107 protein-coding genes, 2 tRNA genes and 2 pseudogenes (1 of these 111 cut by a window edge) are annotated in these 113,050 nt (G+C 62.6%); 47 read left to right on the top strand and 64 right to left on the bottom strand.

The features are described 5' to 3' along the window. Positions 1 to 288, bottom strand: partial view of a putative DNA modification/repair radical SAM protein gene (locus tag GOX01_RS03290; protein ID WP_011252356.1) — the 5' portion only. It extends 945 nt beyond the left edge of the window; 288 of the gene's 1,233 nt are visible here — the first part of the coding sequence; its start codon is at positions 286 to 288; the stop codon falls past the left edge of the window. A 178-nt stretch (positions 289 to 466) separates the two neighbouring features. Between GOX01_RS03290 and GOX01_RS03285 the strand changes: the two genes are divergently transcribed. Both GOX01_RS03285 and GOX01_RS03280 read left to right on the top strand, forming a co-directional pair. Next, positions 467 to 1,942, top strand: coding sequence for a flagellin (locus GOX01_RS03285; protein WP_011252357.1), 1,476 nt, complete (start codon positions 467 to 469; stop codon positions 1,940 to 1,942). A gap of 143 nt (positions 1,943 to 2,085) precedes the next feature. After that, positions 2,086 to 2,508, top strand: a complete 423-nt coding sequence (locus GOX01_RS03280; RefSeq protein ID WP_011252358.1) for a flagellar biosynthesis regulator FlaF — start codon at positions 2,086 to 2,088, stop codon at positions 2,506 to 2,508. Between the two features lie 140 nt (positions 2,509 to 2,648). Here the strand turns inward: GOX01_RS03280 and GOX01_RS03275 are convergent, their stop codons facing one another. From GOX01_RS03275 to folD, 3 genes are read right to left on the bottom strand one after another with little or no spacing between them, the layout of a single operon-like run. After that, on the bottom strand, positions 2,649 to 4,649 hold the full coding sequence (locus GOX01_RS03275; protein ID WP_024716664.1) for a M1 family metallopeptidase: 2,001 nt from the start codon (positions 4,647 to 4,649) through the stop codon (positions 2,649 to 2,651). 33 nt (positions 4,650 to 4,682) lie between these two features. Further along, positions 4,683 to 5,435 (bottom strand): methylenetetrahydrofolate reductase, encoded by a 753-nt coding sequence (locus GOX01_RS03270; protein ID WP_011252361.1) that lies wholly within the window; start codon positions 5,433 to 5,435, stop codon positions 4,683 to 4,685. Then, positions 5,432 to 6,346, bottom strand: coding sequence for a bifunctional methylenetetrahydrofolate dehydrogenase/methenyltetrahydrofolate cyclohydrolase FolD (folD, locus tag GOX01_RS03265; RefSeq protein WP_011252362.1), 915 nt, complete (start codon positions 6,344 to 6,346; stop codon positions 5,432 to 5,434). The genes GOX01_RS03270 and folD overlap by 4 nt, the downstream gene beginning before the upstream one ends. An 83-nt stretch (positions 6,347 to 6,429) precedes the next feature. Here folD and GOX01_RS03260 point away from each other — a divergent pair, with 83 nt between their 5' ends. Further along, complete coding sequence (locus tag GOX01_RS03260; RefSeq protein WP_024716666.1) at positions 6,430 to 7,494, top strand: threonine aldolase family protein; 1,065 nt, start codon at positions 6,430 to 6,432, stop codon at positions 7,492 to 7,494. Then, positions 7,495 to 8,853: an L-serine ammonia-lyase gene (locus tag GOX01_RS03255; protein WP_011252364.1), complete on the top strand. Its 1,359-nt coding sequence runs from the start codon at positions 7,495 to 7,497 to the stop codon at positions 8,851 to 8,853. It begins immediately after the preceding gene. Between the two features lie 6 nt (positions 8,854 to 8,859). Here the strand turns inward: GOX01_RS03255 and GOX01_RS03250 are convergent, their stop codons facing one another. Next, positions 8,860 to 9,975: a CDP-glycerol glycerophosphotransferase family protein gene (locus GOX01_RS03250; RefSeq protein WP_062269598.1), complete on the bottom strand. Its 1,116-nt coding sequence runs from the start codon at positions 9,973 to 9,975 to the stop codon at positions 8,860 to 8,862. A gap of 198 nt (positions 9,976 to 10,173) precedes the next feature. Between GOX01_RS03250 and GOX01_RS03245 the strand changes: the two genes are divergently transcribed. Continuing rightward, positions 10,174 to 11,535, top strand: a complete 1,362-nt coding sequence (locus GOX01_RS03245) for a lipopolysaccharide biosynthesis protein (protein ID WP_228119155.1) — start codon at positions 10,174 to 10,176, stop codon at positions 11,533 to 11,535. A gap of 7 nt (positions 11,536 to 11,542) precedes the next feature. Here GOX01_RS03245 and GOX01_RS03240 read toward each other — a convergent pair whose 3' ends face one another. From GOX01_RS03240 to GOX01_RS03230, 3 genes are all read right to left on the bottom strand, one after another. Next, positions 11,543 to 11,782: a hypothetical protein gene (locus tag GOX01_RS03240; protein WP_011252367.1), complete on the bottom strand. Its 240-nt coding sequence runs from the start codon at positions 11,780 to 11,782 to the stop codon at positions 11,543 to 11,545. 90 nt (positions 11,783 to 11,872) lie between these two features. Further along, positions 11,873 to 13,432 carry a Do family serine endopeptidase gene (locus GOX01_RS03235; protein ID WP_011252368.1) on the bottom strand — a complete coding sequence of 520 codons (1,560 nt, stop codon included), beginning with the start codon at positions 13,430 to 13,432 and terminating at the stop codon, positions 11,873 to 11,875. Positions 13,433 to 13,550: 118 nt separating this feature from the next. After that, positions 13,551 to 14,057, bottom strand: coding sequence for a nucleoside deaminase (locus GOX01_RS03230; RefSeq protein ID WP_011252369.1), 507 nt, complete (start codon positions 14,055 to 14,057; stop codon positions 13,551 to 13,553). A 6-nt stretch (positions 14,058 to 14,063) separates the two neighbouring features. Between GOX01_RS03230 and GOX01_RS03225 the strand changes: the two genes are divergently transcribed. The 5 genes from GOX01_RS03225 (at position 14,064) to GOX01_RS03205 (ending at position 19,816) form a co-directional block, all read left to right on the top strand. Next, entirely contained in the window at positions 14,064 to 14,798 is a 735-nt protein-coding gene (locus tag GOX01_RS03225; RefSeq protein ID WP_024716669.1) for a gamma-glutamyl-gamma-aminobutyrate hydrolase family protein, read from the top strand. Continuing rightward, complete coding sequence (locus GOX01_RS03220) at positions 14,795 to 15,589, top strand: pseudouridine synthase (protein WP_011252371.1); 795 nt, start codon at positions 14,795 to 14,797, stop codon at positions 15,587 to 15,589. The genes GOX01_RS03225 and GOX01_RS03220 overlap by 4 nt, the downstream gene beginning before the upstream one ends. A 3-nt stretch (positions 15,590 to 15,592) precedes the next feature. Continuing rightward, positions 15,593 to 16,192 carry a 16S rRNA (guanine(966)-N(2))-methyltransferase RsmD gene (gene rsmD, locus GOX01_RS03215; RefSeq protein ID WP_011252372.1) on the top strand — a complete coding sequence of 200 codons (600 nt, stop codon included), beginning with the start codon at positions 15,593 to 15,595 and terminating at the stop codon, positions 16,190 to 16,192. A 119-nt stretch (positions 16,193 to 16,311) separates the two neighbouring features. After that, positions 16,312 to 19,029, top strand: a complete 2,718-nt coding sequence (locus GOX01_RS03210; RefSeq protein ID WP_024716670.1) for a DNA translocase FtsK — start codon at positions 16,312 to 16,314, stop codon at positions 19,027 to 19,029. Continuing rightward, positions 19,019 to 19,816, top strand: a complete 798-nt coding sequence (locus tag GOX01_RS03205) for an RluA family pseudouridine synthase (protein WP_062268805.1) — start codon at positions 19,019 to 19,021, stop codon at positions 19,814 to 19,816. The genes GOX01_RS03210 and GOX01_RS03205 overlap by 11 nt, the downstream gene beginning before the upstream one ends. Here GOX01_RS03205 and GOX01_RS03200 read toward each other — a convergent pair. The 12 genes from GOX01_RS03200 to GOX01_RS03145 form a co-directional block, all read right to left on the bottom strand. After that, complete coding sequence (locus tag GOX01_RS03200) at positions 19,807 to 20,544, bottom strand: DUF4097 family beta strand repeat-containing protein (RefSeq protein WP_062268803.1); 738 nt, start codon at positions 20,542 to 20,544, stop codon at positions 19,807 to 19,809. The genes GOX01_RS03205 and GOX01_RS03200 overlap by 10 nt on opposite strands. A 20-nt stretch (positions 20,545 to 20,564) precedes the next feature. Next, entirely contained in the window at positions 20,565 to 20,990 is a 426-nt protein-coding gene (locus GOX01_RS03195; RefSeq protein WP_011252376.1) for a hypothetical protein, read from the bottom strand. 141 nt (positions 20,991 to 21,131) lie between these two features. Next, entirely contained in the window at positions 21,132 to 21,554 is a 423-nt protein-coding gene (locus tag GOX01_RS03190) for a hypothetical protein (RefSeq protein ID WP_011252377.1), read from the bottom strand. A gap of 87 nt (positions 21,555 to 21,641) precedes the next feature. After that, the gene (locus GOX01_RS03185) at positions 21,642 to 23,069 is read right to left on the bottom strand and encodes a sugar porter family MFS transporter (RefSeq protein ID WP_011252378.1); all 1,428 of its coding nucleotides are present in this window, start codon (positions 23,067 to 23,069) and stop codon (positions 21,642 to 21,644) included. Between the two features lie 88 nt (positions 23,070 to 23,157). Continuing rightward, on the bottom strand, positions 23,158 to 24,177 hold the full coding sequence (locus GOX01_RS03180) for an asparaginase (protein WP_011252379.1): 1,020 nt from the start codon (positions 24,175 to 24,177) through the stop codon (positions 23,158 to 23,160). Between the two features lie 33 nt (positions 24,178 to 24,210). Then, positions 24,211 to 24,663 carry a hypothetical protein gene (locus GOX01_RS03175; RefSeq protein WP_011252380.1) on the bottom strand — a complete coding sequence of 151 codons (453 nt, stop codon included), beginning with the start codon at positions 24,661 to 24,663 and terminating at the stop codon, positions 24,211 to 24,213. Between the two features lie 6 nt (positions 24,664 to 24,669). After that, complete coding sequence (locus GOX01_RS03170; protein WP_024716671.1) at positions 24,670 to 25,224, bottom strand: Fur family transcriptional regulator; 555 nt, start codon at positions 25,222 to 25,224, stop codon at positions 24,670 to 24,672. A gap of 58 nt (positions 25,225 to 25,282) precedes the next feature. Further along, positions 25,283 to 27,157: a phosphoenolpyruvate--protein phosphotransferase gene (ptsP, locus tag GOX01_RS03165; protein ID WP_024716672.1), complete on the bottom strand. Its 1,875-nt coding sequence runs from the start codon at positions 27,155 to 27,157 to the stop codon at positions 25,283 to 25,285. Next, positions 27,150 to 27,449: an HPr family phosphocarrier protein gene (locus GOX01_RS03160; protein WP_011252383.1), complete on the bottom strand. Its 300-nt coding sequence runs from the start codon at positions 27,447 to 27,449 to the stop codon at positions 27,150 to 27,152. The genes ptsP and GOX01_RS03160 overlap by 8 nt, the downstream gene beginning before the upstream one ends. 14 nt (positions 27,450 to 27,463) lie before the next feature. Further along, a complete protein-coding gene (locus GOX01_RS03155) occupies positions 27,464 to 27,904 on the bottom strand; it encodes a PTS sugar transporter subunit IIA (protein WP_024716673.1) in 441 nt (146 codons plus the stop codon). Then, positions 27,901 to 28,866 carry an RNase adapter RapZ gene (rapZ, locus tag GOX01_RS03150; RefSeq protein WP_011252385.1) on the bottom strand — a complete coding sequence of 322 codons (966 nt, stop codon included), beginning with the start codon at positions 28,864 to 28,866 and terminating at the stop codon, positions 27,901 to 27,903. Before rapZ ends, GOX01_RS03155 begins: the two co-directional genes overlap by 4 nt. Positions 28,867 to 28,915: 49 nt before the next feature. Further along, positions 28,916 to 29,377 (bottom strand): HPr kinase/phosphorylase, encoded by a 462-nt coding sequence (locus tag GOX01_RS03145; RefSeq protein WP_024716674.1) that lies wholly within the window; start codon positions 29,375 to 29,377, stop codon positions 28,916 to 28,918. A gap of 90 nt (positions 29,378 to 29,467) precedes the next feature. Between GOX01_RS03145 and GOX01_RS03140 the strand changes: the two genes are divergently transcribed. Together GOX01_RS03140 and GOX01_RS03135 are read left to right on the top strand one after the other, a co-directional pair. Then, positions 29,468 to 29,818 (top strand): hypothetical protein, encoded by a 351-nt coding sequence (locus tag GOX01_RS03140; protein WP_024716675.1) that lies wholly within the window; start codon positions 29,468 to 29,470, stop codon positions 29,816 to 29,818. Positions 29,819 to 29,987: 169 nt separating this feature from the next. Next, positions 29,988 to 30,380: a UrcA family protein gene (locus GOX01_RS03135; protein WP_011252387.1), complete on the top strand. Its 393-nt coding sequence runs from the start codon at positions 29,988 to 29,990 to the stop codon at positions 30,378 to 30,380. Between the two features lie 134 nt (positions 30,381 to 30,514). Here the strand turns inward: GOX01_RS03135 and GOX01_RS03130 are convergent, their stop codons facing one another. Together GOX01_RS03130 and GOX01_RS03125 are read right to left on the bottom strand one after the other, a co-directional pair. Beyond that, positions 30,515 to 32,218, bottom strand: coding sequence for a stimulus-sensing domain-containing protein (locus GOX01_RS03130; RefSeq protein WP_049750767.1), 1,704 nt, complete (start codon positions 32,216 to 32,218; stop codon positions 30,515 to 30,517). Positions 32,219 to 32,359: 141 nt separating this feature from the next. Beyond that, positions 32,360 to 33,130 (bottom strand): response regulator transcription factor, encoded by a 771-nt coding sequence (locus tag GOX01_RS03125; RefSeq protein ID WP_011252389.1) that lies wholly within the window; start codon positions 33,128 to 33,130, stop codon positions 32,360 to 32,362. A 162-nt stretch (positions 33,131 to 33,292) separates the two neighbouring features. On the opposite strand from GOX01_RS03125, the gene GOX01_RS03120 reads away from it, so the two are divergent. The 5 genes from GOX01_RS03120 to infC all read left to right on the top strand — a co-directional run bounded on the left by GOX01_RS03120 (position 33,293) and on the right by infC (position 38,769). Next, a complete protein-coding gene (locus GOX01_RS03120) occupies positions 33,293 to 33,958 on the top strand; it encodes a nucleotide exchange factor GrpE (protein ID WP_011252390.1) in 666 nt (221 codons plus the stop codon). A gap of 112 nt (positions 33,959 to 34,070) precedes the next feature. After that, positions 34,071 to 34,991 (top strand): glycosyltransferase family 9 protein, encoded by a 921-nt coding sequence (locus GOX01_RS03115; RefSeq protein ID WP_011252391.1) that lies wholly within the window; start codon positions 34,071 to 34,073, stop codon positions 34,989 to 34,991. Then, positions 34,988 to 36,043, top strand: coding sequence for a glycosyltransferase family 2 protein (locus tag GOX01_RS03110; protein ID WP_024716677.1), 1,056 nt, complete (start codon positions 34,988 to 34,990; stop codon positions 36,041 to 36,043). The genes GOX01_RS03115 and GOX01_RS03110 overlap by 4 nt, the downstream gene beginning before the upstream one ends. A gap of 113 nt (positions 36,044 to 36,156) precedes the next feature. Further along, the gene (gene thrS, locus GOX01_RS03105; protein WP_011252393.1) at positions 36,157 to 38,094 is read left to right on the top strand and encodes a threonine--tRNA ligase; all 1,938 of its coding nucleotides are present in this window, start codon (positions 36,157 to 36,159) and stop codon (positions 38,092 to 38,094) included. Between the two features lie 153 nt (positions 38,095 to 38,247). Further along, positions 38,248 to 38,769: a translation initiation factor IF-3 gene (gene infC, locus GOX01_RS03100; protein WP_011252394.1), complete on the top strand. Its 522-nt coding sequence runs from the start codon at positions 38,248 to 38,250 to the stop codon at positions 38,767 to 38,769. A gap of 119 nt (positions 38,770 to 38,888) precedes the next feature. On the opposite strand, the gene GOX01_RS03095 is transcribed toward infC, so the two are convergent. The 15 genes from GOX01_RS03095 to GOX01_RS03025 form a co-directional block, all read right to left on the bottom strand. Beyond that, on the bottom strand, positions 38,889 to 40,358 hold the full coding sequence (locus tag GOX01_RS03095) for a tetratricopeptide repeat protein (RefSeq protein WP_062269123.1): 1,470 nt from the start codon (positions 40,356 to 40,358) through the stop codon (positions 38,889 to 38,891). A gap of 82 nt (positions 40,359 to 40,440) precedes the next feature. Further along, a complete protein-coding gene (locus tag GOX01_RS03090) occupies positions 40,441 to 40,788 on the bottom strand; it encodes a thiol-disulfide oxidoreductase DCC family protein (protein WP_011252396.1) in 348 nt (115 codons plus the stop codon). Positions 40,789 to 40,816: 28 nt separating this feature from the next. Beyond that, positions 40,817 to 41,545 carry an SIMPL domain-containing protein gene (locus GOX01_RS03085; protein WP_011252397.1) on the bottom strand — a complete coding sequence of 243 codons (729 nt, stop codon included), beginning with the start codon at positions 41,543 to 41,545 and terminating at the stop codon, positions 40,817 to 40,819. Positions 41,546 to 41,589: 44 nt separating this feature from the next. Further along, positions 41,590 to 41,934, bottom strand: a complete 345-nt coding sequence (locus GOX01_RS03080; protein ID WP_011252398.1) for a hypothetical protein — start codon at positions 41,932 to 41,934, stop codon at positions 41,590 to 41,592. A 58-nt stretch (positions 41,935 to 41,992) separates the two neighbouring features. Further along, positions 41,993 to 43,426, bottom strand: a complete 1,434-nt coding sequence (locus GOX01_RS03075; protein ID WP_011252399.1) for a HAMP domain-containing sensor histidine kinase — start codon at positions 43,424 to 43,426, stop codon at positions 41,993 to 41,995. Positions 43,427 to 43,432: 6 nt separating this feature from the next. Further along, positions 43,433 to 44,113 (bottom strand): winged helix-turn-helix domain-containing protein, encoded by a 681-nt coding sequence (locus GOX01_RS03070; protein ID WP_062269126.1) that lies wholly within the window; start codon positions 44,111 to 44,113, stop codon positions 43,433 to 43,435. 100 nt (positions 44,114 to 44,213) lie between these two features. Beyond that, positions 44,214 to 44,432, bottom strand: a complete 219-nt coding sequence (locus GOX01_RS03065) for a hypothetical protein (protein ID WP_024716679.1) — start codon at positions 44,430 to 44,432, stop codon at positions 44,214 to 44,216. Continuing rightward, complete coding sequence (locus GOX01_RS03060; protein ID WP_011252401.1) at positions 44,425 to 45,681, bottom strand: S1C family serine protease; 1,257 nt, start codon at positions 45,679 to 45,681, stop codon at positions 44,425 to 44,427. The genes GOX01_RS03065 and GOX01_RS03060 overlap by 8 nt, the downstream gene beginning before the upstream one ends. Positions 45,682 to 45,768: 87 nt before the next feature. After that, a complete protein-coding gene (gene hrpB / locus GOX01_RS03055; protein ID WP_165919954.1) occupies positions 45,769 to 48,276 on the bottom strand; it encodes an ATP-dependent helicase HrpB in 2,508 nt (835 codons plus the stop codon). Positions 48,277 to 48,368: 92 nt separating this feature from the next. Beyond that, positions 48,369 to 48,575: a cold-shock protein gene (locus GOX01_RS03050; protein ID WP_041111398.1), complete on the bottom strand. Its 207-nt coding sequence runs from the start codon at positions 48,573 to 48,575 to the stop codon at positions 48,369 to 48,371. Between the two features lie 327 nt (positions 48,576 to 48,902). Continuing rightward, entirely contained in the window at positions 48,903 to 49,733 is an 831-nt protein-coding gene (locus GOX01_RS03045) for an NADPH-dependent oxidoreductase (RefSeq protein ID WP_011252404.1), read from the bottom strand. Positions 49,734 to 49,744: 11 nt separating this feature from the next. Further along, complete coding sequence (locus GOX01_RS03040; protein WP_041111400.1) at positions 49,745 to 50,284, bottom strand: adenine phosphoribosyltransferase; 540 nt, start codon at positions 50,282 to 50,284, stop codon at positions 49,745 to 49,747. Between the two features lie 94 nt (positions 50,285 to 50,378). After that, positions 50,379 to 50,735 carry a response regulator gene (locus tag GOX01_RS03035; RefSeq protein ID WP_011252406.1) on the bottom strand — a complete coding sequence of 119 codons (357 nt, stop codon included), beginning with the start codon at positions 50,733 to 50,735 and terminating at the stop codon, positions 50,379 to 50,381. Between the two features lie 27 nt (positions 50,736 to 50,762). Beyond that, complete coding sequence (locus tag GOX01_RS03030; RefSeq protein ID WP_011252407.1) at positions 50,763 to 52,031, bottom strand: multidrug effflux MFS transporter; 1,269 nt, start codon at positions 52,029 to 52,031, stop codon at positions 50,763 to 50,765. Between the two features lie 45 nt (positions 52,032 to 52,076). Next, positions 52,077 to 52,862 (bottom strand): TVP38/TMEM64 family protein, encoded by a 786-nt coding sequence (locus tag GOX01_RS03025; RefSeq protein ID WP_011252408.1) that lies wholly within the window; start codon positions 52,860 to 52,862, stop codon positions 52,077 to 52,079. 121 nt (positions 52,863 to 52,983) lie between these two features. Here GOX01_RS03025 and GOX01_RS03020 point away from each other — a divergent pair, with 121 nt between their 5' ends. The 3 genes from GOX01_RS03020 (at position 52,984) to GOX01_RS03010 (ending at position 54,603) form a co-directional block, all read left to right on the top strand. Then, positions 52,984 to 53,808 (top strand): PadR family transcriptional regulator, encoded by an 825-nt coding sequence (locus GOX01_RS03020; protein WP_174787468.1) that lies wholly within the window; start codon positions 52,984 to 52,986, stop codon positions 53,806 to 53,808. Positions 53,809 to 53,866: 58 nt separating this feature from the next. Beyond that, a complete protein-coding gene (locus GOX01_RS03015) occupies positions 53,867 to 54,244 on the top strand; it encodes a hypothetical protein (RefSeq protein ID WP_024716682.1) in 378 nt (125 codons plus the stop codon). A gap of 80 nt (positions 54,245 to 54,324) precedes the next feature. Next, a complete protein-coding gene (locus tag GOX01_RS03010; protein WP_011252411.1) occupies positions 54,325 to 54,603 on the top strand; it encodes a putative quinol monooxygenase in 279 nt (92 codons plus the stop codon). Between the two features lie 7 nt (positions 54,604 to 54,610). Here GOX01_RS03010 and GOX01_RS03005 read toward each other — a convergent pair whose 3' ends face one another. Both GOX01_RS03005 and GOX01_RS03000 read right to left on the bottom strand, forming a co-directional pair. After that, positions 54,611 to 55,168 carry a hypothetical protein gene (locus GOX01_RS03005; RefSeq protein WP_131973782.1) on the bottom strand — a complete coding sequence of 186 codons (558 nt, stop codon included), beginning with the start codon at positions 55,166 to 55,168 and terminating at the stop codon, positions 54,611 to 54,613. 32 nt (positions 55,169 to 55,200) lie between these two features. Beyond that, positions 55,201 to 55,779, bottom strand: a complete 579-nt coding sequence (locus GOX01_RS03000) for an NUDIX domain-containing protein (protein ID WP_024716684.1) — start codon at positions 55,777 to 55,779, stop codon at positions 55,201 to 55,203. 50 nt (positions 55,780 to 55,829) lie between these two features. Between GOX01_RS03000 and dinB the strand changes: the two genes are divergently transcribed. From dinB to GOX01_RS02980, 4 genes are all read left to right on the top strand, one after another. Further along, positions 55,830 to 56,900, top strand: coding sequence for a DNA polymerase IV (dinB, locus tag GOX01_RS02995; RefSeq protein WP_024716685.1), 1,071 nt, complete (start codon positions 55,830 to 55,832; stop codon positions 56,898 to 56,900). 105 nt (positions 56,901 to 57,005) lie between these two features. Then, complete coding sequence (locus GOX01_RS02990) at positions 57,006 to 57,440, top strand: hypothetical protein (RefSeq protein ID WP_024716686.1); 435 nt, start codon at positions 57,006 to 57,008, stop codon at positions 57,438 to 57,440. 128 nt (positions 57,441 to 57,568) lie between these two features. Then, positions 57,569 to 58,762 (top strand): MFS transporter, encoded by a 1,194-nt coding sequence (locus GOX01_RS02985; protein ID WP_011252416.1) that lies wholly within the window; start codon positions 57,569 to 57,571, stop codon positions 58,760 to 58,762. Positions 58,763 to 58,794: 32 nt separating this feature from the next. Further along, complete coding sequence (locus GOX01_RS02980; protein WP_024716687.1) at positions 58,795 to 59,349, top strand: LOG family protein; 555 nt, start codon at positions 58,795 to 58,797, stop codon at positions 59,347 to 59,349. A gap of 27 nt (positions 59,350 to 59,376) precedes the next feature. Here the strand turns inward: GOX01_RS02980 and GOX01_RS02975 are convergent, their stop codons facing one another. After that, positions 59,377 to 59,853, bottom strand: coding sequence for a GAF domain-containing protein (locus GOX01_RS02975; RefSeq protein WP_011252418.1), 477 nt, complete (start codon positions 59,851 to 59,853; stop codon positions 59,377 to 59,379). Positions 59,854 to 60,072: 219 nt separating this feature from the next. Here GOX01_RS02975 and GOX01_RS02970 point away from each other — a divergent pair, with 219 nt between their 5' ends. Further along, positions 60,073 to 61,548, top strand: coding sequence for a mannitol dehydrogenase family protein (locus GOX01_RS02970; protein ID WP_011252419.1), 1,476 nt, complete (start codon positions 60,073 to 60,075; stop codon positions 61,546 to 61,548). A 125-nt stretch (positions 61,549 to 61,673) separates the two neighbouring features. Here the strand turns inward: GOX01_RS02970 and murA are convergent, their stop codons facing one another. From murA to GOX01_RS02930, 8 genes are all read right to left on the bottom strand, one after another. Then, positions 61,674 to 62,930 (bottom strand): UDP-N-acetylglucosamine 1-carboxyvinyltransferase, encoded by a 1,257-nt coding sequence (murA, locus tag GOX01_RS02965; RefSeq protein ID WP_011252420.1) that lies wholly within the window; start codon positions 62,928 to 62,930, stop codon positions 61,674 to 61,676. Between the two features lie 38 nt (positions 62,931 to 62,968). After that, on the bottom strand, positions 62,969 to 63,520 hold the full coding sequence (gene dcd / locus GOX01_RS02960) for a dCTP deaminase (protein WP_011252421.1): 552 nt from the start codon (positions 63,518 to 63,520) through the stop codon (positions 62,969 to 62,971). Between the two features lie 92 nt (positions 63,521 to 63,612). Further along, entirely contained in the window at positions 63,613 to 64,527 is a 915-nt protein-coding gene (locus tag GOX01_RS02955) for a DMT family transporter (RefSeq protein ID WP_011252422.1), read from the bottom strand. A 6-nt stretch (positions 64,528 to 64,533) separates the two neighbouring features. Next, the gene (locus GOX01_RS02950) at positions 64,534 to 64,713 is read right to left on the bottom strand and encodes a hypothetical protein (protein ID WP_024716688.1); all 180 of its coding nucleotides are present in this window, start codon (positions 64,711 to 64,713) and stop codon (positions 64,534 to 64,536) included. Beyond that, a complete protein-coding gene (locus tag GOX01_RS02945; RefSeq protein ID WP_011252423.1) occupies positions 64,703 to 65,887 on the bottom strand; it encodes a glycosyltransferase family 4 protein in 1,185 nt (394 codons plus the stop codon). The genes GOX01_RS02950 and GOX01_RS02945 overlap by 11 nt, the downstream gene beginning before the upstream one ends. Before the next feature lie 188 nt (positions 65,888 to 66,075). Continuing rightward, complete coding sequence (locus GOX01_RS02940) at positions 66,076 to 68,307, bottom strand: pyrroloquinoline quinone-dependent dehydrogenase (protein WP_062269585.1); 2,232 nt, start codon at positions 68,305 to 68,307, stop codon at positions 66,076 to 66,078. Continuing rightward, positions 68,307 to 68,687 carry a glycerol dehydrogenase small subunit gene (locus tag GOX01_RS02935; protein ID WP_011252425.1) on the bottom strand — a complete coding sequence of 127 codons (381 nt, stop codon included), beginning with the start codon at positions 68,685 to 68,687 and terminating at the stop codon, positions 68,307 to 68,309. Before GOX01_RS02935 ends, GOX01_RS02940 begins: the two co-directional genes overlap by 1 nt. Positions 68,688 to 68,838: 151 nt before the next feature. Next, positions 68,839 to 69,993 carry a hypothetical protein gene (locus GOX01_RS02930; RefSeq protein ID WP_011252426.1) on the bottom strand — a complete coding sequence of 385 codons (1,155 nt, stop codon included), beginning with the start codon at positions 69,991 to 69,993 and terminating at the stop codon, positions 68,839 to 68,841. A gap of 270 nt (positions 69,994 to 70,263) precedes the next feature. Between GOX01_RS02930 and dnaK the strand changes: the two genes are divergently transcribed. Together dnaK and dnaJ are read left to right on the top strand one after the other, a co-directional pair. Beyond that, a complete protein-coding gene (gene dnaK / locus GOX01_RS02925) occupies positions 70,264 to 72,168 on the top strand; it encodes a molecular chaperone DnaK (RefSeq protein ID WP_011252427.1) in 1,905 nt (634 codons plus the stop codon). 142 nt (positions 72,169 to 72,310) lie between these two features. Next, positions 72,311 to 73,453: a molecular chaperone DnaJ gene (gene dnaJ, locus GOX01_RS02920; RefSeq protein ID WP_011252428.1), complete on the top strand. Its 1,143-nt coding sequence runs from the start codon at positions 72,311 to 72,313 to the stop codon at positions 73,451 to 73,453. A gap of 56 nt (positions 73,454 to 73,509) precedes the next feature. Here dnaJ and GOX01_RS02915 read toward each other — a convergent pair. After that, positions 73,510 to 74,353, bottom strand: a pseudogene (locus GOX01_RS02915) (shikimate dehydrogenase family protein). Positions 74,354 to 74,440: 87 nt separating this feature from the next. After that, entirely contained in the window at positions 74,441 to 74,890 is a 450-nt protein-coding gene (locus tag GOX01_RS02910; RefSeq protein WP_011252430.1) for an RrF2 family transcriptional regulator, read from the bottom strand. An 80-nt stretch (positions 74,891 to 74,970) separates the two neighbouring features. Between GOX01_RS02910 and hmpA the strand changes: the two genes are divergently transcribed. Continuing rightward, positions 74,971 to 76,152, top strand: a complete 1,182-nt coding sequence (gene hmpA, locus GOX01_RS02905) for an NO-inducible flavohemoprotein (protein WP_062269583.1) — start codon at positions 74,971 to 74,973, stop codon at positions 76,150 to 76,152. Here the strand turns inward: hmpA and GOX01_RS02900 are convergent, their stop codons facing one another. Beyond that, positions 76,153 to 76,761, bottom strand: coding sequence for an FMN-dependent NADH-azoreductase (locus GOX01_RS02900; protein WP_011252432.1), 609 nt, complete (start codon positions 76,759 to 76,761; stop codon positions 76,153 to 76,155). Positions 76,762 to 76,852: 91 nt separating this feature from the next. On the opposite strand from GOX01_RS02900, the gene GOX01_RS02895 reads away from it, so the two are divergent. Together GOX01_RS02895 and dapB are read left to right on the top strand one after the other, a co-directional pair. Next, complete coding sequence (locus GOX01_RS02895; RefSeq protein WP_062269581.1) at positions 76,853 to 77,266, top strand: winged helix-turn-helix transcriptional regulator; 414 nt, start codon at positions 76,853 to 76,855, stop codon at positions 77,264 to 77,266. Between the two features lie 24 nt (positions 77,267 to 77,290). Next, positions 77,291 to 78,037, top strand: a complete 747-nt coding sequence (gene dapB, locus GOX01_RS02890; protein WP_011252434.1) for a 4-hydroxy-tetrahydrodipicolinate reductase — start codon at positions 77,291 to 77,293, stop codon at positions 78,035 to 78,037. 63 nt (positions 78,038 to 78,100) lie between these two features. On the opposite strand, the gene GOX01_RS02885 is transcribed toward dapB, so the two are convergent. Further along, the gene (locus tag GOX01_RS02885; RefSeq protein ID WP_011252435.1) at positions 78,101 to 78,889 is read right to left on the bottom strand and encodes an SDR family NAD(P)-dependent oxidoreductase; all 789 of its coding nucleotides are present in this window, start codon (positions 78,887 to 78,889) and stop codon (positions 78,101 to 78,103) included. Between the two features lie 301 nt (positions 78,890 to 79,190). On the opposite strand from GOX01_RS02885, the gene metK reads away from it, so the two are divergent. The 7 genes from metK to GOX01_RS02850 all read left to right on the top strand — a co-directional run bounded on the left by metK (position 79,191) and on the right by GOX01_RS02850 (position 85,507). After that, positions 79,191 to 80,375, top strand: a complete 1,185-nt coding sequence (gene metK / locus GOX01_RS02880) for a methionine adenosyltransferase (protein ID WP_011252436.1) — start codon at positions 79,191 to 79,193, stop codon at positions 80,373 to 80,375. A 15-nt stretch (positions 80,376 to 80,390) separates the two neighbouring features. Continuing rightward, entirely contained in the window at positions 80,391 to 81,086 is a 696-nt protein-coding gene (gene trmB / locus GOX01_RS02875) for a tRNA (guanine(46)-N(7))-methyltransferase TrmB (protein WP_080504733.1), read from the top strand. A 38-nt stretch (positions 81,087 to 81,124) separates the two neighbouring features. Next, positions 81,125 to 82,765, top strand: coding sequence for an electron transfer flavoprotein-ubiquinone oxidoreductase (locus GOX01_RS02870; protein WP_062269579.1), 1,641 nt, complete (start codon positions 81,125 to 81,127; stop codon positions 82,763 to 82,765). A 106-nt stretch (positions 82,766 to 82,871) separates the two neighbouring features. Then, positions 82,872 to 83,621 (top strand): electron transfer flavoprotein subunit beta/FixA family protein, encoded by a 750-nt coding sequence (locus GOX01_RS02865; protein WP_062269577.1) that lies wholly within the window; start codon positions 82,872 to 82,874, stop codon positions 83,619 to 83,621. Beyond that, positions 83,621 to 84,526 (top strand): FAD-binding protein, encoded by a 906-nt coding sequence (locus GOX01_RS02860; RefSeq protein ID WP_011252440.1) that lies wholly within the window; start codon positions 83,621 to 83,623, stop codon positions 84,524 to 84,526. The genes GOX01_RS02865 and GOX01_RS02860 overlap by 1 nt, the downstream gene beginning before the upstream one ends. A gap of 136 nt (positions 84,527 to 84,662) precedes the next feature. Next, complete coding sequence (lepB, locus tag GOX01_RS02855; RefSeq protein ID WP_011252441.1) at positions 84,663 to 85,370, top strand: signal peptidase I; 708 nt, start codon at positions 84,663 to 84,665, stop codon at positions 85,368 to 85,370. Positions 85,371 to 85,430: 60 nt separating this feature from the next. Beyond that, positions 85,431 to 85,507, top strand: a tRNA-Pro gene (locus tag GOX01_RS02850). Positions 85,508 to 85,621: 114 nt separating this feature from the next. Here the strand turns inward: GOX01_RS02850 and GOX01_RS02845 are convergent. Continuing rightward, a complete protein-coding gene (locus tag GOX01_RS02845; RefSeq protein ID WP_062269575.1) occupies positions 85,622 to 86,932 on the bottom strand; it encodes a glycoside hydrolase family 68 protein in 1,311 nt (436 codons plus the stop codon). A 384-nt stretch (positions 86,933 to 87,316) separates the two neighbouring features. Then, positions 87,317 to 88,348, bottom strand: a complete 1,032-nt coding sequence (gene hemH, locus GOX01_RS02840; protein WP_011252443.1) for a ferrochelatase — start codon at positions 88,346 to 88,348, stop codon at positions 87,317 to 87,319. Positions 88,349 to 88,807: 459 nt separating this feature from the next. On the opposite strand from hemH, the gene GOX01_RS02835 reads away from it, so the two are divergent. Then, entirely contained in the window at positions 88,808 to 89,230 is a 423-nt protein-coding gene (locus GOX01_RS02835; protein WP_011252444.1) for a host attachment protein, read from the top strand. Positions 89,231 to 89,256: 26 nt separating this feature from the next. Here the strand turns inward: GOX01_RS02835 and GOX01_RS02830 are convergent, their stop codons facing one another. The 5 genes from GOX01_RS02830 to GOX01_RS02810 form a co-directional block, all read right to left on the bottom strand. After that, positions 89,257 to 90,342 (bottom strand): anhydro-N-acetylmuramic acid kinase, encoded by a 1,086-nt coding sequence (locus GOX01_RS02830; protein ID WP_011252445.1) that lies wholly within the window; start codon positions 90,340 to 90,342, stop codon positions 89,257 to 89,259. A gap of 29 nt (positions 90,343 to 90,371) precedes the next feature. Then, positions 90,372 to 91,259 (bottom strand): N-acetylmuramic acid 6-phosphate etherase, encoded by an 888-nt coding sequence (locus GOX01_RS02825; RefSeq protein WP_011252446.1) that lies wholly within the window; start codon positions 91,257 to 91,259, stop codon positions 90,372 to 90,374. A 3-nt stretch (positions 91,260 to 91,262) separates the two neighbouring features. Further along, the gene (locus GOX01_RS02820) at positions 91,263 to 92,327 is read right to left on the bottom strand and encodes an aspartate-semialdehyde dehydrogenase (RefSeq protein WP_011252447.1); all 1,065 of its coding nucleotides are present in this window, start codon (positions 92,325 to 92,327) and stop codon (positions 91,263 to 91,265) included. Between the two features lie 23 nt (positions 92,328 to 92,350). Next, entirely contained in the window at positions 92,351 to 92,989 is a 639-nt protein-coding gene (locus GOX01_RS02815; RefSeq protein WP_024716691.1) for a 2OG-Fe(II) oxygenase family protein, read from the bottom strand. A gap of 80 nt (positions 92,990 to 93,069) precedes the next feature. After that, complete coding sequence (locus GOX01_RS02810) at positions 93,070 to 93,393, bottom strand: hypothetical protein (RefSeq protein WP_011252449.1); 324 nt, start codon at positions 93,391 to 93,393, stop codon at positions 93,070 to 93,072. A gap of 192 nt (positions 93,394 to 93,585) precedes the next feature. Here GOX01_RS02810 and GOX01_RS02805 point away from each other — a divergent pair, with 192 nt between their 5' ends. Together GOX01_RS02805 and GOX01_RS02800 are read left to right on the top strand one after the other, a co-directional pair. Then, entirely contained in the window at positions 93,586 to 94,548 is a 963-nt protein-coding gene (locus GOX01_RS02805) for an alpha/beta hydrolase (RefSeq protein ID WP_062269573.1), read from the top strand. Between the two features lie 132 nt (positions 94,549 to 94,680). Next, positions 94,681 to 97,338: a 2-oxoglutarate dehydrogenase E1 component gene (locus GOX01_RS02800; protein ID WP_062269570.1), complete on the top strand. Its 2,658-nt coding sequence runs from the start codon at positions 94,681 to 94,683 to the stop codon at positions 97,336 to 97,338. Positions 97,339 to 97,360: 22 nt separating this feature from the next. On the opposite strand, the gene GOX01_RS12840 is transcribed toward GOX01_RS02800, so the two are convergent. Together GOX01_RS12840 and GOX01_RS02795 are read right to left on the bottom strand one after the other, a co-directional pair. Next, positions 97,361 to 97,522, bottom strand: coding sequence for a hypothetical protein (locus GOX01_RS12840; RefSeq protein WP_165919952.1), 162 nt, complete (start codon positions 97,520 to 97,522; stop codon positions 97,361 to 97,363). A 112-nt stretch (positions 97,523 to 97,634) separates the two neighbouring features. Then, a tRNA-Lys gene (locus tag GOX01_RS02795) sits at positions 97,635 to 97,710 on the bottom strand. Between the two features lie 193 nt (positions 97,711 to 97,903). Here GOX01_RS02795 and arfB point away from each other — a divergent pair. Further along, positions 97,904 to 98,326: an alternative ribosome rescue aminoacyl-tRNA hydrolase ArfB gene (gene arfB, locus GOX01_RS02790; protein WP_011252452.1), complete on the top strand. Its 423-nt coding sequence runs from the start codon at positions 97,904 to 97,906 to the stop codon at positions 98,324 to 98,326. A gap of 280 nt (positions 98,327 to 98,606) precedes the next feature. Further along, positions 98,607 to 101,249 (top strand): TonB-dependent receptor plug domain-containing protein, encoded by a 2,643-nt coding sequence (locus GOX01_RS02785; RefSeq protein WP_011252453.1) that lies wholly within the window; start codon positions 98,607 to 98,609, stop codon positions 101,247 to 101,249. 153 nt (positions 101,250 to 101,402) lie between these two features. Here the strand turns inward: GOX01_RS02785 and GOX01_RS02780 are convergent, their stop codons facing one another. Beyond that, complete coding sequence (locus tag GOX01_RS02780; RefSeq protein ID WP_228119153.1) at positions 101,403 to 104,435, bottom strand: Hint domain-containing protein; 3,033 nt, start codon at positions 104,433 to 104,435, stop codon at positions 101,403 to 101,405. Positions 104,436 to 104,721: 286 nt separating this feature from the next. Between GOX01_RS02780 and gyrA the strand changes: the two genes are divergently transcribed. From gyrA to GOX01_RS12835, 4 genes are all read left to right on the top strand, one after another. Further along, positions 104,722 to 107,565, top strand: coding sequence for a DNA gyrase subunit A (gene gyrA, locus GOX01_RS02775; protein WP_024716693.1), 2,844 nt, complete (start codon positions 104,722 to 104,724; stop codon positions 107,563 to 107,565). Continuing rightward, on the top strand, positions 107,546 to 108,076 hold the full coding sequence (gene coaD, locus GOX01_RS02770; protein WP_011252456.1) for a pantetheine-phosphate adenylyltransferase: 531 nt from the start codon (positions 107,546 to 107,548) through the stop codon (positions 108,074 to 108,076). The genes gyrA and coaD overlap by 20 nt, the downstream gene beginning before the upstream one ends. 31 nt (positions 108,077 to 108,107) lie before the next feature. After that, positions 108,108 to 108,593, top strand: coding sequence for a peptidylprolyl isomerase (locus GOX01_RS02765; protein ID WP_011252457.1), 486 nt, complete (start codon positions 108,108 to 108,110; stop codon positions 108,591 to 108,593). 189 nt (positions 108,594 to 108,782) lie between these two features. Next, positions 108,783 to 108,959 carry a hypothetical protein gene (locus tag GOX01_RS12835; RefSeq protein WP_011252458.1) on the top strand — a complete coding sequence of 59 codons (177 nt, stop codon included), beginning with the start codon at positions 108,783 to 108,785 and terminating at the stop codon, positions 108,957 to 108,959. Positions 108,960 to 109,054: 95 nt separating this feature from the next. Here the strand turns inward: GOX01_RS12835 and ssb are convergent, their stop codons facing one another. Continuing rightward, positions 109,055 to 109,621, bottom strand: coding sequence for a single-stranded DNA-binding protein (ssb, locus tag GOX01_RS02760; protein WP_011252459.1), 567 nt, complete (start codon positions 109,619 to 109,621; stop codon positions 109,055 to 109,057). A gap of 132 nt (positions 109,622 to 109,753) precedes the next feature. Between ssb and uvrA the strand changes: the two genes are divergently transcribed. Further along, positions 109,754 to 112,798, top strand: a complete 3,045-nt coding sequence (gene uvrA, locus GOX01_RS02755; protein WP_011252460.1) for an excinuclease ABC subunit UvrA — start codon at positions 109,754 to 109,756, stop codon at positions 112,796 to 112,798. Between the two features lie 32 nt (positions 112,799 to 112,830). On the opposite strand, the pseudogene GOX01_RS12830 reads toward uvrA, so the two are convergent. Continuing rightward, positions 112,831 to 113,050: pseudogene (locus GOX01_RS12830) on the bottom strand (hypothetical protein); the annotation flags it as partial.

Here is a 113,050-nt window from a genome sequence, read left to right as displayed (position 1 = left end):
CAGCCATACGACCTCCTCCGGCGTAAACCGCGCACGCTCCACATTCGAGGACGAGCGGTTGATGCAGTAGGCGCAGTCATAGACGCAGAAATTGGTCAGCAGGATCTTGAGCAGCGACACGCAGCGGCCGTCCGGCGTGAACGCGTGGCAGATGCCGTTTCCCGTCGTGGACCCCAGTCCGCCGCTCTTGGCCGAGTCCCTGCGCCCCGATCCGCTCGACGCGCAGGACGCATCGTATTTCGCCGCATCGGACAGAATCGCCAGGCGCCGGGAGAGGGATTTCTTCATTGCATGTTCTTATTTCGTTCCAGAGTACGAAGCGCAAGAAAAATCGTGAATTTAACCAGTTGTTTCCCGGTTTTCCGTTATTTCCGGAGAGCTTTTTTTAACGGTGCGGATTCAGCTTCCGTTAACCACTCCCCCCTATCCTGACTCCGCAAACCTGCACCGACGGAGAACAGATTCAATGTCATTGTCAATCAATACAAACACTGCGGCAATGGCCGCACTCCAGAGCCTCAACCAGACGACGGCTGACCTGACCAAGACCGAAAACGCGGTCTCCACGGGCAAGTCGGTCAACACGGCGTCCGACAATCCCGCAATGTACTCCATTGCCCAGAACATGACCGCCCAGATCTCGACGCTGTCGGGCGTTTCCACGGGCCTTCAGTTCTCCGCTCAGGTGCTGAACACCGCAACGCAGGGCCTGTCGAGCATCTCGGCTTCCCTGCAGTCCCTGGCGACCACGATCGGCACGAACACGACGGGCGTCGACAACTCGACCCTGAACGATGCCATCACCAAGACGCTGTCCGCCATCGACTCCGCCGCGACCGGCGCGAAGTTCCAGGGCGTGAACCTGCTGTCCGGCCAGACGGGCAACGGCACGACCTACACGACCCTGTCCACAGCCATGGACTCCCAGGGCACGATGTTCACGCAGAACGGCTTCAACGTGACGTCCGCCGGTCTCGGTCTGAAGAACCTGAGCATGGACACGACAGGAATGGACATTGCTCTGGGAAGCACGAATTACACCGGTTCCCAGTCTCTCAAACTGAGCAGCGTACCGGCAATTGCTGCGGGAACCTCAGGAACGACCACGACTGACGCGATGGGAACGGCAACGGACCCGCTGGTCAGCTATAACTTTGTCATGGATGAAGACGGCAAGAAGACGGATGCGCTATCGGCGCTGAACACTGCTTCTGGTGGAACATTCAGCTATGACGCCAGCGGCAAACTAACGGAAGCTGCATCTACCACCACCTCCACTACGGCTTCCGATGGCTCGGTGACGTTCTCACTGGCCAACGGCAAGAGCGTTGTTGCCTCCAAGGATGGAAACGGCAACGCCGTTTACACCGTTACGACGGGCACCGATTCGAACGGCAATGCGACCGCCAAAACCGTGATCTCCGACGTTGATCTCAGCGGTGCCACCGGCTCAGATACGGCAACGACGACCGGTTCTGCCAGCCAGAAGATGGTCAACAAGACCAATCTGCTCACGCAGGCCATGCAGTATCAGGGCTTTGCCGTAAGCCGCGATTCTGACAACCACCTGACGGTTGCTGGCAACAATCTCGACACATCAAGCGATGCCCTGACTGCTGCCAATGGGCTGAACTCCGCAGCCACCCCCACAGCCGTCACAGGCGCTGCCGTCGTCAGTACTGTTGTCCAGGCAGCGATTTCGAGCGTGACGCGTACGGCGTCCACGATCGGTTATTCCAGCTCGACGATCTCGAACCTACTGACCACAACGTCCAGCCTCTCCGATGCCCTGACGACGGGTGTTGGCGCACTGACGGACGCCGATCTGGCGGCAGAGAGCGCCAAGCTGACCTCGCTTCAGACGAAGCAGCAGCTGGCCGTTCAGTCGCTGTCGATTGCGAACTCGCAGTCTTCCACCCTGCTCAGCCTCTTCCGCGGCTGATCAGGTTTCTGAAGGGTGCCGGTTTATCCGGCGCCCTTCAGGCCCAGACCTTCCCCTGCCCATACGCAGGACTGCTTCAGAAGCCTGCTGTTTCATCCCGCAGCGGCTCCTGAAACAGTCTTTCCCGAAAGGAGTTTGCCTTCGTGACTTACGCATCCTCACAGTACCAGAAACAGTCCGGAAGCTACCTTTCCTCGCGGGAAGTCGAAGTCATGGCGTTCCGGCACGTCAATGCGCTGCTGACGCAGGCTTCCGATCACGAGGCAAAGGTCGCCGCTCTGGCAGCCAATCTGAAGCTCTGGAGCCTGCTGTCCCTGAGCGTCGAGCGGGTCGACTGCCCTCTGCCGCCTGTTCTGCGCGACGATCTGATCAAGGTGGGATCCTGGGCGATGCGTTATTCCAATTCCGCCTTCAACGCGCCGAAGGATCTGCAGCCACTCATCGACATCAACAACGACATGATCGAAGGCCTGGCCGCAGCACCGGTGCCTCAGACCGTGGCACCCGCCATGGCCGGTGCCTATTCCACGGCCCCCACGAGATCCTCGCTGGAACTCGTTGGCTGAAATCCGGCAGGGCTGTCTGGCCCTGCCATTTTCGGTTCTGATATGCTGTTTCAGGGCGCCGGCTCAGCCAGGCGCCCTTTTTGGTGCCCTGTTCGCGACAGGAATGCGAGGCATTTTGTGCCCCGCACTTTTCCGTAACCTCAGGGAGTGACGGCAATCCGGTTATCCGAACGGTCGACATCCGGGATGACGTGATCGGGGTCCAACGTGACGACCTTGAGCCCGTCATGCACCGGCAGCGAGACAACGATGTCGCTGCCCTGACGCCAGGCTTCTGTCGGAATGCGGATTTCCTCGGATTTGCCATCCGCATACTCCGCCCGCAGAAGAACGGGAAGCGGAAGCTCGCCGTAATTGCGGACCTGCACGGTCGCAGGCTTTCCGGCATCGTGATGGATATCGCCCAGCGCATAGTCGGGAGCGGCATTGGTGAAGTACCAGCCACGCCAGAACCAGCCCAGATCCTCGCCCGCTTCGCTGCTCATCAGGCGGAAGAAGTCCGACGGGGACGGATGCTTGAATGACCATTCGGAAATATAGCGCCGGAAAGCCGTGTCGAACCGGACCGGGCCGAGGATCTGTTCGCGCAGGAGTTTCAGTCCATAGGCGCCTTTGAAATAGGTCACGCTGTGGCGGTATTTTTCGGACACGCTGTCTGCAGCCGTCATGAGCACGGGTGCGTCAGGGTCGGTCAGGACTGGGACGATGTCCTGCGCGGGATTGCCGGTTTTGGGCGCGAATTCGGAATCACGCTTGGGAGCGAACTCGCCGTTATTGAAGTGATCGGACGCATAGACGTCGATGAACGTGTTGAAGCCCTCATCCATGAAGGCATTGCGACGCTCATCCGTGCCCACGATCATCGGGAACCAGCCATGGCCCAGTTCATGCGTCGTGATCCAGAACAGCTCCGGATCGCGGTCGCTCATGCCGTCGAAGACAATGCCCGGATATTCCATGCCAGCGCCATGACCGCCCAGATTGACGGCGTTCGGCCAAGGATATTCGAACCACTGCGACGAGAAATACTCAATGGCGTGTTTGACGTAATCCGTTGAACGGTCCCAGCCATGCGGCCCGATCCCTTCACGCGGATAAACCGACATCGCAAGCCGGGGCACGGGATGATAGTTCGCCCAGGGCACGATCGGCGGCAGATTGATCCGTGCAGCATCCCACACGAAAGCCGGCGAGGCCGCGAATGCCACGTCCCGCGTGTTGCGCATGGCGTAATGCCAGGTGACTTCGCCGCTCTGCCTCAGGTGGCTTTTCGGGTCTGTGATGTCATCAAGCGTACGGATCATGATGCGCGCATCGCTCTGCGCCGCCTGTGCCAGACGGTTGCGCTCGACGGGGGTCAGGACCTGTTCGGGATTGAGCAGCGCACCGGAACCGACCAGCGTGTAGTTCCAGGGCACGGTCACGCTGTAATCGAAGCTGCCATATTCCAGAAAGAACTCCTGACCCAGATAGGGCAGCGTGTTCCAGCCGCGGCGGTCATCATAGACGCTCAGACGCGGATACCACTGCGCGACTTCATAGACGTCGCCTTCGCGTGTCGGCGTAACAGCCGTGCGGCCACCCCACGGACCGGGCAGCGTGTAATGCCAGTCGATCTTCACGAAGGCCACGCCATGCGGATCGATTGTGCGGGGGAGCGTGAGCTGCATCCGGGTGTCAGAAATGAGGGGCGTGACGTCCACTTCGCGCCCGCCCTGCACGACCGAGACATGCTCGATCACCATGCCGTCGGTGTGGTTGCCGGCCAGATTGTGACTGGTGGCGACTGCACCGATCGCAGAGCGCGTATCGGCACGATAGATGTTCTGGTCGAGCTGGAGCCACAGAACGTCCAGCGCCTCGGGGCTGTTGTTGCTGTAGGTCACGGTTTCGGAACCGTGCAGGACATGGGCCTGCGTGTCGATCCGTGAATGGATGACGTAATCCGTGCGGTTCTGCCAGTACTGCGGCCCCGGAAGACCTGATCCCGAGCGATAGGCGTTCGGAGCATCGGGGAGGGTCAGGGAGGCGAAGACGGCTGCCGGATCGGCGAGTGTTTTTGCAGTAACGGTCTCGGGCAGCAGGGCAGCGGGAACGAGCACGCCTCCCAGCAGAGGAAGCAGAAAAAGGCGCACAGACATCCGGGGCGGACCCTCCGTTTCGGTGGTTCGATGTTACCCCGTTATAATGTCGTCAAGCGCTCCCAGATAGGATGCCAGATCAACTTTCAGGGGCATCAGATAGGCGTTGTCGTTTTTCCCGCGGATGACATCCAGCATCCGGCGCGCAAAAGCGATGTTGCCCTCCAGCGTTCCATCGTAGTCACGCGGGAAGACCACATGGTTAACGCGCTCCCAGTAACGGCGGGATTTATCGCCCAGAACGGGAGAAATGCCCCAGAACACCGTGTCGTCCCGCAGCCAGTCCATGCAGTATTCGAGCATCGGAATATCGAACAGCGGCTGCGTGAAGAACCCGCAGGCCCCGGCGTCGCGCTTGCGGGCGATGTCCTCGAGTTCCTGATACGGGGCGCGGCGATAGGGGTCGAATACCGCATAGACCTTCAGATGCGGCGCTTCACGACGGTAGCGCTCGATGATCTGGGCGGATGTGTTGGGATAGACCTTCCAGTCGCTACCGGCCGATGGAGGATCGCCGGCGACCACGAGGATGGAGGTCAGTTCCGGACGGTCCGCGCCCGGCAGCGGTGCGCCCGGCGCGATATCGACGGCGCGGATATGCGGGATGACCTCGAACGGCGCCTGCTTGGTGACCAGCGAAGCGGCGTCGTAGCTGCGCAGATCAAAACGCATCAGATCCGGAACGTTCAGCGTGCGGACCTGCGGCAGAACGTCGCGGACGGTCTGCACATCCGTCAGCAGGGCCTCGGGGGAGCGCGGAACCAGCTCGACCGAAACGCGGGTCATGAAGACGCGTCCGCGACGGCCTGCGTCGCACGGGCGGCCTGAAGCGTATTGTGCAGCAGGCAGGCGATCGTCATCGGACCCACACCACCCGGAACCGGGGTGATGTGACCGGCGATCGGGAACGCCTCGTCGAATGCCACGTCACCCACCAGACGGGTCTTGCCATTCTCGGCCGGGACCCGGGTGATGCCGACATCGATTACGGTCGCGCCCGGCTTGATCCAGTCGCCACGGACCAGTTCGCTCTTGCCGGTTGCCACGACCAGAATGTCCGCTTCCCGGGCCAGTTCCTTCGTGTTGCGCGTATGGATATGCGCGACCGTGACCGTGCAGTTCTCCTTGAGCAGGAGCTGCGCCATCGGCTTGCCCACAAGGTTGGACGCGCCGATCACCACGGCGTGCATGCCGGTCATATCCTTGTGCACGGACTGGAGCAGCATCAGGCAGCCCAGCGGAGTACAAGGCACGATCCCGTCGATCCCGAGCGACAAGCGGCCGGCATTGACCTCACCCAGACCGTCCACGTCCTTGTGCGGGGCAATGGCGTTCGTCACCGCAACCGGATCGATCTGGGCGGGGAGCGGAAGCTGCACCAGAATGCCGTGGATCTTCGGGTTGGCGTTGAGCTGGGCAATCAGGTCCAGCAGTTCGTCCTGCGACGTGCTCTGCGGGAGCATGTGCATGAAGGAGCGCATGCCCACGCGATGGGTCTGGATCGCCTTGTTCTTCACGTAGACTTCAGAGGCCGGGTCATTGCCCACCAGAACGACGGCAAGGCCCGGAATGGTATTGCCCTGCTCGACGAACTTTGCCACTTCGCGGCCCACCTGATCGGTCAGGGCGCGGGCAATGCCCTTGCCGTCAATGATCTTCGCCGGTTCGGAAGGCTTCTCAGGGGACAACATGCTCATGGGCACTCCGGATGACAACTGGCAGTCATTTCAGTTACGCTGACGAACAGGCCGTGACGGCCGCAGGAACTGAGGATGGTCTCGTGACCGACGAAATACGCAAGAACTTCGCCAGTGACAATGTTTCCCCCGCCTGCCCCGCCGTGATGGAAGCCATGATGCGCGCCAATGAAGGCAGCGTCGGATCCTATGGCGATGATATCCTCAGCCGATCCCTCAATGCACGGTTCGGCGAGGTCTTCGAGGCAGAAGTCGCGGTTTTCCCCGTCGTGACGGGGACAGCGGCCAACAGTCTGGCGCTCTCCGCGCTCGTGGCGCCCTATGGCGCGGTGCTGTGCGACCAGAGCGCGCATATCAGCAATGACGAAGGCGGGGCGCCTGAATTCTTCATGCATGGCGCCAAGCTCGTCACGCTGTCTTCCGCCGATGGCCGGATGAGTCCCGAGGCCCTGCGGACGGGTCTGCGGGCCAATGCGCAGGGCGGGATTCTCAAGCCCCCCCTCCAGGCGCTGTCCCTGACGCAGGCCACCGAATGGGGCACGGTCTATGCCCTGAAGGATCTGGCAGCGCTGTGCGGCATCGCCCATGAGCAGGACCTGCCCGTGCATCTGGATGGCTCGCGGCTGAGCAATGCCATCGCGCATCTGGGCTGCACACCGGCCGAAGCGACATGGAAAGCCGGGGTGGATGTTCTGTCGTTCGGCGGCACGAAATGCGGGGCGCTGGCGGCGGAAGCGGTCGTGTTCTTCGTCAATGAACGCACGCGCCCGGCGCTGAAGGATTTCGAGCGGCGCATCAAGCGCAGCGGGCATCTGTGGTCCAAGGCGCGGTTCCTGAGCGCGCAGCTTCTGGCCCTGCTGGAAGACGGGCTGTGGCTGAAGAACAGCGCGCATGCCAACGCCATGGCGCAGCGGATCGTCGAGGGTCTGCGCCGTCATGCCGGAGCACAGCTTCCGTTCGAGACGCAGGGCAACGAGGTCTTCGTCATCCTGCCGGACCTTCTCGTCAAGGACCTGGAAACCGCGGGCTACGCCTTCTATCGCTGGCCGACACCGGAAGGGGTATCCGGCACGCTCATCCGTCTTGTGCCGAGCTTTTACACGCGGGAGCAGGACGTTGACGCACTGCTTGCAGAGATTGCCGCCTGAATGATCAGCCTGTTCGACCTGTTCAAGATCGGGATCGGTCCGTCTTCTTCACACACTGTTGGCCCCATGCGCGCGGCCGCACGTTTCGCAGACACCCTGCCCCATGCGGCGGACGTGGCGCGTCTGCGCGTCACGCTTTACGGCTCGCTCGCCTGGACGGCGCGGGGCCATGCGACGGACCGCGCCGTCATTCTCGGGCTGGCGGGAGAAAAGCCCGACACGATGGATCCGATGCTGGCGGACAGTATCGTAACCTCCGTGAACCAGACGCATCTGATCCCGTTCAGGGGCCATCCCACGCCGTTCGATCCGGAAACAGACATCGTCCTCGACACGAAGACCATCCCGCCGGTTCATCCCAACACGCTCCAGTTCGAGGCGTTCGATGCCGAAGACCGCCTGCTGGCCTGTGCGCGGTTCTGTTCGGTGGGCGGCGGGTTCATCGTCCCCGAACAGGCGACCGAAACCGCGACCTATGCCCAGCCCGACATGCCGTATGATTTCACCAACGGTGCGGAACTCCTGACCCGCACGCAGGAAACGGGGCTCGATATCGCGGGTGTGGTTCTGGCCAATGAGAGCGTGCTGCGCCCGCGCGCCGAGGTCGAGGCGTATCTGGACCGGATCGTAGCCGTGATGATGGACTGCGTGGAGGCCGGGCTGCACCGTTCCGGCACGCTGCCGGGGCGGCTGAACGTGCGCCGGCGGGCGGCTGCGCTGTACGAGCGGCTTCAGGAACAGAGCCGCAGCAACCAGCCTACCGCGCACGGGATCATGGACTGGATCAGCCTGTTCGCCATCGCCGTGAACGAGGAAAACGCCGCTGGCGGGCGCGTCGTTACGGCACCGACCAACGGTGCAGCGGGCGTGATCCCGGCCGTGCTGCGCTATTACCGCGAGTTCTGCCCCGAATATTCGCTCGACGGGCAGCGCCGGTTCCTGCTGACTGCCGCGGCCATTGGCGGGCTGTTCAAACTCAATGCGTCGATTTCGGGCGCGGAAGTCGGCTGTCAGGGCGAAGTGGGCGTGGCGTCCTCAATGGCTGCTGCCGGACTTGCTGCGGCTTTGGGTGCCACGCCGCTTCAGGTGGAGAACGCGGCCGAGATCGGGATGGAGCACCATCTGGGCATGACTTGCGACCCGGTGGCCGGACTGGTGCAGATTCCGTGCATTGAGCGCAATGCCTTCGGCGCGATCAAGGCCGTCAACGCGGCGTCCCTCGCCATGCACGGCGATGGCGCGCATCACGTCTCGCTCGATCAGGTCATCCGCACGATGGCCGAGACGGGTCGCGACATGAACCACCGCTACAAGGAAACGTCCCTCGGCGGTCTGGCGGTCAATTTCCCCGAATGCTGAGGGCGCTCATGCTGCAATCATGAACTGCGCGATGGCATCGGCCGCACGCTGGGACGCCCCCAGCAGCGGCTCGCCAAAGGTTTCGCGAAACAGCTTTTCCTGCGCCGGGCGATAGAGCGCATGACGCTCCTGTGCGCGGGCGATGGCGGGCATGAGATCGTCGAGATCCTCCACCACGTCCCCGAGCGTCCAGTGCAGGAAATACGGATCATCCCGCCAGGGCAGTTTGCGTGGGTTCAGGAAGACGCAGGGACGCGGAATACCCAGAAACTCGTAAACCTGACTGCTGACATCGCCGATATAGAGCGCGGCCTGGGACGTGTAGGTCATGTCCAGCATGGCGGACGACCCCGTATCGACCATCACTTCCGGACTGCGCTGACGCCTGAGCTGACGCTCGCGGATGCCGAAGCCCCTGTGGAAGGTCTTGATATGGGGCGCCACAACGAGGTTGTAGTCGCTCTGGGCCTTGAAGCGCCGGATCAGCGGCATCATCCAGCCTGAAGCGGATGTCAGTTTGCGCTGGTAGTGCGGATTGTACAGCGCAAACGGCCGTCCATTGGCGAACGAGATCGTCTTTTCCCGCTGCACCGCCTCGAACACGTCGAATTTCGGATAGCCGACAACCCGCGTGGTCTCCGGACGCAGCAGACCCTTGTCCTGAAAGTAGCTCTCCACCTTCGGACCGGGCACAAGCGTCAGATCGAACTCCCGCACCAGATGCTCGTCATTAACGTAACGGTCCCCGGCGCCATGCATGAGCAGGATGAGCTTTGGACCGGCAAGCCCCATCTCCTTCAGGACACCCGCCGTGTATTCGGTGGCCACGACCGCATCATACTGGTTCAGCTCGACAATGTTCTCGCGCAGCACCACGAGGCGCTCCCGATCGAGCCGTCTTGCGCGCTTCAGTAGGCGGGCCTTGAGGGATTTGGGGAAAGCCTTCAGCGGCAGGGCTGGTACGTCCAGCGCCTGGCGGATGCGGGAGAGATGCTCCACCGTTTCCGGAAAGCTGTAATACTCCACCACGTCATGCCCCGGAATTGCAGCCAGGGCGCTGGCAACCGAGGCCGTGTGGTAGCACTGATAAGGTTCAGCGATGTAGATGAAGGCGATTTTCATGACTGATGAGATGCGTCCTGCCTGAAAAAACAGGCTGAAACCTGCATTTTTTCGTGGGGTGGCCTTCCGGAGAAAACGGATCGCTGCCAGATCTCGTGTGCAGGAACCCTGGCAACGAGATGTGTAATAATTTCTTCATAATCCCTGACCGCCCTCTGTCAAGAAACATCCGTCGCCTGCGACATTCCCCCCTGCGGCATGGCCACGCAGCATGGACAGTTTCGGGGCTTTGTGGTCAGTAAGGCCCGCATGTCCGGCGAGCGCTCCGTTTTCAGATCCATTTTCCGAAACGTCAGTGTGCTCACCCTCGGCCGCATCGCCAATGCGCTGTGCAGCTTCATCTATATCGCCCTGGCTGTCCGGGCGCTGGGACTGTCCGATTTCGGGTTGCTGATCCTGATCCATTCGCTGGCCTCGACCAGTTCGGTTCTGTCGCGGATGCAGTCCTGGCAGACGCTGATCCGTTTCGGCAGCGAGAGCTTCGGCAATGGTGATACGGATATCCTGCACCGGGTGATCCATTTCTGCATCCGCCTCGATACGATCTCGGCGGCCTGCGCCATCGTGTTCGGGTTGGTGGGCGTGCAGATCTACGGACACACCGCGCACTGGTCCGCGCATGTGCGGTTTCTGGCCGACCTGTACATGTTCGTCAGTCCGCTGATGTATTCAGGCTGGGCGAACGGCATCCTCAGGATGGCGGGGAAATTCCATCTCGTCCCGATCATCGACAGCTGTGCGGCCCTTGTGAAGACGTTCGGCGTCCTGCTGGGCTATGTGCTGCACCTCAAGCTCGGATATTTCCTGTTCATCTGGGCGATGACGATCGTCATCGATTACGGCTTCTACATCCATTACGCGCTGGATATCCTGCACCGGAAATTCCAGTTCCGGTATTTCCGGGCGTTCCGGCACTGGCGTTGGCAGCTTCCGGGCATGTGGCAGTTCACTCGCGCCGCAAGCGTCAACCAGACGCTGGGCAACATCTCGGGCCATGTGGCGACCCTGCTGGTCGGTAACGGGCTGGGACCGGCCGAGGCCGCCGTCTTCCGCGTCTGCCGCCAAATCGCCGACGGGATTGTCACTCCCGCGCAGCTTATTTCGCCCGTGCTCTATCCCGAACTGGTCCGGATGCGGGACCGGCAGGACTGGCGTGGGCTCAAGCGCGTGACGTGGAAGATGTTCGGCGTTCTGAGCGGACTTTCAGTCGCGCTTCTGCTGCTGTCGGCGTTCTTTGGCTCGACGATTTTCCGCTTCCTGCTGCATGTCCATGTGCATCACACGTCGCTTTATATTTCCATCATGCTGCTGGCGGCAGTGTTCAGCCTGCTGGTCATCCCGCTAGAGCCGCTGCTGATCGTCGTCGGGCATGTGAAGTTCCTCATGACGAACCGTACGGCCATCATGACGGTCTATTTCCCCGCGCTTTACGTCCTGACCCGGCATTTCGGGCTGGCGGGGGCCTGTCTGTCGACGGCGGCATGTAATGCGACGATCCTGCTCTCGCAGATGCTGGGCGTGTGGTTCTTCTATGACCGGATTGGCAAAGCGGAGCGCTAAGCCCGGATCAGTGCAGGAGACGTGTTGCATGAGAAGAGTGATGGAACACGAGATATCCCGTCGCTGCGGCTTCTATGAAAACAAGCTCCAGAACGAGCAGGACCTTTTTGCGGGTTGAAAGCGCCCGGAAGCGGGTCTTGATTTTCGCATCGTCTCCGGTCGCGGCCCATGCAATCGCACCGATCCAGCCGACGACCGTAGCCAGATCCATTGCGTGACATCCCATTCCATCCGGAACGACGAACATATTCCGGATTCGATATGGAATACAAACATGAAAAAGGCGGGGAAGGTCTGACCCTTCCCGCCTTTCGGGACTGCTGCCCGGACGCCTGACTTACTGGCCGTCATCGGAGCTGTCGTCGTCCGAACCGTTCGGGGAGACAGCGACGAAGAGCTGCTGTCCGTCACGCAGGATCCGCAGGAGCGGCGGCTGCTTGCGGCCCAGCGCCTCGTGCACCTGCGCCACCACGGCCTTGGGCGACGGCGTGACGTGGTTGCCAACGGCGACGATGATGTCGCCCGGGCGGATACCGGACTGATCGGCCGGGGAACCCTGCACGACATCGGCCACGACTGCGCCCTGCACGCTGTCATCGAGACCCAGTTCCTGACGCGCCCGCGGTGTCAGCGAGGCCAGGGACACACCCAGCTTGCCTGCACCGGACTGTGCGCTGTCGGTCGCATCGCCCGAAGAGTGATCCTGGGCGGACAGGTTGCCGACCGTGAAGTTCACCGTCATCGGCTTGCTGTCACGCAGCAGTCCGAGCGTCGCGGGCGTGCCCGGCGCGATGGAGACGACCTTTACTGCCAGATCGTGCCCGTTCTTGATCGGCTTTCCGTTGAGCGTGGTCACGACGTCACCGCTCTTGATGCCGGCCTTCTCGGCGGGGCTGCCCTTGGAGACGGAAGCCACCAGCGTGCCACGCGGCGGAGCACCGGGTTCCGGGGACTGGAGGTTCAGGGCCTGCGCCATGGTCGGCGAGATGTCTTGCCCTTCAATGCCAAGATAGCCGCGCGTGACATGGCCGGTCTTTTCAAGCTGGCTCACGACGGATTTCACGGTGTCGGACGGGATCGCAAAGCCGATACCGATCGAGCCACCGCCGTTCGGCGAGATGATCATGGAATTGATGCCCACGACCTTGCCGTCCTGCGTAAACAGCGGACCACCCGAGTTGCCGTGATTGATCGGCGCATCGACCTGGATGAAGTCGTTATAGGCACCAGAATGCAGGTCACGACCCAGCGCGGAGACGATACCTGCCGTCACCGTGCCGCCCAGACCGTAAGGATTGCCCACGGCGATGACCCATTCGCCCGGCTGGACCTCATCGGAATCGCCCAGTTCGATGAACGGCAGCTTGCCGGTCGGCTTGACGCGCAGCAGGGCAACGTCCGTCTTCGGGTCTCGGCCGATGATCTTGGCGGGCAGCGTCGTGCCATCATCAAGCGTGACCGTGACCTTGGTCGCACCGTTCACGACGTGGTTGTTGGTCACGACATAGCCGTCAGACGAAATGATGAACCCCGAGCCGCGGGCCTCGACCGTGCGGTTGGGCTGCTGCTGCGGCATCATCTGGAACGGGAAGGGGAACGGGAACGGCATGCCGCCGCCCTGCCCGCCGCCACCGCCCGGGCCGTTTTCCTCTTCATCGGCCACATCCGCCTTGATGTGCGACGTGATGGAGACGACGGCGGGCTTCACCTGTTTGACGAGGTTGACGAAGTTGGGAAGCGTCTGAACGCCCGTCTGCGGCTTGATGGCTCCGCTGGCGGCTGTCGTGGCACCGGCCTGGGGGGCGGCCGAGGGCGTGTCCGCGAAAGCGAACGGCGCCGAAACCAGCATCGTGGTGGCAGCAAGGGCGGAGAGGGAGGCGCGAAAACGTGAGGTCATGTCAATCCCGACTGGTTACGAAAACATCATGGCTATAGCGTTGAACTATGGACCCCGTTCCCGTTCCGCAAGCTGACCGGCGTGTGAAACATCCGTAAGTTCATGACGGACTGTGAATTCAGGCGTCCGGAAGGCTCTTCTGCGACGCGACGCGCAGCTTGCGGAAAAACGCTTTCAGCATCTCCGACGCCTCGCGTTCACACACCCCGCCGATCACTTCCGGGCGGTGCAGGCAGGACGGACGCTCGAAAATGCGCGGCCCATGTTCCACGCCACCGCCCTTGGGATCATAAGCCCCGAACACGACCCGCCCGATCCGGAAGTGCACGATCGCGGCCGCACACATCGAGCACGGCTCCAGTGTCACGACCAGCGTGCAGTCCGTCAGGCGCGGGCTTTTCAAACGCGTGGCAGCCTCGCGCATGGCCAGCAGCTCGGCATGGGCGGAAGCGTCATGCGCCCCTTCCACATGATTGCGCGCAACTGCTAGCACATTCCCGTCGGGTGCGAGCACGACCGCGCCCACCGGCACTTCTCCGCACGACGCCGCCTCGCGCGCGGCCTGCAACGCGATCTGCATGGCCGGGCCGATATCCGTCTGAATCCTTGTCTCACCCTGAATCATGATGCGATGATGCGGCGCATGACCCTTCCCCGTCCATCCCCTTCGCGCCGCGCGCCCCTGATCGGCCTGACGCTGGATCATGAACCCGGTGGGCCGGGGCAGTTCTCGCGCTATCCGTTCCATGCGCTGCGGGAAAACTACCTGACGGCCGTGAGCGATGCGGGCGGGATGCCGGTCTGTCTGGGCTATGACTGCGATGCCGAAGCCCTGATGGCGCGGCTGGACGGGCTGATCGTCACGGGTGGCGCATTCGACGTCGATCCGGCGCTGTATGGTGAGCCGTCACACCCGATGACCAGCCCGCGCCCCACCCGGACAGCCGCCGAACTGGCCCTGCTGCGGGCGGCGCTGGCGCAAGGCAAGCCGGTTCTGGGCATCTGCGGCGGGATGCAGCTTCTGGCCGTGGAAGCCGGTGGCACGCTGATCCAGCACCTTCCCGAGACCCTGCAACACGAACAGCCAAACCCGCGCCACGAACCTGGACATGACGTCGAGATCGTTCCCGGCACGAAACTTGCGCAGATCGTGGGAGCGGACCGCATGGCGGTGAACTCTTCGCATCATCAGGCCGTGCGTAACCCCGGAGCGGCCAGAATCTGCGCCCGCGCGCCGGATGGAACAATCGAGGCGATCGAGCTTGAAGGCCCCGGTTTTGCCATCGGCGTACAGTGGCACCCCGAATTCTCCCTCGACCCCGGCGACCGTCGCCTGTATGCGGCGCTTGTGGAGACTGCACGATGACCGACGACAATACCGAAAACACCGCCCCCGACATGGAAACCTCCGGCCCGAAAGGCGAGCGTATCGCCAAGGCGCTGGCCCGCGCCGGCGTGGCCAGCCGCCGCGATATCGAACGCATGATCGAGGACGGCCGCATCAAACTGGGCGGACAGATCGTCACGCATCCGGCGACCTTCGTGCAGCCGGGCGACATCGTGCTGGTGGACGGCAAGCCCGTGGACTCCCCCGAGCGCACGCGCCTGTGGCGGTATCACAAGCCCGATGGCCTGATGACGACGCACAAGGACCCGCAGGGCCGCCAGACGGTGTTCGACACGCTGCCCGAGGGCATGCCGCGCGTCATCAGCGTCGGGCGTCTGGACATCAATTCCGAGGGTCTGCTGCTGCTGACCAATGACGGTGAGCTGGCCCGCCGCCTTGAGCTTCCGGGCAATTCCTGGGTCCGCCGTTACCGCGTGCGCGTCTTTGGCGTTGTGGATGAGAAGCGTCTGGCCTCGCTGATCGACGGCTTCGAATATGAAGGCGTGCGCTACGGCTCTATCGAAGCCGCGCTGGACTCCACGAAGGGCGACAATTCCTGGCTGACGGTCAGTCTGCGCGAAGGCAAGAACCGCGAGATCCGGCGCGTCATGGAAGGCCTGAACCTGCATGTCAGCCGCCTGATCCGCCTGTCTTACGGACCGTTCCAGCTTGGCTCGCTCAAGGCACGCGAACTGGAAGAAGTGCCGGGCAAGACCCTGCGCGAACAGGTGCCGGATCTTCCCGCGCCGAAGCGTCACCGGACGCGCTGATCCATGCGGATTGTTGGAGGAGACAACAAGGGCCGCGCCCTGACCGCGCCATCCGGAACCAGCACGCGCCCGACATCGGACCGCACGCGACAGGCGATTTTCGACATGCTCGCCCATGCGCCCTGGTACGGGCAGGACGAACTGGAACAGGCCCTCGTGCTGGACTGCTACGCCGGAACAGGCGCACTGGGGCTTGAAGCCCTGTCACGCGGGACGCAGAAGGCCGCCTTCATCGAGCGCGACCGGAATGCGCTAGCGGCCCTGCGCGCCAATCTGGACATCTGCAAGGCGCGGGACCGCTCCCGTGTCCTGAGTTGCAGCGTCACGCATCCGCCCAAAGCCACTGAACCCTACACGCTGGTTTTTCTGGACCCGCCCTATGGCAAGGGACTGGTCGAGTCGGGTCTGCGGGCACTGGCGCGGACCGGCTGGCTGGCGGAAGGTGCGCTGATCGTGGCCGAGACGGGAGCCACGGAAGAATTCACGCCCATCGTGCCACCTTCCGAACACTTTATGCCCACATTGACGCCAGAAATCCTCTGCGAGCGTCGTTTCGGCACCGCGAAGGTGACGATCTGGAGGCATTCCTCCACTTTTCCTTAATTTTCCCTCTGTATTCAGTACCCTGTCGGCTATAGTTCAGAGTGAATTTTACAAGCCGCTAATCCAGAAAACCGACGGGGTGACGAGACTTGGCCGCGTTCAGCCGATCGACCAGTACAGTGCGCAACATCGTCCGCGACGCGCATGGCCGGCACATGACACCAAAACTGCGCAGTGCCCTGCGCGCACGCTGCATGGAGCTGCTCGGGCTTGTCCTGCTGATCTTCGCCGTGGCGGTCGGGATCGCCCTGTGGAGCTTCAATCCGCACGATCCGTCCTTCAACACCTCGACCGGAACGCAGCCGACGAACCTGCTGGGCCGCACGGGCGCGACCATTTCGGACGGGCTGATCCAGTGGCTTGGCCTCGGCAGCGGCATGCCGATCGTCATCCTGCTGGCCTGGGCCTGGCGTATGGTCCGACATCACGGCATGAGCCTGCCGATCCTGCGGATCGTGGCTGCCCTCGCCCTCCTGCCCGCCAGCGCCACCTTCATCGGCACGCTCCAACTTCTCATTCCGGGACTTGAGGTCGCCTGGCCGACCGCCAGCGGTCTCGGCGGCGAAATGGGTGTGTCCTGCGCGCATCGCCTGCTGGACGCGGCCCATGCGGAAGCCGGTGCCGCCGGGAACGCGATTGCTGTCATTCTGGTCCTGCTGCTGATGGGGCTTCTGCTCCCGCTCGCCATGGGTCTTGAAGCCCGCGAATGGCGCGCGCTGGGCCAGACGCTCATGCTTCTGGGCCGCCAGCCGTTCTCGCTCGCAAAACGCATGAACGGTCCGCAGACCACCGATCGCCCGGCTCCGGACCCGCGGATGTATGAATTCCAGCCAAGCCCCGCCGGTGGCGCGCCGGCTGCGGATGCGGCCCCCCTCTCCTTCCTGCGCCGCAGCTTCGGCAAAAGCGATCCGCGCTCGCGTCCCGCGCCCTTCGTACCGCAGAATACCGGCTGGATGCAGCCGCCGATGGAAACGCAGGACGATCCCTACAGCCAGCCTGCCGCGGAAACGCGCGCAATCAGCCAGACGGAAGCCGCGGCTGCCCGCGCACGCCAGACCGCTGCCCCCGAAGAAGAGGACGTCCCGTCCAACCCCTATGCCGAGCGTCTGGCCCAGATCGCCCGCCAGCGCGACACGCCGCTGCCGCCCGTGCGGCGCCAGATCGACGACGAAATGGACGAGGACCTGTCGCAGAGCAGCATCGACACGCCACCCGAACCCGAGCCGCAGAAGCGCGGCCTGTTCGGAATGCGCCGTCCGGAACGTCCGCCCGAGCCTGTACCCGCGCGCCCTGTTGCGCCGCGCAATGCCGTAACGACCGGCTGGGAACTGCCTTCCCTCTCCCTGCTGAACCCGCCGCCGCCGCACGCCGTGACCGGGCCGTCTCAGGAGACGTTGCAGTCCAATGCGCGGCTGCTGGAAAGCGTTCTGGCCGATTATGGCGTGCAGGGCACGATCGGCGATATCCATGCCGGTCCGGTCGTCACGTTGTACGAACTGGAACCCGCACCGGGCATCCGCTCGTCCCGCGTGATCGGGCTGGCCGACGACGTGGCGCGCTCCCTGTCGGTTCTGAGCGTGCGTATCGCGACCGTGCCGGGGCGCAACGTGATCGGCATCGAGGTCCCGAACGCCAAGCGCGAGACGGTCTATTTCTCCGAACTGCTGCGCACGCCGGAATGGCTCAACGGCACCGGACGCCTGCAGATCGCGCTCGGCAAGGATATTGCCGGTGTGCCGGTCTATACGGACCTCGCGAAGATGCCGCATCTGCTCGTCGCGGGTACGACGGGTTCGGGTAAGTCGGTTGGCGTGAACGCCATGATCCTGTCGCTGCTCTACCGGCTCAGCCCGGAAGAGTGCCGCCTGATCATGATCGATCCCAAGATCCTCGAACTTTCGATCTATGATGGCATTCCGCATCTCCTGACGCCGGTCGTGACGGAACCTGCCAAGGCCGTCAGCGCGCTGAAATGGACCGTGCAGGAAATGGACCGCCGCTATCGCCTGATGGCGCAGCTTCAGGTCCGCAACATCAACGGCTACAACGAGCGCGTGAACCAGCTTCGCGCCACGGGCGAAATGGTCACCAAACGGGTGCAGACCGGTTTCGATCCCGAGACGGGCCGCCCGGTGTTCGACGAACAGCAGGTCGCGACGGAAAACCTGCCTTATATCGTCGTCGTCATCGACGAGATGGCTGACCTGATGATGGTCGCAGGCAAAGAAATCGAGACGGCGGTGCAGCGTCTGGCCCAGAAGGCCCGTGCGGCTGGCATTCACGTCATCATGGCGACGCAGCGGCCTTCCGTTGACGTCATCACCGGCACGATTAAAGCCAACTTCCCGACCCGTATTTCCTTCCAGGTCATCAGCAAATTCGACAGCCGCACCATCCTTCAGGAACAGGGCGCAGAGCAGCTTCTGGGCCAGGGTGACATGCTGTTCATGCAGGGCGGCGGGCGCATCACGCGTGTCCACGGCCCGTTCGTGGCGGATGACGAGGTCGAGGCCGTGGTGGCCGATCTGCGCTCCAAGGGCGACCCGATCTATAACGACGATGTGGTCTCCGGGCAGGATGACGACAGCGCGGGCGGCCTGACGGCAGGGTCCGGCTCGGGTGGTGACGGGGAAGGCAGCCTGTTCGATCAGGCGGTGGACGTCGTCATGCGTGAAGGCCGCGCCTCCACCAGCTTCATCCAGCGCCATCTCTCCATCGGCTATAACCGCGCGGCCAAGCTGATCGACCAGATGGAAAAGGAAGGCATCATCGGGGCTGCCAACCATGTGGGCAAACGCGAGATCCTGATCCGCCGCAAGGAAGAGCATGAAGACTGACCGGAAAGACCGGATCCGGCGCGCAAAAGCCGCGCGCAACGCACATAAACCACGGCGCCTGCCCCAACAGGCCGCCTCCCCTGCCCCGGAAGGGCCGCGCACCCCATTTCACCCCGGCATGGACATTCCCGTCCTGCTGGAAACCCCTCGCTTCCTGATTCTGTACAAACCGGCTGGGCTGGCCGTTCATCCCGGTCCCTCCACGCAGGATTCCGTTGAAACGCGACTGCTCCCGCATCCGCGCGGGGGACCGTGGCTGGCGCATCGGCTGGATGCCGATACGTCCGGCTGTCTGCTGGTCGCACGGCGCAAGACGGCGCTGATCGAGGCGCAGAAGGCGTTTCAGGAGCGGCAGGCCCACAAGCTGTACTGGGCCGTCGTGGTGGGTGATCTTCCGCAGGATAGCGGCGAGATCGACGCGCCGCTTCTGCGTCAGTCTGACGCCTCGGGCTGGCGGATGGTCGTTGATGCGAAGGGCGACGAAGCCCGCACGCGCTGGCGGGTTCTGGGACGTAGCAAAGGTCTGTGCTGGGTAGAGCTGGAACTGCTCACCGGGCGCACGCATCAGGCGCGCATCCATTGCGCGGAACTGGGCACGCCGATCCTTGGCGATCCGGTTTACGGAATGCCTGCTCCGGACGGCTCAGCCCTGCCGGGGCTGCATCTTCTGGCCCGCAGTCTGGAACTGAGCCTGCCGTCCGACACGCTCAGCGCACAGGCCCCGCCACCAGAGTTCATGGCAGCGAGCCTGCGGGCGATGGGCTTTGAAAGCGACGCTCAGTCCTGAACGAGCTTCAAGGACCCGGCCACGCTGCGGACGATGATGTGATCACGGCCATCGCCGACCTTGCCAGTGGCCGTAATCGTCCGGACCTCTTCCGAATTGCCGGTGTCTTTCTCCCAGTTCCCCATATGCACCGTGAGGCCGAGGGACTGCTGGAGAGGGAGCGCCGTCTCTGAACGACGCTGTTTCAGGCGGATGTCGAATGTTCCGCCAAAGCCATGCGGCAGATGGATCGTCATATCGCCGCTGATCGTGCCGATATCGATCGTGCGCATCTTGGACGCAGCGTCGAGCATCAGGGTCATGTCCCCGCTGATACTGCGGACCATGATATCCCGGCCGGCGTGATCGAGAGTGCTCTCGCCGCTCATGGTGCGGATGGAGACGGCGCCGTCCGCGTGGTCCAGCGTGACATTTCCACTCGCGCTGCGGACCTCGACGGCTCCGGCGGCATGCTCCACATCCAGCGTACCGCTGACCGTATGGACATCGAGCGGGCCGTGAGACTGCGTGACATGGATGTCGCCGCTGACGGTCCGGACGGACAGGGCGCCGTCCGATGTCCCGACAGTGACATCTCCGCTGACGGTGGAGAACTTGCCGCCTTCAGGCAGGGTGGACTGGGAAATATCATCCGAAATGGAGGACTGGCTCAGCGGCGCGGCACAAACCGGAAAGGCCAGTGCGGTCCCGAGGGCGAGAATAGGAAGAGAGAGCGTGAAACGGGCCATGGGATGGGATCTTTCCGGCTTCAGAACTGTGCAGTGGCAACGGGGCGATTGAGCAGCGCAGCATGAACACCACGCGCAATCGCCCAGGTCGTGAGGATTCCCCAGGCAAGCGTCAGCCCCCATGGCACCACCATGAACACCAGTCCGAGGCCGCCCGTAATGGCGCCCAGACCCGCGACCATGAGATGGATCATCCCGATGACCGTCAGGGCCAGAACGCCGTACCAGAACATCCGGATCTGCCAGTCCAGCTGCGCGCGCTTCAGCCCCGTCGCGGCGCGGCGGCCTGAATGCGCGATCATCACCCCGATCAGGGCGGTCACGCCCGTGAAGAAGCCGGCGATGTACAGGGCGTAAACCAGCAGGACCAGATCGCGCGCGGTTTCGGCGTCGTCTCCGCGGCCGTAGCGGTTTGCGGGTTCATACGGGGCGTAGGATGCGTACATGAGGGAAAGCTCCTCTGAGAAAAACTCGACAGCAACCTTGATGCATGAACCGTGCCAGAACCGGATTTACCGATGTTCTGGCAAGAGCGGCCACTCTGAAAGCCGGGAAACTGGCGAATTACGCCAGTTCGACGGCGAAACCTACTCGGCCAGGGCGCGGAAGCGTTCCGGCAGCGGGCCACGTCCAGCCAGGAAGCCCCGCAGCCCCACAATGAGCGCGACCAGCAGGACGATATTCCAGACCACGAAAATGCCGATCGGCAGCAGGAAGAGAAGCTGACCGGGACCTGAACTTCCCGGCGGTTCCGTCATGAAGCACGCCAGAAACAGGGCGGCCGAACCGATGATGAATGCCACATCGTACCAGAACAGGCGCACCAGCCAGTTCAGATGCGCCCGCTCCACGCCCACGCTCGATCCGCGCAGGATATAGGCAAGGATCACACCCGCCAGAAGACTGATCCCCGTGAAGAAGCGGGCGATATAAAGCGCATAGACAAGCAGGACGCCGCCCTTGCTCACATTGCGGTCGAAGTCACGGGAAGGTCTGGAGAATTCGCTCAAGCGCGTTTCCTTGATGAAGGTTTAAATGAAAACGCCCGGCCAGAGGGGCCGGGCGCATGGTCACTCGATGGTGATGCCCGGAAAACTCTAGCGGCCCAGTTTGCGGAGTTTCACACCCTGCATGAGCCGTTTTTCGATGACTGCAAGAGACATGCCCCGCGTCTCGGGGACGAAGAGGATCGTCAGCAGCAGGAACAGCGCATTCAGCCCGGCGAAGAGCCAGAACGTGCCCGCCGTTCCCAGCGTCTGCATGAGCGTCAGGAAGCTGACACCCACCAGAAGATTCGTCATCCAGTTGGTGAAGGTCGAAATGGCGATCCCGAAATCGCGTCCGGCCAGCGGCTGGATTTCGGAACACAGGACCCATGTCAGGGGTCCCGCCGACATGGCGAAACCGGCGCAGAAGATCATCAGCAGGAAGACGGCCGCGATCTGCGAAGACTGCGTGGTCATGCCGGTCTGGAGCAGCATGGCCAGAACGCCCATGCCGAGCGCCATGACCGTAAAGCCCGCATAGAGGATCGGCTTGCGGCCCCAGCGATCGACCAGGCTCAGCGCCACGAAGGTCGCGAGCATGTTCACCAGACCGATGATCGCCGTGCACCACATCTGCGACTGTGCATCGAAATGCGCGGCCGCGAGGATGTTGGGCGCGTAATACATGACGATGTTGATGCCTGCGAGCTGCTGCATCATCTGCAGCATCACGCCCAGCGCTACGGAGCGACGGAAATTGGAGTTGGTCAGGAAAAGTTTGAAACCTTCCTGTTTCGTCTCCAGCTGTTCGCGGATGGCGCGGATTTCCTTGGCGGCTTCCAGCGGATCATCCCGCAGGTCCAGCAGGATCTGCTTGGCTTCTTTCTGTCGCCCCTGCGCCATCAGCCAGCGCGGGCTGTAGGGCAGGAACAGGACGCCGATCAGGAACAGCACGGCCGGGATACCGGCGACGCCGAACATCCAGCGCCAGTTGCCGCTGTAGGAGAAATAGGTGTCGGACAGGAACGCGATGAAAATGCCGACCGTCACCATGAGCTGATAGGTCGAGACCATCGCCCCGCGCGCATCCTCGCTGGCGATTTCGGACAGGTAGAGCGGGGCCGTGAAGGCGGAAATGCCGACCGCGATCCCCATGACCACCCGAAAGGAGATCATGGAGGCAACTGACCAGCTCATCGCACAGCCGATTGTCCCGATCACGAAAATCGCGCCGCCCACGATCAGGGAATGCTTCCGGCCAAGCGCCTTGGACATCCACCCCGCACTCAGCGCACCCGCCGCCGCGCCGGCCATCATGGAGCTGACGACCCATTCCAGCGCGACGGTGGAGGCGTGATATTCCTTGCCGAAAAGATCCAGCGCGCCAGCCACAACACCAATATCAAGTCCGGACATGAGGCCCGCCAGCGCCGCGATCACGCCGATGGCGATGATCTTGAAGCGTGTTGCATCGAAAATGGATGTGCTGCTGTCATCCTGCGGCAACAGGGTCTCTGTCGTTCCGACCTGATCATTCATCTGGTAGCGCGTTCCTTTCACTCAGTCATAAAGTGACACCCCACCTGTTGCCGGGATGTCATATCCGTAATCTGTAACACAAAACCGTTTACAGCGGCAGGGCACTGCGGATTTCGCCGACCGTGAAGCCGTTCCAGTTCCGCAGTGTCTGGACGGATGTCGTGTCCAGAATGTCGCGGTCTGCTACGTCCGCACACAGGGTTTCCCCGCCGAAGCGACGCAGCAGGGCGGACATTGCGACCTCTGCGGCACGGTTGGCACCGTCATCGGTCTTGATCGCCAGACCGAGGCCCAGCTCCGGCAGGGAGGCGATCATCACGCCTTCCGCGCCCATCTTCACAAAAGCCCTTGTGCCGAAGCGATCCATGATCTTCGTGTCATAGCGTCCCGTCCCGGCCACCATGAATGGATTGGCCGCCACGGCCTCACGAAGTCGTGTAGCCGCACGGAAACGCCCTTCAGACAGTCCGGTTCCCGCGCCAAATCTTGCAAAACCTTTCGCCAGCGCTTTCAGCGGAACGGCATAGGTCGGCATGGAGCAGCCGTCCATGCCGCGATTGCTGTCGTCATGTGGTGTGTCCATCATTGCGGCCAGCACATCCGTCACGCGGCGCTGGATCTCGTGGGACGGATCGATATAGCCGGTCGGATCGACACCCTGATCGCAGGACAGGCACACCATGCCCGCATGTTTGCCGGAGCAGTTATTGTGCAGCGGGCAGGCGTTCTGATGCGCGGCGGCCAGAGCGCGGCCCGCAGGTTCATAGGTCGGCCAGTGCGTTCCACATTCCAGAGACCCGACATCCCGCCCCACGGAAGCCAGCATCGTGGCAGCCATTTCGGCATGGGCCTTCTCGCCGCCATGCGAAGCGCAGGCCAGAGCCAGCGCATCATTGCTCAGGCCGAGCCGGTCGGCCGCGCCACTTTCCACCAGTTCGATAGCCAGCAGGGATTTGACGGTCGAGCGCGGGAAGACCGCGGCATCCACGTCACCGCAGGACCAGACCACGCCACCATCGGCATCCACGACGACGGCCCGGCCCAGATGGTGGGATTCCACACGTCCGCCGCGCGTGACCTCGGCCAGAAGGCCCGACTGTGCTGCCATAATGAATTCCTCTCCTGCCTCTCATGGTGTCTGTCATGACGTTTGTGGTCCGAGCACATAGCACGGACGGCCGTCCTGACGATCTTCTGTCAGCCAGGGCTGGATCAGGCGGCGACGCACCCGCACCACCCCCATCTCGCCTGCGGCAGAAACATCCGCGAGGTCTTCCGCCAGATTGACGGCGGTGCGGAACATGAGGCCGTCCGTCAGCGGCAGACCATCCCGCACGAAGCTCCGGGCGGTTCCGGCGTCCGTCAGGTGATACACGAACGCCTCTCCCGCAGGGGGGCGGAAACCGGTGGGGTCGAGAAAAGAGGCCTCAACATCCGCAGCGGCCAGATGCGTGAGCGGTGGGCTCCAGTCCAGAAGGTCCGGCTGCTCCGTCGCAGGCGCGGGAACGCGGAGTGGCTTACTGGAAGACTGAGGGCGGCAAGATTTCGGCAGCTTTTCAAACAGGGACGCCGGGGGCGGGGAACGGCGGCCCATGATGTCTTAGCCCGCTGCGGTTTTGGGACGCCGCACCGGCGTAACGCCGGCTTTCTGGCAGGCCGCGCACAGACCTTCGATTTCAACGGTGGCGGCTTCGGCACGGAATCCCATGCTTTGCGCCGCGCGGGTCAGGACCGGGGCGATGGCATCCTGTTCCAGTTCCCAGGCGCGGTCACAGCCGCGGCAGATCAGGAACTGCGCACGGTGCATCCCGCCTTCGTCATGGTGATTGCAGCCATGCGGACATTCCACGGCATGCGAACAGCCGACAAAGGCGCTCAGCCGCTCCAGACGGTGGATCAGGCTGTTCTCCAGCAGAAACTCCAGCGCGCGGTAAACCGTGGGCGGCGCGGCTTTCGGATGGGCGGGGCGCAGTCGGGCCAGAAGGTCATAGGCGCCGGAGGGCTTTTCGCTCGACAGGATCAGACCCAGCACGAGACGGCGGGTTTCCGTCAGGCGTTGTCCGTTGCGCTGGCACCATTCGGCCGTGCGGTCGAGGCGTTCCGTGACCTCGGGCGAAAAGGTGAGCGTGTCAGCGATGGCAGAAGAATCCGGCATGAGGGTCAATATGGCATTCCCGTCGCGCTTTGCCGAGAGACCCCGCCACAAACAGCTCTCAGGTTGCGAACTGCCGCACCAGATCGCGGATCACGACCGGGTCGGTTTCCAGCATGACCTGCCGGCGCAGCTGGTCGCAGTCTTCGAGGGTGAGGGTACGGATCAGGCGTTTCACGCGCGGCAGGGAGGCGGAATTCATGGAAAAGGACCGCAGACCCAGGCCAATCAGCAGCGCCACCACCCGGGGATCCGACGCCATCTCGCCACAGACCGAAATCGGACGGCGCGCCCGCAGCGCCGAATCCGCAGCCGCCTCAATCAGCCTCAGCACACCGGGATGGAGCGGGCTGTAGCGGTCCGCCACCATGGAATCCGCCCGGTCCACGGCGAGCGTGTACATCGTCAGGTCATTGGTGCCGAGCGCCATGAAATCGGCGTGTCGGGCCAGCGTATCCACCGTGAGGGCCGCGGCCGGCGTTTCGACCATGATCCCCAGCGGGGGCAGCGGATCGGGGAGCATGTGTCCTTTGCGCTTGAGGCGGCGCACAACGCGGTCGTAAATCTCGCGGGCGTCCACGATTTCGTCCGATGACGTAACCATCGGCAGCAGGATCCTCACCCGTCCGGGGGGCACACCCTCGGCAGGCTCGGCGGCCCGCAGAATGGCCGCGAACTGCGTTTCCAGCACCTCCGGCACGCGGAGCAGAAGCCGCACGCCCCGCAGACCCAGCGCGGGATTGTCGCCATCCGCAACCTGCTCCGCCAGACCCAGCCGTCGCATGCAGGCCCGGCCCTTCTCGCCGCCCCAGTCCAGCACGCGGATCGTCACGGGACGCCCGTCCATGGCCTGAACGATGGCGCGATAGGCGTCTGTCTGGCCGTCTTCGTCGGGCAGGTCCTCGCGTTCGCCGAACAGGAATTCACTGCGCAGCAGGCCGATGCCCTTGGCGCCATTGCGCATCAGCATCGGCAGTTCCGCCGGGAGTTCCAGATTGGCGGAAAGCTCGATGTCCTCGCCGCTCTGAAGCTGGGCCGGCAGGCGCTTGAGGCGCCCGAAAGCCCGCTTTTCCTTGACTTCACGCTGTGCGGATTCCGCCGCCAGACGCAGTTCGGTTTCGTTGGGGGAAAGCGTGACGGTGCCGAGATGCCCGTCCACGACCACCATCTCGCCTTCCTGTACTTGCGCCATGAGGTTCGGCACGGCGAGGATGGCGGGAATGTCGAGCGCGCGCAGCAGGATGGCCGTGTGATCGGCCCCACCACCGCCCTGCGTCACCACGGCCGCAATCCGGGCCGGGTCGATCATGGCGACATCGGCCGGACGGAGCTGCTCGGCCACCAGAACGGAGCCAGGGGGCAGGCTGGAAAACGCGCGATAGGAAATGCCGGTCAGGTTCCGCACGAGGCGGCGGCCGATTTCCTCGAACTCTCCCGCCAGACGCAGATTGGCATCGGCTTCCTGCGTATTATTGTTCTCGCGCGCCACGGCCTCGGCCATGCGCGAGACCTGCAACGCCAGTTCCCGCGTGACTTCCGAGACGGCGGCCTCGGCGCACAGACCCTCATCGGCAATCCGGCTGCGGACCTGACGCAGCAGACGCGACGGGCCGAGCATCCGCTCATAGACCATCAGAAGAGAGGCGATTTCCTCGCGGCCCTCTTCCGGCAGTCCGACCAGCCGGTCCCGCATCTTTTCGATCTGGTGAAGCGCGCGGGCGATCGCCTCGTCCAGCCGGACGCCCTCGGCTTCCGGCCCGATGGCGCTGTAGCGCTCGGTAATGTCGGGAAGGGGAAGTTCCTCGACACGCCCTGCGGGGCCAAGCCCCATGCCCGGCGTGATGGCCTTGCCCTGAAGGAAAACGCCGGAGCGCGGGCTGCGGCGGGAGGAGCGGGCGGAACGGCTGCGGGTCGGTCGCCCTGAGGCTTCAGTCACGCTCGCCAAACCCGTCCGCGATCAGGGCTGCCAGTGCATCGAGCGCTTCGGCGGCCTGCGGGCCGTGGGCACGCAGCGTGACGTCCTGCCCTTCTCCCGCGCCCAGCATCATCAGCCCCATGATCGACAGGGCGGAGACGACATTGGTGCCATGGGCGATCGTGGTCTCGGCGTCAAAACGCTCGGCTGTGGTGACGATCTTGGCGGCGGGGCGGGCATGAAGGCCCAGATGATTGACGATGGTGACGGTGCGGGGGGCAACTGTACCGGGAGAAAGGGTCGTGTCGCTCATTCAGTGAACTCAATTCAATGAACCGGCAGCGTACAGGCACGCGGCCCGCCATGGAGACAGGGGTCGGGAAGCTGTGACGCCACGGCGATATACTTCCGCCCGGCCATTGTGGCCTTTTCCACGCAGCCTGCAAGGTCCAGATCCCGCCGCGTTTTTGCCAGCTTGACCAGCATGGGTACATTCACGCCCGACACGACCTCGACATGCCCCGGCTCCCGCAGCGAGAGCGCCAGATTGGACGGCGAGCTGCCGAAAATATCCGTCAGCAGAAGCACTCCGTCCCCGGTATCGAGGCGCTGGAGCAGACGTTCGGCGGCCGGGCGGAGCATCGCCGGATCGTCATCATCCGCCACGCCCACCACGCCGACCTGGGTCTGGGGGCCCACGACATGAACCAGCGTTTCCAGCAGGACATCCCCAAGGCGCCCGTGCGTTACCAGCATCAGTCCGATCATACCGTTGTGTCCTGTGAGGGATCCTGGGGTGGAACGGCCCAGCGCCAGGACGCCAGACCCTTGCGGGCGAGTTCACGGTGCAGGACCATCATCGGCCCGACCGGTACGGTTTTCGGGAGAATACGGGCCAGTTCTTCCACGATCGTCACCGAGCGGTGACGGCCGCCACTGCACCCGATGGCAATGGTCGCGTATTTCTTGCCTTCCGCGACGAAGCGGGGAAGCACAAGCTCCAGAAGGCTCTGGATATGGCCGAAAAATGCGGGATAGGCCGGGTCCGACTTCACATACTGCACCACTGCCTCATCCAGTCCGGTCATGGGCTGGAGGGTGGGATCATAATGGGGATTGCGCAAGAAGCGTGCATCAAAAACCATGTCCGCCTCGCGGGGCAGACCGGACGGATAGGCAAAGGACATCAGTGCAACCGTCAGCCCTTCCCCGCCCGTGCTGCCAAAGCGAGTCTCGATCAGCTGCCGCAGTTCCGGCGATGGCAGGTCGGACGTGTCGATGACGAGATCCGCATTCGCCCGCAGTGGCGCCAGAAGGGCGGTTTCCTGTTCAATTCCGGGAAGAATGGTGCCGCTGGTGACCAGAGGATGGCGGCGGCGCGTGGCGGTGAAGCGACGCAGAAGGATTTCGGGTTCGGCAGTGGCGTAAAGGAGCTGGACCGAGCAGTCCGGCAGAAGTCGAAGGCGTTCGAGCTCTTCCAGCACGCGGGAGGCCTCGAACCCGCGACTGCGGACATCGATCCCGATGGCCAGATTCTGCCCGGCCCGTGAGGCGAGCGCCTGGATCAGGTTCAGGGGTGGGTTGTCCACGACCTCATGACCCAGATCTTCCAGAACCCGCAATATGGATGATTTTCCCGCCCCGGACAGACCCGTCACGATCAGGATCCGGCGGGAACCATGATCATATCCGGATATGGAGCCAGACTCGGGATGGTTCGCCGATGCCATGCGCCACACTCTAGCCGTTTTTCCCTTTGTGCGGAACTATTTCGCACCTTCACGTTTCCGCAACATTTTCGCCTGCTCCAGCGACCCATTCATAGGTGCCGCAGCAGGCCTTCAGGGCCGCCCTGATCCGCGCCACCGTTCCCGGAAAACCGGGCTCCAGACGCAGCATGACCGCTCCCGTCCACGGGTCCCGGCAGGGCTCCGGCAGACGGGGCTGCCCCTCGCCCAGACAGACCCGCAGACGCACCGTCGCGTTTGTGACAAAAGATGTCCTCAGGATTCCAACCCCTCGCACCTCGATCAGCCCCGCAAGGCGTTCGGGGGCGGACGCCACGGCGCCGTCCAGCAGGACCCGGTCATCCGCCACAAGATCGAAACCCGCATCCATCAACCGCAAAGCCAGCTCGGATTTCCCCGAGCCGGGAGGGCCGGAAATCAGCACGCCGTCTCCGTTCCACGCCACGCAGCAGGCATGGACCGAGCCTTCAGGCAGAAATGACAGGACGGACATGATGGATTGCGACCTCCACGGGAGCGGACTAAGACCTTGGGTCGGACAGGGGCATGACGAATCCCTGACATGGAGCAGGACCACGAACCCATGGGCGCATCCTTCCCCCACCAGACCGTCACCGTACATGGAGACGAAGTCACCTGCACCGATTTCAGTGGCTTCGGTCCGGACGGGGACCGTCCCGGCCGGCTGTCGGATGAATGTCAGGCCGCACTTTCCGCCATTTCCGAAGCTCTGGCCGATCATGGCCTCACCCTGGGCCATACCCGGCACGTCGCCGCCATGATTCGCGAAGGCCAGACCTTCGCCCAGTGTCAGGCCGCCCTGAACGAGGCCCTGGCGGCAGCAAAACCCGCGCTGACCCTGCGGATCGTGCAGCGTTTCCCTCTACCCGAGCAGCGCATCGCCCTCAGCCTGACCGCCACACCGGATAAATAACAGTAAAATACACCATTTTATGGCGCAACAGACCGTTTTTACGGTTTTAGGGCTTCAGGCAACTTTTCCGAACGGATTTAAGGCGCAGAAAACAGAAACTGGCACGATTCATGCATTGAAGATTTCCAGACGCCACGAGCGTCGGATTCCTCTTCAGGAGCTTCATGCCATGATCCGCTTTTCTTCCCTTCTGTTCTGCGCCCTGTCTGCCAGCGTCATCCTGCCGCTGCAGGCCGCTCGCGCTATCCCGACACAAACCGGGACAACTTCGGCCAGCACCACGCCTGCCAGCACTGGCAGGGTCAGCATGAGAGTTGATCTGTCCTCGCTGGATCTCACGTCCCGGAAGGGCTGGGAAACGGCGACGCAGCAGGTCGCCCAAGCCTCCCACGCCGTCTGCCACCAGCTTCAGGAGGAAGACTGGCTGCTCGCAACCGACGTGACCGACTGCGAACAGGATGCCCTCTCCGATGCCCGGACCAGTCTGTATGACCTGCGCGACCGGCAGCGGGCCAGCCGCAGGAACGGACATGTCTTCCTCGCCCTGTCCGCGAGGAAGTAACGGCCATGGCCCGACATCTCCTCCCGCTGCTGGTCCTGGCCCTGCCTTTTGCGGCGACGCTCGTGCCGGGCGTGATTGACGGGCTGTCCTCAGGACCGGCCATCACCGTTCAGGCTCCGGCCGGCCTGTCAGCCTCAGGGCGCGCGGGGCAGTCGCACCACGAAGCAGGCGCCGCGGATCGCCCCGGACGCATCCATGCGGTTCTCGGCGAACAGACTGCCGCGCAGGGCGTGAATGATCTGCCGGCTGATCGCGAGGCCGAGTCCGGAATGCTGGCCGAAGTTCTCGGTCTGGGGCCGCTCTGAATAGAAACGGTCGAAAATGCTGTCGAGCTTTCCGGGCGGAATGCCAGGGCCCTGATCGGTGATGGTGATTTCAACCACACTGCCGGTCCCGGGCCCTTCCCCGGCAATGTCGCGCGCGCTGGCATGCAGGGCGATGATGCCCTTTGGCGGCGAGAACGACACCGCATTGCCGATCAGGTTGCGCAGGACCTGCACCAGACGGTCCTCCACGGCCAGCGCCTTCAGCGGCGGGTCCTGATCGCGGACATCAAGCCGGAGCACGGGATCGTTTTCCCGGCGCGTCGTCTGATGCATTTCCGCCAGAATGGACAGAAGGGCCACGACGGAGACCGGCTCAGGGCGCACGCGGGAGAGTTCCGCGTCAATGCGGCTGGCGTCGGAAATGTCCGTAATCAGGCGGTCGAGCCGTTTGACGTCACTATTGATGATGCCAAGGAGCCGTTCGCGCCGTTCAGCGATCTGGATGCGCGGAAGCGTCTCGATGGCCGAGCGGATGGAGGAGAGCGGGTTCTTGATCTCGTGACTGACATCGGCGGCAAAGCGTTCGATGTCGTCCATCCGCGCCCAGAGCGCGAGCGCGCTGCCCCGGAGCGAGCGTGCCAAAACGCCGATTTCATCACGCCGCGCCAGAAGCCGCTCGGGCACGAGGTCCTTGCGGCCATCCGTCTCGCGCATGTCGTTGGACGCACGCGCCAGCGTCAGCAGCGGCCGGGCGATCGTGAGCGACAGATACCAGGACAGCAGGACCGTCACGACCAGCGCCGCCAGCACCAGCGACAGGATCGAGGAGCGGACGGCAAACAGCGTGCGATCCACTTCTGGTGCGTGGCGGGTGAGCTGGATTTCGCCAACCGTCACGCCATCGCGCACGACAGGCTCCACGACCGTCACGACAAGCTGATGGTCCTTGGTGCGCCGGATGAAAGGCGGCAGTTCCGCCTGGGAATGGAACGGCTGGGCATCATGCGGGCCGTCCATGGCGGTGTCATTGGTGTCGAGCGTCACTTCCTCGCTGGAGGTCAGCGGCAGGAGCGACAGCAGCCAGTCGTAGAAACTTTCGAGAATATTGTTCCGGGGCGGCTGCCACGATCCTCCATCGACAGGATCGGGAGCGGCATGATCCTGTTTGCCGCGCGAGGCCGTGCGACTGTCCACGACAAGCTTGCCGTCCGGATCGAACAGCAGGGCATGGGCGTTGGGGCTCGGTTCGGTCAGACGGGCCAACAGGGGGCGGGCCTGCGCGACGTCCAGCTCCAGATTGCCGCCGGGCGCCGGATGGCCGGGCGCATGGGCGCTGACCCGGACGGCGGACTGGCCGAGGGCTCCGGCATAGATATGGGCCTGCTCGCGCAGGGCGTTGACGTCGGTTTCCAGCAGACCGTTCTGGAACTGGTCCAGAAACAGCAGCGTGACGGCCAGAAGCGCAAGCGGCAGGGCGTTGAGCAGCAGGATCCGCACCAGAAGCGGTGAAGCCAGACGCCGGCGCGACAGGGAGATCTCCGACGCCCGGCGGGGGCGCAGACGCCTCAGGATCTTTGCGCCGACACTCCGCAGGGACTCGCCCAGCCCCGCGCGGGCCGATTCGGCACGGCGCCGGTCGCGGCCCTGTTCGAGCCGGTCGACGTCGAGCGCGTGACCTGTCGGGAAGGAGGCGGCGTCGTCATCCACGCGTGCTTACTCGTCCCGGTAACGGTAGCCGATGCCGTAGAGCGTCTCGATCTGGTTGAACTCATCGTCCACCTGACGGAACTTCTTGCGGACGCGCTTGATATGGCTGTCGATCGTGCGGTCATCGACATAGATGTTGTCGCCATAGGCGGCGTCGATGAGCTGATCGCGGGACTTCACCATGCCCGGACGCAGGGCAAGCGCCTTGACCAGCAGGAACTCCGTGACGGTCAGCGCAATGTCCTGGCCGCCCCACAGGCACTGGTGGCGCGTCTCATCCAGCGAGAGCTGGCCGCGCACGATGGCGGACCCGACGGCGGCAACACCCGTGGCCTCGGCCCGGCTGGCATCCTGACGGCGCAGCAGGGCGCGGATGCGTTCGATCAGCAGGCGCTGGGAGAACGGCTTGGTGATGTAGTCGTCAGCCCCCAGGCGCAGGCCCATGAGCTGGTCCAGTTCCTCGTCCTTGGACGTCAGGAAGATTACCGGCAGGTTCGAGCGCGCGCGCAGGCGCTGGAGCAGTTCCATGCCGTCCATGCGCGGCATCTTCACATCCAGAACCGCGAGGCTGACGGGGCGCGAGGTAATGCCCTGCAGCGCGCTTTCGCCATCGGTATAGGTGTGGACGGTAAATCCTTCGGCTTCGAGCGTCATCTGGACGGAGGCGAGAATGTTCCGGTCATCGTCCACCAGCGCGATGATCGGCGCGGCGGAGGCTCCGGTCGGCGTCTGCGAGGCAGAAGCGGGCGGCGCGTAGGGGGTTCGGGGCGTCTCCATGAGGGGTCCGTCTGCTGAGAACTGTTGCGGCCTTTTACCTATAACCCATGATCCATGATGGCGGAAAATAGGCTTTTCAGTGACATGATGCGTCGCTATGCGACAGCGCAACCCTTGTCTTTGAGACAATCAGCGTTATCTCCTGAAGAAGAACGGGGCCGCATGATGGCCCGTCCCATAGCAGAAGGTCGTGACATGACAGACCACAACGCCTCGCCGGAAACGGCCCACGACGTGCCTGAACAGGGCGTCGAGACCTCCGGCCACGAAACGCCGGGCATGAACGAAACCGGCGGTGAAACGCTGGAAGAGACGACTCCCGAAGCCCGGATCGAGGCTCTTGAAGCACAGGTTGCGGAACTCAAGGACCGCTGGGTCCGTTCCGAAGCCGAAAGCCAGAACATCCGCGCCCGCGCCAAGCGCGACATCGAGGATGCGCGCCAGTACGCCATCCAGAAATTCGCCCGTGACGTGGTCGAGGCTGCCGAGAACCTTCAGCGCGGCCTGGCATCCCTGCCCGCGAAGACCGAAGGCGAAGACGTCCTCATCACCAAGCTGCGTGAGGGAATCGAAGGCACCGAGCGCTCCTTCATCAACATTCTCGAACGCCACGGCATCACCTGCGAAGACCCGACCGGCAAGCCATTCGACGCCAACCTGCACCAGGCCATGGCAGAACAGCCGTCCGACCAGCATCCGTCGGGCCATGTCATGCAGTCCTGGACGCCCGCATGGCTGCTCAAGGGCCGTCTGCTGAAACCCGCCATGGTCGTTGTGGCTAAGGGTGGGGCGCAGGCTGCTCCGCAGGGCGTCGACAAGACGGTCTGATCCCTTCCCTCGAGCAGAGGGGCGAAGGACCGAAATCCCACGTCCGGGATTTCTTTGCGGAACGGCAACCGTGAATGGTTGGCGTTCCGCAACACCCTGCTAAAGTCGGCCCATGAGTCGCATTCTTGTCATAAAGCTCGGCGCCCTGGGCGATTTCGTTCAGGCATTCGGAGCTTTCGCGTCCATCCGGGCCGCTTTTCCCCACGCCACACTCACCCTCCTGACCACTGCGCCCTTCGTGGATCTGGCCCGTGCTGCGCCGTGGTTCGACGAAATCCTGACGGATGACCGTCCGTCGATGGGCAACCTGCCGGGGCTGTGGCGCCTTTCCAGAAAACTCCGCGGCTACGACCGGGTCTTCGATCTTCAGACCTCGGGGCGTTCGAAAACCTATTTCCGCCTCGCCGGACAACCCGCAAACTGGTCCGGCATTTCCGACGGGTGCTGCCATCCGCACGGCAATCCGTCACGCAACGACATGCATACGCTGGCCCGACTGGATGACCAGCTTCATGACGCCGGTGTCACGCCCCTGCCCCGCAGTGTTCCGCGCTGGCTTCAGGGGCATGGGTCTGACATCGCCGCGCCCTACGCCGTTCTGGTGCCGGGTGCGGCGTTCCACCGCCCACAGAAACGTTGGCCTACATCTCGCTTTACCGAGATCGCCAGAGCCCTCGTGGCCAAAGGCATCCGCCCGGTCATCGTGGGAACACAGGCCGAGGCGCCGCTGGCTCAGGACATTCTGCGCCTCTGCCCCACCGCCCTCGACCTGACGGGCCGGACCACGCTGCTGGAACTGGCTGGCGTACTGGACCGGGCGCAGATCGTGATCGGGAACGACACCGGGCCGATGCATCTGGCTGCCGCGATGGACACGCCCTGCATCACGCTCTTTGGCCATGACAGCGACCCGCGCCTGACAGCGCCCCTCACCCCCACGGCAGGCCGGACGGATCTGATCGTGGTACCTGATCTGGCGATGCTGCCCGCTTCCCGGGTCGAGACCTGCATGGAGGCAATGCTCTCCCGATGACCCGGGTCCGCTGCGTCATGATGCAGAAGAACGAGGCGACACTGCTGGAGCCTTGGATTCTGTGGCACGCGGCGATTTTCGGTTTTTCAAATCTGACCGTCATCGACAACGGCTCGACCGATCCGGCCGTTCTGGACATCCAGACGCGGTATGAAGGCAAAGGGGTCCACATCGTCCGGGACCATGCGTCCCCCGGCGATTTCCTGCACAAGGGGGACGTCATTGCCGGGATCATCCGGCAGTGGGACGCGGAGAATGCCTGTGATTTTGCCGTACCACTGGACTGCGACGAGTTCCTGACGGTCTTTCTGGACCAGCTTTCGCTCGATCCGGAGGTCATCCGGCGGCAGTTCGATTATCTGATGCAGGAAAACGCTACCTTCATCACGGACCGGCTTCTGCTGAACGTGCCGGAAGCTCCGGATTACTATCTGCCGCAGATCGTGCGGCGTGGGCTGTTCCGGGCACAGACAATCGTCAGTCTGGACCGCGGCTTTCACAATCCGCAGAGCATTTATCCCGAGCGCTATGTCCGCACGCCGTTCGTGCATCTCCATCTGCACAATCGCCCGGACTATGAAGAAATCCGCCGTTTCGCGCGGCAGAAACTGGCTGCTTCGGAAACCGGCGAGACGCTGGAGCACCCTCAGGACGGAACGCATCTTCACTTCTATTTCGAAACCGGCTCCGAGGATTTTGCCGCCGGGTATCGGCCTGTTCCGAACATCTATGCCTCCGTGATCGCACAGCGCCTGCGGGAACTGGGGATTGATCCGGATATCCTGCTTGGAACCGACAATACCATTCCGCATCCCCCCCTCAACATTCCATCCGGCTTTGTCGCGCATCGGGCGCTGGAGGACGGGCAGCAGCACGAATACCGGGTGTTCGATCCGGTTTTCTACGCCGCGAACAACCCGGATGTGGCGCAGGATGCCTATTACGGGATCTGGCCGCTCATCCATTATCTGACCTGCGGATGGGATGAAGGCCGGCAGTCCGATCCCGGCAATGTCCCGCCGCTCGTGCTCCAGATGGACAAAGCGACCTGAAAACAGACTGTCTGTCCGTCTGGGGGTTGCAGCGCGGCGGGGATTGAGGCCATTTACCGGTTCGTTTTTCGGCAGACCGATCTGCCGTCCCCACTCGCACAGGAGCGATCTCCATGCCCGCCATCACACTCCCCGACGGAAGCGTCCGCACATTCGACGGGACGGTGACGGGCACGACGATCGCCGCTTCCATCGGGCCGGGTCTCGCCAAGGCCGCCATGGCGATGGAAGTGGACGGCAAGCCCGTCGATATCGGCACCGAAATCAGCAGCGACGCGTCCGTAAAGTTCATCACCCGTAAGGATGAGGACGCGCTGGAAATGATCCGCCATGACGCGGCGCATGTTCTGGCCGAGGCCGTGCAGTCCCTGTGGCCTGAAACGCAGGTTACGATCGGACCGAGCATCAAGGACGGCTTCTATTACGATTTCTCCCGCGAGAAGCCGTTCACCCCGGAAGATTTCCCAGCCATCGAAGCCAAGATGCGCGAGATCGTGGCGGCCAATACGCCGTTCGTCCGCGAGGTCTGGGACCGTGACGACGCCATCCGTTTCTTTGAAGAAAAGGGCGAGGACTTCAAGGCGCAGCTGATCCAGGACCTGCCGGAAGATGAGCAGATCTCGATCTACCGTCAGGGCGAATGGCTCGATCTGTGCCGCGGCCCGCATCTGCGCACCACTGGTGATGTCGGCACGGCATTCAAGCTGATGCGCGTGGCCGGGGCCTACTGGCGCGGCGACCACCGCAACCCCATGCTGACCCGCATCTACGGCACCGCCTGGCGCGACAAGAAGGAGCTGGACGCCCATCTCCTGCGCCTTGAGGAAGCCGAGAAGCGCGACCATCGTCGCATCGGCCGCGAGATGGACCTCTTCCACATCCAGGAAGAAGCCGTCGGCCAGATCTTCTGGCACCGCAAGGGCTGGCGCCTGTACACGGTTCTGCAGGACTACATGCGTCGTGCGCAGGAGCGGAACAACTACGAGGAAGTCCGCACCCCGCAGCTTGTGGACCGCGCGCTCTGGGAGGCTTCGGGCCACTGGGACAAGTATCGCGAGAACATGTTCATCGCGACCGTCGAGGACGAGGACAAGACGCTCGCCCTTAAGCCGATGAACTGCCCGTGCCATGTGCAGATCTTCCGCCACGGCCTGCGCTCCTATCGTGAGCTGCCGCTGCGGATGGCGGAATTCGGCGCGTGTCACCGTTACGAACCGTCAGGCGCGCTGCATGGCATCATGCGCGTGCGCGGCTTTACGCAGGACGACGCCCATATCTTCTGCACGGACGACCAGATCGCGGACGAGACCGCGAAGTTCGTGAAGATGCTGGCGGAGGTCTATTCCGATCTTGGATTCGATACCTTCCGCGTGAAGTTTTCCGACCGTCCGGAAACGCGTGCGGGTTCGGATGAAGTGTGGGACCGGGCGGAAGGCTCGCTCAAAAAGGCCTGCGAAATCGCGGGCGTCGAATACGAGTACAATCCGGGCGAAGGCGCATTCTATGGTCCGAAGCTGGAATTCGTACTGACCGATGCCATCGGCCGTGACTGGCAGTGCGGCACGCTTCAGGTGGACTATGTCCTGCCGGAGCGTCTGGATGCCTCCTATATTGGCGAGGACAGCAACCGCCACCGCCCGGTCATGCTGCACCGCGCGATTCTCGGCAGTTTCGAGCGCTTCATCGGTATCCTGATCGAGCAGTATGCCGGCAAGTTCCCGCTCTGGCTGGCGCCGACGCAAGTTGTCGTGGCGTCCATCGTCTCTGACGCCGCCGACTATGCCAACGAAGTTGCGGCAACGCTCAAGGCTGCGGGCCTCCAGGTCGAGACCGATACCCGCAGTGATAAGATCAACGCCAAGATCCGCGAACACAGCCTTGCGCGCGTTCCGGTCATCCTGGTCGTGGGTCGCCGCGAAGCCGAGGAGCGCAAGGTCGCCATGCGCCGTCTGGGCGGCGCGGCACAGGAGATCCTGTCCCTCGACGACGCCGTTGCAGCGCTTGCGAAAGAGGCTCAGGCCCCCGACATCGCGCGCTTTGCAAAGGATTGAACGTAATCCCCTTGCACCGGGCGTAAGGCAGGACTATGTGCAGAAGGAACGGGATCGGAAATGGCCGTATCCCGCCTTTCTTCGTGAAGGCGGATGCTGCTGACCGGACCCGAGAGAAACTGATGACAGGAGCTGACCATAGCTAGACCGCCGATGCAGGCCGCGCCCACCCGTGAAGGACCGCGCGTCAACGAGGAAATCCGTGTTCCGCAGGTTCGTCTGATTGACGAAGAAGGCGAAATGCAGGGCGTTATGACGACCCGGGATGCCCTGATGCGCGCTTTTTCGGTGGGTCTCGACCTTCTGGAAATCAGCCCGACCGCTGTTCCTCCTGTCGTGAAGATTCTCGACTACGGCAAGTTCAAGTATGAGCAGCAGAAGAAGAAGAACGAAGCCCGCAAGAAGCAGAAGGTCATTGAGATCAAGGAAGTGAAGGTTCGTCCCGGTACGGGCGAGCATGACTTCCAGACGAAGCTCAAGGCCATTCACAGCTTTCTTGACGAAGGCGACAAGGTCAAGATTTCCCTGCGCTTCAAGGGCCGCGAAATGGCCCATCAGGAGCTCGGCATCAAGATGCTTGAGCGTATCCGCCAGGAAGTCGAGGAAAAGGCGAAGGTGGAGCAGATGCCCCGTCTTGAAAACCGCCAGATGCTGATGGTGATCGCACCCCGCTAAGGGGCGCTTTCAGTTCACAAATGAAAAACCGGCCGCCCTTTCGGGATCGGCCGGTTTTTTTTATGGCTTGTCCGTTAGGCGGCCTCGGCTTCGAGATTCGTCCGATAGAGCGCGACGAACTACCGCAGCATTCCTGCGATCTCGGCGACCGGGGTTTCCCAATCCCCCGAGCGGGGCTGGCGGAAAATCCGCATGCTCGGATACCAGGACGTCGTCGTAGCGGTTTCGCCCCAGCGCCAGCAGGCATCGCTGCGTGAGATCATCCAGACCGGCAGGCCGAGTCCACCAGCCAGATGGACGATGGACGTGTCCACGCTGATCAGCAGATCCACGCCGTAAAGCCGGGCTGCCGTATCAGCGAAATCGATGATCCCGTCCGTCACGTCGGTCACGGGCAGGCCCGTTTCGGCAATCTGGTTTTTGGGCATGCCGAGCTGGAAACTGACGAAACGGATGCCATCCACTTCCATCAGGGGCGCGAGTTTCTCCAGAGGCACGCTCCGCCGACGATCAACCTGTGTGGCAACAGGATCATGCGCCCTGGGATCACCATTCCAGACGAGTCCGACAATCAGATCGGGCTGTGCCATGTTTTCCGTCAGGCTCTGGCGAAGCGCGCCCCCTTCCCTGATCTGCTCTTCGGCAGGGACGGACAGGTACGGACAGCCGGGCGCTGTGGACGGTGTCATCTTCAGGCGGAATGGCAGACCGACCATCGGGCAGTGCAGGTCCAGATGTAGCGCGGGGTCGAGCACCGAGACGATCTGATCGATCCCTTCCACCCGTTCCAGAAGCCTGACCAGCGGGATGGGTACCTGAACCACGACCGTGGCTCCGCGCGCTTTCAGGAGGGGCACGAAGCGGATGAACTGGAGTGTGTCGCCATAGCCCTGTTCGTGATGGACCAGGATGGTCTTGCCGCTCAGGTCTTCACCTTCCCACTGCGGGACAGTGAGGTCTGTGCGCGGGGTCTGACAGCAGCGCCAGCGCCATTCATATTCACGCCACCCGGCATCGAAATTTCCGGTTTTCAGGAGGCTGACAGCGCGCCCGAAACGACAGACACCGTTTTCGGGAGCGAGCGCGATGGCCCTGTCATAATACGGCAGGGACTTTTCGCTTCGGCCAAGGCACTGCAGGGCGTGAGCAATATTGTTGATGGCCGGGACATGGTCGGGGAAAAGCGCGTCGCCGGTTACGGCGTTCTCAAGGGCATCGTCAAACAGACCCCGGCGGGCCTGAACCAGACTGAGATCGATGTAATAGGGGGCCTCGGACGGCTTCTGCTGGATCGCGACTTTCAGCGCCCTCTCCGCACCGTCCAGATCGCCGGCTTCCAGACAGACGATACCCAGACGATGCCAGATTCTCGGGGCATGCACGTTCATGTGCAGGCTCTGGAGATAGAAGCTGCGCGCCTGCGGCCAGTCCCGGAAGCGTTCATAAAGACATCCTGCCAGAAACGTGGAATGGGGATCCTGAGGGAGGGTCTGGATGCCTTCATGCAGCTTTTCGAGCGCAGACGGGATGTCGCCTGCCTCACCAAGAGCGAGAATGTCCTGCGCCAGCAAACGGAAAGAGTTGGGCATGAAGGCTCCTTTTTTTTCCGTCGTAGCGGACGCCTCCTAAGAAACCCTTAAAATCCTCCGTTTTCCTGTCCTGCTGTACGGTTCAGCCTTCCAGTCTGCGGGTCAGGCGTTGCAGAAATGGGCGGATGAGCAGGAATTTGCCGTATCCCCATTGCAGAACGGCCAGAACGGCCGGATTGCGGGCTGCAAGACCCACAGGACGCAGCAGGGGAATGGCGCGCCACATGGCGGCGAAGGCAGCAGCACCTTCATAAAGATGCCCGTCTTCCTCGGCTTGAAACCGGGCCAACAGAGTGGCCCGGTCCAGTGGGCAGCCCTGGTCCGACTCCAGATTGATGAAGCGGATGGCACCGCGCCGGTCCAGACGTTTCATCAACGCGATCTCACGGCGGCAGAGCGGGCAGCCGCCATCGAACCAGACCGTCACCATGATCCGCGAAGTCCCGGCTGGGGGAGGATCATGGCGACAGTTCGGCCTGCACGGAGACATTCACGCGAAGGGTCTGCTCGTCCGGGCTACGCTGCGGCGGGGCGGAATCGGCCATGCGGGCGGCCATGAGCATCACGGGGCGGGGGCCCGGTTCCTGATAGGAAATGCGGACTTCCTTGAGGCGCGCAAGACGCAGGCCCAGGGTCTGCGCGCTCTGTTCGGCCTGGGAGCGGACCTTTTTGAGGGCTTCCGTCCGGGCTTCCTGCAGCAGGCGGTCGCGGGTGGCATCGTCGAGCGACCAGTCGAGGCCTTCCAGCATCAGGGACTGTGACTGAAGCTGTCCGGCCAGGCCGAGCAGCCGCACGGAATCCTGTCCGCTGAGTTCAAGCTCCTGCCGGGCCGTCCAGCTCTTGGGGCCATGCTCGGGCGTGTTTTCGTAAATGGAGTATCCGCCCGCCTTCGCCACGATTCCGTCCTGACCGCCGGCCAGCTTCATGGCAGCAGCCATCCGGGTGTTCACGTCCTTCTGGGCCGCCGCAGCAGACGGGCTGTCGGAGCGGACGGAAAGACGCACCGTCAGTTCCGTTGGAACCGCATGGGCGGTGCCCATGACGCTGAAATCAAGCTGGGTGGTGTTCTGCTGCATGTCGGCTGCCTGTGCGGTGGAAAATACGCCTGTTCCGGACAGGGCGATGAGAGAAAAAGCCAGAGCAGCCGCCAGAAGTGGAACAGGCCGGGGCAGGGAAAAACGGATCATCAGGTCTCCCGAGGACAGGTGTCTTGAGGACGTCCGAAATGCCGTCAGCGCGGTTCCGGAGCGTGTTTCAGCAGGACCAACGCCCGACGCAGGCGTTCGATCCCGGCGCGGACATGGCCCTGCGTGCAGAGAAGGTCTCCCTGCGCGCGCAGATGGCGGGCGTCTTCCATGATTCCCAGCGGAATGGCAGCAGGAGGAGCGGCCAGCCGGGCATCCACGTTTTTGCGCAGACGAGCGCAGTATTCCGCGTTTTCGGACGTCACCGGGATGGCATCGTCCGAATGTCCCGCTGGCAGGTGCTGCACCGGACGCAGGACCGGCGACGCGGCCAGACAGCCGAGCAGACAGAAGGCCGGAAGAACGGTCGGTGAAGGCAGGGAGAAGCGCATCACGGATTGTGTAGCCCATTCCAGCTAAGCGCAGAGTGGGGCGTGGATGAAACTTCCGTCATCCCTTTCGGGACACGGCGGGCACGACCGGGAGCAGGAGCGTCGCCGACAGGCCGGGCTGCCCGGTTTGCAGCTCGCCAGCCCTGAGTTCCAGCGCACCGCCATGCAGGCTCATCACGGCCTGCACCAGCGAGAGGCCAAGCCCGGCTCCGGGTGTGTTGCGGGCCGTTTCGGCACGGAAAAAGCGCTCCGAAGCACGGCTCAGATCGTCTTCGCTCATGCCCGGCCCCTGATCGGCGACGGTGATGGCCAGACGCTCGCCCTGCATGTCCACCGAAAGAGTGATGGTGGTTCCGGGGGGCGCGAACTTGATGGCGTTGTCCAGCAGATTGGCGACGGCCTGTTGCAGCAGATGCGGATCGCCATTGACCGGCTGGACCGCCCCTGCCCTGAAATCCAGATGCAGGCCCGCATCCTCGACAGAGGCCTCGTAAAGTTCGCTCAATCCTTCCAGCAGCGGGCGGATGTCCAGCACCGTGAAGGCGGCGCGTCTGGCCCCGGCTTCGAGTTGCGCGATTCTGAGCAGGGCCTCGAAAATCGACGTCACCCGGTCGAGATCCATGACCGCGCGGTCGATAGCGGCGTGAAGCTCCTCGGCCGACGTGGCGGTGCGGTTGGCGTCCTCAAGACGGGCGCGGGCACGGGCGATCGGGGTGCGCAGGTCGTGGGCGATGGCATTGGAAACCTGTTTGACGCCATCCATCAGGCGGTTGATCCGCTCGAGCATGGTGTTGACGGTCTGGCCCACCAGATCCGTCTCGTTGCCGGTCAGCGGAATGCGCTGGCTCAGATCGCCCTGCGCAACGGCCGCCGTGGTGCGGGCGATGGAGCGGACGACCTGCCGGAAAATGCGCCGGATCGCCAGCGCGCCACCGGCTGCCAGCAATGTCACCATGATCCACGCCCAGATCAGCGTATCGGTCAGGACGTGACGGACGAGCTGTCGCCCGCGGACGTCACGCCCGACGATCATCCGGAAACCCTGCGTCAGGGGATAGGCATGCATCTTGGCGTTGGTGCGGAAACCGTCGCGCTTGATGGCCAGTTCGTAAAACGTATCCAGCCGGGTGATGACGACAGGCCAGCCCGGCAGGTTTCCAGCATATTTCCGTCCGTCCGGGCCGACCAGAAGATACAGCTCGTCGTCATCGACGTTCTGGTCAAGCCGGTCCTGGATGGCGAGGCTGAGTGCGGTGGGGCCACCCTGCGCCCAGCGGTGGGACAGGTCGGCGGCATCGACCTGCACCGCGATCTCGACCTGACTGTCGAGCTGGCCGGTCGTGTTCCACCAGATGAAGGACAGGAACGCTCCGGCCGAAATCACGAAGACGAGGCCGTAAGCCAGAGCGAAGTTCAGCCCGGCCGAACGGATCGGCCAGCGCAGGCGCCGTTTCAGAACCAGACCGAAACAGCGGACCTTGCGCCGCAGCATCAACAATCAGTCCGCCCGCAGAATGTAGCCGGCGTTGCGGATCGTGTGGATCATGGGCTTGTCGAACGGCTTGTCCACTTTCTGGCGCAGGCGCGAGACATGCACGTCGATCACATTGGTCTGCGGGTCGAAATGATAGTCCCACACGCGCTCGAGCAGCATGGTGCGGGTCACGACCTGCCCGGCATGACGGATCAGGAATTCCAGCAGGCGGAACTCGCGCGGCTGAAGGTCGATCTTCTCGCCGCCGCGTTTGACGGTGCGGGACAGCAGATCCATTTCCAGATCGCCCACAACAAGCCGCGTCTGCGACGCGCTTTCAGGGCGCCCACGACGGCCCAGCGCCTCGACGCGCGCCAGAAGCTCGGAGAAGGCGAAGGGCTTGGTCATGTAGTCGTCGCCGCCGGCCTTGAGGCCAGCCACACGCTCGTCCACATCCGCCAGCGCCGAGAGCAGCAGGACCGGCGTTGCATTCTTCTGCCCGCGCAGGGTTTCCAGAATCCGCAACCCGTCGATGCCGCCCGGCAGCATCCGGTCCAGGATCACGACGTCATAATTCTCGCTGACGGCCAGAAACAGGCCGTCCTTGCCATTATCCGCCTCGTCCACGACATGCCCGGCCTCCCGCAGGCCCTTGAGCACGAAAGCACGGACTGTCGGATCGTCCTCGACCAGCAGGATACGCATCGTTGTCTTTCTTCCTTCCGAACGCAGTCTTGCCGTTCCTGTGAGGAAGAATACCGGCTTGAGAGAAGCCGTCAAAGGCGGTTGTTACAGAAAGACGCGTCTAGCGGGGGATTGCGTTGTCAAAATCGTTCTGCTGGGCATCGCGCAGGGAGGACGCGCTGATCGGCCCCCATGAGAACGGAGACGCTTCCGAAAGCCCGTCCCGATAGCCGCTCTGCCCCTGCGAGGGCGGGACAGGACTGCATCCGGCCAGAACGCCCAGCAGGAGAACACCGCACAGGCCAAGGCGGATCGTTCTGCCGGGGAACAGCTCAGTCATCCGCATCCTGCGGACGCGGGCCGATATGGATGGGCAGCATCAGGGTTTTCTTGCCGCGCTGGATCCGGAAGGTCAGGGTCATGCCCGGACGGGCCGCCGCGATACTGCGCAAGAGCATCCGCGCACTGGTGACGGGCACATTGTCGACCTGGGTGACGATATCGCCGCGCCGCAGACCGCCCTTCTGGGCGGGGCCACCATTATCGACGCCGGCAATGCCGATATCGGTGTCGCCATCATCGAGCGTGATGCCGAGCCAGCCATGTTCGGCATGGCCGGTCGCCTCGATTTCCGCGACGATGGGAGCGACGATTTCGGACGGGATGCCGAAACCGATCCCGACCGAGCCACCCGCGGGGGTCACGATGGCGGCGTTCACGGCCACGACCTGCCCACGCATGTTGAAGGCCGGGCCGCCCGAATTACCGGGATTGATCGGGGCGTCGAGCTGGATGAAATCGTCGAGCGAGCCGATCCCCAGATCGCGCCCGACCGCCGAGACAATGCCCGCCGTCACGGATGACCCGAAACCGAACGGATTACCCGCGACAAGAATCCAGTCCCCGATATCGGTCTGCTGGCTGTCACCCCAGGTGACATGCGGGAGCGGCTCGGGACTGTCGACCTTGATGACGGCGATATCCGTCAACGGATCGGCCCCCAGCAGGCGCGCCGGCATTTCATGCCCGTTGGACAGCGAGACCACGACCTTGTCCGCGCCGCCCACGACATGGCGGTTCGTGACGATGATCCCGGACGGATCGACGATGAAGCCCGATCCGGCGCCGACCATTTCTTCCTGCTGGCGCTTCATCCGGTCCCGGTAGCGCTTTTCCAGCGGGGTTCCGCGAATCTGGGGCGGAATGTGGTCGTGTCCGTCCGGGCGATTCTGGGTAATGGCGATGTTGACGACGGCCGGGATCACCTGCCGCACCAGCGGGGCAAAGCTCAGCGGGCCGTATTTGACCAGAAGCGGCGGCAGAGCGGGCGCAGGTGCGGGGACGACGGCGGGTTGTGTCGGGATGCCCTGCGCGTCCGTGTTTTCGCCTGCAACCGTGCGATCGGGGATGATCGTCGGGAGCATTTTCGGCGCTGGGGCCTGCATGACCAGCGGTTTTTGTGGCTGTTGCGCAGGATGCGGGACCGGCTGCGCAGTATTCCCATGGCCGCGCAAAGCCAGCATCAGCCCCACCGTCACGACAGTGGCTGTTCCGGCACCGATCGCAGCAGCCTGCAGGGCGCGGTTCATGGGAAACAGGACAGGAACATCGTCATAGCCATGCTGCTAACACAGAATTGTTCCACATCCTAAGATCATGGCAAAGATCGCGTCGAATCAACGCCTCGGGCGGGGTTTGGGTGGCTCGGCTGTCGCGGGATCCTCGGGCCAGTCATGGCGGGGATAGCGTCCGCGCATGTCCCGGCGCATGTCGGCCCAGCTTCCTTTCCAGAATCCTGCGAGATCAGCCGTGATCGCCTGCGGCCGCCCGGCCGGGGACAGCAGCGCGCATTGGAGGGCAAGTTGTCCGTCCGCAAGCTGCGGCGTCTGCGCCGTGCCGTAAAAGGCCTGCGCACGGGCGGAGACCGTGGGGACCGCGCCGGTATAGTCGATGTCGTGCGTGCTGGCCTTCAGCGTCAGGCGCGGCGGGAGTTTGCGGTCCAGCGCGGCGAGATCGGCATAGTCCAGACGGGCGCGAAGAATGGAGAGCAGGTCCAGCGCCCTGACCTGCGACAGGCGGTCACACCCGGCCAGATAAGGCTCCAGCCAGTCGAGCGATGCCGCCAATCCGTCATCGGACAGGTCTGGCAGATGGGGCGCATAGGTGGCGCGGGCATGGGCCACGCGGGCCTGGAACTGGCGCCCGGCCTCTGTCCAGGTCAGGGCCTGCGCCGGATTCGCGGCGACCTGCTGCATCAGGAGCGTCTGCGCTTCCTCGGGACTGATCTCGCCGTTGCGGTCCCGCAGGACCAGCGCGCCCAGACGGAGCCTGCGGCGGGCGATGATGCGGCCGGATGTGCCGTCCAGTGTCGTTTCCACCTGCTCGCGGGTCCGATCCAGCAGGGTCTGGGGCAGGTTCTCGGCATCCAGCGGGGCTGCGAGCGTGATTTCCGTTGAGGTGCGGGTGTGAAACGCCGCACCGGCCAGCAGCTTTTCGCGGGCCAGCGGATCATTGGCTGAGACGCGGGCACTCCCCCCGCCCGCCAACCGGAAACGCCCGAGTTCGCCCGCCGCCTGCGCGACACGATCCGGGAAGCCGGCAGCGAGCAGCGCGCCTGCGTGGTCCGGCAGGGGTGCGAGCGGCACCTCCCGGTCGCCCATGCGGCGTAGGAACCGTTTGGCGGACTGACGCATGTGGAACAGGCTGGCACGATCCGCGCGCGGGTCGTCGCGCTCGAATAAAGCGAGACGTGTGCGGATATCGGCTCCCGGCGCAGGACCGGACGGGCGGTTCGTGCGCGGGCGGAGCGGATCCCGCTCTTCCAGAAGCGCCGCCAGACAGGCCGCCGTCACACGCTCCGGCAGTGTGCGGGCCGCGCAGAGCATCGCGGCCAGACGCGGATGCGTGCCGAGGGATGCCATGCGTTTGCCGAGGGCGGTGATACGGTTGGCGTCATCGAGCGCGCCGAGTTCGCGCAGCAGTTCGCGCCCGCCAGCCAGAACGCCCGTTGGTGGCGTGTCCAGCAGAGGCAGACTGTCCGGAACCGTGCCCATGACTTCCTGCCATGCGGCGGTGACGAGCGCGAAATCCGTGAGATCGGCCACAAGGATTTCAGGGGCGTCCTGCGGGCGCAGGCTGCGCTGCGTCATTTCCGACCATAAGCGAATGGCAATGCCCGGAGACTGCCGCCCTGCACGGCCTGCGCGCTGGGTGGCGGTGGCGCGGGATATTTTCAGCGTTTCCAGCCGCGACAGACCGGTATTCGGATCAAGACGCGGGGCCCGGCGCAGGCCGCCATCGACGACGATCCGCACGCCGGAGACGGTGACGGACGTCTCGGCAATGGACGTCGCCAGAACGACGCGGCGCGTATCGGACGGGGCAATGGCGCGGTCCTGATCCTCGGTGGCCTGTTCGCCATGCAGCGGAAAGACTGGAACCGTGCCCTCCAGAAGGGGCTGTGTGCGGCGGATTTCGCCCACGCCGGGCAGGAAAGCGAGGATGTCACCCTCTTCTTCCGCCAGAGCCTGACGGATCGCGCGGGCACAGGCTTCGGGCAGCTCCCGCATGTGGGGAATATCGCGGGTGTGGCGGATGTCGATAGGGTACTGCCGGCCTTCGCTCTCGATCAGCGGAGCGTTCATCAGCGTCGTGAAGGCGCGGCCATCCGGCGTGGCGGACATGGCCAGAATCCGCAGATCCGGCCGCATTTCACGCTGCATGTCCAGACAGAACGCCAGAGCCGCATCCAGATCCAGCGAGCGTTCGTGCACTTCATCGAACAGAACCGCACCCACGCCGTCCAGCAGCGGGTCGGTCAGCAGGCGGCGCAGGAGCAGGCCTTCGGTCACGACTTCGATGCGCGTTCTGGCGGACATGGCGGAATCGGTGCGGGTGCGGAAGCCCACAATGCCGCCCGGCTTTTCCCCCAGCGACGACGCCATGCGCGACGCCGCACCACGGACTGCCACGCGACGGGGCTCCACGAGAATGAGGCGCTGTGTTCCGAACCAGGGTGCATCCAGAAGCGCGAGCGGCGTCAGCGTCGTCTTGCCCGCGCCCGGCGGGGCGACGAGGACGGCGTTGGGCTGCGTCTCCAATGTTGCCAGAAGCTCTGGCAGGATAGCCGTGACAGGGAGTTCGGGGGGAAGGGTAAAAGTCAGGGCGCGGCTCCGGCACAGCAGGTCAGAGCCGCTGTTATACCGTGCGTCTGCGCGAAAGCGATGGCGTGGAAAAGTGCCTTAAACGAAAAATGGTGGCCGGAGCCACCATTTCGTCAGAGCGCCTTGAGGCTTCCTGCGGACTTGCGTCCGTTGCGGCCGTCTTCAATCTCGTAAGAGACCTGCTGGCCTTCATTCAGGTTCTGCAGCCCGGCTTTTTCGAGAGCAGAAATGTGAACGAAAACGTCTGTGGTGCCGTCGCTGGGCTGGATGAAACCGAAGCCCTTCGTGGCGTTGAACCACTTTACTGTACCTGTCGCCATTGCAGGTCTCCTTTGATAACGCAGCTTTACGCGCAAACATTCACGTAATCAGTTTTTTCAGAGGGGGAAGGTGCGCCCGTGCGGATAAACGCAAGGCGATATTCTCCAGCCGGAAAAACAGCTGCGCCCTGAATATGCCGTCAATTTCCGGCGGGGTGCAAGTTCAAAATAAAACTCGCTCCGCATATTCCCGAAAGGCAGCTCTGGGAGAATGGTTTATTTTTCAGTTCCAGTATCCGCACCAACGCCCTGAAAAAATACGGCTTTCACCTTTTGCGGACACTTTCGGCGCAGAAGGAATTTCTTTGCCGCACCTGGACTTCACGTTTAGCGGAGCGGAAAGCCGAGCCTGTGCAGCACCGTGCGGATGACGTGCCGTCCGCTCAGGCCTTTGAAGCTGTCCACCCGCTTGGCGACCGTTTCCGACCAGACCCGCGAGGTCAGGCCCTGTTCCTTCTGGTAGTCATCCGCGATGCGGTCATAGGCCGCAATGCCTTTGGCTTCGTTTTCCGTGCTGTAACGCTCGCGGTGCAGGACAACATCCTGCCCCAGACGCGGTTTGTAGCCGTTCTGGGCGGCCGGATCGGGTTTGCCGACACAGAGCCCGACGACCGCGACCGAACGCGGCGGAAGGGAGAGGAGACTGGAGACTTCTTCGGGATGGTTGCGTAGGCCGCCGATATAGACCGTGCCCAGACCGAGGGATTCGAACGCGGTCACGGCGTTCTGGGCGGCAATCCCCGTATCGAGCGTCGCCATGAGGAACGTCTCCTGATAGTCGAGCGCCTCATGCCCCATCCCTGCCCGCTCGGCGATCCGCTCCAGCCGGGCCAGATCGACGATCCAGGCCAGGAACAGGGGCGCGACCTCGATATGCTTCTGGTTGCCGCAGAGCTCTGCCAGTCGGGCGCGCGTTTCCGGGTTTTCAACGGCTACGACGGACCAGACCTGAAGATTGCTGGACGTAGCGGCCGAGGATGCGGCGGCAATACCGGCTTCCAGCGTGCCTTCAGGCAGGGCGTCGGGCAGATAGGCCCGGACCGAATGATGCGACAGCAGCAGGTCGAGCACCGCGTTGTCCGGCAGGGTTTTCGGCGCCGGCGTGCGGTACCGTGTCTGCCACAGCGTGGAAATCCGTTCGGAAGAGGTGCCCGACATGTGGTGTTCCCTTATTCGTCGTATGTCATCAGAGCGTTCAGCGGAACGTCCAGTTTCTCACGGCCTTTCAGGTCCGCCAGTTCGATGAGCACGGACGCGCCCACGACTTCGGCCCCGACCTTGCGCAGAAGATCGATGGAGGCCGCGAGCGTGCCGCCCGTTGCCAGCAGATCGTCCAGCACCACGACGCGCTGGCCCGGCTTGATGGCGTCGGCCTGGATGTGCAGCTCGTCCTCGCCGTATTCGAGACCGTATTTCAGGGAAATGGTCTTGCCCGGCAGCTTGCCCGGCTTGCGGAGCATCGTGAAGCCGCAGCCCAGACGCAGGGCGAGCGGTGCGGCCGTCAGGAAGCCGCGGCTTTCGATTCCGGCCAGGATGTCCGGCTGCCAGGCGGCGATCACGCGGGCCAGACGGGCGGTGGCGACCTGCCAGGCGTCGGGCGAGCGGATCAGGGTCGAGATGTCGTAGAACAGGATGCCCGGCTTCGGAAAATCCGGAATCTCGCGAATGTAGTTCTTGAGATCGAGAGGCTGGGGATCCTGAAACGACATGGCGGCACTGCTTTCATCTGGTCATGGCAAACAGCGCGGCATGTAGGGGACTCTCCCCCCCGACTCAACCCCGGATTACGCCGGACGCCTAACCTCAAGCCTGATCCCGCACCTGTTCGGTGGCCTGTGCGATGGCTGCGAGAAGCCCTGCCCTGCGGAACGGTTTGGGCAGGACGGCCATACCCTGCGGGGCCATATCGCTTTCTTCGTAGTCCCCAGACATGAGCACGACGGCCATCTGCGGGCGGCGCTCGCGCAGCAGATGCGCGATTTCCAGCCCGTTCCGTGCGCCGGGCAGGTTGAGATCCGTCACCAGAAGATCCGGTGCCTCATCCCCTTCCAGCGCCGAGGCGCCGTCTGGCACATGGCGCACGCTCCAGCCTTCGCGCACCAGAACCGTTTCGACCACCAGGGCGATGGCGGCATCGTCTTCGACAAGCAAGGCTTTCATGGCAGGGCCCTCATGACGGATGTATTTTCAGGAGTGATGCGACGGTTCTGCCACGGCCGGCAGGTTGGGGCGCAGCAGGGCAAACCCCATGGCCGCGACAAAGGCGAAGGATAGAAAAAGCGCCATGGGAACGGCAGTTCCCGACGGCATCAGTCCGAACAGGGCGCTCGCTACGGCGCCGAACAGATACTGCATCGTCCCCGCCAGCGCCGAGGCCGAACCGGCACGGTCGGACTGTTCGGACAGGACGCCCACCATGGAGTTCGGACCGATAATGCCCGTCGGCCCCATCGTAATGATGAGCGCGATGATGAGCGGCCACAGGAACATCCCCTTGATGTGTCCCTGCGGGTCGAGGTCATAGTTCGAGACCACTGCCAGAAGCAGCAGGATGGCACAGCCTGCCAGACTGACGCCCAGCGCGGAGAACAGCATCCGGCCTGTGCTGACGCGCCCGACGAGCTGTCCGTTGATGGCCGACGCGCCGATCATGCAGATCGCGAACAGGCCAAAGAGCATGCCGTAATGGAACGGTGACATGCCGAACACGTCCTCGAACAGCATGGGGGCGGCCGTCAGATAGGTGAAGGTCACGAAACCCAGGAAGCTCCAGACCAGACCGTTCGTCACGAAACTGCGGGTCCGCAGGATATAGACGTAGCGTTCGATGATGGAGATGGGACGCAGGTCCCTCCGATCGTGTGGGGCGAGCGTTTCCGGGAAGATCGTCATCAGCAGGAGGGTACAGATCCCGCCATAGACGGCCGTCACCCAGAAGATGACGCGCCAGTCCACGAATTTGAGCGCAAAGCCGCCCAGCATCGGGGCCAGGATCGGCACCGTGCCCTGGATGACGATCAGGCGGGACATCATTTTCGAGGACGCATCACCTTCCGTCAGGTCTCGGATACAGGCATTCGGCACCACGAGTCCGGCCGAGGCCATGATGGCAGAAAAGACACGGCAGATGCACAGGAACGTCATGCTCGGTGCCAGCGCACAACCGATCTCGCCCAGCGTATAGCCAAGCATGCCGAGCAGCAGCGGCCAGCGGCGGCCGAAGCGGTCCGAGATCGGGCCGATGGTGATCTGCCCGATGGCCAGCCCGATCACCCAGGCTGCCATCGTGGCACTCCCCGACCCCGCAGCCGTATGAAGCTGACGCTCCATTTCAGGCAGGGCCGGCAGGTAGACATCCGTCGAGACCGGCCCGACAGCCGTAAAGATTCCCAGCAGAACCGGCAGCCATGCGGGCAGGGGATCTCCCCGTCTGAATGTCATGTTCTGATCTGTCATGCGCGTCTGCCTGTTCAATTCAGGTTGCGTGGTGTGAAGCTTTTTTCAGGAAGCCGGAGTGTCTGCGTTGTCTTTCGGGACGGTCTGGCCATGCTGCCGGAGCAGAATGGCGCCCAGCACACCCGACACGACGAACAGGATTCCCGCAAGCCCCAACTGAAGGACGTGCCCGATCCGCGTCCCGGAGCCGACCAACACGAAGATCAGGGTCTGCGGGAGCCCTCCCAGGAATGTCGCGACCGAAAACGGCAGCAGCGGCAGCTCGAACAGTCCGGCCGCCGTCGAGACCAGCAGGGCGGATCCCACCGGCATCAGGCGCAGCGTCAGGACCGCCCGGAAAGGCTTGGCGTGGAGCGTCCGGGCCAGCGCGACATAGTCCACCTGTAACCTGTCATGCAGCCGCGCCCGGAACGCGGCCGGAGCGAGTGCGCGCGCCCATCCATAGGCCAGAACCGCCCCCAGCATATAGGCCAGCGAACACAGAACAAGGCCGCCCCATAATCCGAAGGCCAGCCCGGCCGCCACGCAGAGCGCCTGTCGCGGCAGTCCGCACGCGCTGTACGGCACGGCCAGCAGCAGAAACCACAGCGGCGCGCCCGGCGTCTCGTGCCAGTGCGGCGCGTTTTCCAGCAGGTGATGAATGAACGGCAGCCGCTGAAGGGCCGCCACCAGGACCAGCATCGCGCCGATCGTCAGGGCCGCGCGCCAGGGGACAAGCTGTCGCAGCGTGCGACGCAGTTCCGGATCAGGGGGAAGAGAAATCGGGCTACCCATCCCTGCCCGATACCAGCCGGACCGCCCTTCGGCTACGGCCCGAACCATAAACAGCATTTCATGCCTTCACCCCGGGTACCGGAACAGGGACGGGAGAAAAAATCGACCCGCCTTCTTTTTCTCTTGAAGATATATCTTAAGATACTATATCGTTCGATATATCGAATAGGAGAACACAATGTTCAAACACAAGACTGACCGCTTCAACACCGACCGTCCGGATGTCGGACAGCGCCCCCGTCGCGGCCATCGCCGCGGTTTCTTCCGCATGGGAGGTCCCGTCGCAGAAGGCGCAGAGCGGCGAGATGGCCCCAATAAAGACCGGGGGCGCGGCGAAGGACGCGGCGGACGCCATCGGGGCATGGAGCGCGGTGAAGGCGGTTTCGGCCGTCGGCATGGCGGACGTGGCGGCGGAATGGGCGGCGGCCGTTTCGGCAAGGGCTTTGGCGGTGATCTGGGGGGCGAAGGCTTCACACGAGGTCGCAAGCTGACGGCCGATGAGCTTCAGCTCGTCATCCTCGCCCTGCTCGCCGAGGCCCCGGCCCATGGCTATGAGCTGATCCGGCGCCTCGAAGAGCGGTCCGGCGGCTTCTACAAGCCCAGCCCCGGCGTGATCTACCCGTCCCTTACCTATCTGGAAGAAACCGGCCTCGCCGCCGTCACCCAGGAAGGCAACCGCAAGCTCTATAGCCTGACGGACGAGGGCAAGGCGCATCACGAGGCCAACAAGGCTGAAGCAGCCCGCATCCTCGACATCATGAGCCGGATCGGTGCCCGTATGGCCGATGTCCGCGAAGCCTTTACCGGCATCAATGACCTCGACCCGACGCTGGGGCAGGAATTTCATGACGCAAGGTTCGCTCTGAAAGCTGCCCTGAAGTCCCGCCGTGGCGCGGATGCGGACGAACTGCGTCGCATCGTGGCGATCCTGCGCCGTGCCGCTGCGGAAATCGGCGGTCCGGCTGCTGACGAGGCATCTGCCGAAAAGACTTCGGCCGAATAAGGCAGGAACACCGGCGTACCTCTCCCAACGGCCGGCACAATGCCGTAAAGGATGGTCTATGATCGTTCAGGACCATCCCCATTTCTGCAACATGCCCGAGGACATGCGGTATTACCGGCCGGAGCATTTCGGAGAAGGATTCATCGAGAAATCGATGGTCTTTCTTCTGCCTGAACGGCTGAAAAAGTTCCGGCGCAACCTGTGGCATGTGCGGCGCAATCCCGGCGATGACGCAGTCTATATGCCGCTGTTCCGGGTCAACTGCATCCTGCCGTCCGAACCCGCCCCTGCCGGACTTCAGGGGCCGTTCGACGTCTATCCCTTCTATACCCGCACCACGAAAACCCGCAGCCGCGAGCTGGACTACTACGTCCTGTTCATCTTCCGCGACCGTATGTCCTGGATGCGCTGCAAGGCTCTGCTGGAGAAATCCTAGCCTCACGCAGCTGTGCCGTTGAGGATCGGCCTTAACGGCTCAATGATAACGGACCTTCCAACAGCACGAGGTTCCGCGTCATGGCCAAGTCCCTTTACGCCACGCTCAAAGCGCTGCCCGGAAAGCGCGAAACCCTGCGCGCTCTGCTGACGAAACTGGCTGGGGACGTTCGCGCCGAACCGGGCTGTGAGCGTTTCATGGTCTATACGCTCGCCTCGGACCCCGACCTGTTTCATGTGGAAGAAACCTACCGGGATGATGCGGCCACATGGCAACGGAGCACGGCAGGGTGTTCAACCAGACGATTACGCCTCTGGTTGAAGGGGGCGGATCGGAAGTCGTCTTTCTTGACGCCGTGATCTGACGCTATTTCAGGTACAGATAGAATGGGATGATCCCGAAAATTGCCCAGGCGATCATGAAGATGAACGGGGCCTGATGGGCGAAAAGTGCGCCACGCTGGGCACGGCGCATCATGTCGCGGGTTTCGTCCTCGTTCGGCGCCAGTGTGAAATCGGTCAGGTCCGGGCTGCGGGTGTACAGATTGCGCTGTTTGCCCTCCCATTTCCCGATTGCGGCATAGGCCGCGCGGATGCCTGGCAGCGCCATCAGGGCGAGGACAAATCCCAACAGGGAAAACAGGGGCGGCAGCAGAAGAACCATGCTGTCGCCCCATCTTTTTGTGGAGCCCGTCATGGCCGTCGCATAGGCGATGACGAGGAAGGCCTGCGATCCCAGAAGCGCCTGAAGGCGGCCGTTCACGACTTCCGTCTCGAACCGGATTTCCGAGCGGTAAAACGCCAGAAGCTCATTATCGGTCGGATGGCCGCGCGCGATGATCTGGCTGGTATCGGGAGACGGCGATGCGGTTTCGACCATCGGGACCTTCATGATGTACTGGAGAACAGCTAGCGCCCCAGACACATCTCCGGTTCCGTGAGGTCGGGGAAAACCCCTCAGATCAGCCCTTTTGCCCGGATCAGCGCAAAAGCGGCCAGCGAGACCATGCATTTCAGTTCGCCGTCTCGGATCATGGCTTCGAACGCGGCCAGCGTCATGTCGTGGCAGGTGATGTCCTCTTCCGTGGCTTCCAGATCCCTCTCGCCACGCGTCAGGTTGCGCGCCAGGAAGACATGGCCTTTCTGGTTCGAATAGCCTGCACCCTGATACATGCTGCCGACATGGATCATCTCACCGGCGCGTAGCCCGGTCTCCTCCCGCAGTTCGCCCAGCGCGAGCTCGACCGGATCGACGTTCTCTTTCGTCTCCCACATGCCCATCGGAAGCTCCCACAGCCGCTCGCCCACGGGATAGCGGAACTGCTGGATCAGCGTGACCTTGCCGTCGGCGTGCAGCGGCAGGATCACGACGAACTCGCCCCGCTCCACGATGCCATACAGGCCCTGCTTTCCGTTGGGATGGACGATGATGTCCTCGCGCAGGGCCGTCCAGGGATTGCTATAGGCCAGCCGGGTCGAAATCGTCTGGAAACCGGCGTCCCTGCGGGCGTCTTCAAGGGTCGTGTCGGAGCTCATGGACGGATCCTGATCTTGTTTCGTTCTTCCGAATCGGCGAAACTTGCCTCATGGAGCAACGCCGGATCGTGCATATCGACATGGACGCATTTTACGCGTCTGTCGAACAGCGGGACGACCCTTCCCTGCGCGGCCGTCCGCTCGCAGTGGGTCGGGGCGAGGCACGGGGCGTGGTGGCCGCCGCAAGCTACGAGGCCCGCCGTTTCGGGGTCCGCTCGGCCATGCCATCGGTCACGGCCAAACGCCTGTGTCCGGAGCTTTTGTTCGTACCGGCGCGGTTTGACGTCTATCGCAGCGTCTCGGCCCAGATCCATGACATCTTCTCGCGCTACACACCTTTGATCCAGCCGCTGTCGCTGGATGAAGCCTATCTGGATCTGACGGACCATCTCGGCGCCTATGGTTCGGCCACGCTGGTCGCGGACCGCATCCGCGCGGACATCCACGCCGAGACTGGCCTGACCGCCTCCGCCGGTGTGTCCTACAACCGGTTTCTCGCCAAGCTGGCCTCGGATTACCGCAAGCCGGACGGGCTGTTCGTCATCACGCCCGCCATGGGGCCGGAGTTTGTGGCCGCCCTGCCCGTCGATGCGTTTCACGGTATCGGGCCGGCCATGGCGCGAAAAATGCGTGCTCTCGGCATTGAGACGGGAGCCGATCTGCGGGAGCGGGATATCGAGACGTTGACCCGACATTTCGGCAAGGCGGCAACGTTCTATTACGGTATTTCGCGCGGGATCGATCACCGGCCTGTCGTCGTAAACCGGGAGCGCAAATCCCTCGGGACAGAGCAGACCTATCTTCGGGACCTGACTTCCGAAGCCGACGCGCATCAGGCGCTGACGCAGATCGCGGCCACGCTGTGGGGCAGCGCCCAGCGCCGCCAGCTTCAGGCGCGGACGGTGACCCTGAAGGTCAAATACGCCGATTTCCGCCAGATCACCCGTGCCCGCACCCTGTCCGCGCCGGTTCCGTCCGAAGAGGTCCTGCTGGAGACGGGCCAGAGCCTCATGGCGCCGCTGTTTCCGTTCGTGCCGGGCGTGCGACTGCTGGGGCTGACACTGTCAGGCTTTCATGCGGCGGAGAGCCCGCCCTGCGACCAGATGGAACTGCTTTTCTAAGGGCACCCGGCGCTGTCCGGACAGAATTGCATTCTTTCCGGCGTCTGATGCGTTGGGGATCAGCCTGTTCTGAACGGGCCCTTTTTCCACCGCATGGACCAACGCATGCCCCGCCCCACTTTCCCGGCCACTGTCCTGCTGGCGCCGCTCCTGATGATGGGAGGCTGTGCCTCCAGAGCCGCTCTGTCGCCGGATTTCGAGAAAACCCTCTCCCGCAACCAGCAGGGACATCCCTTCTCCCCAGCACGCAATTCGGTAGCATTTCTGGGAGAGCCTGACCTGTCCTCTGCTACCACCGCAAACCTTGTGGGGACATTGCATTACTGCCGGCAGAACGCCATGCTGACGGGAAACGAGACCGGGAGTCCCACCTCCCCTGTTCAGAACGACCGGGACTATGTCACGGGAAAACAGGGCATTCTTCAGGCTCTCAGCCTACGGACAGGACAGCGCGAACAGTATGCCCTGCCGTCCATGCCCCTACCGCTGCGCCAGACAGTCTGCACGTCTGTCGCGTCCCGTCTGCGTCAGCCCGTTTAGCCTCTGATTCCGGACGATTTCACTCGCTATTGTGAAAGTCCGGAAAGACACGGCCCCGTGACGGCCTCCCTCATCTGGCTTATGCCAGAGAAGATCTTTTTACAGCCAAGTCTCAGGAGAGCAGATCCATGACCGCGCAAGACACGCCGGCGGACTCACCGACGAAACGCGTTCTTGCCGTCGTCCTGTTCAATCTTCTCGTCTATATCGTGATCGGCCTGCCCAACGCCGTCCTGACGATTTTCGTACATCAGGGACTGGGTTACAGCACGACCGTCGCGGGCATCACATTCTCGCTCCAGTATTTCGCGACTTTTGCGGCCCGGCCCTCCGCCGGACGGCTGGTGGACCGGATCGGCCCCAAACCCGTGGTCATCGGCGGGCTCGTCACCTGTCTGCTGTCCGGCCTTCTGGTGACCGGGTCGGGACTGCTCGCGGCCACACCGCTGCTGTCGCTGGGTGTGCTGCTGTCCAGCCGCCTGCTGCTGGGGTGGGCGGAAAGCTGGGCCGCGACCGGGGTGATCGTCTGGAACATCCGGCGTGCCGGGGCAGAAAATACCGCCATCGCCATTTCCTGGAACGGCATCTGCTCCTATGGCGGGATTGCGCTGGGTGCGCCGATCGGGGCCAAGCTGTCCATGCTGGCCGCACCCTATGGCGGGCTGGTTTCGGTGGGCATCCTCTCGGTGGCCCTGCCGCTGTTCGGCCTGGCGCTGATCGGCTTCTACCCTGCCGTCAAACCCATTCCCTCGACCAGCCAGCCCATTCCTTTCTCCCGCGCGCTCAGATTCGTCCTCCCGCATGGTTCGGCCCTGGCGGCAGGGTCCATCGGATTCGGGGCGATCTCATCGTTCCTGGCGCTGTATTATTCGGTGCTGCACTGGCAGGGCGCGGCGACGGCGCTGGCGGTTTTCGGATTCACTTTCGTCGTCATCCGGTTTTTCTTCGCTTCGCAGATCGCCAAGCGCGGCGGCGTGTTCGTGGCGATCGTCTCGCTGCTGGTGGAAGCGCTCGGACTCGCCACGCTCAGCGTGTTCCAGACACCATCCGCTGCCCTTGTGGGCGCTGCATTGACGGGCGCAGGTTTCTCGCTGCTCTTCCCGGCTCTGGGCGTTCTGGCCGTCAACAGTGCGGGTCCGGAGAACCGCGGGGCAGCTCTTGGGGCCTATTCCATCTTCATTGACCTTGCCATCGCGTGCTCGGGGCTGTTTCTTGGACAGGTCATCGAGTTCGCCGGTTACAGGACGATGTTCGCCACCACCGCCATCTGCTGTCTGGTGGGTGTGCTGATCAGCCGTTCCCTGGGGCGCCGGACCGCATGACGGATCTTCGCTTCAACTTACACGGACCCGACATGACCATTCGTTCCTGCGCCGTCTTCTGTGGCTCCCGCTTCGGCAACTCCCCCGTCTATGCCGAAGGTGCAAAAGAAATCGGAACGGCCCTGGCGCGACACGGAATCACACTGGTCTATGGCGGCGGCCATGTGGGGCTGATGGGCACGGTGGCGGATGCGGCGCTTCAGGCGGGCGGCAAGGTCATCGGCGTCATTCCCAAATTCCTCCATGCCCGCGAAGTCATGCACAAGGGTGTGACGCAGCTTGAAGTCACGCCGGACATGCACACCCGCAAGGCCCGGATGTTCGAGCTGTCCGACGCCTATGCGATCATTCCGGGTGGTCTCGGCACGTTCGACGAACTCATGGAAATCATGACCTGGAAGCAGCTCGGCCTGCATCAGGAGCCGATCTACATCGTCAATATCGGCGGCTGGGCCACGTCCCTGGTCAACACGCTCAATGATGCGGTCGATCAGGGCTTTGCGGACCCGTCGGCCCGCAAGCTGTTCACGGTCGTCGAGGACGTGCCGGAACTGATGAGCCACCTGTCCGTCAGCGTCCCGGCCTGACCCCGGCTGAGCGGGGCCAGTCCCCGCTCAGCCTTCCAGTGTTGCCACGAGCAGACTGACCACCTCTTTCAGTCGTGTGCGATCGGCGTCGGAGAACCGGTCCTTTACGGGGCTGTCGATGTCCAGCACGCCCACGAGCGCGCCTCTGGCCACGACCGGAAGCACGATTTCCGATTCCGAAGCCGCATCGCAGGCGATATGTCCTGGAAACGCATGTACGTCCGGCACGACCAGCGTCTCCCGGTTCTGCGCGACCGTTCCGCAGACGCCGCGCCCGAGCGGAATCCGCGTGCAGGCCAGACGGCCCTGAAACGGCCCCAGCACGAGCTGGCGATCCGCCTCTTTCCACAGATAGAACCCGGCCCAGTTGATCTGCGGCAGGGTTTCGAACAGCAGGGCCGCGATATTGGCCATGTTGGCAATCATGTCCGTCTCGGTCTGCAGAACGGACCGCACCATGGGGACGAGTTCGTCCACGCTCAGACGATGGATGGGGGCACTCATGAGAAACTGTCCTGCAAAAAACGAAGAATGGGGCCGCCGATCATAGGACAGACGGGAAAAAACGGAAAAGGTCGCCATATCTATGGGAAATAACCATTTCCGCTAATGCTCGCGTATTCGGGAGAATTATTAGAAATAATTCACAAAATACAAAAACGGTTTCCTCGAAGGTGGAGGCTTCTAAAAGAAGCCGGTCCTTTCGCCTGAAAGATCCTGTCCATGATCCTGACTTCCCAGACCCTGTCCCACCTGCCGGACTCCATCCTGACGTCGTCCTACGACCGGGATGCGGTGACGCCTGGCATTGTCCATCTGAGCGTCGGCAATTTCCATCGTGCCCATCAGGCCGTCTATACGGACCGCGCGCTTGCGCTGGCGGGCCAGTCGGGCTGGGGCATTGTCGGGATGGGTCTGATGGACCATCCGGCGGAAGTGGCGAAAGCCGAGGCCCTGCATGCGCAGAACGGGCTTTACACCCTGCGCGAATGTCCGCCGAACCGGCCTGATACGGTCCGGGTGGTGAAATCGCTGGTCGAATACATCCATGCCCCGGCCGACCGTGACGCCGCGCTGAAGCGTCTGACAGACCCGGCCATCCGCATCGTCAGCATGACGGTGACCGAAGGCGGCTATTACATGGATGAGGCCGGACGGTTCATGACCGAACATCCTGCCATTGCCGAAGACCTGCACCGTCCGGTCCCGCACACGGCGTTCGGCCTGATGACCGAAGCCCTGCGCCAGCGCCGGGATGCCGGTGTTGCGCCGTTCACCATCCTATCCTGCGACAACGTTCCCGCAAACGGCGATGTCGCGCGCAATGCCGTGCTGTCCTTCGCCCGCCTTCGCGACGCGGAACTGGCGGAGTGGATCGAGGTCAATGTCGCCTTCCCGTCCTGCATGGTCGATCGCATCACCCCAGCCGTCCACCCCGCCGACGTGGCGCGTCTGGATGCGCAGAGCGGGATCGAGGACCGCGTTCCCGTGTTCTGCGAGGACTTCATCCAGTGGGTTGTGGAAGACCACTTCCCGGCCGGACGTCCGGCCTGGGAGGAGGTCGGCGTGCTGTTCACAGACGATGTCGAGCCTTACGAACAGGTCAAGCTGCGGATGCTGAACGCGTCCCATTCCACGCTGGCCCTGCCGGGCGTTCTGATGGGATACCGGCTGGTCGATGAGGCCATGGGCGACGAACATCTGGCCGCCCTGCTGGAGCAGTTCCTGCGTCATGACGTCGAGCCGCAGCTCACCGCCCCTCCGGGCATCAGCCTGCCGGATTACGCAGCCCAGCTTCTGCAGCGGTTCCGCAATCATGCCGTCAGTGACCAGCTTCTGCGCATCACATCCGACAGCACATCCAAGCTGCCGGTCTTCCTGCGCGCCACGGCCGAGGATGTTCTGAAAAAGGCTCAGGACCCACGCCGGATCGCTTTCGTCCTCGCCTGTTACTGTGCCTATCTGACCGGTCGCGATGACGTGGAAGCCACATTCGCCGTCACGGAACCGCGCCTCAGCGCCGAAGACCGCGCTCTGGCGCTGGACGCCAACCCCGCCAAGGCGCTGGAGATGAGCGTGTTCGCCGGGTGGGGCCTTGAGAACTCCGCCGAGTTCCTCACCCGCTTCATCCAGACCCGCGAAGACCTGAAAACGCGCGGTACAGCGGCCGTCCTGAAGGATCTGGTCACAAACGTATAAAAGTTTTTGGTGAAGCTTTTTCCAAAAAGCTTCAGGGCTCTCCGCCTTTTTGAAAAAAGGCGGAACCCAAAAACTTTTATACATTAAGCAGGGCAGCCCGATCGCCGGGCGCCCTGTTTTGCCTGTCAGTCTGAAACGCGGGCGATGTCGGCACCGCAGGCGGCGAGCTTGCGGTCCACGCCTTCATAGCCGCGGTCCAGATGATAGATGCGGCTAAGCTGCGTTTCACCTTCCGCCGCCAGACCCGCGAGGATCAGCGAGAACGAGGCGCGCAGATCGGTTGCCATGACAGGAGCACCCGACAGCTTCGGCACACCGCGGATGATGGCGGAACGGCCATGCACGTTGACCCGCGCACCCATGCGGTTGAGCTCCGGGACGTGCATGAAACGGTTCTCGAAGATCGTCTCGGTGATCATGGACGCGCCCTCGGCCACGGACAGCATTGCCATGAACTGCGCCTGCATGTCCGTCGGGAAGCCGGGATACGGCTCGGTCATGATATCCACGCCCTGAAGCGTGCCGCTGCGACGGACACGCAGGCCCCGTTCTTCTTCCAGAACCTCGACGCCCGTTTCTTCAAGGGTGCGGATTACGGCACCCAGATCGTCGGCCCGTCCGCCCACGAGCAGCAGGTCGCCACCCGTGATACCGGCCGCGCAGGCATAGGTGCCGCATTCGATACGGTCCGGCATGACGGCGTAATGCGCGCCGTGCAGCTTTTCCACACCGTCAATGACCAGCGTACCCGAGCCTTCGCCCGTGATCTGCGCGCCCATGGCGTTGAGGCAATGCACCAGATCGCTGATTTCCGGCTCACGCGCGGCGTTGACGATATGGGTGCGTCCCTTGGCCAGCGTTGCGGCCATCAGCAGGTTCTCGGTCGCGCCCACACTGGCAAACGGCAGGATGATCCGGTCGCCCTTCAGCCCGTCCGGCGCGGTCGCATTGATATAGCCGTTTTCCAGACGGATCTCGGCGCCCAGCGTCTCAAGCCCCTTGAGATGCATGTCCACGGGGCGCGTGCCAATGGCGCAGCCGCCCGGCAGGGAGACCTTCGCCTCACGCGCACGGGCCAGAAGCGGCCCGAGTACCAGAATGGAGGCGCGCATCTTGGAGACGATGTCATACGGTGCCTCGACAGAGCCGATCTCGCCACCGATGGACAGCGTGCGCGGTCCGGCGTCCTCAACCGTGATACCCAATCCTACCAGCAGGTCACGCATCGTCTTGATGTCAGCGATGGCCGGCACGTTGGACAGCACCAGCCGCTCGGACGTCAGCAGGCCCGCGACCATGAGCTTGAGGCCGGAGTTCTTGGCCCCCCCGATCTCGATTTCGCCTGTCAGGCGGCGGCCACCGCGAATGATGAAACGGTCCATGGTGCGATCCTTGAGAAACAGGCCTTGAGAGCTGGGCTTTAGAGGCGGGGCGTGGTGACGCCGGACTGGCGCATGTATTTTCCAGCACGGTCGGCGTAGCTGACCTCACAGGGGCTGGCACCCTGGAAAAACAGGAACTGGCAGATGCCCTCATTCGCATAGATTCGCGCGGGCAGCGGCGTGGTGTTGCTGATCTCGATCGTGACCTGGCCTTCCCATTCAGGCTCAAGCGGCGTGACGTTCACGATGATGCCGCAGCGCGCATAGGTGGACTTGCCGAGGCACACCACCAGCGTGTCACGCGGGATACGGAAATATTCGACCGTATGGGCCAGCGCAAAACTGTTCGGCGGAATGGTGATGTCGCCGGTACGGGTCACGAAGCTGTTGGAGGCGAAGTTCTTCGGATCGACGATGGCGCTGTCCACGTCGGTGAAGATCTTGAATTCCTCTGCGACGCGCGCGTCATAGCCATAGGACGACAGGCCGTAGGAAATGACGCCTTCGCGCTTCTGAGCCTCCACGAATGGCTCGATCATGCCTTTTTCCCGGGCCATCTGGCGGATCCATGTGTCGGGCATGATGGGCATGAAGGCACTCCTGAACGAGGGCGGTACAAATCGCCCTGTGCGTCTAACCCACCTGCTCTAGCGAGCGATGGGCGATCACGCAATGTGTCGGATCAGTCATTTTTCGTGAGGGTCTGTGATGAACGTCCCAGCAGGGCTTCAAGCCATTGCGGGCGCAGTTCGCTGGTCAGCACGCCGCCCACGATCAGCATGGCCCCCAGCAGGGTCGCCGGGGGCAGACTGTCGCCCGCCAGCCAGCCGACAAGCCCCCCCCAGACCGGCTCTCCGGCATAAATCACGGCCGCCTTGGTCGGCGCGACGGATTTCTGCGCCCAGTTCATCACCACCTGCACGAGGGCGCTCAACCCACCCAGCGCGAGCGCGCAACCGAACCAGATCCATGAGAACGCCGGGAGCGCCTCACCCGAAACCGGGACCATCAGCCCGGCGAAAAGGCTCCCGGCCAGAAGCTGCATGACCGTCACGCGCAGACTGTCCACACCCCGGGCGTAGAGGCTGATCAGCACGATCTCGACCGCGATGGCGATGGCCGCAAACAGCGTCAGCAGGTCCCCGCGCCCGAAGGACAGCGACAGCGCCGCTGGTCCCGCCAGACAGACCAGACCGGCAAAGGCCAGTGCGATCCCGAGCCAGCTCATCAGATGTGGCGGCTTGCGCAGGAACGCCCACTGGAAGATCGGCACCAGCGGCACGTAAAGCGCCGTGATGAAGGCGGAGCGGCTGCTGGTGATGTCGTGCAGACCGGCGCTCTGCAGCACGTAGCCGGTCGCCAGAGCCACACCGATCAGCGCGCCTGCCCGCACTTCCCGCCAGTTGAAGTCCAGCAGTTTCTGCCCGGCCAGCAGCCCGACGAACACCGCCGCCATCATGAATCGGACGAAAACGAAAAAGCGCGGCCCGCACTGCTGCATGGCGATATGCAGCACGAGAAACGTCCCGCCCCACAGCACCGTGACGCCCGTCAGCGCCAGTTCCTGCGGCGAAGGCAGGGGAAAGCTGCGTTTCACCGAGGCTCAGCGATCATCGGTAGAGGATGAGACAGCGTCATCCTGCGGCCGCGCACGCTGCTGCTGTTTGCGCCGCATCAGATTGGCCCGGAGCGCCTTGGCCTCACGGCTTTCCCGCTCTTCCTTAGCCGCTGCGGCGCGGTCACGGACGATCTGTTCTGTCGGTTTTGCGTCCTTACTGGTCATGGCTGTCTTCCTCGAATGTCTCCCGCAGACGGGTGCCCAGAAGTTCGTCATACACACCCAGCGTGCGGGCCTGCATCAGCGTTGTCGTATAGTTGGCGACGGCATGGGCCCGGGCCTTTTCCGCCAGCCAGTCCAGCGCGTCTTCGTCCGTTTCCAGAACGCTTTTCAGCGCATCCGCCAGGGCTTGCGGATCATCGGGAGGCACGACCAGACCCGTCTCGCCGGGCAGGATCGTCTCCATCATGGCTCCCTGTGCGGTACCGATCACAGGGCGGCCCATCATCTGCGCTTCCACCAGTGTGCGTCCGAACGGCTCGGGCCGGAGCGAGGGGGCCACGACGACGCTCGCCAGTTCGCAGGCCGCCGGCATGTCGGTGCAGGTTCCAGCGAAACGGACATGCTCCTCAAGGCCGAGTTCCCGCACGCGCTGTTGCAATTTACGGGAGAACTTCCGGTCGTTCTCCGGACCGGCCAGAACGCAGATCCAGCCTGCGTCCATCCGCGGGCGCAGCAGTCCCAGCGCCTCGACGAGAACGCCCTGCCCTTTCCATGCCGTCAGACGAGCCGGCATGAGGATAATCCTTGCTTCGACAGGCACGCGCCAGGCCTCGGCCAGTTTCTGCACACGTTCGCCGGAGATCGTGCCGGGCGTGAACTCCTGCAGGTCCGCCCCGCGCGGAATGACGCGCAGGCGGCTCTCCGGCACGGCGTATTCGCTGCGCAGGCGCCGGGCGATGAACTCCGAAATCGCGATAACCCGGGTGCCGCGCGCCAGCACGGAATTATAGAGCTTCTTGGCCCGCCATTTGGCCTCATGCACGCCATGCCAGGTCGTCACGAGCGGGATGTTTTCCCGGCGGCAGGCGATCCACGCGGCCCAGGCAGGAATCCGCGAGCGGGCATGGACCAGATCCACGCCCTCGCTGCGAATGATGGCCTGAAGATCCCGCGCCCGGCGCAGCACTGCGACAGGGGATTTCTTCTTGAGATCAAGCTCGATATGCCGCGCACCGGCATGACGGAGCTGCACCAGCAGCCGGCCGGGGCGGGAGGCGACCAGCGTCGTACCGCCCCCTTGGGTGATTGCCGCGGCAATCTCGACAGCCCCGCGCTCCAGCCCGCCGGTGCCCAGCGCCGGAAGAACCTGAAGGATGACGGGAGAGCGATCGGTCATGACGGTCGGAGGTGGCCTGTTCCGGGAAGATATTTGTGAACGAAAACAGCCTGTAGCCGGGTCTGAAGGCGCTTCCCACCCGAAAAATGGAAAAAACGGCCCCGGAAACGACAAAGGGGCGGTCTCCGTGCCATTTGCAGCACGAAAACCACCCCTTCCATCACCCGGCGGCCTCAGCCCCCGCTTTCTCAGCCCTTGTGATCAGGCAGTGCGTAAACCACCAGCTGATCGCTGACCGGCGTCATCATGAAGTGATGACCACCCGCCATGATGGCGACGTACTGATGACCATTGGCTTCGTAGGTCATCGGGTTAGCCTGACCGCCGCCCGGCAGGACCGCGCTCCAGACCACCTTGCCGGTGTGCTCGTCGATGGCACGGATCTGGTTATCCGTAGCTGCCGCGATGAACACCACGCCACCGGCCGTCACGACCGAGCCACCATTATTCGGCGTACCGATTTCCCAGGGAAGACCGGTCGGCAGGCCCCACGGACCATTGGCGCGGGCCGTTCCCAGCGGGTGCTGCCACAGCACCTTCTGGCCGTGCTCCATGTCGATGGCCGTGATCATGCCGTAGGGCGGGCGGTTGCACATCATACCCGTGTACTGATCCCAGAACGGGGTCACGACGATACCGTAAGGCGTGCCGTCCATGGCGCCGTTACCTTCGGCGCCACCGCCACCCGGCTTGTAGTTCGGGTCATCGATCGGCATCAGGCCAAGTTCGTCGGCCTTCTTGCGGGTTACGAGCTGGTCGTACATCGGGGTGATGTTCCAGTTCGCAATCAGGATGCCGCTCTGCGGGTCATAGGACACGGAACCCCAGTCGCTGCCGCCGTTATAGCCCGGATACTCGATCCAGGGCTTGTCGACGCTCGGTGGCGTGAACTCACCCGTATAGTTCGCACGGCGGAACTTGATACGGCAGAAGAGCTGGTCGATGGGGGACATGCCCCACATATCCGTCTCTTTCAGATCCGGCACGCGCAGAGCCGGCATTCCCGTGGACCAGGGCTGCGTCGGCGAACGCGGATCGCCCGGGATCACGCCCGGCGACGGAGCGGGACGCTCTTCGACCGGCAGGATCGGCTTGCCGTCACGACGGTCGAGCACGAAGGTCTGGCCACGCTTGGTCGGCATGATGAGTGCGGGAACAGGCTGACCATCCTGGCCGGGCATGTCCATGAGGGTGGCCTGCGAGCCGATGTCATAGTCCCAGACGTCCTTGTGAACGGTCTGGAAGACCCAGCGCGGCGAACCCGTCTTTACGTCAAGCGCGACAACTGCGGACGAGACCTTGTTTTCTTCAGGGCTACGCAGGGCACTGTAGTAATCGGAAGCCGAGTTGCCGGTCGGGACGTAGACGAGGCCCAGCGCATTGTCGCCGGTCATCGCAGCCCAGGAGTTCGGCGTACCACGGCTGTAATGGTTGTTGCCGGTCGGCTGGCTGTGATCGTTGGGGCGGTTCACGTCCCAGGCCCACAGGAACTTGCCGCTCTCGGCATCATAGCCACGGATCACACCCGACGGAGCCCAGCGGCGCTGACCGTCGAGAACTTCGTGGTTGACCACAACCACACCGTTCACGACCGGCGGCGGCGTCGTCATGGAGACGAAGCCGGGGACGGATTCGCCAAGACCCTGCATCAGGTTGACCTGGCCGCCATTGCCGAAGCCTTCGCACAGATTGCCGGTCGCGGCATCAACCGCGATCAGGCGCATGTCGAGCGTGCCTTCAAGGATACGGTTATGGCAGGGCTGGCCTTCGGGCACCTGAGACGACGTGAAATACGTCACGCCCTTGCACGCTGCGGTGTAGGGGATGGCTTCGTATTTCTCGTTGATGTTGTGACGCCAGATCTCCTTACCCGTCGCCGGGTCGAGCTTCATGATGTCGTTCTGTGCCGAGCACATGTAGAGGCCGTCACCCACCTTGATCGGGGTGGTTTCGGCAGCCCATTTGTTCGTCTGGCCCGGACGCGGATAGCTGCCGGTGTGATAGACGAAAGCGACCTTGAGCTGATCGGCGTTCTGCGGCGTGATCTCGGACAGCGGCGAATAGCGCATCTGACTGTCGTCATGGCCGTAGGCGGCCCAGTCTCCGGAGGCGGGGCTGGCACTCTGCTGCGGGGCCATCTGCGGAACGTCGTTCGGATCCATGGACCCGATATCCGGCAGGTTGGCCGCGTTCACACCCGGAGCCTGGGGCGCATAGGGGGACGGGCCGGAAAAGCGGCTCTTCGCGGCCGGCGTGTTCTCAGTCGGCTCGAAGGAATTGCCGCTGCCATTGCCGGGGCCCGGCACGGAGGAGGTCGGCGAGCCACCGCTGCCTGCGGGGGCGAACTGGGCATTGGCAGCCAGCGGTGCGCAGGCCAGCGTGGCACAGGCAACGGTGGCGAGAAGATGGGATCTGCGCATCAGACGGTTCCCCTCAGGGTACGGCGGGTTTCCATCCGGCGAAGAACCGGGATGGTGAGGGCGACAAGGATGCCCAGCAGCGTCGGGCCGAAATCGCGCGGCAGAAGGTCAACGGGGCTGAAGCCCACTTCCCACAGGGACCAGACCCAGGTGTAGGCCAGCGCACCCAGATACAGGAATGCGCCAAGCGTCCGTCCCATGAGCATGAAAACACCGCCGGCAACCAGCGGAATGCCACAGATGACGTAATAGACAGAGCCGCCCAGCATCGCGAGGTCGGCCCCGGCGATCACGAAGAACAGCCCCACCAGAATGATGACAACCCCTAGGACCAGTGTGAGCCACTCGGTCAGGGTTCTGCTGCCATAAGTATTCGGCATTGGTGAAAGCCTCCAGAACTGAAAGTCCGGACGGTAAGTCCAGACTTTCAGGAAAGCTACGGTTCTTTTTCAATATTGTTGAATATAATTCTAACAAAAACGTGTAATAACACGGTTGCACTTCAACAAATTCAAATGCGCGTTATCTTTATTACCCGGCCGGGATTGTTACGACCGCCCCTGCGGTATGGTTCGTCGCCGCAAGGGCCGCCAGAACCTGCACCATCGTAAACGCCAGTTTGCTCTGGAAATCGCGATCGCTGATCCAGAACCAGGTGTTGTTGTAACTGACCGCGGCATAGTGGGAGTCCGGTTCTTCCCGGCTCGAATGGATCACGACTTCCGGGCGGTTCTCAATGCCGATCTGCCCGATCGTGGGCGGCGTACGGCCGCTCTTGATGTCGTCTTCCGGCACCTCGACCTCGTAGGCGAGCTGCGTGAGCATCGCGAGCATAGAGCGCGTCAGGATCGCGATCTGCTTGCCGGGGTGCTTGGGATACGGGCCATAGACGATTTCGGCTTCCTCGGCCCCCGGATCGAGATGCAGCAGACGACGTACTTCCGCCTGGATCGCCAGAAGGTTGCTGTCCGATGTCGAGGTCAGGACCAGATAGGAGCGCTCGGTGCCCGTGCTGTTTCCCCCGTTGCCATTGCTGTCGGACTTGCCGTCGTTTTTCTTGCTGTCCGGCGGGGTCGGAGTCTCGCTTGTGATCCGGATGGTCATGGCCCCCTGGATCTGAAGCTGCCGCAGATCGTGCAGAAGCAGATAAAAGCGGACCGAACCACCACCAGACGGCCCAGCGCCAAGCCCGCGGACATTGGACAGGCCGTCGATGGACTGTGCCGTCAGACGCAGCAGCGTGTCGATCGGCAGGCCGCCGAGGCTGAGCGGCATGATGACCGTCGGTGAGATCGGCCGGACCACGTTCTCGGCATATTGCTGGCCCGTCACCGGCTGATAGGTGAAGGTCGGGCTTTCCCCGAGCGACATCGTCCCCGTGCCGAACAGGTAGTTCCCGACCGCCGTCGCCGGATAGGCGTAAAAGCCGCCGCTGATGCTCTTGGAAACGCTGTATCCCGCAATCACCTGCGTCGTATCCAGGAATGTCGGCGGATCGGCGTAACGCAGCCGGACGATGTTCAGCAGCATCTCGTGCTTCTGGGTATCCCCCAGCGCGCGGGAGTATTCGAGCTGGTCGTTCCGCAGTTTTCCGGGCCCCATCGGGCCACAGGCGGAGAGACCGGTTACGGAGAAAACGGCCAGGGCAGCCATCAGCGTGGCACGAAAGTAAGGATGATTCGGCATGGCTGTGTGAAGACTGTCCCATTGGCAGGCAAAGCGGAAGGCCCAACCTTACTAGAGGGGGATGTCCGTATCGGAAACAGCCATCTTCCCCTTCCGGCCCCGTGAAGCGAACATTCTCGACGAAATGTGTCGTCCAAGTGCTTGAAACACCTTGCGGCGTTGCCTAGATCAGTAGTCGGAACACAGGCCCGTGAGGGTCTGGATACGTCAATAGGGTCCGATCCGGTGCCTCACAGGGCCGGGACGGACCGCTGAGAGGACTGATATTACATGAGCAAAGTCATTGGCATTGACCTTGGTACCACCAACTCCTGCGTCGCAGTACGCGAGGGTGACGAAACCAAGGTCATCGAAAACAGCGAAGGCGCCCGCACGACGCCGTCCATGGTCGCCTTCACCGACAACGGTGAGCGTCTCGTCGGACAGGCCGCGAAGCGTCAGGCCGTCACCAACCCGGCCAACACCCTTTATGCCGTCAAGCGTCTGATCGGCCGTCGTTACGACGATCCGACCGTTCAGAAGGACAAGGAGATGGTGCCGTATGCCATCGTCCGTGGCGACAACGGCGACGCATGGGTCGAGGCACGTGGCGAGAAGTATGCTCCGTCGCAGATCGCAGCCTATGTTCTGGGTAAGATGAAGGAAACCGCCGAGAGCTATCTTGGCGAGACCGTCTCTCAGGCTGTCATCACGGTTCCGGCCTACTTCAACGACGCCCAGCGTCAGGCAACCCGTGACGCCGGCAAGATCGCTGGCCTCGAAGTCCTGCGCATCATCAACGAGCCGACCGCAGCAGCCCTCGCCTATGGCCTTGGCAAGCGCGATTCAGGCACGGTGGCCGTGTATGACCTTGGTGGTGGTACGTTCGACGTCTCCATCCTCGAGATCTCCGACGGCGTGATCGAAGTGAAGTCCACGAACGGTGACACGTTCCTGGGCGGTGAAGACTTCGACAACCGCATCATCGGGTTCCTGGCTGACGAGTTCAAGAAGGACCAGGGCATCGACCTGCGTGGTGACAAGCTCGCCCTGCAGCGCCTGAAGGAAGCGGCCGAGAAGGCCAAGATCGAGCTGTCCTCCTCCAAGGAGACCGAGATCAACCTGCCGTTCATCACGGCTGACGCTTCCGGTCCGAAGCACCTCGTCGTCAAGCTGTCCCGCGCCAAGCTGGAAAGCCTGGTTGATGACCTGATCCAGCGTACGCTCGGCCCGTGCCGTGCAGCCATCAAGGACGCGTCCGTCTCCGCCAACGAGATCGACGAAGTCATCCTGGTCGGCGGCATGACCCGTATGCCGAAGGTCATTGAGACGGTTAAGGAATTCTTCGGCAAGGATCCGGCACGCAACGTCAACCCTGACGAAGTGGTCGCCATCGGTGCTGCTGTTCAGGGCGCTGTCCTGAAGGGTGACGTCAAGGATGTCCTGCTTCTTGACGTGACGCCGCTGTCGCTGGGTATCGAGACGCTGGGTGGCGTGTTCACCCGTCTGATCGACCGCAACACGACGATCCCGACCAAGAAGAGCCAGACCTTCTCCACGGCCGAAGACAACCAGAACGCCGTGACCATCAAGGTCTATCAGGGCGAGCGTGAGATGGCGGCTGACAACAAGCTGCTGGGCAACTTCGACCTGCAGGGCATTGCTCCGGCACCGCGTGGCGTGCCGCAGATCGAAGTCACCTTCGACATCGACGCCAACGGCATCGTGAACGTGTCCGCCAAGGACAAGGCCACGAACAAGGAACAGCAGATCAAGATCCAGGCTTCTGGCGGTCTGTCTGATGCCGACATCGACCGCATGGTCAAGGACGCCGAAGCCAACGCTTCTGCCGATAAGGCCAAGCGTGAACTGGTCGAGCTGCGCAACAGCACGGAAAGCCTCATCCACCAGACCGAGAAGTCCATCACCGAAGGTGGCGACAAGGTTCCGGCGGCTGACAAGTCCGAAGCTGAAGCAGCCATTGCCGAAGCCCGCGAAGCTCTGGGTGGCGAAAACCTCGACACCCTGAAGGCTGCCAGCGAGAAGCTGACGCAGGCTGCCATGAAGGTTGGTCAGGGTGTGTACCAGGCTGGTCAGGGCGCTGAAGGTGGCGCTGCACCGGAAGGCGAGAAGAAAGACGAAAACGTCGTTGATGCCGACTTCGAAGACCTCGAAGACGACAGCAAGAAGCACTGATCGGGTGACATCCGCAGACGGGGCTGAACGCTCCGTCTGACCCTGTTTTCCGAGGGCGCCCGTTCCCGCAAGGGGGTGGGCGCCATTCTTGTTTTCCGGCCCTCCACAGGGACCGCCTTCAGGACCGCCCCAAGGACCGAACATGGCCACCAGAATCGACTATTACGAATCCCTTGAAGTCTCCCGCACGGCCTCGCAGGACGAGCTGAAGAAAGCCTTCCGCAAACAGGCCATGCGGTACCATCCCGACCGTAATCCGGGTGATGACGCCGCCGAGCAGAAGTTCAAGGAAATCAATGAAGCCTATGACGTCCTGAAGGACGAGCAGAAGCGGGCTGCCTATGACCGCTACGGCCATGACGCCTTTGAAGGTGGCATGGGCGGAATGGGCGGCGGCTTCGGTGGTGGCTTTGCCGGTGCAGGCGGTCTGGGCGACATCTTCGACCAGATGTTCGGCGACATGATGGGGGGCCGTCGTGATGGTGGACGCCGGACCGGGGCGGATGTCCAGGTTCAGGTCGAGATTACGCTGATGGAAGCCTTCACGGGCGTGACGAAGGACGTCGAAGTCCGGACGCGCGTGACCTGTGAAGCCTGTCATGGGTCGGGTTCGGCCGATCCGAAGGCTGGCAGCAGCACCTGCCCCACCTGTCATGGTGCGGGCAAGGTTCGTGCGCAGCAGGGCTTCTTCCTCGTCGAGCGCCCCTGCCCGACCTGTCACGGTTCGGGACGCACCGTCGCCAATCCGTGCAAGGTCTGTCACGGTACGGGCACGGAAGCGAAGACGGAAACCATCAGCATCGACATCCCGGCTGGCGTCGAGGATGGCACCCGCATCCGCATGGCTGGCAAGGGCGAGGCCGGTGGCGAAGGCGTGCAGCCGGGTGATCTGTATGTCCACATCTCCGTCCTGTCGCATGACATTTTCCAGCGCGACGGGGCGAACATCTACTGCCGCGTTCCGCTGCGCATGACGCAGGCGGCTCTTGGTACGGAAGTCGAGGTTCCGGTTGTGGATGGTGGCCGCAGCAAGGTCCGCATCCCTGCCGGCACACAGACGGGCGAGACGTTCCGCCTGCGCGGCAAGGGCTTCTCGGTCCTGCGCTCCTCGGCCCGTGGAGACATGTACATCCAGGTTTCGGTCGAAACGCCGAGCCATCTGACGAAGCGCCAGCGCGAACTTCTCGAAGAATTCGAGAAGGAAGCCGGGGACGACCACGCTAAGGGCAGTCCCGAAAACAGCGGCTTCTTCGCCAAGGTCCGCGACTTCTTCGAAGGCCGCTGATCTTTCAGCTCTGCAAAAACCCGGTGCTCTCTTCGGAGACACCGGGTTTTTTCATGTCAGGCCGCGCCGAAAATATCCTTCAGGGTCTGCTCCATCACCCCGGCGTCCAACGTCCTGCCCAGCCAGTGCTCCACGCCGATCACGCCCTGATTGACCAGCATCCCGAGCCCGTCCAGCACGGTGCAGCCCCTGTTTTCTGCTTCCCGCAGCAGGCGGGTTCGGAATGACATCGGCGACGATCAAGCCCTTGCGCAGGGTCTCGACCTTCAGCGGCGGCATGGCGTCCGCATCCCCCAGACCGATTGACGTGGCGTTGATCAGGATGTCCACGTCTTCCGGCACGCTGGCCTCGCCGTCCCATGCCTGAACATCGGCTTTGGCGGAGGTGTTGTCCCGCACCAGTGCAGCAATGGTTTCGGCTTTTTTGGGATCGCGGTTCATGACCATGATATGGGCGGCGGAAACGAGCCCCAGTTCCACGGCGATGGCACGCGCAGCCCCGCCCGCGCCCAGAAGCAGGACCTTCTTTCCGGACGGATCCCCGACCTTGTTCAGGGACGCCAGAAAGCCCTTCCCGTCCGTATTGTCGCCGATCAGGCGCCCGTCCCGGATGGAGACGCAGTTCACCGCACCGATAATCCGGGCGGACTCCGCCAGTTCGTCCAGATGCTCGATCACCGCAACCTTGTGCGGCAGGGAGCAGTTGAACCCGACCCACTCCATGGCCCGCGCACCCGCGACCGCGTCCTTCAGACCGTCCGCCTTGACGTCACAGTTGATGTAACGCGCATCGATGTCGTGGTGCCGGTACGCGGCCTCGATCATGGCGACGGTCGGGTTGTCATCGCATGGCGTGGAGAACGATCCGGTCAGGATGCTGCGGAAATTCTGCTGGCTCATGAGAGGCTCCTCGGATCTGTGCCTGTTTTGCGCTCATCCGAGATGACGCACAGGGACACAGATGGGTCCATTCACATTCCGGAAATGTCAGTTTTCCGGAATGCTCAGGCCCAGCAGGGCAGCCTCGCGACCTGTCAGCAGATCGGCCAGCGTGTAGCGGTCCAGTACTGTCAGAAACGCGCCCAGTGCATCGCCCAGCACGCCGCGCAGCACGCAGGCAGGGGACAGGACGCAGGGTGTTCCGTCCGTGCTGTTGCGGCCCTCGCAGTCCACCAGCGTCATGTCATCTTCCGTGAAGCGGACGACCGCGCCCACGTTGATCTCTGAAGCCGGGCGCGCGAGCTCCAGCCCACCACCGCGTCCGCGAACGGTCGTGACGAAACCGCCCTGCCCCAGACGGTGCACGACCTTCACCAGATGGTTTTCGGAAATGCGATAGGCCTGCGCGATCTCGCGGATGGAGACGCGGTGTGACGTGTGAACTCCAAGATGGATCAGCACGCGCAGGGCGTAATCGGTGTGCAGTGTCAGGCGCATGGCGACTCCTCTGCCAGATTGACAGGCGCAGGTCACGTTTTTAAAGATGTATTTCAAATAAACCTTTAAGGGGACCGCTCATGTCCACTTCCGCCGACCGCAGCCTCACGCCCGAGACCATCGCCATCATCAAGGCGACCATCCCGGCACTCGAAGCCCATGGCGTGACGATCACGTCCGAAATGTACCGCCGCCTGCTGGCTGATCCCGCGATTGCGGAAATGTTCGACCCGACGCACCAGTCCACCGGCACGCAGCCCCGTGCGCTGGCCATGGCCGTGCTGGCTTATGCGAAGAACATCGACAATCTGGGTGTGATGGGCAGTGCGGTCGAACGGATCGCGCAGAAACACGCCAGCCTCGAAATCCAGCCGGAGCATTATCCGCATGTCGCCACGGCCCTGCTCGGCGCGATTTCGTCCGTTCTGGGAGAGGCCGCAACGCCGGAAATCCTCGATGCCTGGGGTAAGGCCTACTGGGCGCTTGCGGATATCCTGATCGGCCGTGAGCACCAGCTTTACGACAGCAGCGCCCATGCCGAAGGCGGCTGGACCGGCTGGCGTCCGTTTCGCATTGCCCGCGCCGTGCCGGAATGCGCGAATGTCACGTCGCTCGAGCTGGAGCCTGTGGATGGCAAGCCGGTCATCAGCGCCGTTCCGGGGCAGTATCTGGGCGTTGATCTGGACATTCCGGACCGTGGCCGCACGCGCCGCAATTACAGCATCACGTCCAGCCCGAACCGGAAGGGCTATCGTATCAGCGTGCGCCATGTTTCGAACGGCGCGGTTTCGGGCTGGCTGAACAGCGGAAAATGTGAAGGGACGGAAGTCCTGCTGTCGCCGCCTGCCGGCAATTTCGTGCTGCCGGAAAAGGTCGAGGGGCCGCTGGCGTTTGTCTGCGCCGGAATTGGTATCACGCCGATGATCGGGATGCTGGAAGCGCTGGCCCAGCCCGGTGTCACGACGCCCGTTCATGTCGTGCAGATCGCCCATTCCGCCGAGACTGCGCCGTTCGCGGAGCGTCTGGCGGAGCTGTCCCACAATTCTGCAGGGCGCATCCGGGTGGTCACGCGCCTGACGGAGAAAGACGGTCACCCGACTGCCGCCTGGGTGGCCGAGCAACTGCCGGGCGGAGTCTCGACCTATCTGTGTGGTCCGACAGGCTTCATGCATGACATGGTGCACGGCCTGCCGGCAGCCGGCGTTCCGGCCGAGCGCCTGCGTTACGAGACGTTCGGACCGGATACCGGCGTTACGGACTGATTAAAGCGCGCTGGCCTTCTGCTCCGCGTCCGACAGGATGCGGGCACGGTCGGCGCCACCATTCGTAGCCAAGCCCTCGGCCTCGATTACGGTGAGGTCCGTAATGCCGATCATGGCAAAGACGGATTTCAGATAGCTGAGCTGATGCTCAAAGGATGCGGCCGGAGAGCCTTCGCCATAGAGGCCGCCACGCGCCACGGCCAGCACGACCTTCTTGCCCTTGGCCAGACCTTCGATCCCGCCGCCGGACGTGTAACGGAACGTCTGGCCCGCCACCATGATGCGATCAATCCAGGCCTTGAGCTGGCTGGGAATCGACAGGTTGTACATCGGCACGCCGATGACCACGATGTCGGCCGCCTTGAAGTCCTTCAGGGCATTGGCGCCGGCGATCAGTTCGGGACGACCAGAGACATCCGGCGTCAGATCCTTGCCGAGCCAGGACAGCGCCTCGACGTCCAGATGCGGCAGTGGATCGCTGGCGAGGTCGAGGGAAATGACCTCGACGGACGGATCCTTTTTGCGGAACTGGGCGACAGCGGCGGCACTGACGTGACGGCTGGCGGAGCTGTCACCGAGGATGCTGGAATCGATGTGGAGAAGTTTCATTTTGATCTTTCCGGTTCCTGATCGTAACCAGCACCAGATAAGGAACCTTTGAACCCCGCCGCAAGAAGGCACATTCCGGAGCCATAGGCACATGGATGTTCGCGTCAGCGAGACCTCTCCGTCTCCATCCCCGCCAGACTGCGCGCAGAACAGCGATGCCTGTGCCGTCATCCGCTCCATTCTGGCGCGCACGACGGACAAGTGGAGCATCCTGATCGTCAAGTCGCTCGGGCGCGGACCGCACCGTTTCAGCGAACTGCGCCGCGCGATTGACGGGATTTCACAGCGGATGCTGACCCTGACCCTGCGCAATCTGGAACGCGACGCTCTCGTGCTGCGGACCGTCACCCCGACGACTCCGCCGCGCGTGGATTATGAGCTGACGACGCTCGGGGAATCGCTGTGGACGCTGACCGAAGCTTTCGGTCAGTGGGCGCTGTCGAACCGTCCCGAAATCGAGGCGGCCCGTGCCCGTTTCGATGCCCGGCTTGACGCCAACACCTGATTTTTCCGTTCTGATGGACCGACCATGACCCTGATTTCTGCTCCCCGTATTGGTATCGCCGGCATTACGGGCCGGCTTGGAACGCTTTGTGCCGAAGAGGCTGGTTCTGCCCTCGTCGGCGGCCTCTCCCGGACAGCAGACCCCCAGCGCAACATCACCACCGATCCCGCCGCACTCGCGAAAAACTGCGATGTCGTGATCGATGTCAGCCATGCTTCGACCGTTCCGGCCCATGCGGCAGCCTTTGCGCAGGCCGGATGCGCCTGGGTTCTGGGGACGACGGGGCTCGATCAGGGCGCGCAGGATGCCGTGAACGCGGCGGCGCAGCATATTCCCGTTCTTCAGGCCGCCAATTTCTCACCGGCGCTGACGCTGTTTCTGGAGCTCGCCCGTCAGCTTGGTGCAGGGCTGCCGGATTATGATGCGGAAATTCTGGAAGTTCATCACCGCCAGAAGCTGGACGCGCCGTCCGGCACGGCACTGGCGATCGGCCGGGCTGTGGCGGAAGGACGTGGTGTCAGTTTCGAGGACGTGGCCCGGACCGACCAGAACGGCCGACGTCCGGATGGCGCGATCGGATTCGCCTCCCTGCGCGGCGGACAGATCGTAGGCGAACATGATCTCGTTCTGATGGCCGCAGACGAACAGATCACTCTGTCGCACCGCGCACTGGACCGCAGGGTCTTCGCAAGAGGCGCCCTGCTGGCCGCAAGATGGCTCGCAGGACGCCCCGCCGGCCTCTACACAATGGCCGACGCCTTAAAACGCTAACTTAAAACAGGGTGCAGGGATTAAAATCCCTGCCGGGCCCGGGCAGAGCCCGGACTCCCCCGATCAACCGCCAGCAATCGGCAGGTTCACCCCCGTCATGAAGCTGGAATCATCCCCCAGCAGGAACGCTACTACGCCCGGGATCTCGTTGATGTCGCCATAGCGGCGCATCGGAACGCTGCCGATCATCTGCTGGGCCACGACCTTGGGATCGGTGGAGAAATACTGGCTTCCGACCTTGGCCTGAAGCTCGACCTGACGCTCCCACATGAAACCGGGCCCCATGTAACCGGGGCTGATGGCGTTCACACGGATGTTGTAGGGGGCAAGGTCAAGCGCGGCCGTTTCGGTCAGGGCGATGATGGCGCCCTTGGACGCACCATAGGCGGCCATGTTTGGCGGTCCCTTCACACCGGCCATGCTGGCGGTGTTGACGATGCGCCCGTAGTTCTGCGTGATCATCTGGCGCGAAACGGCTTTGAGGACGTGGAAGGCACCGGTGACGTTGATCGTCAGCACGCGCGCGAAATCGTCGGACGGGTAGTCCTGCACGGGGGCGAAGGCGCCCTGATAGCCGGCATTGTTGAACAGGAAGTCGATCTTCCCGAAGTCCCGGACCACGCTATCCACCGTCCCGATCACGGCCTCTTCGGACGTGACGTCACAGACATAGGAGCGGGCTTCGACGCCCTTTTCACGGACGGAGGCTTCCGCCTTTTCCAGCGCCTCGCGGTTCATGTCCAGAAGGGCGATGGCCGTGCCCTCTTCTGCCAGACGGAGGGCGGTCGCAAGACCGATATTGCCACCCGCGCCGGTGACCAGACAGACTTTACCGTTAAACTTCTTCGACATTCCGAATGCCTCAAACTCTGTTTTTCCCGGGACCGCACCCGTGACGGGCAACAAGGGTCGCGGGAACACGAACGCAGCATGGACGGTGTCGTTGAAAAATGAAACGGGGGCGCCGGCTCTCTTTTTTGTGATCTCACGGCGGTTTTCGGGACTTTCCCGCAGAAAACCGCGTTCAGACCCCATGCAGCCCCTTGACCCTTGCGACCAATTCCGCCAAGCCGTCACCTCCCTGAATGCCACAGCCTGTCTGCCAAGACACCCTGTGGCCCTTCTCACCACTCATTCCCTGCGAGGTCCCTGAGTGCGCAATCACGGCGATTTCCTTTTCACGTCCGAGTCCGTTTCCGAGGGCCATCCCGACAAGGTGGCGGACCGCATTTCCGATACCGTTCTGGACGCCTATCTGCAGGCCGATCCGGAAGCACGTGTTGCCTGTGAGACGCTGGTCACCACCAACCGCGTCATCCTGGCCGGTGAAGTCCGCGGCCCCAAAGAGGTCGAGGACACGCTGATCGACCGTGCCCGTGAAGCCATCAAGGACATCGGCTACGACCAGGAAGGTTTCTCCTGGAAGAAGGCCGACATCACCTCCTACCTGCACGCACAGTCCGCCGACATCGCCCAAGGCGTTGACAGCGGCAGCGACAAGGACGAGGGCGCTGGTGACCAGGGCATCATGTTCGGCTACGCCACGCGCGAAACCGAACACCTGATGCCTGCGCCGCTGTATTACGCGCAGACGATCCTCGAGCGCATCCGCGACTACCGCAAGAACGGCGACGCCCGTGGGGTCGGCCTTCTGCCGGATGCCAAGAGCCAGGTCACGCTGCGTTATGTCGATGGCAAGCCGGTTGGCGTCACGTCCGTCGTGATTTCCACGCAGCATGTCGAGGGCATGAGCCAGAACACGATCCGCGAAACCCTGCGCGACGTGGTCAACGGCATCCTGCCGGAAGGCTGGACCTGCCCGGAAGACGAGTTCTACGTGAACCCGACCGGTAACTTCGTCATCGGCGGACCGGACGGCGACGCCGGCCTGACGGGTCGCAAGATCATTGTCGACACCTATGGTGGCGCAGCCCCGCATGGTGGTGGCGCATTCTCCGGCAAGGATCCCACGAAGGTGGACCGTTCGGCAGCCTATGCCGCACGTTACCTCGCCAAGAACGTCGTGGCTGCCGGCCTTGCCGACCGCTGCACGATCCAGCTCAGCTACGCCATCGGCGTGTCCAAGCCGCTCTCGGTCTATGTTGACCTCGACGGCACGGGCAAGGACGTGGACGAAGCCCGTCTGGGTGCGATCCTTAACGAGGTTGTGGACCTCTCCCCGCGCGGCATCCGCAAGCATCTGCGCCTGAACCGTCCGATCTATGTTCCGACCTCCGCTTACGGCCATTTCGGTCGTGCGCCGGATCCGGTTCTGGACAACTTCACCTGGGAACAGACCGATCTGGTCACCACGTTGCGTGGCGCCCTGAACCGGTAATCTGGCAGAAAACCCCTGGTCGAGTCTCTCAAACCCCAGCCGGAGCGGCTTTACGGTCGTCAGCGCGGCCATCCGCTCCGGGCCCGGCAGCAGCACCTTCTTGAGAAGGCGCTGCCCCGGCTTTCCTTTACCTCACCGGAAAATCCCGCTGCGGGATTCTCCGATGCGGTTTCGCGCGTCTTTCTCGAAATCGGTTTCGGCGGCGGCGAACATGCCATCGGCCAGTCCGAACTGAACCCGGATGTTGGTTATATCGCCTCCGAGGTCTTCGAGAACGGTCTGTGCTCCCTGCTTTCGCGCCTCGTGCCCGAAGGCGAGGAAGACACGGCCACGCCGCCGCCCCATTTCCGCATCTGGGCCGAAGACGCCCGCCTGCTGCTCAAGGACATGCCCGATGCATGTCTGGACCGGGCGTATCTGATGTTCCCGGACCCGTGGCCCAAGGCCCGGCACGCCAAGCGCCGCTTCGTGCATCCGGAAAATATCAGACAGATGCACCGCGTCCTGAAACCCGGAGCCATCTGGCGCGTCGCCAGTGATCACCCTGTCTATCAGGAGTGGGTCACGGAAGTGATGGGCCAGCAGGACCTGTTCGATGCGCCTCCCCCGGCCAAAGAACGTCCCGAAGGCTGGTCGCCCACGCGCTATGAGGCCAAAGCCTTCCGCGAAGGGCGTGTGCCATTCTACTGGACTTTCACGCGCCGTCCCTGAACTCTCCAACCCTGTTATTCAGCGAGTTTCCTGACATCATGACCCAGATCGAACGCGAAGAAATGGAATTCGATGTCGTGGTGGTCGGTGGCGGTCCCGCCGGTCTCTCCGCCGCGATCCGCCTGAAACAGCTGATGCCGGATGCGGGCATCTGCCTGATCGAAAAAGGTAGCGAGATCGGCGCCCACATCGTCTCGGGCGCCGTGATCGAGCCGCGCACGCTTGATGAGCTTCTGCCGAACTGGCGCGATCTGGACGCCCCGCTCCGCACGCAGGTGACGGAAGAGCGGATGCTGTTCTTGACGGAAATGCGCTCGTTCGAGGTGCCGTATCTGGATCGCGTGATGCCGCAGATGGCCAATCACGGGAACTACGTTGTCTCGCTCGGCGAAGTCTGCCGCTGGCTTGGCGAACAGGCCGAAGCCCTTGGGGTGGAAATCTATCCGGGGTTCTCGGGCGCGGAACTGTTCATTGAAGACAACCGCGTTGCCGGTGTCATCACGGGCGACATGGGTATCGAGCGCAACGGTGAGCACGGGCCGAACTTCACGCCCGGCATGATCCTGCGCGCCAAACAGACCATCCTGACCGAGGGCGCACGCGGCTCCCTGACCGGCCATGCCATGAAGCGTTTTGGGCTGCGCAAAGGCGTCGACCCGCAGACCTATGGCCTTGGCGTCAAGGAAGTCTGGGAAATCCCGGCGGAAAAGCATCGCCCTGGCCTCGTGCAGCACAGCTTTGGCTGGCCGCTCGATGACCATACCTATGGTGGCGCCTGGCTCTATCATTTCGGGGAAAATCTGGTCAGCTTCGGCTTCGTGACCGGCCTCGATTACGCCAACACCTATCTCTCGCCCTTCGAGGAAATGCAGCGCACCAAGCTGCACCCGGCCTTCCGGGAGCATTTCGAGGGTGGCAAGCGTCTGATCTACGGCGCACGCGCCCTGTCCGAAGGTGGCTTCCAGTCCATTCCGCGCCTGACCTTCCCGGGCGGTGTGCTGGCCGGTGATTCGGCGGGTTTCCTGAACGTGCCCAAGATCAAGGGCACGCATACGGCCATGAAGTCCGGCATGATCGCGGCCGAAGCCGTTGCCGAGGCTCTGGAAAAGGACAAAAAGGAAGCCGCCAGCATGACAGCGCGTGTCCGCCAGTCCTGGCTGTGGTCCGAACTGCGCGACGTCCGCAACATTCGCCCGGCCTTCGCGAAGTGGGGCATGAAGCTCGGCGCGATCTATGCCGGCATCGACAGCATGATCCTGCGCGGTCGTGCCCCCTGGACGCTGCATCATCCGCATGCCGATAACGAAACGCTGCGTCCGGCCTCGCTGTGCAAAAAGATCGAGTATCCCAAGCCTGACGGGAAGATCACCTTCGATCGCGTCAGTTCGGTCTTCCTGAGTGGCACGAACCACGAGGAAAACCAGCCGGTTCACCTCAAGCTGCGTAACGAGGCTATCTGGCGCACCGTCAATCATGACGTGTTCGATTCGCCGGAGAGCCGCTACTGCCCGGCTGGCGTGTATGAACAGGAACAGACGGGCGAAAACGCCTGGCAGCTCCGGATCAACGCCCAGAACTGCGTGCACTGCAAAACCTGCGACATCAAGGATCCGACGCAGAACATCGAATGGTGCACGCCCGAAGGTGGCGGCGGTCCGAACTATCCCGTCGGGATGTGAATTTCTTCCCGCAGACGGGCGCATCCGGAGCGGAATGTGACTTTTTCAGTCAGTCCCGCTACGGTGGCGCCCGTTTTTGTGGCGGCGACAGCAGCGAAAGATGACGATGAAAGTTCTGGTCCCAGTCAAACGGGTGGTCGATTACAACGTCAAGGTACGTGTAGCGGCCGATGGCAGCGGTGTCGAAACGCAGGGCGTGAAAATGTCCATGAATCCGTTCGACGAAATTGCGGTCGAAGAAGCGGTACGCCTGCGTGAAAAGGGTGCCGCAAAGGAAGTCGTGGCCGTAACCATCGGCGCACAGGCCGCGCAGGACGTCCTGCGCACGGCCATGGCCATGGGTGCCGACCGCGCCATTCTCGTGCGTACGGACGACACGCTTGAGCCGCGCGCCGTGGCCAATGTGCTCAAGGCCATCGCCACGCGCGAGGAAGCTGGCCTGATCTGCATGGGCAAGCAGGCGATCGACGACGACATGAACGCCACGGGCCAGATTCTGGCCGCCAAGCTTGGCTGGCCGCAGGGCACGTTCGCAAGTGCCGTGACGGTTGCCGATGGCCGCGTCGAAGTCGCCCGCGAGATCGATGGTGGTACGGAAGTCGTGTCCCTCACGCTCCCGGCCGTGATCACGGCGGATCTGCGCCTCAATGAGCCGCGCTATGCCTCCCTGCCGAACATCATGAAGGCCCGCAAGAAGCCGCTTGAGACGATCGAGATCGACAGCCTCGGTATCGACACGGCCTCGCGCCTGACGGTGGTCTCCGTGGCCGAGCCGTCCGAGCGCAAGGAAGGCGTGAAGGTGAACAGCGCGGCCGAACTGGTCGAGAAGCTCAAGACAGAAGCGAAGGTGATCTGATGACCGCTCTTGTTCTGATTGAAGTCGAAAACGGCACAGTCCGTCAGGCTTCCCGTTCGGCTGTTGCCGCGGCCTCCCGCTTCGGTGCCGTCGATGCCATCGTGTTCGGAGACGGTGCACAAGCCGCTGCTGCCCTGCCGGGTGTGACGCGCGTTCTCAGCGTGCCGGGTCTGGTCAATGATCTGGCCGAGCCCGCTGCCGACCTTCTGGCTGCCCGTGCGAAGGACTACAGCCACATCGTGGCCGCAGCCTCCGCCACCGGCAAGAACATCCTGCCGCGTCTGGCGGGCCTGCTGGACGTGCAGCCGATCCCGGATGTGGTCGAGATCAAGGACGCCGACACGTTCGTGCGCCCGATCTATGCCGGCAACGCCCTGGCAACGGTCCGCTCTTCCGACAGCATCAAGGTGCTGACGATCCGCGGCTCCAATTTCGATCCGGTTGCGGCCGAGGGTGGCTCCGCTGCCATCGAGACGGTCGAGGCTCCGGCCAGCGAGAAATCCGTCTTCGTGAAGGTCGAGCTTTCCGCATCCGACCGTCCTGAACTGGAATCCGCCCGCGTGGTGATTTCCGGCGGCAAGGGCATGAAGGACGCTGCGAACTTCAAGCTGCTTGAACCCATCGCTGACAAGCTGAACGCCGCCATTGGCGCATCGCGTGCGGCTGTGGATTCCGGCTTTGCCCCGAACGAGATGCAGGTCGGACAGACCGGCAAGATCGTGGCGCCGGAACTCTACATCGCCGTGGGCCTGTCGGGGGCGATCCAGCATCTGGCCGGCATGAAGGACAGCCGCGTCATCGTGGCGATCAATGCCGATCCGGAAGCGCCGATCTTCAAGGTCGCCGATTACGGTATCGTGGGCGATCTGTTTGAAGTCCTGCCGGAACTTGAAAAGGCGCTGTAAGGCGTCCTGTTCCTGAAACGGCAAAAAAGGGGCACCCCATAACGGGACGCCCCTTTTTTCATGACAGGACCTGACAGAGGTTTAACTGGCTCTCCGGCGCCCATCAGGCACTCTCCAAGGCACGGAGACACCCATCATGACCCTGCGTAAGTTCGCCCGAGACATCCTGTCCTGCCTGCCCGTCCTTCTGGGCTTCCTGACCATTCATAGTGCCCTTGCTGCCGCCTACATCGTACCCTCGGCTTCGATGGAGCCGACACTGATGATCGGGGACCAGATCGGTGTCGTTGTGCCCTCTTATGGTCTCAGCACGGCCAACCTGCCCTTCGGTCATGCCCTGAAGCCGCATGACAGCAGCGGAGGACGCCTCTTCGGGCATCTGCCCCGCCGCGGAGACGTCGTCGTGTTCCGGGCACCGGCCAATCTGCGTCAGACCTGGATCAAGCGCGTCATCGGCCTTCCCGGTGACAGGATCGCGCTCGTCCACGGACATGTCGTCCTGAATGGGACCGAACTACCATGGAAGGACATGGGCCCTGCCCGCGAGGAGAACCGCAGAGGCGTCTGGCTTCCGGCGGAACGCTATGACGAGATCCTGCCGGGGAATGTGCATCACAACATCCTTAAACTTTCGCAGGATGGCGAACTGGATAACATTGCGCCTTTCACGGTCCCTGCCGGTCATCTGTTCGTCATGGGCGACAACCGCGACAATTCCGCCGACTCACGGGTCAGCGTTGCTGAAGGCGGCGTAGGGCTTCTGCCGGTCTGGAACCTTCAGGGGCAGGCCCGTACCGTCCTCTGGTCGTGGCGGGATATCACCCGAACGGCACTCATTCTCTGATTTTTCGCTCTGGCCCCCTTGCAGGAAAGCGTTAACCCCTGTAGGAGAAGCGCCGTCGGCCGGAGTGTAGCTCAGCCTGGTAGAGCACTGTGTTCGGGACGCAGGGGCCGGAGGTTCGAATCCTCTCACTCCGACCAGCCGATAATTTTTCCAGAAATCGCTGATACAGTTTCTTGGCCTCAGGCCAGAGCATTTCTGCGCCTGAAACGCAGAAAAATGCCCTCCCCCTTTCGGGAGAGGGCAAAACGGCTTCAGGAACGCTTGTCCCAGGCCGAAGAGGTCGGCCAGACGCCCTGGGCGTAGACCTGACCATAGGCATGAACTTCCGTCAGGAAGGTCCGCTCACCGTCGAGAACGATCTTCACGGTCGGCGCCAGCGTGCCACCGATGCGATAGGTTTCCGGATTCTGCGGATCAGCCGAACCGGGCTGCGGCAGGGTGTCGATGAAGGACTGCACGTAACCGGCAGGATCGACGAAGTGCGAGTAGGTCTCGTACGGCGCCGAAGAGGGATTGCCGAGCACGAGGCCGGAGCCGTTCAGCGGAGCATACGGGCCGAAAATACCGTTGCGCGACACGAAGCCATACACGCCATCCGGACCCGTGCTGTTGCCGGTGAAGGTAGAGTGATGGGAGATCGTGAACAGATAGGTCAGACCGTCCTGGAACACGACATGGGGGCGTTCCGTCTGGTCATTGACGCCGAGCGCGGTGACAAGCGCCGGCAGCATTTCCCACTGTGAGAAATCACCCTTGGTGGAGTCGGATTTCAGACGGGCAATACCGATGGCGGCGGCGCCATACTGCGCACCGGCCGGAACGGTCGTAGCCGGCGGCACGAGGCCCCTCTCGTCGGAGCCGATGGTGAAGTCACCGCGCATGCCCGGCACATTGCCTTCGAACAGGGCGTAGATCTGGTTGTCGTCCGGGTTACGGAAGATGTGCGGATCACGGAAGTCCCAGTACTGGTCCTCGACGATGTTGGCGTAGTTCACGCCATCCGCCTGGAACATATCCGTGCAGACATCGAAACCCTCGAACCACACGCCGTTGGCATCCGCGAGGATACGGCCCGTCGTGTAGGACGGAACGGACTCGGACGGGATGTCATTGACGGAGGTGTAGAACAGATCGACCGTACTGCCGCTGTTCTCGCGCATGACCGCGCAGCCAGACCATTCCCAGCTACGGGAGTTGGCGCCTTCCTTGATGACACGACCGCCGAACTTCCAGTCCGCGCCATTGCCGGTGCGGCTGTAGTAGTAGCCGATATAGGAATAGTTGTTGCGGCTGTGCCAGCCCTCAACCGTATCGCCCGTTGCGGAGCGGTCGGCCACGAGGGCGAACATGACGTACCAGCCCTTGAAGGTCACGGTCTTGCCGTGAATGTCGCGCAGCAGCCAGGTATCCCACTGCCACACATCGGAATCGATGACCGGGAAAGCATAATCGATGACCGGCATGGTCGTCGTCGGATCATCGGTATGAATCTTCATCGCGTCAGCGATCGTCCAGCGCGAACCCGACTGGATTGCGCTCTGCGTGCTGGAAACAGCGTTCATGATTTTTCCCGTAACTGAAAATGAAAAAGAATCAGACGGTTTCCAGTAACCGGAAGAACACCGGTTAATGGAAACCGAACAGAAGAGACGGTCGAAATCCTGTCCTGAGCCGTAATATTTGCGCAGGAAAACGTGTCTCGCTTCTGACATACGCAACAAAAAAAGGCCGCTCCCCAAGGGAGTGGCCTTTATGGAAATCATTCTGTGAAATTGCGTTCTGAACCGGTTTTTGACCATGTTTTATGGCTCGTTGCCACAGTTATAGGAAAAAGCTGCGCGCAATGCAAGCTAAATAAAATCTGCCCCTCTTTCCGGTCCCGGGATTACAAAAAACCCCACCCGATGGCGGGTGGGGTTCTGATGAAAGCTGAAAAGCGGGAAAGCTCAGCCGCGCTGAAAGCCTGCCATGGCAGAGCGGGACAGGTCTTCAAGAAGATCGATCGCTCCTTTCGAGTCGTTCAGGCACGGCACAAGGGCAAACTCTTCACCCCCCGCTTCCATGAATTCTTCCCGAAGTTCGTTTCCGATCTCATCCAGCGTCTCAAGACAATCCACCATGAAGCCTGGCATGATGACGGCAATCTTTGTGATTCCCTGGGCTGGCAGGGCTTTGACGAACGGTGCCGTATAAGGCTGGACCCATTCCAGCGGTCCGAAACGGGACTGGAACGTCAGGGGCATCTGCTCCTCACTCAGCCCCAGCGCCTGACGTAGGGCCGAAATAGTGCGCTCGCACTCATCGCGATAGGTGTCGCCCTTTTCGATACAGGTCTTGGGAAGGCCATGAAACGACGCCACGATCTGCTGCGGTTTGAAGCTCAGACCCGCAAGCGTGTCCTGCACGGACGTCTCGAGGGCGCGTATGAAAGCAGGATGATCCGGGAAAGACGGAACAGTCAGAACGGCTGGCTGACGACGCAGGCGCATGAGCGCGCGGAAAAGCTGGTCGTTGGCGGTCGCGGTCGTCGTGGCGGAATACTGCGGATACAGCGCGATGCTGATAATCCGGTCACAGCCCTGATCCATCAGGCTCTCAACAGCCTTCGCGACGGATGGGCAGCCATAGCGCATGCCCCATTCGACAGGTACACCATCAGCACGGAGACGTTCAGCCAGCCCCTCGGCCTGCCTGCGCGTATAGACCCGCAATGGCGAGGCATTTTCTTCCTTGTGCCAGATCCGCGCGTAATTTGCGCCGCTGGCAAAGGGACGTTTTGTCAGGATGATGCTCTGCAGAATGGGCTGCCAGATCAGGGGGGGACTCTCAATGACGCGACGGTCAGAGAGAAATTCGCTCAGGTATCGCCTTACCGAAAAATAGCCTGTGTCATCAGGCGTTCCGAGATTGATAAGGAGAATACCGGTCCGGCCTTCTGGCGGAGGAGCGATACGGGGTGTTTTGTGAAGAAATGCCATAGTGCCCTCTACTGTGGAACCGGGCACCGACTTAGGAAAGAGGGAAAGCGTCTGGAGATACGCGCCCCTTGCGGGACGCTATCGTCGATGCCTTACCTTCGCATAGGAAACATCCGGTTTCCGGGTCCCTTGCAGCAAAGTATAGGCAAACACCGCAACAGCGACGGTCATGGGACCAACATACGGCAGAAGAGTATTCGTCAGAGCCATACTTGCCTCCTTTGAGCCTTTGGAAAAGATTTTCTGGTAGGCTCGATTCAGAGATTGAGCACATCCTCCCCGCGTTTCAACAAAAAAATTCGGAATTCTTCAAAAAACATTCAAAGAAATGAAATATCCAAATTCTTTCAACGGGTTAGAAGAATACGACTCTGCATGATCTTGTCGTCTGCAGGCAACCATCCCATCTCGAAGCTGTTACAGACACACCATCTGATTTTGAAACAAGGTTTTCCAGACATGGCTACACAGGATCCCGTCATTTACGTTGTTGCTGACGGCGAAAAAGCCCGCTTCCTGCGCCTCGAAGGGGCACAGCTGCGCACCATTGCAAGCTTCGACCTGCACAAGGGTTCCAATGCGGAAACGGATGTCGGCTCCATCAAGGCGCCGCGCGAAAACCCGCACGAGCAGCTCAAGGAGCACTTCACGCGCGATCTGGCCGCCCATATCAACAAGGCTGCACAGAACAGCGACGTTGAAGGCATCCTCCTTGTCGCTCCGGCTCAGGCTTCGCACGAAATCCGCGAGCATCTCGACAAGCCGACGGCAAAGAAGCTCTTCAAGACGCTGGTCAAGGACCTCGTCAACACGCCGGACCATGACCTTCTGAAGCATCTCGACCGCCCGGAAACCGGCTGGCCGGAACTTGCCTCCGTCTGATCCCGCTCAGACCTGCGGGGAGGCCGTCAGACGGCTCTTCCCGCAATGCAGGGCTGCCTGACACCGGTCGTTCCCGGCCAAGAGGAGGGCAGCCCCCGCAGAAAGCGCATGGCCAGAAGGCCGAAACACTGCGCTTCAAGGGCGTCCCCGTCCCACCCCAGCACATCCACAGATGCCACATTTCCCAGACGATGGTTTAACCCGTCCATCAGTACCGGATTGTGACGGCCGCCTCCCGCGACGAACCATCCCTCCGGCCGTACCGGAAACGTTGTCCCTGCCACTGCCTCGACCGTAAAGGACGCCAGCGTTGCAGCGCCATCTGCCGCAGACAGATCCCGTACACATGCCATGGCTTCAGGGTGGAAACTCAGCCTGTCGAGCGATTTGGGCATGGGACGCGCGAAATACGGAATGGCCAGAAGCCTTTCCAGAACATCCTGATGGACCGCCCCTGACGCTGCCAGAGCGCCCCCAAAATCACAGGGCTGGCCAGTATGCTGAAGCGCCCAGTCATCCAGAAGGGCATTGCCCGGCCCGGTATCACAGGCCCAGACGCCCCGCTGTCCGTTTGGCTCCTGCTGGCCCAGAACCGTCACATTGGCGACCCCGCCAATGTTGAGAACGGCCACGGGCCGCACTTCCTGATGAAGCAGGGCCGCGTGAAACACCGGCACCAATGGTGCACCTTCCCCGCCGTTTTCCAGATCACGTGACCGGAAATCATGGACGACCGGAACACCGCAGAGATCCTGAAGCAGCCGGGCATCGCCGATCTGCCAGCTCCGGCCACGTTCCGGCTGATGCAGAATGGTCTGACCATGAAAGCCTATGACGGCAGGCTCCAGACCCGGCGCCTTTTCGCGCAGCAGACGCACGGCATCCACATGCCGGAGAGTCAGCTCCCGCGTGACAGCCAGCACTTCGGCATCATCAGGAGCAAGGCCAGCCGCACGATCCAGCAGCTCGCGGGTCCGGCCGCGCAGCTCCGGGCTGTAAGGCACTGTCAGGGACGGCCCTATCCGTCCGATGCGCACGCCATCCGTTTCGATCAGAGCAGCATCCACCCCGTCCAGGGACGTGCCGCTCATCAGCCCGAGCGCCCAGACCATCCCGGACGCGTCTGTGTTTTGTGCCGCGCTCAAAGCTCCGCAAGCGCCAGATGCAGATGGCCCTGACACCGCTCCAGAAGCGGCTCGATGTCTGCCAGCGCCACCCCTCGCCGCACCAGAACAGCGCGTTTCGTATTCCCCTGCGCCAGTTTCAGGGCTTCACGCGCCTCTTCGGCCGTTCCGCCGGCCAGTTCCATGACCATCCGCTCCGCCCGGGCCTGAAGCTTGTCATTACTGATGCGCATATCCACCATGCGACCGCGATAGACATGCCCCAGCCGCGTCATCAGCGCCGTGGAAAACAGGTTCAGCGTGACTTTCTGCGCGGTCCCGGCGGCCATGCGCGTGGAGCCCGCCAGAACCTCGGCACCCGTCGGAATACAGATCCCGAGTTCTGCTTCCCGAAGCAGACGTGATTCCGGATTCCCGCCGACACCGATCGTCAGCGCGCCCACTTCCCGCCCGAACTGAACGATGGCGCAGGTATAGGGCGTGTTGCCACTGGCCGCGACGCCGATCACCACGTCATGTTCGTTCGGATGATGTTCCATCAGATCAAGCCGCGCCTGATCTTCCCGGTCCTCCGCGCCCTCGGCGGCCTGCGTCGTCGCCCCAGCACCACCGGCCAACAGCAGAACCAGCTTCTCCGGAGCCAGACCAAAGGTCGGCGTCAGTTCAACACCGTCCTGCAATCCGATCCGCCCGGACGTTCCAGCCCCCGCATAGACCAGCCGCCCCCCCGCCTGAAGCCGGGGCACAGCGGCCTCGACGGTCCGCTCGATGGACGGCAATGCCTCGCCAACCCGGTCCAGAGCCGCCTTCTGGGACGTCAGAAGCCGGTCCAGAAGAACATCGAGCGACAGGCGCTCGATATCCTCATTGGCCGCAAGAACCGTCTCGGTACGGGATGACGTCATCGCTCAGTCTTCGTCTTCATCCGGCACTTCATTGCGACGGAACAGCTGCCCATCCTTCAGAAGTCCCTGCTCGACAATGCTTTCCGCAATCTGGACCGCATTGAGGGCCGCACCCTTGCGCAGATTGTCGGAGACGCACCACAGCGCCAGACCGTTCTCAACGGACGGATCGATCCGCAGACGGGACACATACGTCGCATCCTCACCCACACATTCGATCGGCGTGACGTAGCCGCCGTCTTCGCGCTCGTCCCGCAGGATCACGCCCGGCGCCTTGCGGAGCGCCTCACGGGCCTTCTTCAGATCAACCGGCTTCTCGCACTCGATGCTGATGGCCTCGGAATGTCCGATGAACACCGGTACGCGCACGCAGGTCGCCAGGACCTTGATGTCCGGGTCCATGATCTTGCGGGTCTCGACGGCCATCTTCCACTCTTCCTTGGTCGCACCGTCATCCATGAAACGGTCGATATGGGGAATAACGTTGAAAGCGATCTGCTTGGTGAACTGCGCGACCGTCGGCGGATCGTTGACGAACGTGCCCTTGGTCTGGGCGAACAGTTCGTCCATGCCGTCCTTGCCGGCGCCCGAAACGGCCTGATAGGTCGAGACCACGATGCGCTTGATCCGGAACAGATCATGCAGCGGCTTGAGCGCCACCAGCATCTGCGCGGTCGAGCAGTTCGGGTTGGCGATGATGCCACGGCTCGCCTTGCCAATCGCTGCCGCGTTTACTTCCGGCACGATCAGCGGCACGCCCGGTTCCATGCGGAAATGCGACGTGTTGTCGATCACCACACAGCCCGCAGCCGCAGCCTTCGGCGCATAGACGGCCGAAATCGCTCCGCCCGGCGAAAACAGCGCAATATCCCAGCCCTTGAAGTCGAACGTCTCGAGGTTCTGGACCTTCAGGACTTTCTTGTCCCCGAAAGAAATCTCACGCCCGGCCGACCGCGGAGAGGCCAGCGCCACAACTTCATCGACCGGAAAGTCCCGCTCCGCCAGAATTCGCAGCAGTTCACGCCCCACCGCACCCGTGGCGCCAACAACCGCAACCCGATAACCCATGATCTTTTCCCGTTCCCTGAAAATCAGCCCGAAAAGGGCAGACGCTTTAAAAGCGCCGACAAACGGTGCCGCCGCAGTTCGTAGCGGGCCTTGCGCCCCGTCGCCATGTAGTTGAGCTGGATCGCATACCGTGTTCCCACGAACTGCCGGTGCCCGTGCCAGGTTGCCGGACCGTTCGGGAACACCAGAAGCGTCCCTTCCGCCGGCGTCACCTCGACGTCGAAATCCTCGACATCATCCGGCCCGTTCAGCAGCCGCAGACAGCCATCGCGCGACGCCCAGTCCTCACCACGCGGATTGAGATACAGCAGGATCGTGACCAGCTTGGCCTCCGAATCCCGATGGATCCGCCCGTCCTTTTCCCGCGTGCGCCCGCGCATTGTCAGCATGGTTGGCGCATCCGCCAGATCCAGCCCGAATTTCTCGGCCACCAGCGCCTTGAGTTTCGGCCCCTGGAGTTCCGCAATCATGGCCGAGACACGCGGCGTCAGCTTCAGCGCTTCCGGCGGAAAAGAGCCGCCGGATTTCATCTCCGGCAACTCCGAGACAACCGCCTTCAGATCGTCATTGCCGATGAAATGCGGCACCACCACATGCGGAAACGGTTTTTCCGCAACGGGCGTGCTCTCGAACGCATCATAATCAAGGGAAATCCTGCTCATGGCGCGGAAGGCTAGACGCGGCCCACGTCGGCGACAAGGCCTATTCCACACATGTGAGACCTGCCTTTTACGAAAGAATATTACCCCCGCAGCGGCTTATGGGCCTTCACCATCCGGCTCGTCGCCAGATAGCGGACATATCCTGCCCCCAGACGGTTCGCGCCACCCGTACAGACATGCGGCCCCGGCTGCGCAGAGACGCGCCCGTCCCAGACCGTATGAAGAAGGCGCGGATCGGTCCGGCATTCCAGCATACGGTGATCCACACCCGACTGGCTGACTTCATCCGTCAGAACCGCATGCGCGGACAGACCGTCCCGACGCAGTTCCTGCGCTCCTGCTGACACATCCGTCAGCGCAAGACCACTTCCCGTCAGAACTGCAAGAAACAGCAGAGCACGCATCAGCGAAACTCCCATCCCAACAAGGCCGGCTCAGGACCGGTCACCAGACTAGACGACTCTCAGCCATGAAAAGTTGCGGCAACTTTGTGGCACGACGAACAGATTTTTGCCTTCAAGCGGTCCGACCACTGGAATTCTGCTCGATTTTCCTGCCTCATTTTTCGCCCCTTCCTCGACCCAAGGCGTCCTCTCATGAACACACGCTCCCTCGTCCTTCCCGAACTGCTTCCCCTTCTTGGAGAGATCCCGACGGTCGATCTTTCTGCTGAATCCCTGCCCGCCTTTCGCGCTGGCCTCGAACAGACTGCCGGACAATCCTTTCTTCAGGCCGAAGACTATCCCGTCATCCTTGAGCGTCTGAACATTCCCGGCACGGAAAACGCACCCCCCATCCGCCTCCTGACCGTCCGTCCCCGCAAGGAGGCCACAGGCCCGCGCCGGGCGCTCCTGCATCTGCATGGCGGCGGCTATTTCGCCGGCCAGCCCGAACTCACCACGACGCAGCTCTGCCAGTTCGCACAGGAACTGGACTGCGTGGTCATCTCCCCGGATTACCGCCTCACCCCGGAACACCCGTTTCCGGCCGCCATCGAAGACGCCTACACGACGCTGTGCTGGATCACGCGCAACGCCGACACCCTCGGGATTGATCCCGCCCGCATCGGCCTGACCGGCGAGAGCGCAGGCGGCGGCCTGGCGGCCGGACTGGCTCTCCTGACCCGGGACCGCGAAGGGCCGGCGCTCCTGTTCCAGAACCTCATCTATCCCGTACTCGACGACCGCACGATCACGGGTCAGCCTGACGCTTCCCCAGTCGGGGGCGAGTTCCTGTGGACCCGCGCCAGCAACACCTTCATGTGGACGGCCCTCCTCAATCCCGTAGCCCCCGGTTCGGCCGATGTCTCGCCCTATGCAGCCCCCGCTCGCGCAACCGATCTGTCCGATCTTCCCCCGGTCTATTTGTGTGTCGGCGCGCTGGACCTGTTCCTGGATGAAGATCTCGCCTATGCGCGGCGTCTGATCCATCAGGGCATCTCCGTAGAACTGGAAATCGTGCCCGGCGCCTGCCATATCTTCGACCAGACAGACACCCCGGTCGCCACCCGCTCCATCGCACGCCGGATCGACGCCATGAAACGCGGCTTCGGTCTCTGACAAAGGATGTTCGGGACAGGCGGAGATTGGCCCTCTTCTGCCAATCCGCTAAACTGCGCGGCCATATGACAGCCCCCGGCCCCGCCTCTCCCCGGCAGGAGCGCGGCCCCCGGGGACACAGGAGACGAGTTCATGGGCGACCATCATGATGACCGGGACGCCATCAATGGCGAAAACACCGTCTATCTGGCGGAGCTGCACACACGCTGGCAGCACGACCCGGCCTCCGTGGACCCGGCTTTCGCGTCCCTGTTCGAGACCCTCGGCTCCGACCGCCTGACCGGCGCGGATACGGCTGATCAGAGCGATGCCAGTGCCGAGAGCCTGAAATTCGCCTATCGCCTGCGCGGACATTCGATCGCAGCGCTGGACCCACTCGGCCTCGCTCCCACACCCAACATCCCCGAACTGACGCCCCCAGGTGCGGACCGGGATCTGATCGCCCGTCTGCGCCGCGCCTATTGCGGCACGACTGCCGCCGAGTTCATGCATCTTCAGGACCCGGCCCAGCGTCAGTGGTGGATCGACCGTCTGGAAAATCCGGCCCCCGGCCCCTCACTGGACCCGAAGCGCATTCTCCTCGCCCTGACCCGTGCCGAGGGCTTCGAGCAGTTCTGCCAGAAGCGCTTCATGGGCATGCGTCGCTTCGGCCTTGAGGGCGGCGAAAGCGTTATCGTGGCCCTGCGCACCCTGATCGATGCCGCGGCACAGGATGACATACGTTCCGTCTCGCTCGGCATGCCGCATCGCGGCCGCCTGAACGTGATGGCCAACATCCTGCGCAAGCCCTTCGCCGCCATTTTCAGCGAATTCGCCGGCGCCTCCTTCAAGCCCGACACCATCGAGGGTTCGGGCGACGTAAAATACCATCTCGGCACCGCCACCACGCTCGAACACGCCGGCCATACCGTCCGCATTTCGCTCCTGCCCAACCCGTCCCATCTGGAAGCAGTGGACCCGGTCGTGCTCGGTCGCGTCCGCGCCGATCAGGACCGCGAAAAGGACCGGGAGCGCCAGCACCATCTGGGCATTCTCGTTCATGGGGACGCGGCCTTCGCGGGACAGGGCGTAGTGTACGAAACCCTCAGCCTCTCGAAGCTGGAAGGCTACCGGACGGGTGGGACGGTTCACGTCATCATCAACAACCAGATCGGCTTCACCACCGTCCAGTCCGACGCCCATTCCGGCCTGCACAACACAGACATCGCCAAATCCGTTCAGGCCCCCATCCTGCACGTCAATGGCGACGATCCCGAAGCCGTCTCCCGCTGCGCGTTCCTGGCGCATGAATGGCGTCGCACGTTCCAGTCCGACATCGTGCTGGATGTCGTCTGCTATCGCCGGCATGGCCATAACGAAGCCGACGAACCCGCCTTCACGCAGCCCGCGATGGTCCACGCCATCCAGTCCCGCGCCACGACCCGCAGCCTCTATGCCGATCACCTGATCCGCACCGGCGTCATGACTGAAGCCGAAGTCGAAGAGATGTGGGCGCATTTCCAGCGCCGGCTGGAAGAACAGTTCGAAAAATCCAAAACCTATCAGCCCGACGGCACGGACTGGCTGGACGGCCCCGAAGATCCGACACGTCTGCAGGACGAGCAGGACCGCATCCAGCCCATGACCGGCGTGCCCCTCAGGCGCCTTCAGGAAGTCGGAGAAGCCATCGGCACGATCCCCGAAGGTCTGGCCGTTCACCCGCGCCTGACCCGACAGATCATTGCCCGCGGCAAGGCCGTCGCCGATGGTGGCCCGATCGACTGGGCCACAGCCGAGGCCCTCGCTTTCGGCACCCTGTCGATGGACGGACATCCCGTCCGCCTGTCCGGGCAGGACAGCCGTCGCGGCACGTTCAGCCAGCGTCACGCCGTCCTGTTCGATCAGGACACAGGACGCGAAGACACGCCCCTGACCCATATCGCGCCCCATCAGGCGCCGCTGAACATCTGGAACTCACCGCTCTCGGAATATGCCGTCCTCGGCTTCGAATACGGCTATTCGCTTGGCGATCCGGAAGCCCTGGTCCTGTGGGAAGCGCAGTTTGGCGATTTCGCCAATGGCGCACAGATCATCCTCGACCAGTTCATTGCCTCGGGCGAAACCAAGTGGCTGCGGACCTCCGGCCTGACGCTCCTGCTGCCGCATGGCTATGAAGGCGGCGGCCCGGAGCATTCCTCGGCCCGCCCCGAGCGCATCCTTCAGCTTTGCGCCGAAAACAATATGCGCGTGTGCGACATCACCACGCCTGCCAACTATTTCCACGCCCTGCGCCGCCAGATCGCCCGCCGTTGCCGCAAGCCGCTGGTCGTCTTCACGCCCAAATCCCTGTTGCGCAACAAGGATGCGGTCTCGATGCTGGACGAAATGGGGCCGCACACGCGCTTCCAGCCCGTCATCGCGGACCCGGCAAAGGAAGACGGCGCACGGCGTATCATCCTTTGCACCGGCAAGGTCTATTATGATCTCGCTGCCGAACGGACGCGCCAGAACCGTGACGACGTCGCCATCATCCGCGTCGAGCAGCTCTACCCGTTCCCGCATCATGCCCTGATGGAGCAACTCGCCCGTCATCCGGAAGCGGAACAGGTCCTGTGGTGTCAGGAAGAGCCGCAGAACAACGGCGCCTGGATTTTCGTGGATCGTCGCATCGAACGCGCGCTTCGAGGCTGCAATCATCGCGTGCAGCGCCCGGACTATGTTGGTCGCGAAAGCGCGGCTTCTCCCGCAACTGGGCTACCGGGCGTCCATGCCGCCCAGCAGGAAAAGCTGGTTCAGGACGCCCTGTCCTGAACCTTCCCGGCCTGAGAAAAACTCAGGTCGGACCACCCTGATAGCCGTAGCTGCTCCGGCCCGCCCCGACATTTCCATAGTCATCGCCGCGGAACTGCCGCGATCCCTGACCACCATAATCCGGGCCACAGGCCGCAAGAGCTGCCAGCAGCGCAAGCGCCACCCCAATCCGAACGCGCGTCATCAGCGTTTCCTCTTATTATCGTTTCCTCGCGTCACACTACGCCGCCAGACCGCCACGCGCCACAACCTGTCCCGCCAGAGACAGAATGGTATTTTCAGAATTCGCAGGAAAATGGTGAACCGGCTGGGACTCGAACCCAGGACCATTCGATTAAAAGTCGAATGCTCTACCAACTGAGCTACCGGTTCATCCGCACGCTGGCTACCTCACAACCCATGAGGGCGTCAACCTCGCCATCCGGAAAAACAGGCTTTCGTCCCCATCCACCGGACAATGCGACACCTCGCTTCATGGTCTCCCGCGCCGAAAGAGGCTATGGGCGCGACGTCCTGCGTTTCCTGACCACAGCCACCCCTTTTCCAGTCCGAAAGGAAGAAACAGATGCCCATCGAGATTCTTCCCGGTCTGCGGATTGAAGAGGACGAACTGAAAGTCACCTATATCCTGGCCTCCGGGCCGGGAGGACAGAACGTCAACAAGGTGGCCACGGCCGCACAGCTCCGGTTCGATGCCGCGCGCTCTCCGGCCCTGTCAGACCGCATCCGGACACGCCTGATCGAACTCGCAGGCAGCCGGGCGACCCAGAATGGCGAAATCATCATTACGGGTCGCCGTTTTCGCACACAGCAGAGAAACCGTGAGGACGTCATCGAACGCCTGGCAGAGCTGATCCGCAAGGCGGCTCACCGCCCCACTTTCCGCGTAGCCACCCGTCCCGGAAGAGCAGCCCGGCAGCGTCGCCTTGACGGAAAATCACACCGGGCCGGCATCAAACACAACCGCAAGGTCCGCCTGGACGACTGACACTGATTGGTGCGTTAAAGTAACAAGGCTCTCCTTCCCTACAGCACTTCCGGCTCATCCCGCCCCCTCAATCGGAAATATGTTTCTCAAAGCATATTCCTTTCGGAATTTCATTTCTTGTTTTTCGGAAGCACAAACATCTTGTTGCTATTCTGCAACAGGACGGAAATCTGTTGCAAGAATCATTTTTGCTGCTTTCATGTAACGAATTTTTATCATTACTATCCAGAAACCCCCTCTGAACCCAAGAGCGGCGTCTCATGGAGGTATAGAAGTAGTAATGAAATCCCGGCATCGCATCTCCCTGCTCGTAACGACGGCAGTTTCCGTCATGCCCTGCATGTCTGCCCTGGCCGCAACCACCACGGCGCATCCCGCCACACGCCATCACAGCGCTAAACCCAGCAGCGCCGCTCACAGTGCTGCCCATCCTGCGGCTACGACGGCCACACCCGCCGTTGTCGCCCCCCGCAAGAAGAAGACGGACGTCAATTTCACGGGCGAAGCCGAGACAATCAACGTCACCACCGGGACCCATGCGACCAACCGCAAGGCCCGTGAAAGCTCGTCCCCCGTCAGCGTGATTTCGGCTGCAACACTGCGCCATTCCGGCATGATGAACGTCGCGGATGCCCTGACCCGGACCTATGCCTCCATCAACGTGCAGGCCATGGGCGCGGATTCTTCCGCCCTGACGTCTTCCATCCAGATGCGCGGCCTTGGGCCGAACGAAGTCCTGGTCCTGGTAGACGGCAAGCGCCGCCACAACACGGCCAACATCACGGCCGATGCCGGCCCGCAGTTCGGCTCCACGGGTGCTGATCTGAACACGATCCCCGCCAGCGCCATCGACCATATCGAAGTGCTGGAAGACGGTGCCGCCGCGATGTACGGCTCCGACGCCATTGCGGGCGTGGTGAATATCATCACCAAGAAGCAGGCTCACGGCATGCACACTTCGGTGCAGACCGGTGCGAACGCCTATAACGGCGACGGCTGGCAGTACAAGGTGGACGCCGATGGTGGCGTAAAATGGGGCAATGACGGCTACCTGCACATCAGCGGCGAAGTCTACCACACCGACCACATGGTCGTCGGCGCACGCGACCACCGCCTGATCGGAAGCTGGCCCAACAACGCCACCACGACCGGATATTATAACGGTGTCGTTCCGAACGCGATGAACGTGCCCGCTGATTCCAACAAGATCATGAGCACGCCCGAAGAAACCCGCGAAAGCCTCGCCATCGATTTCGGCAAGACCATTACCGAAGGCGTGAATTTCTACGGCCTCATCACCTACATGCACCGCCATGGCGAAGCGTACGAAAACTACCGGACCCCGGCGATCGCGCCGACCATGTACCCGGCTGGCTTCTCCCCGCTCGAAACATCGGAAGAAAACGATTACGCCGCCACGCTCGGCCTCAAAGGCGACAATTTCTTTGGTTTCGACTGGGACCTGAGCACCACTTATGGTGCTGACGGCAACAAGATCGGCAACAAGAACACCGCCAATACAGGCATGCTCGCCAGCACCTGCTCGACCGATCCGACCTCGTCCTATTATTCGACCGATGGCTGCGGCTGGTCGCCCAGCTCCACGCGCGCCGAGACCTATCGCATGGCGCAGTGGACCAACAATCTGGACTTCCGCCGCCAGTTCAACATCGCCCATACCGTTCCGATGACGCTGGCCTTTGGTGGCGAGCATCGCCTCGAAACCTATCAGATCAAGGCCGGTACTCCGCCATCCTATGAACTGGGCGGGACGCAGGGCTATGCCGGTCTCGGTCCCAACAGCGCCGGCAACTGGAGCCGCGACATCTGGGCGGCCTATGTCGATGGCGACTTCCACCCCCTCAAGCACTGGGATCTCGATTTCGCCGGCCGCTTCGAGCACTACACCGATGTCGGCAACACGGAGAACGGCAAGGTCTCGACCCGTTATGACGTGACGAGCAAGATTGCGCTTCGTGGCACCATCAGCACCGGCTTCCGTGCGCCGACGCTGGCCGAGCAGCACTACAGCGCCATGAACGTGGATCCGACCGGCGCTTCCGGCCTGCTGCCCGTCAGCTCAACGGCCGCCCGCGTCCTAGGGGCAAGCGCCCTGAAGCCGGAACGTTCCGTCAGTGCCAGCGGCGGTATCGTCGTGGAGCCGGTGAAGAACTTCCACGTCGAAGCGGATGTCTACCAGATCAATCTGCGTGACCGCATCGTGGGTGGTGGCACCGTCAAGGGCGAGTCCGCCATCGAGGCCATCGAGGCCATGGGATACTCCCTGCCGCTTAACAGCATCACGGCCGACAACGTATCCGCGTACTACATGACCAACGGCGCCAGCACCCGCACGCAGGGTCTGGATATCAAGGCGGACTACATGATCCGCTTCCACAATGCCGGTAACCTGAACCTCAGCATGGCGCTGGACCTGAACCGCACGCGCCTGCACCACAACGGTACCGACACCAACGGCAATCCGCTGCTGAATGCGCAGAACATCGCCTACATCACGACCGCCTATCCGCGCAGCAAGATCATCCTGAACGCGCTATATACGGTCGGAAAATGGGACTTCAACGTCCGCCAGACACGGTATGGCGAAACCACGTCCATGCTGACCTACTATGACTGGACGGACAAGACGCTCCCCTGCCCGAGCGGTGGAAGCCTGGCCTATTCCAACAGCTGCTTTGCGCAGTTCAAGAATACGCCGCGCTGGCTGACGGATATCGAAGTCGGCTACCGCTTCAACAGCAACTGGCATCTGGCGATCGGCGCGAACAACATCTTCAACGTCCGCCCCCGTCGCGTCCAGCAGGTCAACAACTCCCGCGGCGCCCAGATCTACGATCAGTTCTCGCTGCAGGTGCCCATCACCGGCGGTTACTACTACGGACGGATCAACGCCAACTTCTGAGCCCGTTTTCAGACTATCCTACAAGAAAAGGCGTCCCATACAGGGGCGCCTTTTTCCGTTGGGGCCTTGCCCTACACCCACACGGGGAGAATGGACAAAAAAAAGCCTCATCCCCGAAGGGATGAGGCTTTTTCCGTTTCAGACCGTCTGGTCTCAGGCGGTGTGAGCCGTTTCGGCTTCACCTTCGGAAACCAGCACGTACGGACCTGCGGCCAGAACCTGAATGGCCAGCATACCGAGACTGTTCGGCTGGCGGGCCGTCAGGGACAGCACAGCGTTGCCGTTGGTCCAGCGGGCGGCCGCATCGTCCTGAACGTCCCAGCCTGCCAGGCCGGCATCGGTCAGATGCTGATCGATGCGGATTGTGTTGCCCGAGTCGAACAGCGTGACTTCACCAACCAGAACGCCGAGCTGACGGCGGTCATCCACGAACGGTCCGACCGTTTCGCTCGGACGGAAGGTACGGGACACGAGGCGCACTTCCGTCACATCGGACGGGATCATGAACATCGCGCGGCCATTGGCCGTCCGGACCTGATGGATGGTCTGACCCGTGCTGGTGACGAGGTGCAGACCGGCATCTTCGGTCAGGGCCGGAGCCTCGATGGTGTTTTCAAGACCGGCTGCGATGGCGCGGGCCTCGATCTCACGGAAGATCGGCTCGACCACTTCGCGGCTGACAACCAGCGGGGCTGCCGCATCATCGTTCCAGTTGCGTGCACGGCCACCGAGCGAAACGACGGTACCGTTCTGGCGGAAGGAATGACGGTTGCCAGTGTCGAGATAGCTTTCCGTCAGCATGCCGTCCGCCATGATGACGGAGTGCTCGGCCGTTTCCACGTGGAAGTAGTCGTAGGACGGAAGGGAGCGGTCATAGATCACGGAACGACCGTTCACGAGCATACGCGCCGGCACGAAACCACCGTTCAGGAACAGGCAGTGTTCCGGGGTGACCAGCATGTCCTTGTAAGGCACGCCCTCGGCGAGCGCGTCCTTCAGGATGCGGACCGGATAACCGGCTTCGGCATCGCTCAGACCAGCCTTGGCAAGCATGTGCGCACGTCCAGCCCAAGTCACGGTCCGCTCCACGGCTTCGCCGTTCACGAAGGCCAGAACCGTGCTGCCCAGACGCAGGCTCTCGACAGCGACATCACCTTCCGGCGTGCGGATCATGCTGCCAGCGAGGAAGCAGGTCGTGACGCCGGCATCTTCGACAATCCAGCCATTGGTGCCGTCCTGGACGATGGATGCCGTGGCAGCAGGTGTGAAACCGTCAGCCGTATGGATGTTGCCATAGGTCAGCTCGCGACCGTCAGCCAGCGTGATCGTCAGGGTGTAGGAGCCATCGTCATTCGGCGTGTAGGTGGCAGCCGTCGGAGCGGATGTGACACCGGAGATACCGAAATGCGTGTTGGCGGACACACCGTTGATGACGATGTTCTGGTTGTTGGCCGAGTTGTTATGCAGGAAGCCGTTGGCTTCGACATAAACCGTATTTACCGTCGAAGGATCAACATTGATGGTGTTGATGCTTTCGCTCGGATCCAGGAACAGGCTGCTGTCCTGCGACAGGTTGACCGTGCCGCCACTGATCCAGAGCGGGTTGGTCGCCGAGCCCAGCGTGGCGTTGATCAGGTTGATCGTGCCGCCGTTATTGACGTTGTTGGTATCGAACACGACGTTGTTGTCGTTGTTCATGATCGTGATCGTACCGTCGTCACGGTTCATCGTGACGCCGCCGAGTTCAACCTTCGACGGGGTGTTGATCAGGATCGTGCCGTCGTTTTCGAAGCCTGCCGTGGCAAAGACATAGCCGTTGTAGTTGTTACCGCCATTTGCCGTGATTTCCAGCGTGCTGTTCTGCCAGACGCTGAGGCTGCGGATCTGGTTGTAGGACGGTGCGTTGGCGACAACGGTGAACGACGTGGTGTTGCCGGTATAGCCAACATTGACGTCGGCATTCTGCTCGCTCTGCGGAATGGCGTCGCCGTTGTAGGAATTACCTGTCGTGTCAACGGGCTGGTTCTTGCTGTTATACAGCGTCCAGTTCTTCGGATCGTACCAGTCACCGCCGGTGGCGGGACCGGTCCAGCGCCATGCGGCATCGTGATTGTGATAGCTGACGGCGTTGGTGCTGTACTGGGAGGTGTCACCACCGGCGCTGGCTGCAGCAGCGGCCGTCGAAGCCATCTGCTGGTGCAGATCGCTTGTAGCATAAGACGCCGAAGCCGTGCTCGTACCGGCATCTTCAACCAGCCAGCCGTTCGATCCGTCCTGGACGATCGTGGCCTGGGCAGCAGGCGTGAAGCCGTCTGCGACATGAACCGTCGGGTAGGTGATGGAACGACCGTTATCGAGATTGATCGTCAGGGTGTAGGACCCGTCGGAGTTCTCGGTGTAGGTGGCGGCGGTCGGCTTGGAAGAGCCGCTCAGAATGCCGAAATGGGTGTTTTCGGACACACCGTTGATGACGGTGCCCTGTACGGAACCGCTGTTGTTGGAGTTGCGGTCGTTGACATAGATGGTGTTGACGCTTGCCGGATCGACATTGAGCGTGGAGCCTTCACCATACAGGTCTGCAACGAGCGTGCTGTTCTGCTGAAGGTTGATCGTACCGCCGGAGACGGTAACGGGAGCGTCCACGCTGCCGAGGGTCGAGTTGATCAGATTCAGCGTACCGTTGTTCAGATATGCGTCATCAAACGTCACGTTCCCGTCGTTGTTCATGATCGTCAGGGTGCCATCACCCGTCGGCACGCCACCGAGTTCGACCTTCGACGGGGTATCGATGATAATCGTGCCGTGGTTTTCCAGACCAGCCGTTGCGAAAACGTTTCCATTTCCGCCCTGCGCAGTAATCTTCAGGGTGCTGTTCTGCCAGACGCTGAGGCTACGGATCTGGTTGTAAAGTACAGCGTTGGAGACGACCACGTTCGGCGTAGCGTTGCCCGAGTAGCCAACATTAACATCAGCATTCTGCTCGCTTTGGGGGATAGCATCGTTACTGAAGGACTCGCCGTTCGTGTCCACCGGATTGCCGTTGTTTTTCAGAACCCAGTTGCTCGGATCGGACCAGTCGCCACCCATCGCGGAGCCATTCCAGTCCCAGGCATAGTCGTGCTGGTGAAAGCTGGTTTCGCTGCTGTTGTAGGTGACGTCGTCGGTTCCGTTGGTCGTATCGGCCATGATGAGATCTTCCAAAAAGATTTCCGGCAGAGACTCGCCGGAGCGTGTTTGGGAATTGCTAACGGTTTCAAATAAATTGCGCAAGTTAATAATATACAAACTAAGACCCGCATTCTTGCGTGGATTTGTGAATCTTTCGTGCGCGTGACATTTCCTGCCGCCTGAGGGAAGCTTGAGGGAACAGGAACCATCCACGACACAGACGCTTCCTGCGGGAGCCGGGTGTGGCGTGTCGGCGACGCATGCGGTATGCTCGGGCAACTGAATTCTAGCGTGGTGACCTGTCTTGACCGAGCTGACCGAGCCGACTGATCTGACCCCTTCCGGCCGTCTTCCTGTGACGATCGAGGAGGAAATGCGCTCCTCCTATCTGGCCTATGCGATGTCCGTGATCGTATCGCGTGCGCTGCCGGATGTGCGGGACGGTCTGAAGCCGGTCCATCGCCGTATTCTCTACGCCATGCGCGAAAGCGGCTTCACGGCCGACAAGCCCTACCGCAAATCGGCGCGTGCCGTCGGTGACGTGATGGGTAAATACCATCCGCATGGTGACAGCTCGATCTATGACGCCATGGTCCGGATGGCGCAGCACTGGTCGATGCGCGTCAAGCTGATCGACGGTCAGGGCAATTTCGGTTCGGTGGACGGTGATAGTCCGGCGGCCATGCGTTACACCGAGGCCCGTCTGGCCAAGGCGTCGTCCTTCCTGCTGGATGACATTGAGCGCGATACCGTCGATTTCCAGCCGAACTATGACGAGAGCGAGAACGAGCCGAAGGTCCTTCCGGCCGTCTTCCCGAACCTGCTCGTCAATGGTGCAGCCGGTATTGCCGTCGGCATGGCAACCAACATCCCGACGCATAATCCGGGTGAGGTCATCGACGCCACGCTGGCCATGATTGCCAATCCGGCCATCGAACTCGACGAGCTGATGCAGATCATCCCGGGTCCGGATTTCCCGACGGGCGGCATCATTATGGGCCGCAGCGGCATCCGTCGCGCCTATGAGACGGGTCGCGGCTCCATCCCGGTACGCGCCCGCGCTGAAATCGAGGAGATCCGCAAGGACCGTCAGGCCATCATCATCACCGAGATCCCGTATCAGGTGAACAAGGCCACGTTGCAGGAAAAGATCGCCGATCTGGTGCGGTCCAAGGAAATCGAAGGCATTTCCGACATCCGCGACGAGTCCGACCGTTCGGGTATGCGCGTTGTCATCGAACTCAAGCGCGATGCGACCCCGGATGTGGTGCTGAACCAGCTCTACCGCTTCACGCAGCTCCAGACGTCCTTCAGCGCCAACATGCTGGCGCTCGACGACGGCAAGCCTCGGACGATGGGGCTGAAAGACATCCTGGAAGCCTTCCTGCGCTTCCGCGAGGAAGTCATCCTGCGCCGCGCCCGCTTCGATCTGAACAAGGCCCGTGACCGCGGGCATCTGCTGGTCGGTCTGGTTCTGGCCGTTGCCAATATCGACGAGGTCATCGCGCTGATCCGCGCGGCTCCGGACGCCGCCACGGCGCGTGAATCGCTGATGGCCCGCGAATGGGACGCTTCGGAAGTCGTCCCGCTGCTGGAGCTGATCCACGACGAAGGCAATGTCATCATCGATGGCAAGGTCCGCCTGACGGAAGCCCAGGCCCGTGGCATTCTGGAACTGCGCCTGCAGCGCCTCACGGGGCTGGAGCGCGAGAAGATCCAGGGCGAACTGGGCGAAGTCGCGCAGAAAATCGGCGAACTGCTGGCGATCATCGAGAGCCGCCCGCGCCGGATGGAAGTCATGCGCGAAGAGCTTCTGGCCGCCCGTGCGGAAGTCGCCACACCGCGCGTGACAGAAATTTCCGACGCACTCGGTGACCAGACCGATGAGAGCCTGATCGAGCCAGGCCAGATGGTCGTCACCATCACGCGCGACGGCTTCATCAAGCGCACGCCGCTGGAGGTCTTCCGCTCCCAGAACCGTGGCGGCCGTGGCCGCACGGCCTCCGGACGCCGTGGGGACGATATCATCGTCCGCAGCTTCAATGCGCACACACATCAGTGGGTGATGTTCTTCTCCTCGGGCGGCAAAGCCTACCGGATGAAGGTCTGGCACCTGCCGGAAGCCGCGCCGACCGCCAAGGGCCGTGCGCTGGTCAACCTGCTGCCGGAACTGGGAACAGACTCCATCACAGCCGTTCTGCCGCTGCCGCAGGATGAGGAGCTGTGGGAAGACCTGCACCTCGCCTTCGCCACGGCCAGCGGTAATGTGCGTCGCAACCGCCTGAGCGATTTCCGCAACATCCGCGCTTCCGGCCTGATTGCCATGAAGCTGGATGAAGGCGACTCCCTCATCGGCGTGGCAACCTGCCGTGAAGGTCAGGACGTGTTCCTAGCGACGAAGAATGCACGCTGCATCCGCTTCCAGATCACGGACGAGACGCTGCGCGTGTTTGCCGGTCGTGGCAGCACAGGCGTGCGCGGCATCCGTCTGGGCGAGGGCGATGCGGTCATCTCGCTGTGCATCCTCAATCACGTGGATGCGAGCGTCGAGGAACGTGCAGCCTATCTGCGCATGGCCAATGCCAAGCGCCGCGCCGAAAATGCCGCCCTGGACGACAGCGCCGAGGACGAAACCGTTTCTGGTGATGAGGAAACGGTCGAGATCACGGGTGATCTGACGCAGGAGCGTTTCGAAGAGCTGGAGCAGCAGGAGGAAATCCTCCTGACCGTGACGGATGGCGGCTTCGGCCGGCGCTCTTCGGCCTATGATTACCGTGTCTCGGGCCGTGGCGGTCAGGGCATCACCAACATGACCTTCTCCGCAAACCGTCGCGGCAAGGAAGTGGTGGGCACCCTGCCGACGCTCGATGGAACGGACGTCATGCTGGTGACGGATACGGGCCGCCTGATCCGCCTGCCGGTGTCGCAGGTCCGTGTCATGTCCCGTCAGGCCAGCGGTGTTACGCTGTTCCGCCTGAATGATACCGAGACCGTCATCTGCGTCTTCCCCGTTCTCGAAGACGACACGGAAGAGGGCGATACCGACGAAGGCTCCGAAGCCGGTGCCAAGGTGATTGGCGAGGCCGGTGCCTCCGAGGCCGCTCCAGAAGCGCCTGCCGCTGGTGACGATGCTGCACCTGACGCCTGAGGCGCGCACGGATCCACGTGTCGGGTTCTATCCCGGCACGTTCGATCCGGTAACGTTCGGGCATCTGGACATCATCCACCGGGCTTCTGCCTTGTTCGACCGCCTGCTGGTTGGCGTGGCGGTCAATGAAGGCAAGCAGCCGCTTCTAGATCTGGAAGCACGGCTTGCAGCTCTTCGGCATGAGGTGGCAAGGCTTCCTCATGCAGACCGGATCGAGGTCGTCGGTTTTGATACGCTGCTGGTTGATGCCGTTCGGCAGGCCGGGGCAGGAACTGTTGTCCGAGGGCTGCGGTCGGGCGGTGATTTCGACTATGAAAGCCAGCTTTCCGGCGCACTGCGTCGTCTGGCACCGGAAATCGAGACGGTCTTCCTGCTGTCTTCTGAAGAACATCGCAGCACGGCCAGCAGGATCGTGAAGGAAATCGCACGGCTGGGGGGCGATATTTCTCCCTTCGTCAGCGAAGATGTTGCACGTATCGTCTTGTCGAAACTGGGCCGAGGGCCGACATAAGAACCTTCAATGATTTCTGGAAGGTTCCAAGATGTCCGATACTGCAGTGCCCGACGGCAACAAGCTGGTTTTCGAGCTCAAGACTGGCAAGGTCGTCATCGAGCTGCGCCCTGACCTGGCTCCGTTGGCGTGCGAGCGCCTCAAGCTCCTGGCCACCGAAGGGTTCTATAACGGCGTGGCATTCCATCGCGTGATCGAGGGCTTCATGGCCCAGGGTGGCGATCCGACGGGAACCGGCACGAGCGGCAGCTCCTATCCGGACCTCAAGGCCGAATTCACGGACAAGGCCAAGTTCGAGCGCGGCACGGTGGGCATGGCCCGCACGATGGCACCCCACTCCGCCAACAGCCAGTTCTTCATCATGTTCGCCGACAGCCCGCATCTGAACGGTCAGTACACGATCGTCGGCAAAGTGATCGAAGGCATGGAATACGTGGACCAGATCAAGCGCGGTTCGGGCGCAGGTGGCGTGGTCAAGGACCCCGACACCATTCTCAAGGCTTATGTCGAGGCCTGAGTCCCGCTAAAAAGCAGGAACACGGAAAGGCCGGTGCAGGAATGCACCGGCCTTTTTTATTGCCTTTTCCCGGACGAACGCATCATACCCCCGTTCATAAGTGGTACTTATGAACAGATAGAAACATAAGATTTCACTCTCCTTTTTCAGAATCGTATGGTCGTCACGATCAGAAAAGGAAGAATAACAATGATGATCAGAAAGAAAGCTCTGGTATTCGACGCAGTATTACTGTCCTGCGCTCTTGCCCTGTCCGCCTGCTCAGGCGGTGTTGCCAATGGAACCGACGGCCGGAGCCATTTTGCCAACACGGTTGCTGTGATGACGCCGGACCCGGCCAGTATTCCGGACCGCGCGGTCTTTTAAGACCCGGCCCACGGGCTGACGGAAAATGCTACGCATGGCGGATGTCGGCTGACATCCGCCATTTTTTTATCTGCTACCCGGTTTTCCTGACCGGATCAGAACGGGATTTCGTCGTCCAGATCGTTGTCCGGCGGGGCATCCCAGCCGCCATTGCTGCCACCCGAGCGGTTTCCACCGGAAGCACCGCCCGTGTTCCCGCGGGAGCCACCGCCGAAACCACCCGAGCCGCCTCGGCTTCCGCTGCCGAAGCCGCCACCACCGCCATAGCCACCGCCGTTGTCAAAACCGCCATCATCGCCGCCACCGCCGCGATTGCTGTCGATCAGCACCAGATCACCGCGGAAACGGTCGATCACGACTTCGGTCGTGTATTTTTCCTGGCCGGACTGGTCGGTCCATTTGCGGGTGCGGAGTTCGCCCTCGATGTAGACCTTGCGGCCCTTGCGCAGATAACGCTCGGCAACATCGGCCGTGCGCTCGTTGAAGATCACCACGCGATGCCACTCGGTGCGCTCCTTGCGCTCACCCGACTGCTTGTCGTTCCAGGTGTCGGACGTCGCAACAGTCAGGTTGACGATCTTCGCCCCCGACTGCGTGTTGCGGACTTCCGGATCCTTGCCCAGATTTCCGACCAGAATCACCTTGTTGACGCTGCCTGCCATTCCCGTCCCAACCAATTTTCTCGAATTGTTCTTTTCATACGTGCGTAAGTCCCCATCTAATGGGGAACAATCCGACGCCATTCAAGCGCGTTTGATCTCACAACTACCTTTTCTCCATATTCCGGGGTCTCCGTGAGCTTTCCAGACAATCATTCGATCCGCGTCCGTGGGGCCCGCGCCCATAATCTCAAGAATATCGATGCCACGATCCCCCGTGATTCCCTGACGATCATCACGGGTCTCTCGGGCTCCGGAAAATCCTCCCTGGCCTTCGACACGATCTATGCCGAAGGCCAGCGGCGCTATGTGGAAAGCCTCTCCGCCTATGCCCGCCAGTTCCTCGAACTGATGGGCAAGCCGGATGTGGATTCCATCGAAGGTCTTTCTCCGGCCATCTCGATCGAGCAGAAAACCACCTCCAAGAACCCCCGCTCAACCGTGGGGACGATCACGGAAATCCACGATTACATGCGTCTGCTCTGGGCGCGTGTCGGCATTCCCTATTCCCCCGCGACCGGCCTGCCGATCGAGGCGCAGACCGTCAGCCAGATGGTGGACCGCGTCATGGCCATGCCGGACGGCATGCGCCTGATGCTGCTCGCACCCGTCGTGAGGGACCGCAAAGGCGACTGCAAGCGCGAACTCGCCGAGCTGACGCGCAAGGGCTTCACCCGCGTGAAGATCGACGGCGAACTGTATGAAATCGCCGAAGCCCCGGAACTGAACCGCAAGACGCGTCATACCGTCGAAGTCGTGGTGGACCGGATTGTCGTCAAGGAAGGGATTGAATCCCGCCTGGCCGACAGTTTCGAGACCGCGCTCGAACTCTCCGACGGTCTGGCGTACGCCGAGGAAGTCAAACGTGCGGGCGAAAAAGAAGCCCCGGCGCATGTCGTGTTCTCGTCCCGCTTCGCCTGTCCCGTTTCCGGCTTTACGATCGAGGAGATCGAGCCGCGCCTGTTCTCCTTCAACGCGCCGATGGGCGCCTGCCCGGTCTGTGACGGCATCGGCACCGAAACCCATTTCGACGCGAACCTGATCGTCCCGGATGACAGCCTGACGCTGGCCGAAGGCGCCATCGCCCCGTGGAAGGGTGCAAGCACGGACTGGTACGACCAGACGCTCGCCGCCCTCGCCCGCCATTGCGGCGACAACATGAACACACCCTGGAGCGAGCTTCAGCCCGCGACGCAGGATCTCATCATCAACGGTTCGAAAGAGCCGATCGACATTCCCTACAGCGATGGCGGGAAAGTCCATATCATCACCAAGCCGTTCGAAGGCGTATTGAAGAACCTGCGCCGCCGCATGGCCCAGACGGACAGCATGTGGGTGCGCGAAGAGCTCTCCCGCTACCAGTCCGAAAAGCCTTGCCATGCCTGCCACGGCGCACGCCTCAAGCCCGAAGCCCTGTGCGTGAAGGTCAAGGACCTCAACATCGCCGAAGCTTCGGACATGCCCATCCGCAAGGCGCTCGACTGGTTTTCCACCGTGGAAGCCACCCTCACGCCCCAGCGCGCCGAGATCGCCCGACGCATCCTGCGTGAAATCACGGACCGGCTGCACTTCCTCGATGATGTCGGGCTGGACTACCTTACCCTGTCGCGTGGTTCCGCGACCCTGTCCGGCGGCGAGAGCCAGCGTATCCGTCTGGCCTCGCAGATCGGTTCGGGCCTGACGGGCGTGCTGTATGTGCTGGACGAACCCTCCATCGGCCTGCATCAGCGCGATAACGAACGCCTGCTTGGTACGCTCGACCGCCTCAAGCGCCTCGGCAACACCGTCATCGTCGTCGAACATGACGAGGACGCCATCCGCGCCGCCGACTACCTGATCGACATGGGACCGGGCGCGGGCAAGCTCGGCGGCGAAGTCATTGCCGTCGGCACCCCGGCAGAGGTCGCCAAAAATCCCAACAGCATCACCGGCGCCTATCTGTCAGGCCGCAAGGTCATTCCCGTCCCGACCGAACGCCGCAAGCCCAGCGGCATGCTGACCCTGCACGGCGCACGCGGGAACAACCTCAAGGATCTGACGGTCGATTTCCCGCTCGGTACCTTCATCGCCGTCACGGGTGTTTCGGGTGGTGGTAAATCCACGCTGGTCATCGACACGCTCTACAAGGCGCTGTCCCGCCAGCTCATGAAATCGAGCCAGACGCCGCTGCCCTATGACCGTCTGGAAGGCGTGGACAATCTCGACAAGATCATCGAGATCGACCAGTCCCCGATCGGCCGCACGCCACGCTCGAACCCTGCGACCTATACGGATCTGTTCGCTCCGATCCGCGACTGGTTCGCCGAACTGCCCGAGTCCAAGGCACGCGGCTACAAACCGGGCCGCTTCTCCTTCAACGTGAAGGGCGGTCGCTGCGAAGCCTGTCAGGGCGACGGCGTTCTCAAGATCGAGATGCACTTCCTGCCGGATGTGTACGTGACCTGCGACACCTGCAAGGGCGCGCGCTACAACCGCGAAACGCTGGATGTAAAGTTCCGCGGCAAGTCCATCGCGGACGTGCTGTCCATGACCGTGGACGAGGCCCTGCCGTTCTTTCAGGCCGCCCCCAAGATCCGAGACCGTCTCGCCATCCTGCAACAGGTCGGGCTGGGCTATGTCGCCCTCGGCCAGCAGGCCACCACGCTCTCGGGCGGTGAGGCCCAGCGCGTCAAACTGTCCAAGGAACTGGCCAAGCGCGCCACTGGCCGCACGGTCTATATTCTCGACGAACCCACGACCGGGCTGCACACCGAAGACGTCCGCAAGCTGCTTGAAGTACTCCACACCCTCGTCGATCAGGGCAACACGGTTCTGGTGATTGAGCACAATCTGGAAGTCATCAAGACGGCCGACTGGCTGATCGACATCGGCCCCGAAGGCGGGGACGGCGGCGGTCAGGTTGTCGCAGCCGGAACGCCGGAAGACATCGCCGCGTGCAAGGCCAGCCATACCGGCCGCTTCCTCGCCCCGCTGCTGGACGCACCGGGCGCAAGACAGCCGCGCAAGGTCACGGCCACCAAGGTTACGCAGGCCATGCTCGCCGCCAGCCTGCCACCGCCAAAAGCCGAACGCACAGCCGCGAAAAAGGCAAAGGCCGCCAAAGAGAAAGCAGCGGAAAAAGCTACTGAAAAGAAGCCCAGAGGCCGCCCCGCCGGATCCCGCAACAAAACCAAAGCCTGAAGCCGGTCGTGTCCTGAAGAGTCAGTCTCTCTTCAGGACAAGAACCCCAGAACATAAGCCAGCCCAAACACCCCCAGAACCGTACCGTTGAACAGGACATGGCACAGAGCTGTCGTCCAGAAAGGACTGATCCCCACATCCTTCTCGGCAGTCAGGAAACAGAAATAGAAACAGCTTCCGCTCACCAGCCCGGTACAGAGCGCAGTCAGGGCACTCCGTCCAAAATCACCGCCATAATGCCCGTAGGTGTTT

The organism is Gluconobacter oxydans (assembly GCF_006539685.1).
GTDB lineage: Bacteria > Pseudomonadota > Alphaproteobacteria > Acetobacterales > Acetobacteraceae > Gluconobacter > Gluconobacter oxydans.
This window is presented reverse-complemented; position numbering and strand designations above follow the sequence as displayed.

What these genes read in the sequence shown, in the direction of transcription:
- GOX01_RS03285 (WP_011252357.1), top strand. Translation starts at nt 467, where the DNA reads ATGTCATTGTCAATCAATACAAACACTGCGGCAATGGCCGCACTCCAG.
- GOX01_RS03095 (WP_062269123.1), bottom strand. Translation starts at nt 40,358, where the DNA reads ATGCCCAACTCTTTCCGTTTGCTGGCGCAGGACATTCTCGCTCTTGGT.
- GOX01_RS03035 (WP_011252406.1), bottom strand. Translation starts at nt 50,735, where the DNA reads ATGAAAGCCTTGCTTGTCGAAGACGATGCCGCCATCGCCCTGGTGGTC.
- dinB (WP_024716685.1), top strand. Translation starts at nt 55,830, where the DNA reads ATGGAGCAACGCCGGATCGTGCATATCGACATGGACGCATTTTACGCG.
- dnaJ (WP_011252428.1), top strand. Translation starts at nt 72,311, where the DNA reads ATGGCCACCAGAATCGACTATTACGAATCCCTTGAAGTCTCCCGCACG.
- GOX01_RS02980 (WP_024716687.1), top strand. Translation starts at nt 58,795, where the DNA reads ATGACCATTCGTTCCTGCGCCGTCTTCTGTGGCTCCCGCTTCGGCAAC.
- GOX01_RS02910 (WP_011252430.1), bottom strand. Translation starts at nt 74,890, where the DNA reads ATGCGCCTGACACTGCACACCGATTACGCCCTGCGCGTGCTGATCCAT.
- GOX01_RS03180 (WP_011252379.1), bottom strand. Translation starts at nt 24,177, where the DNA reads ATGGCAGCACAGTCGGGCCTTCTGGCCGAGGTCACGCGCGGCGGACGT.
- GOX01_RS02780 (WP_228119153.1), bottom strand. Translation starts at nt 104,435, where the DNA reads ATGGCCGATACGACCAACGGAACCGACGACGTCACCTACAACAGCAGC.
- GOX01_RS02835 (WP_011252444.1), top strand. Translation starts at nt 88,808, where the DNA reads ATGGCTACACAGGATCCCGTCATTTACGTTGTTGCTGACGGCGAAAAA.
- GOX01_RS02765 (WP_011252457.1), top strand. Translation starts at nt 108,108, where the DNA reads ATGTCCGATACTGCAGTGCCCGACGGCAACAAGCTGGTTTTCGAGCTC.
- infC (WP_011252394.1), top strand. Translation starts at nt 38,248, where the DNA reads ATGCAGGCCGCGCCCACCCGTGAAGGACCGCGCGTCAACGAGGAAATC.
- GOX01_RS03185 (WP_011252378.1), bottom strand. Translation starts at nt 23,069, where the DNA reads ATGAATGATCAGGTCGGAACGACAGAGACCCTGTTGCCGCAGGATGAC.
- GOX01_RS03090 (WP_011252396.1), bottom strand. Translation starts at nt 40,788, where the DNA reads ATGGTGACGGTCTGGTTCGATGGCGGCTGCCCGCTCTGCCGCCGTGAG.
- hemH (WP_011252443.1), bottom strand. Translation starts at nt 88,348, where the DNA reads ATGGCATTTCTTCACAAAACACCCCGTATCGCTCCTCCGCCAGAAGGC.
- GOX01_RS03275 (WP_024716664.1), bottom strand. Translation starts at nt 4,649, where the DNA reads ATGTCTGTGCGCCTTTTTCTGCTTCCTCTGCTGGGAGGCGTGCTCGTT.
- GOX01_RS03160 (WP_011252383.1), bottom strand. Translation starts at nt 27,449, where the DNA reads ATGAGCGACACGACCCTTTCTCCCGGTACAGTTGCCCCCCGCACCGTC.
- GOX01_RS03085 (WP_011252397.1), bottom strand. Translation starts at nt 41,545, where the DNA reads ATGATCCGTTTTTCCCTGCCCCGGCCTGTTCCACTTCTGGCGGCTGCT.
- murA (WP_011252420.1), bottom strand. Translation starts at nt 62,930, where the DNA reads ATGGACCGTTTCATCATTCGCGGTGGCCGCCGCCTGACAGGCGAAATC.
- GOX01_RS03140 (WP_024716675.1), top strand. Translation starts at nt 29,468, where the DNA reads ATGGGCGCATCCTTCCCCCACCAGACCGTCACCGTACATGGAGACGAA.
- GOX01_RS03125 (WP_011252389.1), bottom strand. Translation starts at nt 33,130, where the DNA reads ATGGAGACGCCCCGAACCCCCTACGCGCCGCCCGCTTCTGCCTCGCAG.
- thrS (WP_011252393.1), top strand. Translation starts at nt 36,157, where the DNA reads ATGCCCGCCATCACACTCCCCGACGGAAGCGTCCGCACATTCGACGGG.
- lepB (WP_011252441.1), top strand. Translation starts at nt 84,663, where the DNA reads ATGACCCTGCGTAAGTTCGCCCGAGACATCCTGTCCTGCCTGCCCGTC.
- GOX01_RS03075 (WP_011252399.1), bottom strand. Translation starts at nt 43,426, where the DNA reads ATGCTGCGGCGCAAGGTCCGCTGTTTCGGTCTGGTTCTGAAACGGCGC.
- GOX01_RS03220 (WP_011252371.1), top strand. Translation starts at nt 14,795, where the DNA reads ATGACCGACGACAATACCGAAAACACCGCCCCCGACATGGAAACCTCC.
- GOX01_RS03205 (WP_062268805.1), top strand. Translation starts at nt 19,019, where the DNA reads ATGAAGACTGACCGGAAAGACCGGATCCGGCGCGCAAAAGCCGCGCGC.
- GOX01_RS02940 (WP_062269585.1), bottom strand. Translation starts at nt 68,307, where the DNA reads ATGCGCAGATCCCATCTTCTCGCCACCGTTGCCTGTGCCACGCTGGCC.
- GOX01_RS03170 (WP_024716671.1), bottom strand. Translation starts at nt 25,224, where the DNA reads ATGCCGGATTCTTCTGCCATCGCTGACACGCTCACCTTTTCGCCCGAG.
- GOX01_RS03025 (WP_011252408.1), bottom strand. Translation starts at nt 52,862, where the DNA reads ATGCTGTTTATGGTTCGGGCCGTAGCCGAAGGGCGGTCCGGCTGGTAT.
- rsmD (WP_011252372.1), top strand. Translation starts at nt 15,593, where the DNA reads ATGCGGATTGTTGGAGGAGACAACAAGGGCCGCGCCCTGACCGCGCCA.
- ssb (WP_011252459.1), bottom strand. Translation starts at nt 109,621, where the DNA reads ATGGCAGGCAGCGTCAACAAGGTGATTCTGGTCGGAAATCTGGGCAAG.
- GOX01_RS03230 (WP_011252369.1), bottom strand. Translation starts at nt 14,057, where the DNA reads ATGATTCAGGGTGAGACAAGGATTCAGACGGATATCGGCCCGGCCATG.
- GOX01_RS03040 (WP_041111400.1), bottom strand. Translation starts at nt 50,284, where the DNA reads ATGTCGTTTCAGGATCCCCAGCCTCTCGATCTCAAGAACTACATTCGC.
- folD (WP_011252362.1), bottom strand. Translation starts at nt 6,346, where the DNA reads ATGAGCATGTTGTCCCCTGAGAAGCCTTCCGAACCGGCGAAGATCATT.
- GOX01_RS03270 (WP_011252361.1), bottom strand. Translation starts at nt 5,435, where the DNA reads ATGACCCGCGTTTCGGTCGAGCTGGTTCCGCGCTCCCCCGAGGCCCTG.
- dapB (WP_011252434.1), top strand. Translation starts at nt 77,291, where the DNA reads ATGACCCTGATTTCTGCTCCCCGTATTGGTATCGCCGGCATTACGGGC.
- GOX01_RS02970 (WP_011252419.1), top strand. Translation starts at nt 60,073, where the DNA reads ATGATCCTGACTTCCCAGACCCTGTCCCACCTGCCGGACTCCATCCTG.
- GOX01_RS03120 (WP_011252390.1), top strand. Translation starts at nt 33,293, where the DNA reads ATGATGGCCCGTCCCATAGCAGAAGGTCGTGACATGACAGACCACAAC.
- GOX01_RS03060 (WP_011252401.1), bottom strand. Translation starts at nt 45,681, where the DNA reads ATGAACCGCGCCCTGCAGGCTGCTGCGATCGGTGCCGGAACAGCCACT.
- GOX01_RS02805 (WP_062269573.1), top strand. Translation starts at nt 93,586, where the DNA reads ATGAACACACGCTCCCTCGTCCTTCCCGAACTGCTTCCCCTTCTTGGA.
- GOX01_RS03245 (WP_228119155.1), top strand. Translation starts at nt 10,174, where the DNA reads ATGGCCACGCAGCATGGACAGTTTCGGGGCTTTGTGGTCAGTAAGGCC.
- GOX01_RS02985 (WP_011252416.1), top strand. Translation starts at nt 57,569, where the DNA reads ATGACCGCGCAAGACACGCCGGCGGACTCACCGACGAAACGCGTTCTT.
- GOX01_RS02990 (WP_024716686.1), top strand. Translation starts at nt 57,006, where the DNA reads ATGCCCCGCCCCACTTTCCCGGCCACTGTCCTGCTGGCGCCGCTCCTG.
- GOX01_RS03050 (WP_041111398.1), bottom strand. Translation starts at nt 48,575, where the DNA reads ATGGCGACAGGTACAGTAAAGTGGTTCAACGCCACGAAGGGCTTCGGT.
- GOX01_RS03145 (WP_024716674.1), bottom strand. Translation starts at nt 29,377, where the DNA reads ATGTCCGTCCTGTCATTTCTGCCTGAAGGCTCGGTCCATGCCTGCTGC.
- dnaK (WP_011252427.1), top strand. Translation starts at nt 70,264, where the DNA reads ATGAGCAAAGTCATTGGCATTGACCTTGGTACCACCAACTCCTGCGTC.
- GOX01_RS02950 (WP_024716688.1), bottom strand. Translation starts at nt 64,713, where the DNA reads ATGACCAGTAAGGACGCAAAACCGACAGAACAGATCGTCCGTGACCGC.
- GOX01_RS03020 (WP_174787468.1), top strand. Translation starts at nt 52,984, where the DNA reads ATGTTCAAACACAAGACTGACCGCTTCAACACCGACCGTCCGGATGTC.
- GOX01_RS02935 (WP_011252425.1), bottom strand. Translation starts at nt 68,687, where the DNA reads ATGCCGAATACTTATGGCAGCAGAACCCTGACCGAGTGGCTCACACTG.
- GOX01_RS03225 (WP_024716669.1), top strand. Translation starts at nt 14,064, where the DNA reads ATGATGCGGCGCATGACCCTTCCCCGTCCATCCCCTTCGCGCCGCGCG.
- GOX01_RS03000 (WP_024716684.1), bottom strand. Translation starts at nt 55,779, where the DNA reads ATGAGCTCCGACACGACCCTTGAAGACGCCCGCAGGGACGCCGGTTTC.
- GOX01_RS03110 (WP_024716677.1), top strand. Translation starts at nt 34,988, where the DNA reads ATGACCCGGGTCCGCTGCGTCATGATGCAGAAGAACGAGGCGACACTG.
- GOX01_RS02815 (WP_024716691.1), bottom strand. Translation starts at nt 92,989, where the DNA reads ATGAGCAGGATTTCCCTTGATTATGATGCGTTCGAGAGCACGCCCGTT.
- GOX01_RS03030 (WP_011252407.1), bottom strand. Translation starts at nt 52,031, where the DNA reads ATGACAGATCAGAACATGACATTCAGACGGGGAGATCCCCTGCCCGCA.
- GOX01_RS03115 (WP_011252391.1), top strand. Translation starts at nt 34,071, where the DNA reads ATGAGTCGCATTCTTGTCATAAAGCTCGGCGCCCTGGGCGATTTCGTT.
- GOX01_RS03045 (WP_011252404.1), bottom strand. Translation starts at nt 49,733, where the DNA reads ATGTCGGGCACCTCTTCCGAACGGATTTCCACGCTGTGGCAGACACGG.
- GOX01_RS03015 (WP_024716682.1), top strand. Translation starts at nt 53,867, where the DNA reads ATGATCGTTCAGGACCATCCCCATTTCTGCAACATGCCCGAGGACATG.
- GOX01_RS03255 (WP_011252364.1), top strand. Translation starts at nt 7,495, where the DNA reads ATGATCAGCCTGTTCGACCTGTTCAAGATCGGGATCGGTCCGTCTTCT.
- GOX01_RS02845 (WP_062269575.1), bottom strand. Translation starts at nt 86,932, where the DNA reads ATGAACGCTGTTTCCAGCACGCAGAGCGCAATCCAGTCGGGTTCGCGC.
- GOX01_RS02825 (WP_011252446.1), bottom strand. Translation starts at nt 91,259, where the DNA reads ATGACGTCATCCCGTACCGAGACGGTTCTTGCGGCCAATGAGGATATC.
- GOX01_RS02975 (WP_011252418.1), bottom strand. Translation starts at nt 59,853, where the DNA reads ATGAGTGCCCCCATCCATCGTCTGAGCGTGGACGAACTCGTCCCCATG.
- GOX01_RS03070 (WP_062269126.1), bottom strand. Translation starts at nt 44,113, where the DNA reads ATGCGTATCCTGCTGGTCGAGGACGATCCGACAGTCCGTGCTTTCGTG.
- GOX01_RS02865 (WP_062269577.1), top strand. Translation starts at nt 82,872, where the DNA reads ATGAAAGTTCTGGTCCCAGTCAAACGGGTGGTCGATTACAACGTCAAG.
- GOX01_RS02945 (WP_011252423.1), bottom strand. Translation starts at nt 65,887, where the DNA reads ATGACCGATCGCTCTCCCGTCATCCTTCAGGTTCTTCCGGCGCTGGGC.
- rapZ (WP_011252385.1), bottom strand. Translation starts at nt 28,866, where the DNA reads ATGGCATCGGCGAACCATCCCGAGTCTGGCTCCATATCCGGATATGAT.
- GOX01_RS03240 (WP_011252367.1), bottom strand. Translation starts at nt 11,782, where the DNA reads ATGTTCGTCGTTCCGGATGGAATGGGATGTCACGCAATGGATCTGGCT.
- coaD (WP_011252456.1), top strand. Translation starts at nt 107,546, where the DNA reads ATGCTGCACCTGACGCCTGAGGCGCGCACGGATCCACGTGTCGGGTTC.
- GOX01_RS02860 (WP_011252440.1), top strand. Translation starts at nt 83,621, where the DNA reads ATGACCGCTCTTGTTCTGATTGAAGTCGAAAACGGCACAGTCCGTCAG.
- GOX01_RS03135 (WP_011252387.1), top strand. Translation starts at nt 29,988, where the DNA reads ATGATCCGCTTTTCTTCCCTTCTGTTCTGCGCCCTGTCTGCCAGCGTC.
- GOX01_RS02900 (WP_011252432.1), bottom strand. Translation starts at nt 76,761, where the DNA reads ATGAAACTTCTCCACATCGATTCCAGCATCCTCGGTGACAGCTCCGCC.
- GOX01_RS02800 (WP_062269570.1), top strand. Translation starts at nt 94,681, where the DNA reads ATGGGCGACCATCATGATGACCGGGACGCCATCAATGGCGAAAACACC.
- GOX01_RS02820 (WP_011252447.1), bottom strand. Translation starts at nt 92,327, where the DNA reads ATGGGTTATCGGGTTGCGGTTGTTGGCGCCACGGGTGCGGTGGGGCGT.
- GOX01_RS03195 (WP_011252376.1), bottom strand. Translation starts at nt 20,990, where the DNA reads ATGTACGCATCCTACGCCCCGTATGAACCCGCAAACCGCTACGGCCGC.
- GOX01_RS02785 (WP_011252453.1), top strand. Translation starts at nt 98,607, where the DNA reads ATGAAATCCCGGCATCGCATCTCCCTGCTCGTAACGACGGCAGTTTCC.
- GOX01_RS03175 (WP_011252380.1), bottom strand. Translation starts at nt 24,663, where the DNA reads ATGGGCCGCCGTTCCCCGCCCCCGGCGTCCCTGTTTGAAAAGCTGCCG.
- GOX01_RS02885 (WP_011252435.1), bottom strand. Translation starts at nt 78,889, where the DNA reads ATGTCGAAGAAGTTTAACGGTAAAGTCTGTCTGGTCACCGGCGCGGGT.
- GOX01_RS02895 (WP_062269581.1), top strand. Translation starts at nt 76,853, where the DNA reads ATGGATGTTCGCGTCAGCGAGACCTCTCCGTCTCCATCCCCGCCAGAC.
- GOX01_RS03235 (WP_011252368.1), bottom strand. Translation starts at nt 13,432, where the DNA reads ATGACCTCACGTTTTCGCGCCTCCCTCTCCGCCCTTGCTGCCACCACG.
- GOX01_RS03155 (WP_024716673.1), bottom strand. Translation starts at nt 27,904, where the DNA reads ATGATCGGACTGATGCTGGTAACGCACGGGCGCCTTGGGGATGTCCTG.
- GOX01_RS02810 (WP_011252449.1), bottom strand. Translation starts at nt 93,393, where the DNA reads ATGCGTGCTCTGCTGTTTCTTGCAGTTCTGACGGGAAGTGGTCTTGCG.
- GOX01_RS03080 (WP_011252398.1), bottom strand. Translation starts at nt 41,934, where the DNA reads ATGCGCTTCTCCCTGCCTTCACCGACCGTTCTTCCGGCCTTCTGTCTG.
- dcd (WP_011252421.1), bottom strand. Translation starts at nt 63,520, where the DNA reads ATGCCCATCATGCCCGACACATGGATCCGCCAGATGGCCCGGGAAAAA.
- arfB (WP_011252452.1), top strand. Translation starts at nt 97,904, where the DNA reads ATGCCCATCGAGATTCTTCCCGGTCTGCGGATTGAAGAGGACGAACTG.
- GOX01_RS12835 (WP_011252458.1), top strand. Translation starts at nt 108,783, where the DNA reads ATGATGATCAGAAAGAAAGCTCTGGTATTCGACGCAGTATTACTGTCC.
- GOX01_RS03010 (WP_011252411.1), top strand. Translation starts at nt 54,325, where the DNA reads ATGGCCAAGTCCCTTTACGCCACGCTCAAAGCGCTGCCCGGAAAGCGC.
- GOX01_RS03065 (WP_024716679.1), bottom strand. Translation starts at nt 44,432, where the DNA reads ATGACTGAGCTGTTCCCCGGCAGAACGATCCGCCTTGGCCTGTGCGGT.
- GOX01_RS02930 (WP_011252426.1), bottom strand. Translation starts at nt 69,993, where the DNA reads ATGCCGAATCATCCTTACTTTCGTGCCACGCTGATGGCTGCCCTGGCC.
- hmpA (WP_062269583.1), top strand. Translation starts at nt 74,971, where the DNA reads ATGTCCACTTCCGCCGACCGCAGCCTCACGCCCGAGACCATCGCCATC.
- GOX01_RS02830 (WP_011252445.1), bottom strand. Translation starts at nt 90,342, where the DNA reads ATGGTCTGGGCGCTCGGGCTGATGAGCGGCACGTCCCTGGACGGGGTG.
- GOX01_RS03200 (WP_062268803.1), bottom strand. Translation starts at nt 20,544, where the DNA reads ATGGCCCGTTTCACGCTCTCTCTTCCTATTCTCGCCCTCGGGACCGCA.
- GOX01_RS02870 (WP_062269579.1), top strand. Translation starts at nt 81,125, where the DNA reads ATGACCCAGATCGAACGCGAAGAAATGGAATTCGATGTCGTGGTGGTC.
- GOX01_RS12840 (WP_165919952.1), bottom strand. Translation starts at nt 97,522, where the DNA reads ATGACGCGCGTTCGGATTGGGGTGGCGCTTGCGCTGCTGGCAGCTCTT.
- GOX01_RS03250 (WP_062269598.1), bottom strand. Translation starts at nt 9,975, where the DNA reads ATGAAAATCGCCTTCATCTACATCGCTGAACCTTATCAGTGCTACCAC.